This window comes from Streptomyces rhizosphaerihabitans (assembly GCF_025399795.1).
Taxonomy (GTDB): Bacteria; Actinomycetota; Actinomycetes; order Streptomycetales; family Streptomycetaceae; genus Streptomyces; species Streptomyces rhizosphaerihabitans.
In genome coordinates this window covers 1-115,343 of the sequence record NZ_JAODTZ010000029.1, presented here as the reverse complement: position 1 = coordinate 115,343, position 115,343 = coordinate 1, and the positions used below count along the sequence as shown (strand labels likewise).

Genomic DNA, 115,343 nt, shown 5'->3' with positions numbered 1-115,343 from the left:
CGCCGACGGTCACCTCCGGGGCGGTGCCGGGCGCCTTGACGGCGAGGTCGACGGACTGCTGGACGCTGGGTTCCTTCTGCCGGCCCTCGAGCTCGGTCGTGAGCTTCGTGAGCTTGCCGGACGCGATGTCCAGGAGCTTGAGTTTCTCGGGGGTGTTGACCGGACGACTGGGGCGGGCGCTGATCACCAGCCCCTTGCCGTCGGCCGTCCAGGCGGCGTCGCGGGGCTGGAACGGGCCGGTGTTCTCCGGCAGTTCCCGGCCGCAGGCGCCGGGCAGGTCACGGGCGGCGGTGGGCAGCAGCACCCGGCAGTCGGCGCCCGTCAGCGACGTCAGGAGGATGCCGTTCCGCTCGTCGATCCGGCCCGCGCCGTTCTTGCGGTTGAAGGCGATGCGGAGACCGTCCGGGGAGAACGCCGGGCTGTCGTCGATGACCTCGCAACTGCCTGGGCAGATCGTGGCGCTCAGGTCGCGCTGCCGGGACAGGTCGTTCACGGGCACGGTCCAGATGTGCTTGTTGCCGCCGCCCCCGTCGATCACCTCGTTGCGGGTGAAGGCCAGGGTGGTGCCGTCGGAGGACCAGGTGGGCTGGGCGTCGCCGCCCGTCTGCTCCCCGGCCGGCGGGGTGACCTCGCCGGTGATCGCCCCGGTGATCGCGTCCGCGATGAGGATACGGCTGGGACCCGCGGCCTCACCGACGCCGCCCGGCGAAGTCCGGGTGAAGGCGAGGTGCTTGCCGTCCGGGGAGAACGTCGGGTCGGTGTCCCAGTCCGTCGCGGCGCGGTCCTTGAGCGGCATGGGCGCCGCGTTGGAACCGTCGGCGTCCACCATCCAGATCCGCTCGATCCGCCGGCCGTCGGCGTCGGTCTCGAAGCGGGTGACGACGATCCGGCGTCCGTCGGGCGTGTAGTTCTGCCGCTCGGTCCACGGGTCGAACCCGGACGCCGGCCGGAACAGCGGGTCCTTGGCGGGATCGGTGTTGGTGTCGGCCGCCGGGTCCTCGTTCAGGATCGTCAGCCCCAGGTCGCGGGGGTCGGACCCGTCCGCCCGGACGTCCTGCAGCGTCACCACGTGCGCGCCGGGGTGGTTCTTGTCGGGGGCCGCCGCGGAGGTGCGCTCCACCACCACGCCGCCGCCGTCGAGCGGGCCGAGCCAGGTGGGCGAGAGGACCTCCCGGTCCTCGTTGAGCACCAGCGCGGGTTCCTGGTCGGAGTGCGCGGGCGAACCGAACACATGGTCGTAGTCGCCCTCGCACGTACAGGTGGTCTCGGGGCTCAGGAACACCACCCCGTCCCCGTCGGGCTTCCACGCCGCCCCGTGGGCACGCCAGGTCGCGTACGCACCCCCGAACAGCGGCTCGTCGCCGGTCCCGGCCGCGTTCGCCACCCGCAGCAGGGGCACGCTCTTCCCGTCGACGGTGGTCGTGGCGGTGTACGCGATCCAGTCCCGGTTCTCGTCGTCGTCCACCGGGTTCCAGGCCGGCTCGGACGCCGTGCCGTTCGCGGGACCGGTGATCCGGGTGGCGGTGCCGCCTGCCAGCGGCCGTACGTAGATCTGCCGTCCCACCGACACGTCGCCGTCACCGGAGTACGCCAGCTGCTGCCCGTCGGGGGAGACCGTCGGGCCCTCCTCGTCGGCGGGGGTGTCGGTGAGCCGCGTCAGACGACCTGTGCCGTCGGTGCGTACGAGCCACAGGTCGCGCTGCGTCCCGCCGTCCGGGCCCCCGGACCCGGCCGCGTCGAACACCACGGACTGCCCGCGCGGTGTCAGCCGGGGGTGCGCCGCGTCCATGCCGACGGTGAGACGTCGTACGGAACCGTCGGCGGCGCGCAGGTAGATCTGCGGGGTCTTCTCGTCGCGCCGGCTCGCGAAGACCATCTGGTCACCGAGGGCGGACGGCTGGACGTCGTAGTGGGCCGGGCCCGCAGCGAACAGCGGGGTGCTGGAGGTGGTGGTGGCGACCGTGCCGAGGCTGCGGTGCCCGGTACCGGCGTAGGCGACCCGGGTGCCGGTGGTGCCGGCCGCCGGCTGCGGCCGGGGTTCGGCGCTGCCCTGTCCGGAGGCCGCCGTCACCACGAACAGCGGGATCAACAGCAGCAGCGACGCCCCGAGTCTTCCCGGGCGGTACCGCCCACCGGGGCCGGCGGTGCGCATCACGGTCCACCTCGCAGTCTGGTGCAGCATCTGGACGTACCCCTGCCACTGTGCGACGGCCGCACGCGGCGCGGCAGGGCGGCGGGGCCGTACCCGGGGGAAGCGCGGGGTGTGCTTTCGGGCAGTGCGGTGAGCCCTCAGGCAGCGCCGGGGTGCCCGGGCGTCGTCGGACCGGCGCGTCGCGGGCCGTTGTCAGATCAGCCCGTTGCGCAGTGCGTAGCCGACCGCATGGGCCCGGTTGCGCAGTTGCAGCCGGGTGGTGATCTCGTGCAGGACGTTCTTGACGGTCCGTTCGGAGTACGCGGTCTTGCGGGCGATCTCCGCGGTGTCCAGGCCCTCCGACACCAGGCGCAGCATGTCCGCCTCGCGGGTGGTCAGCGTGGACAGGGACAGGCCCCGTGGGTCGAGCGCCGAGCGCTGGAGGCTGCCCACGTGGCTGAGCAGTTTGCCGAGCAGGTCGCCGGGCAGCACGCCCTCGCCGTTGGCGATCGCCAGGACCAGGTGGAGGAGCCGCTCCTGGTCGGCCTCGGCGCGCCGCAGCACCGCCGACACGCCGCACTCGATGACGCGTTGCAGTGCGCCGGACCCGAGGGTGCCGACCACGAGGCCCGTAGGGCTGCCGGTGTGCCGCAGCCGCTGCAGCAGGGCGGCCACATCGTCGTCGACGTGGTCCACGACCACCAGCGACGCCTGGGCCTGCTCCACGTCGGCGTCGTCGAGCAGGTCGATCTCGGGGCGCTGACGCAACTGCTGGACGACGCCGACGCGCAGGACCGGATCGGCGGCGTAGACGGCCAGGGTCACCCGGACCGGACGATCGGAGTGGGAGGACTGGTGCGTGGCCCGGGCCGGGGCGACCACAGGTGCCGTGAGGGCCGATGAGGCCGGATTGTGCTCGTCCGAAAGGAACATGGCCGTATTACCACCTGATTCATGAGTGCGTGGGGGAGCGTGGACGCGGCGGGCGGGGCGATCGCCGGAAAGGCCGGAAAGGCCGGAAAGCGGAGTGGGCACGACGGCGGGCCACATCAACGGCTTACAAACGTAAAGGAGTTGACTTGGGCTTCAAAGGCATCACGACTGCCCGCGTGTTGCCCTCGTACCCCTCGTGGCGGCCCGGGCCCGCTCCTACCGTGGTCGCGTGACGCCTTCTGCAGCCTCTTCCGGCCCCGGTGCGCCCAGCCTCGACATCCCGGCCGTGACGGTGGCGCCCGGCAGCACCGCCACGACCAGCCTGACCGTCCGCAACGACAGCGACATCGTCGAGGCGTACAGCCTGGAGGTCGTCGGGGACTGCGCCTCCTGGGCCACCGTGGAACCCCCTAGGGTCTCCCTCTACCCCGGCACCTCCGAGACGGTGACGATCCGTCTGGAGCCACCGCGCTCGCCGGAGATACGCGCCGGTGAGCTGCCTCTGGGCGTACGGGTTCTGCCGGCCGAGCACCCCGACGCGGTGACGGTCCCCGAAACCACCGTGCGCATCGAGGAGTTCCACGAGCTGCGGACCGAGCTGGCCCCGCGCCGCCGGCGCGGCTGGCTGCGCGGCCGCTACCGGCTCGCGGTACGCAACCAGGGCAACACCCCGGTGCAGGTGGGCTTCACCCCCGGCCAGGCGGGCGAGGAGCTGGCGTTCGCCTTCAACCCGGCCGAGCCGAAGCTGGAGCCCGGCGAGTCGGTCGAGGTCGGGCTGCGGGTCCGTACGGGCAAGCCCGTGTGGTTCGGCTCCCCGGCGGTGTGGCCGTTCACCCTGGCCACCGCCGAGACCGGTGACCGGGACGGGACCCAGCCGGACGAGATCGCCGACCCGCCGCCGCTGGACGCGGAGTTCGTCCAGATCCCCATCTTCCCGAAGTGGCTGCTCGCCGTGCTCGCGGCGCTGCTCGCGCTGCTGCTCGCCTGGTTCACGCTGGTCCGCCCGGCGGTGCGCAGCGCCGCGAAGGAGGCGGCCAACGAGGTGGTCCAGCCGCGCCCCACGCCCGCAGGAGAGCAGGGCGGCAACGGGCAGACCCCTGGCAGCGGTTCCGGCGGCGCCAGCGCCTCGCCCGACGGTCAGGGCAAGGGCACCGGCAACGGTTCCGGAGCGGGCGGCGACGGCACCTCGACCGGGGACGGCACCGCGGTCGGCGGCGGTCAGCAGAGCTCGGCGACCATCGACTTGAAGACCTCCGGCGGGGCGACCGAGGCCGGCACCTACAAGGTGCCCGAGAAGAGCGTCTTCGGTGTGACGGACATCGTCGTCGCCAACTTCCAGGGCGATGAAGGGGTGATGACGATCACCTTCGGCAACCGCAAGATCACCACGATCGCCCTGGAAACCTTCCGCAACCAGGACTACCACTGGGTCACCCCCATCAAGATCCCCGCGAACAACACCGTGACCATCGAAGTGACCTGCACGAAGCCGGGCACTCCGGCCACCGGCCGCCAGGCGCAGGGATGTCACGAGGTCCTGAACGTGAGCGGTGTGGTCAGCCGCACCGAGTGAACCGCACCTCAAGCTCCCGATCATTTTTGATTGGTGCCGACTACATCTGTAAAGGGCGGCCATCGATTCTGTCCAGAATCCGATAACTCTGGTCTCAAAAGCGGCATCCCGTCGCAGACGGCACACATACGGCAGTCAAACCAACGGCATCATCACGATTACCGGCGCCACGTACATCCACGCCGGCGACCGCCGGAACACCTCCACCCTCGGCGCGCCCGAGCTCAACAGCCATCACCCCGTCTCACGGCGGCCCGCGTCGCGGAGCTCACCCTTTGGACGGCAACGGCCCACCCCTCACGAGTCCGCGAGAACAGCGGCTCGGATCGGGTACGTCCGCACGAGGCGCGTGGCTCGGGCATCGAGGTAGTGCCGACGATGCTCCGCAGGTTCCGCAGCAGCACGCCGAAGTTGAAGCGGTCGCCGGGAGGCGCGGGCCGGGAGTTGCTCAGCCGGTCGAGGTCGAGCACGGCGTGAGGGACCCGGGCGTCGGCGAGAAGGCCGCCCACCGCCTCGGCAACGGGTGTCTTGCCCACGCCGACAGTGCCGTTGATCAGGAGAGCCCGGGCGCCCCGGGGGCTGTCTGCGTGTATCTCGGCAGCGTACGGCGGGCGTGCGGGCCGTGGCCTGCCGGGCCGGTGGCCGTTGACGGGGGTACGGCACGGGACGCCCCGCCCGGGAAAAGGCGGGGCGTCGTCGGCGTGGTGCTGCCGGCCGTCGGGCCGGACGTGGTCACCCGGGCGCGGTCGCTGACCAGGGCGTCAGAACACGCCCTTGTATGCCTGCCACCCCGTGGCGATCTTCGTGCGGGCCCCCAACGACCCTGCTCCGTTGCCCGTGTTGCGCCACACGTTGCCGGAGGTGTCGCGGGAGACGATGTCCGCCTTGCCGTCGCCGGTGATGTCACCGACACCGACGACGACGTTGTACGACGAGCCCCAGTTCGTCGCGACCTTCACCCTGGGCTTGAAGCCGCCGGAGCCGTTGCCGTCGTACCGCCACAGGGTGTTGGACCTGTCCTGGGCCAGGAGGTCACCTCGGCCGTCGCCGTTGAAGTCGCCGACGCCCACGATCTTCTTGTAGCCGGACCAGTCCGCCGCGATCCGCACCCGCGCCGACAGAGTCCCCGTGCTCGTGCCCTTGTACAGGAACAGCTCTCCCGTCGACGCCTTGCGCGCGATCAGGTCCGGACGGCCGTCGCCCGTGATGTCCCCCGGCGAGGTCAGCGCGTTGTACTGGTTCCAGCCGGTGCCAAGCGAGGTGTGCGGGGTGCTGGTCACGAAGGCCTGCCCGCGCATGGTCCGGTACACCCGCAGTTCGCCGCTGCCGAACCGGACGAGGATGTCGTCGCGGCGGTCGCCGTTGACGTCGCCGAACGGGACCAGCGTCACGGAGGAGGGCCAGCCCGAGGCCGACATTCCCCCGCTGAAGGCGCCCGCCCCGTTGCCGGGCCGGTAGCCGACGACACCGGAGGACGTGAGGGTCAGGGCGTCGCCGATCCCGTCGGGCGCCCATGTGTCACCGCTGGTGAAGTCGTGGCGTACGGCGGCCCCGTCGGACACCTTCACCGTCTGCGACACCGTCGCCGCCGCTCCGGAACCGTCCGCGGGCCGGGCCGTCAGCTTGAAGGTGTACGTGCCGTTGGGAACGAGCGCGCCCGCGGTGTCCCGTATGTTCCACCTCGCGGTCAGGGTGCCGTCCACCTCTCCGCCGGTGAGCGTACGGACCACGGCACCGGTGGCCCTGCTGGTGAACGTGGCCGTCCAGGAGGCGGCGGGCTTGGAAAGCAGTCCGCGCCACTGCCACCAGGGGCTGCTGACCGTGCCGCTCTCCCCTGTGTTGTCGGTCGCCTCGGACTCGACGACACCGAGCGCCTGGGTGGTGACGCCGGTGGGCACCAGATGGATCCGCCGGTCCGCGTCGACATAGGCCACGGGCCCGCCGAACTTGTCCACGGTCCAGGTCGCCCCGCGCAGTACGGAGGCGCCCGCCGCGAGGGTGCCGATCGTACGGGTGGTCGCGGTGCCGTCGGCGAAGGAGGTGAGGAGGAGCGTTCCGGCCGAGGTGTCGTGCCGGACCAGGTAGCCGTCGCCGAGCAGCGCCTCGCCGGACGGGACCGGGATGTTCTTCTTCGCCGTACGGTCCCAGACGCCGGCCGCCGCGGTGGTGCCGCACGACCAGTAGATCCAGCGGCCGACGGCCTGCAGCTCCTTGGGGACGCAGGGGGCGCCGGTGCTCACGGTGTCCGTGGTCCTGTGGGTCTTCAGGTCCTGGGCGGTGACGACGCCCGTGGTGGAGCCCGGGGTCCAGAGCCTGGTCCCCCAGACGGAGGCGGCCGTGACGGAGCGGGTGACGACGGGCCGCAGGTCGGAGTGGACGCCGAGGTCGCCGACGTACTGCTTGGCGGGGGAGGAGCCGTTGACGATCGCGTACCGGCCGGTGACGTCCAGAACGGTCCCGGAGGCCGAGGGCAGATAGAAGAAGCCGGCCTCGTCGGCCTTGTCGATGGACTGGACGTACGACCCGACAGGGTCGGAGTCCGCGGTGAACGTCACCGCGCGGCCGTCTCCGGTGGCGTACGGGCCCACCGGCACTCCGTCCCAGCTCTGCCAGGTCCGTGCGCCCGGCGTCCCGTCGGCGGAGATCCGCCGGGTGTAGAGGCTGCCCATGAAGCTGCTGTCGGCCTCCTGGGTGGCCAGGGTGCCGTTCTGCAGCGACAGCCGCTCGATCCTGGCGGCCGCCGGCGGGACGGCGGCCACCTCGGTCGGCGTCGGCGTGTCCGCGCCCGTGTCGGTGAGCTTGCGCACCGCCCAGTGCGCGGAGTCGGCGCCGCCCACGGTCAGCAGGCCGCCGTCCGGTGTGGCGGTGACCGAGGTGCTCGCGTGCCGGAGCAGGGTGAGCGCGGCACCACCCGCGAGAGGGACAGCCGTCAGAGGCTCGCCGGACTCGTCGACCGAGTTGTTGGGGTTCGACGGTACGGAACGCGCGACCACGAGCCATCGGCCGACGATCCCGAGGTGCGGGGTGCCCTCGGTGCCGGGCAGCGTCACCGTCGTTTCGGGGGCGGACAGGTCGGCGCGGTCCAGGACGTGCGCCGTGCTGCCGTACGCGTACCAGACCAGCCGGTCGCCGCTGAGTGCGACGGCCGTCGGAGTGGTGGACACCGTCACGTCGCCGGTGACCTTCGCGGCGGACAGGTCCACCAGTGCCAGGTGCCGCGTGGCTCCCAGCGCGTAGCTGATGACGGCGGTGCCTCTGTCGCCGCCCAGGACGGTGAAGTTGGCGGTGATTCCGGCCGGCCATCCGTCGACGAGGGTGCCCTCGGCGGGTGCGCCGTCACCGTACAGCCACAGCGTGCGGTTGCCGTCGGCGTCGCGGGCCTGGGTCAGCACATGGGCGCCGTACGTTGCCTCGTACGTGCCGTGGGTGAGGGGGACGTCCGTGGCGGTACCGGCGGCCATGTCCCTGAGGACGACCTCCGAGGTGTACGAGACGACATCGGTCACGACGTCGGACGACGATCCGAGGTAAGCGGGGATCTCGAGCCGGGCGAGGTTGCCCAGTCCGGTGGTCGTACCGGTGGCGTACGACGTCCACAGGTAGCCGGAACTCCCCTCCTGGGCATGCAGGTAGCCGCTGGGGCCGGCGGAGTAGATCGGGTCACGGCGGGGGACGTAGCGGTCCGACTGGAAGATCTTCTCCGCCGCGAAGGCGGTGCTCCCGGCACCGGTGTCCGCGCCCGCCGGGACGGAGAGCGGGCCGGGACCAGCGGTCACGGCGAGGACCGCCAACGCGGCGGCGACACCACGGGCGGTGGTACGACGGGGCAACGTGGCCTCCGAGGCGAAAGGGCGTGGCGGGGCGGCGGTGGCGGATCGGGCCCGCGTCAGCGGCACTTCCAGGATTCCCAGCCTCAACTGCCCCCCGTACAAGGCAACTTGAGGGTAACAGCAACCTCCGACACATCAGGAGCACCTGGGATCACCCGCGAAGTGAGGGAAGAGTCGGCGGAGCGGCCTCGGTGAAGAGGCGGGGTCACCGGCCCGGTTCCCGGGGTTCCCCACTGGAACCACCCGTACCTGTGCGGCAGTCTTCTTCCTCGTGGGGAATCTTCCGTCTCAGAGTGCTTCGAGTGACGCCGCCGAGCACATGGTGGTGGCCGGGGACGACGCCCTGGCCCATCGGCTGGCCGCCGAGTTGCGCGGGGTGTACGGCGAGCGGGTGACCCTCGTGGTGCCGCCCGCGCAGGGCGGTGTGCGGCCGCCGGTCGTCGGGCGGACGCGGGCCACGGCCCTGTTCGACCGGGTGTCCGCGGCGGTGAACCGGGCCTCCGGGAACGGGGGCGGCGCCGGGGACGGGGAATCCGGGGGTGGCCGGACCGATGAGACTCCCGGTTCCGAGCGGGTGGTGGAGGCCGCCGAGCTCACCGAGGGTGCGCTCGCCTACGCGGGTGTCGAGCGGGCCGCCGCGCTCGCGCTCGTGTACGACGACGACGAGACCAACATCCGTGCCGCGCTCACCGCCCGGCGGCTCAACCCGCGGATCCGGCTGGTTCTGCGGCTCTACAACCGGCGCCTCGGGCAGCACATCGAGGCCCTCCTCGACCAGGCCTCGGCACTCGCCGCTGCCGCTGCCGACAGCGCGCTCCATGCAGGGGCCGGGGCCGGCGCCTCGAACGCCACCGGAGGCTCCTCGGGGCCGAACGCCTCGCCGACGCGCAGGAGCGCCGAGGCCTACGACGCCTCCACCACCGTGCTGTCCGACGCCGACACGGCCGCGCCCGCGCTGGCCGCGACCGCCGTGGCCGGTACCAGCAAGGTCGTCCAGACCGACGGGCTGATGCTGCGCGCGGTGGAGCGGCCACCGCCCGGTCCGGGTGAAGTCGCCGATCCGGGGCTGTGCACGCTGGCGTTGCTGTCCGCCACGACCAACGACCCCGCCGGCGCCGATGGTTCCGAAGGCAGCGGCGCGCAGGGGCCCCAACTCCTGCCCGACGAAAGGGCGGTGGCCGCCGCGACCGGACGCGGCACCGTCGTGCTGGAGAACGTTTCGTACTCCGGTCCCGAACTGAGTGCCGGGCGGGGCGTCGTCCCGTGGTTCGGTTCCCTGCTGTCCCGGCGGCTGCGCTGGTCGTTCGCGGGGCTCGTCGGATGTGTGATCGGGCTCGCCGTGGCGTCGGTGCTGGTCACCGGGGAGCCCGCGCTCCAGGCGACGTATCTGACACTGCTCGATCTCTTCGCCATCAACGATCCTGCCATCGGCAAGCCGCTCGGACGCCAGATCCTCCAACTCTGTTCCGGCATGGTCGGGTTGCTCCTGCTGCCGGTACTGCTGGCCGCGGTGCTGGAGGCGCTCGGCACCTTCCGCAACGGGACCGCGCTGCGCAAGCCGCCGCGTGGGCTGTCGGGGCACGTGGTGCTGCTCGGGGTCGGCAAGATCGGTACGCGGGTGCTGGCGCGGCTGCGGGAGCTGCGCATTCCCGTGGTGTGCGTCGAGGCCGATCCCGAGGCACGCGGGCTGGCGCTGGCGCGACGGCTGCGGGTGCCCGTGGTGCTGGGGGACGTGACGCAGGAAGGTGTGCTGGAGGCCGCCAAGATTCATCGGGCGCACGCGCTGCTGGCGTTGACCAGCGCGGACACGATGAACCTGGAGGCCGTGCTCTACGCGCGGACCCTACGGCCCGATCTGCGGGTCGTCCTGCGGCTGTACGACGACGACTTCGCGACCGCCGTGTACCGCACCCTGCGGGCCGCGCATCCGGGCGCGCTCACCCGGAGCCGCAGCGTGTCCCATCTGGCCGCGCCCGCGTTCGCCGGTGCGATGCTGGGGCGGCAGATCCTCGGGGCGATTCCCGTCGAGCGGCGGGTGCTGCTGTTCGCCGCGGTGGACGTGGGCGGGCATCCCCGGTTGGAGGGGCGCACGGTGGGGGAGGCGTTCCGGGCCGGGGCCTGGCGGGTGCTCGCGCTGGACACGGCGACTCCTGGAGAACGCCGGGCGGAACCGGCGTCCGCCTCGCGCGGCCCCCGCCTGGTGTGGGACCTGCCCTCCACCTACGTCCTGCGGTCCGAGGACCGCGTGGTGCTCGCCGCGACACGGCGGGGGCTCGCGGAACTGCTCGGCCGGCGGCCTCGGCAGCGGGCCGGAACCTAGCCGGCCCGGCGGAGAGGTCCGGCAGAAGGGGCCCGCCGGAGAAGGCCTGCCGGAGAGAGCCCGCCGCAGGGCCCGGCAACGGAGGGCCCGGCCCCTCCGCGCGGGGTCGGGGGCCCGGCCCTCCGCCGGGGTTCCGGGGCTACTTCCCCAGGTGTCGTTCCGCGAAGTCCAGTTCCAGGCGGACCTGCTTGATGCGTTCGTCGACGACCAGGGAGCCGTGGCCCGCGTCGTAGCGGTAGACCTCGTGGACGGCTTCGCGGGCGGCGAGGCGCGTGACGTAGTTGTCGATCTGGCGGATGGGGCAGCGGGGGTCGTTGACACCGGCAGAGATGTAGACGGGGACCTTGACCGCGTCGACGTAGGTCAGCGGGGAGGACGCCTCGAAGCGCTCGGGGACCTCCTCCGGGGTGCCTCCGAGGAGCGTGCGGTCCATGGCCTTCAGCGCCTCCATCTCGTCGTGGTACGCCGTGACGTAGTCGGCGACCGGGACGGCGGCGATGCCTAGGGCCCACGCGTCGGGCTGAGTGCCGACGCCGAGAAGGGTGAGGTAACCGCCCCAGGAACCGCCGGTGAGGATCAGCCGGTCGGGGTCGGCCAGGCCGGACGTCACCGCCCACTCGCGGACCGCGGCGATGTCCTCCAGCTCGATGAGGCCGACGCGGTGCTTGAGCGCGTCGGTCCACGCGCGGCCGTAGCCCGTGGAACCGCGGTAGTTCACCCGGACCACCGCGTAGCCGTGGTCGACCCAGGCCGCCGGACCCGCCGCGAACGAGTCGCTGTCGTGCCAGGTCGGGCCGCCGTGGATCTCGAAGACGGTGGGCAGCGGGCCGGTGGTGCCCGCCGGCTTCTGGATCAGGGCGTGGATGCGGCCGCCGGGTCCCTCGACCCAGACGTCCTCCACGGGGACCGATCCCGGGGACTTCTGGCCGGGCGGATCCAGGACGATCTCGCCGGTCGTCGAACGGACGGCCGAGGGCTCGGCCGCCGACGACCACAGATACTCCACCGTCCCGTCCGGGCGGGCCGTCGCCCCGGAGACCGTGCCGGGCGGGGTCGGGACCTCGGTCAGCCCGCCGGAGGCGAGGTCGTAGCGCCACAGGTCGCTGCGTGCCTCGAAGCTGTGGGCGATCAGGAGGGCCGAGCCGTCCGGATACCACTCGGCGGCCACGTCACCGGGGAGGTCGAGGCCCAGGTCCGTCTCCTTGCCGGTCGTCACCTCCCACACCAGAGGTTCCCAGCGACCGCGCCGCTGGTGCCCGATGAGCAGTCGGGTGTCCCCGTCGACGGGGGCGAAGCCCAGCACCTCGAGACCCAGCTCGACCGTGCCGCCCTCGGTGTCGTCGAGCTCGGCGACCGTCGAACCGTCCGGGCGCAGCACTCTGAGCGCCGAGTGCATCGCGTCGCCGTGCTCGGTGTGCTCGACGGCGATCAGCGAGCCGTCGTGCGAGAGGTCGCCGACCCCGGCCGACTCGCGGTGCCGGTAGATCTCCACCGGAGCCTCGCCGACGCGGGCCACATGGATCGTCGATCCGTCGTCGTCCGTCGAGCGGCCCACGACGGACGTACGCCCGTCGCGGCCGATGGTCAGGCCCGCCGGGTAGGAGGGCTCGAGGCCGGGGACCGCCGGATCGTCGACGCCTCCCGCGATCAGGGCGGCGCCGAACGGGCGGCGCCGCCAGATGCCGAACTCGTCGCCGTCCTTGTCGTCGAACCACCAGATCCACTCGCCGTCGGGCGAGAGCACCCCGTCCGTCGTGCCGTTCGCCCGGTGGGTGACCTGGCGCTGCTCCCCCGTCGCGCGGTCCCACGCGTACAGCTCGTACGTCCCCGTCGCGTTCGAGACGAACAGGGAACGGTGCGGGGCGTCCTCCGCCCAGTCCGGCAGTGACACCCGGGGTGCCCGGAAGCGCTTCTCCCAGTCGGGCATGTCTGCCTGCTGCTGCTCGGCGATGGACCTGGTGCTCTCAGTCATGGCCCCATAGTGCCTGGCTCACCCCGCCTCGCGCCGACGAGGTCCCCGGCCTGTGGACAACCCCGCGGCCGCTGCGCGCTCCGCCGCCCGCCGAGCGGCTCGCGCAGCTGCGCCCGCGCTCCCCGCACGTCCGCCGGGACGGTCCTGACCTGAGTACATGTGTGCAGTTCAGGACCGTTGTCAGTGCCGGGGTGCAGACTTTTTCGCATGACCGATCTGCGCAAGACCGTCGAGAGTTACTGGGCCGCCGCCGACGCCCGGGAATGGGGAGCGTTCGCGGACCTGCTGGCCGAGGACGTCGTCTACACCCTGCCGCAGACGCGTGAGCGCATCAGTGGCAGGGAGCGGTACGTCGAGTTCAACCGCGAGTATCCGGGCGACTGGCACGTCCGGATCGAGCGCGTCCTGGTCGAGCCCGGGCAGGCCGTCACCTGGACCCACTTCACGGTGGGCCTGGAGAAGATGCACGCGATCACGTTCTTCACGGCGGACGAGGAGGGCCGTATCGCCACGGTGACCGACTTCTGGCCCGAGCCGTACGAGCCTCCCGCGGGCCGGGAGCATCTGGCCGAGCGGTACTGAGCGGCCCCACGGCCGAGTCCGGCTCGGCCGCCCCGTACCGTGGAAGGCGTGTACCGGTTCCTGCTGACGCCCCGCTGGTGGGGGATCAACGTCTTCGTGTTGTTGGCCATCCCCTTCTGCATCTTCATGGGGTCGTGGCAGTTGGGGCGGTTCGAGGACCGTGTGCGGGACCACCGGACGGCGGACGCGGCGGCCTCCACGGCCAAGACGGATCCCGCCCGGCCGCTGGCCGGGATGCTGCCCGTGACCACCAGGACGTCCGGCAAGCAGACCACCGCGAAGGGCCGGTACGGCAAGCAGCTTCTCGTGCCCGGCCGGGAACTCGACGGCAGGAGCGGGTACTACGTGCTGACGCTCCTGCGGGTCGACGGAGGCAAGGCGCTGCCCGTCGTCCGGGGCTGGCTGCCCGGTGCCGCCGACCCGGCGAAGGCCCCGGCCGCGCCCGCGGGCGAGGTCACTGTCACAGGTGCGCTCCAGGCGTCCGAGAGTCCCGGGTCGAACGGTGTCAGCACGGTCGGCGGACTTCCCCCGGGGCAGACCGCGGCGATCAGCTCCGCGTCGCTGGTGAACCTCGTGCCGTACATCCCGTACGACGCGTGGATCACGCTCGACAAGGCCGACACCGGGATGAAGACGGTGCCTCCGACCGCGCCGGACAACACCGGCCTGGACCTCAAGGCGTTCCAGAACCTCGGCTACACCGGCGAGTGGTTCGTCTTCGCGGGCTTCGTCGTCTTCATGTGGTTCCGCCTCCTGCGCCGCGAGGTGGAGTTCGTCCGCGACGCCGAACTGGGGCTCGTCCCGGACGTCCGGGACGCCGGGGGGAAGCGGTCCGAGGACGCCGGCACCGCCGCTCCGGCGACGCCGTCCGCCTCGGCCTGATCGGCCTGACGGGGCGACCGACCGGGTCGGCCGGGGCGAGCCCGAGCACGGCTCCGCCCCCGCGCCGCGAATGGCTTCACCCAGCGCCGTGTTCCGCTTCACCCGACCGGCGCGTACCACTCGACCCGAGCGGTACGCGCCGGTCGGAACCAGCGTCACGTGTCCGTCAGGACGACGCCAGGATCCCCGTGTGGTAGACCGTGCCCGCGCAGGCGTTGGACACGGTCACCGATGCCGTCGCGCCGCCCGTCGCCGCCGTGCTGGAGACGATGACGCTGCCGTCCTGCACACCGTCCTCGACGAGGAGCTGGGGCGAGGTGCCACTGGCCCCGTCGGTGGTCGTGCCGCCGGTGTCGGTGGCACCCTCCGTCGGGGTCGGGTCCGGTGAGGGGTCCGCGGTGGCCGGACACGTCGAGGAAGGCACCCAGGCGAACTTCACCACGTACGAGGTGCCCGGCTGGAGGACCAGGGAGGTGACCTCCGTGGAGGCGTCCGGCAGCCCGGTGGCCGCGTCGCCCGCCACATGCGTGGCCACACCGATCCTGGCGGCGTCCGCCGCGCCCTGGGCGAGCGCGCTGACGGTGCCGGCGCCGGCGACCGTGCAGGCGGTGGTGGAGATGTTCGAGACGGTGAAGGAGCCGTAGACGGCGCCGTTGGAGTCCGGGGCGGCGGCGGTACCGGAGGCTCCGCCGAGCTGGTCCGCCGTGCACGTGGTGGCGACCGATGCGGAGGCCGAGGGGTCGGCACCGCCCGTGGCGGCCCCGCCGGCGCCCTTGTCCTTGTCGCCCGGCGGCTGCGTCTGGCCGTCCGTGGTGTCGCCCTTGGACGTGCCGGCGGAGCCGCCCGCGTCCTTGCCGCCGCCGTCCGAGCCCTTGCCCTGGTTCGCGCCGCCCTGGGCCTGCGAGCTGTTGGCCGCGATGGACGGGTCGGCGTTCGACCCGGAGGAGTTGGAGACATGGACGAGCGCCGGGATCGCCGTGCCGATGAAGAGTGCCGCCGCCGCCATGCCGACCACGGCCTGGCGCTTGCGGGCCCGTCGGGCCGGAACCGCACGGCGCAGGTGGTCCAGGGTGCCGTCGGTGGGTTCGATCTCCTGGACGGCCTGGTGCAGCAGCCGCCGCAGTGCCAGCTCGTCGGAGCCGAGCCCTTCGGACCCCAGTCCGTCCGTACCCAGGCTGTCGGGCTGTTCGTCGGGGCCGTGGTTCACAGTTCCGTTCCCAGCGTGCGATTGCTTGTGCTCGTGCTCCGGGCGCTTCTCGTCCCCGGGGGGCCGCCGGTCCTCGTACTCACTCATGCCGAGGCCCCCATGGCGACGCGGAGCGCGGCGATGCCCCGCGAGCCGTACGCCTTCACCGAACCCAGGGAGACACCGAGCGTCTCGGCGACCTGGGCCTCGGTCATGTCCGCGAAGTAGCGCAGGACCAGGACCTCGCGCTGGCGGCGCTGGAGTCCCTTCATCGCCTTGATCAGCGCGTCGCGCTCCAACTGGTCGTAGGCGCCTTCCTCGGCGCTCGCCATGTCGGGCATCGGCTTCGAGAGGAGTTTGAGGCCGAGGATGCGCCGGCGCAGGGCCGAGCGCGAGAGGTTGACGACGGTCTGACGCAGATAGGCGAGCGTCTTCTCCGGGTCCCGGACGCGTTTGCGCGCCGAGTGCACCCGGATGAAGGCCTCCTGGACGACGTCCTCGCAGGAGGCGGTGTCGTCGAGCAGGAGCGCCGCGAGACCGAGGAGCGACCGGTAGTGCGCCCGGTAGGTCTCGGTGAGATGGTCGACGGTCGTACCCGCCGCCAAGCCGTTCTCGGCGCCGTCGCGCTGATTCGGAATGCGGGTCGGCCGCGCTGAGGGCATCGGCGCGATCACCGGCATGCCGCCGGACGCGCCGGGGCTGCGGAGTCGGCGGGGTGGACGCAGGGCCACGCCCCTTGTCTGTACCGCAGTGAATTCGAGTACCTCTGCCACGCCAGTTGGACACACGTCCCCCCGGCAGGGTTGTACGCGACAGGCATCACATTCGCGCCGGGTGTCACATTGGCGGGAATCGCGTCCATCGGAACGCCCCCCGGACCGCCCGCCGGTACGCCGTTGAGTGCGCGCGACAGCGCACCAGATGCCCTCATGCGTAACAGCTCTTCCCCTATGCCCAATGTTCCGCCGCCCCCCGGACGCCCTGAATGGCGTCCGCAAAGACGCTCCCCGTCCGCCGCGCGGTTGCGGAGAGCGGGGAGCAAAATCTTCGAACGCCGACAGGGGTCTGTTCAAGTGGTCCGGACCATTAAGTTGATCACTGAACCGAGAGAGATCCTACAAACCCACCGCCCGCAGGGCACCGGGATTACGGCCGACGCCCGCCGGGAGCGCAGAACCTGCGGAACCGACGGACGTCCGGGGCCGCGCCTACGAAGTCCCGATGATCTCCGCAGCCACCAGTTCCGCGATCTGAGCGGTGTTCAGGGCGGCGCCCTTGCGCAGGTTGTCCCCGCACACGAACAGTTCGAGGGCCGTCGGGTCGTCCAGTGCCCGGCGGACCCGGCCCACCCACGTCGGGTCGGTGCCGACCACGTCCGCGGGCGTGGGGAACTCCCCCGCGGCCGGGTTGTCGAAGAGCACGACGCCGGGCGCGGTGGCCAGGATCTCCCGCGCCTTGTCGACGGTCACCTCGTCCTGGAAGCGGGCGTGCACGGTCAGCGAGTGCGTGGTGACGACGGGGACGCGGACGCAGGTCACGGCGACCTTCAGATGGGGCAGCCCGAGGATCTTGCGGGTCTCGTCGCGTATCTTCATCTCCTCCGAGGACCAGCCGTCCTCGGCGAGCGACCCGGCCCACGGCACCACGTTCAGCGCGACCGGCTCCGGGAACGGGCCCGTGTCGTCGCCCACCGCCCGGCGTACGTCACCGGGGTTGTTCCCCAGTTCCGTACCCGCGACGAGGGACATCTGCCTGCGCAGGGTCTCGACGCCCGCGCGGCCCGCGCCACTGACCGCCTGGTACGAGGAGACGACGAGTTCGCGCAGCCCGAACTCGGCGTGCAGGGCGCCGAGCGCCACGATCATGGAGAGGGTCGTGCAGTTCGGGTTGGAGACGATCCCGCGCGGTCGCACGCGCGCGGCATGCGGATTGACCTCGGGGACCACGAGGGGCACTTCCGGGTCCATCCGGAAGGCGCCGGAGTTGTCGACGACGACCGCGCCCTTGGCGGCGGCGATCGGCGCCCACTGGGCGGCCACCTCGTCCGGTACGTCGAACATGGCGACGTCGGCCCCGTCGAAGGCCTCCTCCGACAGGGCCACCACCTCGACCTCGACGCCGCGCACGGCCAGCTTGCGGCCGGCCGAGCGCGGCGAGGCGATCAGACGGATCTCGCCCCAGATGTCCGCGTGCTGGGACAGGATCTGGAGCATGACCGTGCCGACGGCCCCGGTCGCTCCCACGACCGCGAGCGTCGGTCGTCCGGTCATCGCCCGGTGCCTCCGTAGACAACGGCTTCGTCGCTGTCGGAGTCGAGTCCGAAGGCGGTGTGCACGGCCCGTACGGCCTCGTTGACGTCGTCGGCGCGGGTGACGACGGAGATGCGGATCTCGGAGGTCGAGATCAGCTCGATGTTGACCCCGGCGTCGGTGAGCGCCTCGAAGAAGCCGGCCGTGACACCCGGGTTGGTCTTCATGCCGGCGCCGACGAGCGAGATCTTGCCGATCTGGTCGTCGTAGCGCAGCGACTCGAAGCCGATCACGCCCTTCGCCTTCTCCAGGGCGTCGATGGCCTTGCGGCCCTCGGTCTTGGGGAGGGTGAAGGAGATGTCCGTCAGGCCCGTGGTCGCCGCCGACACGTTCTGCACGATCATGTCGATGTTGATCTCGGCGTTGGCGATGGCGCGGAAGATCGCGGCGGCCTCGCCCGGCTTGTCCGGGACACCGACGACCGTGACCTTGGCCTCGGAGGTGTCGTGAGCGACACCGGAAATGATGGCCTGCTCCACCTTCTGGTCCCCTTGCTGCTGTGTCTTTCGAACGAGTGGTGCGCTGCTGACCCAGGTGCCCTGAAGTCCGCTGAAGGACGAGCGCACATGGATCGGGATGTTGTAGCGGCGGGCGTATTCCACACAGCGGTGGAGCAGCACCTTGGAGCCGGAGGCGGCGAGTTCCAGCATGTCCTCGAAGGCGATCCAGTCGATCTTCTTCGCCTTCTTCACCACGCGCGGGTCGGCGGTGAACACACCGTCCACGTCGGTGTAGATCTCGCACACCTCGGCGTCGAGCGCCGCGGCCAGCGCGACAGCCGTGGTGTCGGACCCGCCGCGGCCCAGTGTGGTGATGTCCTTCTTGTCCTGCGAGACACCCTGGAACCCGGCGACGATGGCGATGTTGCCCTCGTCGAGCGCCGTACGGATACGGCCCGGGGTGACGTCGATGATCCGCGCTTTGTTGTGGACCGAGTCGGTGATGACGCCTGCCTGGCTGCCGGTGAAGCTCTGGGCGCTGTGGCCCAGGTTTTTGATCGCCATCGCCAGCAGGGCCATGGAGATCCGCTCTCCGGCGGTCAGCAGCATGTCGAACTCCCGGCCGCTGGGCATCGGAGACACCTGCTCCGCGAGATCGATCAGCTCGTCCGTCGTGTCGCCCATCGCGGAAACGACCACGACCACCTGGTGGCCGTTCTTCTTCGCTTCCACGATCCGCTTGGCGACGCGCTTGATGCCCTCGGCATCGGCTACGGAGGAACCTCCGTACTTCTGCACGACAAGGCCCACGTGCGCTCCTCGCTCAATCCGTCTCTGCACCGCACAACTGCGGTCGGCTCAGTCTAACGAGCGGCCGGATTTCCCTTCCGGGGTATCGCATCGTGAGATGTCCCGCTCACGACGTGATCACTCCGGGCTGTCAGGGGCAAGGGACATCCGGCCGCTCCGAGACGGCACCTGCCCGTGCCGGAGCCCCGCCACTCCGAAAGTGCCCCGAGTCACACCGCGGGCCGCGCCGGAGCACGACGGGACCTCCGGCCGGTACGCGGCCGGACCTCGCCGGAGCGCGGCCGGCTACTTGACCGTGCGCAGACCGAGCGGCCCCGCGATCTCCTCCGCCATCACCTTGCCGGCCTCCTCCGCGAGGGCCTCCTCGCCGATCTCCTGGTCGGTGTCGAGGCCGTCGAGCTCCTCCAGGGGCTGGTTCAGCCGGACGTGGGCCACCACGGACTGCAGGGCACGCAGGGCCGCGGAGGCGGTGGAGCCCCAGTTGGAGAAGTAGGAGAACTGCCACCACCACAGGGCTTCCGTGGTGCGGCCCGCGCGGTAGTGGGCCATGCCGTGGCGCAGGTCCGCCATGACGTCGGCCAGGTCGTCCGAGATGCGGGCCGGGACGGGGGCCTTGCGCGGCTCGTAGGGGTCGAAGACCTCGGAGTAGACGTCGATCGGCTCCAGCATCACCGCAAGACGCTCGCGGAGTTCGTCCACATCCCCTTCCGGGCCGAGGTCGGGCTCGTAGCGCTCGTCGGGGACGATGTCCTCGTGCGCGCCCAGACGGCCGCCGGCCAGGAGGAGTTGGGAGACCTCCAGGAGGAGGAAGGGCACGGCCGAGTCCGGCTCGTCGCCCTTGGCCACCTCGGTGACGGCGACCAGGAAGCTCTCTACCTGGTCCGCGATCTGGACCACGAAGTCGTCGGGGTCCGGGCTGGTCGCGTGCAGCGTGGCGTCAGACATCTAGAAGTCGTCTCCCCTCGAAGGCGCGGCCGAGCGTGACCTCGTCCGCGTACTCCAGGTCGCCACCCACCGGGAGGCCGCTGGCCAGGCGGGTGACCTTGAGGCCCATGGGCTTGATCATGCGGGCGAGATACGTGGCCGTGGCCTCGCCCTCCAGGTTCGGGTCCGTGGCCAGGATGAGCTCGGTGACCGCTCCGTCGGCGAGGCGGGTCAGGAGTTCCCTTATCCGCAGGTCGTCCGGGCCGACGCCCTCGATCGGGCTGATCGCGCCGCCGAGCACGTGGTACTTGCCCCGGAACTCACGGGTGCGCTCGACCGCGACGACGTCCTTGGGCTCCTCCACCACACAGATCACCGAGAGGTCGCGGCGCGGGTCGCGGCAGATGTTGCACAGCTCCTCCTGCGCGACGTTGCCGCAGGTCGCGCAGAAGCGGACCTTCGCCTTGACCTCCATGAGGGTCTGCGCGAGCCGACGGACGTCCGTCGGGTCCGCCTGCAGGATGTGGAAGGCGATCCGCTGCGCGCTCTTGGGACCGACGCCGGGGAGCCGCCCCAGTTCGTCGATGAGGTCCTGAACAACGCCTTCGTACAACGGATTGCCTTTCCGAGTGTCCTGGTACCGCCTGGTCCCGTCCTACGTTTCCTGCTGGTGCGTACGGTAGTTGGCCGCCACCGGTCTTAGAAAGGCAGACCGGGAATGCCGCTGCCGCCGCCGAGCCCCTGGGTGAGCGGGCCGAGCTTCCGCTGCTGGAGCGCCTGCGCGTTCTCGTTCGCCGCCTGGACGGCCGCGACGATCAGGTCGGCGAGCGTCTCGGTGTCCTCGGGGTCGACCGCCTTCGGGTCGATCACCAGACCGCGGAGCTCTCCGGAGCCCGTCACGGTCGCCTTCACCAGGCCGCCGCCCGACTGGCCCCCGACCTCCGTCCGCGCCAGCTCCTCCTGCGCGTTCGCCAGGTCCTGCTGCATCTTCTGGGCCTGCTGCAACAACTGCTGCATATTGGGCTGGCCACCACCGGGAATCACGATCAGCTCCTGGTTTCGAGTACGGCTGTGTGGACCGTTTTTCCTGTCCAGCACGAGCCTACGTGGTCCACGGGCCCGTCGCCCAAGCACTCTTTCGAGTGACACCGTCACGGCGCCTATACCTGATCAAGACCCTCTTCCAGGCGGAAAAGCCAGTAAACCCGGTCCACCGCCACCCATTGGGCGGTAGGAAGGGGGCGGCGCATTTGCACCACGTGTCACAGGACGTCACGCAGTGTCAGTGCCGTCACCGTCGTCACCGTCGTCCGTCGTCACCGTCGTCAACTAGGGAGTACCGGTGAGTCAGCCGGAGATGCAGCCGGAGGGGCCGCCCCAGGACGGGCGGAGCGAGGACGCGGCGGGGCTGCGGCCGGGCGACCTGACCGGCCGGCCGTTTCCGCTCGGCGACTGGGGGGAGCCCGCCGAGCGGCTCCACGAGCTCTACCGCTGGGTGGAGCAGGGGGCGCTCGACACAGCCGCCTGGTACCTCTCCGACCGCGTGTGGAAGCGGTGGGGGGCGCGGCTGCTGCGGTGCGGTGCCTCGCTGGGCGCCGTCGCCGGGGCCGCGCTGCCGCTGCTCGACCTCACCGGGTCGGCGAGAGGGGCGGCTCCGTGGGGATATCTGGCGCTGCTGCTCGCGGTCTCCTGCGTCGCCGTCGACCGGTTCTTCGGAGTGACCTCCGGATGGATAAGGGATGTGGCCACCGCGCAGGCCGTGCAGCGGCGGCTCCAGGCACTTCAGTTCGACTGGGCGTCCGAGAGCGTCCGGGAGGTTCTCGGGCCCGCGGACGGAACGGCCAGCGAGGCGGCGGACCGATGCATCGGGGTGCTGCGCAGGTTCTCGGAGGACGTCACGGAGCTGGTGCGCACCGAGACGGCGGACTGGATGGTGGAGTTCCGTACGGGCCCGGCGCCGCTGGGGATCCAGTCGTCCTCGGCGGGGGCGCCCCGGCCCGACGGGTCGCCCCTGAACGGGCGGGTCCCGCTGCCGCCGGGAACCCGCCCGAACATGCCCCGCCAGCGCCCGCCCGAGCCCCGGTAGCGTGCCGCGCGGCGCGTGCGCCGGGGTTGGCGCGGCGTCACCCGGCGCCGCAGATCCTCAGCCCGACCGGCGTCCCGCACGGCAGATGGCCGTGGGTGCGGACGACGTCCTGGCCGTTGCCCCGGCCGATGTAGGAGAGGAAGCTGGAGGCGAGGGAGTCCGCGGGCGGCTGTCCGTAGGTGTAGGCGTACTCGATCTCGCGGTACGGGTAGTCCGAGGTGCCGTGCTCCAGGTCCTCGACGGAGGCGGTGTGACCGTCGAGGCTGATCCGGTGCAGGCCCTTGTGGCCGGTGGCGTCGTTGAGTTCGCTGTAGCCGATCGCGCCGGGCAGCCTGGCGACGGTGTTCAGCACCTGCTCGGTGGAGTCGAGTTCGCAGCGCACGAGCGGTGCCGTCGCGTCGTCCTTGTGGACGCAGTCCAGCGAGGAGTTGGCGATCTCGCCACGCCCGAGCACCCGGCGCTGGAACACCTGCCGGGTACCGGAGTTGGCGTCCCGGCTGACGAGGAGGACGGGTCTGTCGGGTCCGCCCAGCTGCTTCCAGTTCCTTATCTCGCCGCGGTACAGACGTCGTACGTCGGTCAGCAACAGGTTCCTGACCGGGACGGAGTCGTTGACGACCAGCGCGAAGACCGACACCGCGATCCGGTTCTCCCGCAACCGCGGGAAGTCGCCGGGCTTGGGGCCGTCGGAGAGGGCGACGAGGGCTGGGGACCCCTTCTTCGACTCCTGCCCCACCGCGTCGAGTTCGCGCACGCCGGCCGTGCTGCCGTGGGCGTCCACCGTGATCGCGGAGCCCGGGCAGTCGTGCTCGTACTTCTCGGCCAGTTCGCGCATCACGGGCTCGAAGGCGGTCGAGCCGGTGACCGTCAGCGTGCCCTGCGCGCAGCCGATCGGCTGCGGGGAGTCGTCGCGCAGGACGACGATCAGGGCGAGCGCGACGACGCACACCGTCAGCAGCACGGTGATCAGCCGGGCCGCGCGGCTGAACAGCGGTGGCTGGTCGTCCGGTGTCGTACTGCGGTTGGGCCGGACCTCACCGTCCCGGATGCCGCCGACGATCCGTATCGGACATCCCACGTCGCCGCCCGACAGCAGGACGAGCAGTTTGAAGTGCTCGCCCCGGTTGAGCGGGACCCGCGGGATGCGCAGTGTGCCGTCCTCGTAGCCGAGACCGGCGGCCGGGGTGAAGTGGTCCATCAGGTGGTCGGTGCCGGGCGGCTGGGTCACGGACACACCACGGATGGTGCGGTCGGTGAACACCGCGGTCAGCCCGTGCCGTTCACGGCTCGTGTAGTCGTCCCCGGCGATGCTCTGCGAGCCGTCGTTCTCGATCCGCAGCAGCACCAGGGTGGCGTCGGACATGCCGGGGGTCTCGTCGAACAGCCCGAGCCGTACGTTCGCGCGTCCCGAGCGGACGTCGTCGCCGATGGGATTGTCCATCTGGACGCGGTAGCCGACAGTTTTGCGGCGCGGCACCCTTCGCTCGTACCAGACCATCACGGCGGAGGCGACGACACCGATGGCGGCGGTCCCGACGGCCACGACATTCTCTGCGCTCAGCCACTCCACGTGAGCCACTCCCCCGAGCACTGCGGTGCGGTCACCGTACGGCTCCGGCCGGAAACAACCCACATACGGGAAGTGAACTTCAACAGCCCTGGACGGCACGGCAGTCGGCGCCTTCCCCAGGACCCCGCGGGCCGCCGCCCGCGGGGTGGTCAGGGGCTCAGCCGCTCAGCCGCTCTTCGTGTAGGTCACTGTTCTGTCGTTCACCCGGCTCAGTCGGCCGTCCGGCAGGAGGGCGACCTCGGAGGCGACGCCCGGGGTGCAGGTGGGCGGATTCCCGGAGGTGACCTGGGACGGGCCGATCTCCAGCGGTCCGCCGGCACCCGGGGCCTCGGACAGAGGGGCCTCGAAGGCGCAGTGGTAGGTGCCGCCGGTGGTCGGACCCTCCGCGGTGAGCGTCAGCACCATGTCGCCGACCTCGCCCTGCCGGATGGTCAGCCGGAGGGTTTTCGCGCCGTCGACTCCGTTCCAGGTACCGAGGAACGCCTCCGGGACGGTGCCCCCCTGCGTCGCCCCGGTGCTGGGCGACCCGGAGTCGGCCGTCGGCGTCTGCGACGTGCTCTGCCCCGGTGTCGTCCCGCCGGAGGCCGGGGCGGACGCCTTGGGGTCGTCCTGGCCGCCGCCGCCCGCGTTGCCCTTCAGCAGCGCGTACACGCTGCCGCCCGCGCCGAGCGCGACGACCAGGGCCACGACGACGAGGAGGGCGGTGGAACGGCCGCTCCTGCGCGGGGGCTCGGACCCGGGCTGGGCGACCACGGGGCCGTACGGAGGGGTCGGCCCGTAGGGCGGGGTCGCGGCGCCGGGTCCGTACGGATGGGGGGCGACGCCCGGACCGTAGGGAGGCGTCGAGCCGTACGGCGGCTGGGGTGAGCCCCAGCCGGCCTGCGGATAGCCGTACGCGGGGTGGGCCGGGCCCTGGCCGGCCGGCTGCGGGTGCTGGTGCGGGTAGCCGTAGGCGGGGTACGGACCGGCCGGCGCCGCCGGAGGAGGCGTCGCGCCCGAGCCCCCGATGACCGTGGGGAGGTGGTTCACGGGGCCGGGCTGCCCCGGGGGAGGCGGGGTGGCACCCTCCTCGGAGGGCGTGGGCGCGTGCTCCGGGGAGGCCTCGGCGGACGCGGCGGGCGCCGAGGAGGAGGCCGAGGGCGTCGAGGAGGCCGAGGAAGCGGGCGAGCCGGACGGCGGCTTGGAGAAGTCCGGGGCGGGGACCGGCGCCGGGGATGCGGGCGGCAGGGCCGGCCTGGCGGGAGCGGCACCGAGCGCCGGGGCACCGGACCGGGGCTGCGCCTGTCCGTCGTCGGGGTTCTCCGTGTCGAGGAGCTGCACGGCGTGGCGCCCGAGCTGGGCCACCAGCGAGCCGGGCAGCCAGGGGTCGACGGTGCGTCCCGCCGAGACGGTGTCCTCCGCGCCCGTGCGCTCCAGGATCTCCTCGAGAGTGGGCCGGGCGCCGGGATCCTTGCGCAGACAGTCCCGTACGAGGTCGGCGAGCCCCTCGGGCACACCCGTCAGGTCGGGGTCCTCCTGCGCGATGCGGAACATCATGGCGTGCACACCACTGTTGGCCGCGCCGAACGGAAGGGTGCCGGTGGCCGCGTACGACAGGACCGAGCCGAGGCAGAAGATGTCGCACGCGGGCGTGACGCGGTCGCCGCGCACCTGCTCGGGGGCCATGAATCCGGGCGAGCCGACGAGCGCCCCGGTGTGGGTCAGGCCGCCGTCGGTCACCGTCTCCAGGGCGCGTGCGATGCCGAAGTCGATGACGCGGGGGCCGTCGATGGTGACGAGGACGTTCGAGGGCTTGAGGTCGCGGTGGATGAGGCCCGCGGCGTGGATGTCCTTCAGCGCGTGCGCGAGGCCCGCGGCGAGGATGCGCACGGAACGCTCGGGCAGTGCGCCGTGGTCGCGCCCGACGACGGCCTGCAGCGAGGGCCCCGCGACATAGCCGGTGGCCACCCAGGGGATCGCGGCCCCGGTGTCCGCGTCCAGGACGGGTGCGGTCCAGAGCCCGCCGACCCTGCGCGCGGCCTGCACCTCCTGGCGGAAGCGGGCCCGGAACTCCTCCTGCTCGGCGAGTTCCGGCCGGACGAGTTTGACGGCGACGGTACGTCCCCGGTCGGACCGTGCGAGATAGACGTGGCCCATCCCTCCGGCGCCGAGTCGCGCCAGCAGCCGGTACACCCCGATCTGCTGCGGATCCCCCGCCCCCAGCTTCTCCATGGCAGCGCCCACCCTCCCCCAAATATGTGCAACAGACCGAGGATAGTGCGCCATACGGGGAGCTGGACGGGGTGGTGTCTACGGTTCCGTCACGACTGATCCCGTTTTCGTAACAGGTCCCGCCGTCTCCTTGACGCCGGCCGCCCGGGGATCGTCGAGACGGACCGCCAGGCGCTCCGGAACGCGGACGGTATCGGCATCGATGTCGATGCCTGTGTCCGTGCCGATGCCGGTGCCAGTCCCGGTTCGCTCCTGGTTCCGGTCCCGGTTCCGTCCCTGGTGCCGGCGCGCCCCCTCGGCCAAGCCCGACAGACTGTCGCGGAAAGCCTCCGACCACAGACAGGACGCCGATATCGCGCCCGGTCCGTGGACATTTACGCTTCGCCGCATGACCCCTCAGCCCAACCCCCAGGCCGGCGCCGCCGTGAAGGCCGCGGACCGCGCGCACGTGTTCCACTCCTGGTCCGCGCAGGAGCTCATCGACCCGCTCGCCGTCGCCGGCGCGGAGGGGTCGTACTTCTGGGACTACGAAGGCAAGCGGTATCTGGACTTCACCAGTGGGCTCGTCTTCACCAACATCGGGTACCAGCACCCGAAGGTCGTCGCCGCGATCCAGGAACAGGCCGCGACCCTGTCCACGTTCGCGCCCGCCTTCGCCGTCGAGGCGCGTTCGGAGGCGGCCCGGCTGATCGCCGAGCGGACCCCGGGCGACCTGGACAAGATCTTCTTCACCAACGGCGGCGCGGAGGCCGTCGAGAACGCCACGCGGATGGCCCGGCTGCACACCGGCCGTCCGAAGGTGCTCTCCGCCTACCGCTCGTACCACGGCGCCACCTCCACCGCGATCAACCTCACCGGTGACCCGCGGCGCTGGCCGAACGACAGCGGCGCCGCCGGTGTCGTCCACTTCTGGGCGCCCTTCCTGTACCGCAGCCCCTTCCACTCCGACAGCGAGCGGCAGGAGTGCGAGCGCGCGCTCCAGCACCTGGAGGACACGATCGCCTTCGAGGGGCCCGCGACCATAGCGGCCCTCATCCTGGAGACGATCCCGGGCACCGCGGGGATCATGACGCCGCCGGCCGGCTACCTCGCCGGGGTGCGGGAGATCTGCGACCGCTACGGGATCGTCTTCATTCTGGACGAGGTCATGGCCGGGTTCGGCCGCACCGGCAAGTGGTTCGCCGCCGACCACTACGAGGTGACCCCGGACCTGATGACCTTCGCCAAGGGCGTGAACTCCGGCTATGTGCCGCTGGGCGGTGTGGCGATCTCCGCCGCCATCGCGGAGACCTTCGCCAGGCGGCCCTACCCGGGCGGGCTCACCTACTCCGGGCACCCGCTGGCCTGTGCCGCCGCCGTCGCGACGATCAACGTCATGGAGGAGGAGGGGATCGTCGACCAGGCCGCGGCCATCGGCGAGACCGTCCTCGGGCCGGGGCTGCGCGAACTGGCCGAGCGGCACCCGAGTGTCGGCGAGGTGCGCGGCACGGGCGTCTTCTGGGCGCTGGAGCTGGTGAAGGACCGGGAGACCCGGGAGCCGCTGGTCCCGTACAACGCGGCAGGCGAGGCGAACGCGCCGATGGCCGCGTTCGGCGCCGCGGCCAAGGCCCGCGGTCTGTGGCCCTTCATCAACATGAACCGCACCCACGTAGTACCGCCGTGCAACATCACCGAGGCCGAGGCCAAGGAGGGTCTGGCGGCCCTGGACGAGGCACTGTCGGTGGCGGACGAGCACACGGTGTGAGGCCGTAGGGGGTTCCCGCCCCTGCGGGGGTCGGTCGCGCGGTTGTCCGCGCTCCTTCGGGGGTGCCGGGGAATCCGCCTGCCGACCCCCACGGCGTATGGTGGCCTGCTCGAAGGGATACGCGAGTAGACACGCGCACCCACCCACGCGATGGGGAGTGAGACGACCACCATGGCCGGCACCGGCGGCACGGGCGCCGTAACCCGCAGCACCCTGCGGCAGCAGATCGCGGACGCGCTCCGTGACGAGGTGCTCGGGGGCCGTCTCCGGCCGGGCCAGGAGTTCACGGTGAAGGAGATCGCCGAGCAGTACGGCGTCTCCGCCACCCCCGTCCGCGAGGCCCTGGTCGACCTGTCGGCCCAGGGGCTCCTCGACGCGGACCAGCACCGCGGCTTCCGCGTGCACGAGTACTCCGCCGCCGACTACCGCGGCATGGTCGAGGCCCGCAGCCTGATCACGGAGGGCATGTTCCAGAGCCTCGTGGCCCACGGCATGCGGCAGGCCGACGACCCCCGCGCGCTCGCCGCCCTCGCGGCCGTCCGGCGCCGTGGCGAGGAGGCCCAGCGCGCGGCCTCCGCCGGCGACCTGAACATCCTCATCGGCTACGACCTGCGCTACTGGCGCGAGCTCAGCAGCCTCTTCGGCAACACCTATCTCGGCGACTTCCTGCACCGGCTGCGCGTCCAGTCCTGGGTCTGCACGGTCCAGCACCTGCGCCGGGTCTCCGACCTCAGGGGCCAGCTCTGGTCGGGCCACACGGAACTGGTGGACGCCCTCGCGCGCCGCGACGCCGACACGGCGCGGGCGATCGTGGCGGCGTACAACGAGCACGCGCTCGCCCTCATCGAGCGCCTCGACGCCCCCTGAGACGCGGACCGGGACCCGGTTCGCGCCGGTCCCGGGTTTGAGGACACTCCCTCCGGGCGATCGGGGGGATGGGGGGCGCGGCCCCCGAGCGGCGGACGGACCCCGGCCCACCCGGGGGCCTACTTGTGTACCGGCCTCTTCACAACACCGCCACGCGCACTACGCTGCCCTGACCACCCTGCACCCAAGGAGCAAGAGGAGCCGTCTGTTGGCCTGTGACCTGTGGTTGGTCCCGCTCGTCGACGTGCTGTGCCACACCCCCGACAACCCCTTCGCCGAGGAACTCGCGCTCTACGACAAGGTGCTCGCCGAGGCCGGACTCCCTCCGGTGCCGGTGTACGCGTACATGCCGGGCCTGTCGGGTGACGTGGCCCCGGTCGCCGGCTTCGACTACGACGCGCTGCACTTCCTGCGCCGCGCGTACCTCCTCCAGATGTGCGGACTCGCGGTGGCGCCGGTCGACGAACTGGGCGGCGACTACGAACAGTTGCTGGAGATGTTCGAGACGAACGCCCAGCAGTCGCATCTGGTCTGGCACTACGACCACGCGGGCGCGTACGTGCCGGTCGAGTTCCCGCACCCGCTGGCCAACGACGAACTCCTCGCGGGCGGCGGGCCCCTGGGCTCCTCCCACGCCCTGCTGCGCGAACTCGAGTTCGTGGCGCCCTCGATCGGCATCGACCCGGCCAACCCCCCGATGCCACCGCAGCCCCCGAGCGCTCCCACGGAGCTGGAGGAGCCCGCGGCTCCGGCCCCGTACGACGCCAGCCCCTTCGCCCGCGAACGTCACGTCTGGCTGGGCCTGCACGCCGCGGCGACCCGGAGCCTCGCCCAGGGCTCCATGATCATCTTCAGCTGAACCGGATCTCACGGTGCGGGGCCCGGCCCTGCGTGGCCCCGCACCGGCGGAGACGGCATCCGCCCGGTCCGCCCGTCAGCCCAGCTGGGACAGGCCTTTGTGGAGGTCCTCGGCGTTCATGACCGGGGCGATCTCGAACTTCGCACCGAGGCTCATGAAGAACGGCTCGGCGATCACCGGGATCTGGCTGCTGTCCTGCAGGTCGAAGACCATGTAGCAGGCGCGGCTGCCCTCGTGGTTGGTGAAGTAAGCCGCTTCCGGCTTGAGCCGATCCATCGTTTCCTGCATCAACTGCGGAAGCTTTCCCTTACGGATGAGCTCGTTGGCCTTCTCCGTGTCCATGGTCGCCCTGAGCATCACACGCATCGCACTCTCCTTGTCCGTCGGCCGACGCACGCAGAAGCACCCAAACGTGCACTTTCAGGCTATTCCCTCCGCCGACGGCGTTTTCACGGAGGCGGCCCGGACGTCACTCTCTCCATTGAATCCTCCCCTCCCTGAACGGGAGGGGATTCCTGGCTCAGGCTGCCTCCGGGAGCAGCGCTCCCGGAGGTCTTGCGCCCTCGACACCAGCCGGGTTGAGACCAGCCCGGACCAGCATCACGCGGGCGGAGTTCTTGTCCCTGGGAGACACGGCCCCGCACGCGTTGCAGGTGTAGGTGCGTTCCGAAAGAGGAAGTGCGTGCTTGGTTCTCGCTCCGCACGACGCGCAGTCCATCGTGGTGTGCGCGGGGTGCACGAGACGGACATCCCGCCCGTGCTTGCGGCCCATCTCGATCAGGGTCTTCTTCGTGGCGCCGATCGCGGCATCGGCCGCCTTGCGCGCCATCGACGACCTGGCGAGGAACTTCGGGCGGAAGTCCTCGACAGCGAAGGCGTCATGGTCGGTCACTGCACGCTTGGCCCTTCCCCAAGCTCTCCGACAAGCTCCGAGCAGGGGAGACCCCATTCGGGCCGTGTCCTGCCGCTGCCGGGCGATCTTCGCGTAGGTTTTCGCCCGCCACTTCTTCGCCTCGCGGTAGCCCTTCGAGGCGGCCTGGCCCTTTTTCGGTCTGCGGCGGGCCATCATCCGGTCGTACCGCGACAGCTTGTGCTGCGTCTTCTTCCCGTGCTGGGCGTGCGGGAGGTCATGCGTGTCGGAGGTGGTGGTGGCGGTCTCCTTCACCCCCCAGTCCACGCCCAGCACGCGGCCTGTCTCCGGCAGTGGCTGCACTTGAGCAGGCGCGACGAACGAGCAATACCAGTGCCCCAGCGCGTCCTGGTACACGCGCACCGAGGACGGGTCGGACGGCAGGTCCCGCGACCGCACCACCGTCAGCACGATCTTGCCCGCGAGGTGCAGTCGGCCGTCCTTCAGCCGGAATCCACGCTTGGTGTAGTTCAGCGTGGGCAGGGCCTCGCGCTTCTTCTTGTGCCGGGGCATCCCGGCACGGCGGTGCATCGGCAGTCGGTCCTTGATGTCCTTCTGCGCCTTCGCACGGGCCTTGCCGAAGTCGCGGACAGTCTGCTGCTGCACCACCGAGGAGCCCTCGGCCAGCCACGGAGTGCGGGCGCGGGCCTCGGTCAACATCCTGTCGAGCTGCGCGGGACCGCACGTCCACCTGTCATGAGGGTGCGCCTTGTTGTGCAGTTGCACCGCCTTGGACCTGGCCACGCACTCGTTCCAGATCCACCGGCAGCGCCCCCACTCCGCCTCCAGCGCGGCCCGGCCGGTGGCGGACACCCGAAGCCGGAAGGTGTAACGGGCGTGCCCGCCGGCCGCGCCCGGTTCCCTCACCACGGTAACCGCCATACCCCTCCCTTCCCGGCCCACGCCACGGGCGGCGTTCCGCCCCGTACACCAGGACCGTATGTGCGAGCAACGCACACCCGTACCCCCTTCCCCTCACCACCACCCGCACCAGCGATCATGGGCACGCATGTTCGCAACGCCCGCCCCGCTGCCGGACATAGACGCACCACAACTGGACCGAATACGGCGACGCTCCGCGTCACTCACACGGCATGCAATTCCCCCCGGCGTGAACGCCGGGGCATCCTCGCAAGAATCAGGTGAGACCCAAGCCGCGCCGCTCGTGGAACGGGCGCTCGCTCATGGGATGGGCGCGCCGAGCGGACCGGACCGGAAGCGGAAGCCCGACCCGTCAGCTCGACTCGCGCACCACAAGTCGGCAGGGAACCGTGTGGACGCCCCTGCTCCCCGGCCCCTCGGCGTCGGTGTCGGTGCCGACCTCGTCCTCGGCGTCGATGGCTTCCAGGAGGCGCAGCGCGGCGATCCGGCCGATCTCGGTGAGGTCCATGTCGATGGTGGTGAGCGGCGGGCGGCAGGCCAGCGCCATGGTGTCCCAGTTGTCGTAGCCGACGACGGCGATGTCACCGGGGACGTCCACGCCCCGCTCGCGCAGCGCGTCGGCGACACCCCGGGCGATCTGGTCGTTGCCGCAGAAGAAGGCGTCGGTGTCCGGGGCCGTGCGCAGCACCGCGTCGGCGGCCCGGCGCCCCCACGCCTCACTCCACTCGCCGAAGTGGACGCGCCCGGTGGCCGGCCGCAGCGAGGAGCGCCCCAGGTGCTCGACCGCGTGCCGGGCGCGGTCGCGGGCGGCGGCGTGGTGCTCCGGGCCGGTGACATGCGCGATCCGGGTCCGGCCCGCGGCGAGCAGATGCTCCACGGCGAGCCGGGCGCCGCCCCGGTCGTCGGAGACGACGGAGGTGTCGGCCGGGCCGGTGGACGGGGAGAGCGCGTAGACGATGGGGATCGGGTCGACGCCGGCCAGCGGCGGGCGCGGGTCCGTGCGGCGGCCGGTGACGATGATGCCGTCCACCCTGCGGTCCATCAGGTTGCGCAGATGGTGCTGCTCCCGGATCGAGTCGCCCCGGGTGTCGCACAGCAGCACGGAGATCTTCCCGGCGCCGAGCGCGTCCTCCGCGCCGAGCAGCACGGGGGTGGAGAAGCGGCCGATGCCGTCCGTCGTCATCAGACCGACCGTCCAGCTGCGGCCGGTGTGCAGGCTCTGCGCGTGCTGGTTGGGCCGGAAGCCGAGCGACTCCACGGCGTCGAGAACCCGCTGACGGGTCTCGGGCCGCATCCGCCCGCCGCCGTTCAGCGCCTTCGACGCCGTGCCCACACTGACCCCCGCGAGGGCGGCGACATCGGCGAGCTTGGCCCGGCCGGCGGAGGACGGGCGCGGAGCAGAAGTCACGGGCAATCCTTTTCCTTCGCGTCGACCGGGACGCCGTTGTCCCTCACCGACGACATTAGCGACCCCATCGTGCCAGCGGCCAGGGGTGCGGGCCAGAGCCGGAGCAGCGGAGAAAAATCTGCGTCACGCCCCTTGACCCCTTCGGTCGTCTCCCCTCTACTTTCCGGCAGGAAAACGGTTGCTCAAACGAGTTCCCGAGCAGTCGGCCATACCCGTACCCGAGCAACCAGCCGCACCCATACCCGAGCGCCCTTCCACACCCGTACCTGTACCCGAGCGCCCTGCCGTGCCTGTTCCCTGGCACCCCGCCGTACCCGTACCCGAGCGCCCTGCCGTACCCGTTCCCGAACGATGCACGACCCGTCGAACGCGTTCCGACGAGAACCGGAGAACCATGCCCCGCACACGCTCCGCCGCCCTCCCCGGCACGGGACCCGTCCACCCCACGCCCGGCGCCCTCGGCGCGCTGCGCCCCGCGCCCGTCACGATCGGCGCCGGTTTCTGGCACACCCGCCGTGAGGTCAACGCGCGCACCTCCATCCCCCAGGGACCGGGCCTGCTGGAGTCGGCGGGCAACCTGCACAACCTGCGGCTGGCGGCGGGCACGGCCGAGGGCGAGTTCCAGGGCGCGTACCCATTCCTCGACACCGACGTCTACAAGTGGCTGGAGGCCGCCGCCTGGCGGCTGGCCGAGGAGCCCGCCGGGAGCCTGGCCGCCGAGGTGGACCGGATCATCGACCTGGTGGCCGCCGCCCAGCAGCCCGACGGCTATCTCAACACCTGGTTCCAGCTGCGCAAGAACGGCGAGCGCTACCAGGATCTGCGCTGGGGTCACGAGCTGTACTGCGCGGGCCACCTCATCCAGGCGGCCGTCGCCCACCACCGCACCACCGGGCGCCCCGAACTCCTCGACGTGGCCCGCCGTTTCGCCGACCACGTCGACTCGGTCTTCGGTGCCCCCGGCAGCGGGAAGCCCCTCGACGGCATCGACGGCCACCCCGAGATCGAGACGGCCCTGGTCGAGCTCTACCGGGAGACCGGCGAACACCGCTATCTCGACCTGGCCGGTTACTTCGTCGACCGGCACGGCCACGGCCTGCTCGGCGGCGAGGCCTACTGCCAGGACCGCGTTCCGCTCCGCGAGGCGACGACCGTGGAGGGCCACGCCGTACGGCAGTTGTATCTGCTGGCCGCGGCGGCGGACCTGGCGTCCGAGACCGCCGACGCCGAACTCCGCGTGGCCACCGAGCGGTTGTGGCAGGCCATGGTGGCGACGAAGACCCACCTCACCGGCGGGCTCGGCGCCCACCACGACGAGGAGGACTTCGGCGACCCCTACGAACTCCCCAACGAACGCGCCTACTGCGAGACCTGTGCCGCCATCGCCTCCGTCCAGTGGAGCTGGCGCATGGCCCTGCTCACCGGCGAGGCCCGCTACGGCGACCTGATCGAACGCACGCTGTACAACGGCTTCCTGGCCGGAGTCTCCCTGGACGGCGAGCGCTGGCTGTACGTGAACCCGCTCCAGGTCCGCGACGGCCACACCGACCCCGGAGGCGACCAGTCGGCCCGCCGCACCCGCTGGTTCCGCTGTGCCTGCTGCCCGCCCAACGTCATGCGGCTGCTGGCCTCCCTGGAGCACTACCTCGCGTCCACCGGCCCGGACGGTCTCCAGATCCACCAGTACGTCACCGGCGAGTACCACGCGGACCTGGCCGGCGCCCCTGTCGTCGTCCGCGCCGAGACCGACTACCCCTGGCACGGCACGATCGCCCTGACCGTCGAGGAGACGCCCGGGACCCCCTGGACCCTCTCGCTCCGCGTCCCGCAGTGGTGCGACGCGTTCCGGGTGCACGACGGCGACCGGACCTACGACGGCACGGACGCGCCCGTCGAGAACGGCTGGCTGCGTCTGGAGCGGACCTGGGCACCCGGCGACCGGGTGATCCTCGAACTCGCCCTGGACGCCCGGCTCACCGTGGCCGACCCGCGTGTGGACGCCGTACGCGGCTGCGCGGCGATCGAACGCGGCCCGCTCGTGTACTGCCTGGAGCAGGCGGACCACCCGGGCGGCGGCCTCGACGACCTCGTCCTCGACACCACCCGCCCGCTCGCCGACAAACAGCGCCCCGACCTGCTCGGCGGCGTCACCACCGTGCTGGCCGCCGGACACCGCCGCGAGCTCCCCTCCGACGGCTCCTGGTGGCCCTACCGCCCGGCCGCCGGTCACGAGGCCCCGCCGGCCGGCGACCGGGTCGAACTCACCGCGATCCCCTACTACGCCTGGGCCAACCGCGAGGACGGCGCCATGCGCGTCTGGCTGCCCACGTCCTGAATCCCGCATGTCCCTCTCCCGACAACGAGGTCACCCCGTGAGAAGCACCCGCCGCACCCTGACCGCAGCCATAGCCACCGCCTGTGCCCTCGCCACCGTCACCGCGTGCGGCGGCGGCTCCGGCTCCTCCTCGTCCGGCTCGTCCTCGACGTACACCTTCTGGGACCCCTACCCGCAGTTCGACGCCTCCTCCGACTGGGGCAAGCGCGTCACGGCGTGCGGCACCGAGGCCGGGGTCAAGGTCAAACGCACCGCGTACGACACCACGGACCTGGGCAACAAGGCACTGCTCGCGGCCCAGCAGGGCAACGCGCCCGACGTGATGATGGTCGACAATCCCGTCGTCTCCACCCTCGTGGAGGCGGGCATCCTCACCAGGACCAGCGACCTCGGCCTCGACACGGCCGCGATCCAGAAGAACATCATCGGGGCGGGCACCCTCGACGGCGCGGCCTACGGCGTCCCCATCGGCGCCAACACCCTCGCCCTCTACTACAACAAGAAGCTCCTCTCCGCCGCGCACATCGACCCGGCCGGCATCAAGGACTGGCCGTCCCTCACCGCGGCCCTCAAGAAGATCAAGGCCGCGGGCAAGAAGGGCATCACCTTCTCCGCGATCAACACCGAGGAGGGCAGCTTCCAGTTCCTGCCGTGGTTCTGGGGCGCCGGCGGTGACCTCACCCGGCTCGACTCCTCCAAGGGTGTGGCGGCCCTCACCCTGTGGAAGCAGTGGGTCGAGGAGGGCTACGCCCCCAAGGACGTACTGAACAACACCCAGACCACCAGCTGGCAGGAGTTCGCCACCGGGGACTACGCCTTCGGCGAGAACGGCACCTGGCAGCTCGCCAACGCCGAGAAGGCCGGATTCCCGTACGGAATCGTCAGCATCCCCGCGCAGAACGGCGGTTCCGCGCCGGTCCCCACCGGCGGCGAATTCGTCACCGTTCCCGTGCAGAAGGACACCGGCCGCTACGACATCAGCAAGAAGATCGTCGCCTGCCTGACCAGCGCCCAGAACCTCCTGGCGAGCGACACGACGCTGACCTATGTGGCGCCGACCGCCGCGGTCCAGGCGCAACAGGTCAAGGCGAACCCGAAGCTCAAGCCCTGGGTGGACGCGGTGGCGGCGGCACGCGGCCGCACCAGCGGCGGCCTGGGCACCAAGTACCCCACCATCTCCCAGCCGATGTGGACCGCCGTACAGGCGGCGCTCTCCGGCTCCAAGAGCCCCACGGCGGCCCTGTCCGACGCCCAGACCGCGGCCTCCAAGGGATAGGCCCTGGGCAGGCCGGCACCGGGCCGGGCGGTCAACGGGCTGGGGCCCAGCCGTCTTTCGCCCCGCCGCCCCTGCCCTCCCCCGAGGTCTCGGCTTCGCTCGGCCAGGGGGACCCCCATCACCCCTGGGGCCCCGCCCCAGACCCCGCTCCTCAAACGCCGGAGGGGCTGAAATTTCCGCGCCCAGGAGCCCACATGCTCACCCATCACCGCCGGAGCCAGCTGACGGCGCTCGCCTTCCTCGCCCCGCTGGCCGCGTACCTCGCCGCCTTCTACGCCTACCCGCTCTACCGCAACCTCGACCTGAGCCTGCGCGACTACACCGTCCGGTCCTTCGTCGCGGGCGACGCCCCGTTCTCCGGCTGGGACAACTTCCGCACGGTCCTGGACGACCCGTCCTTCGCCCCGGCGATGCGGCACACGATGGTCTTCACGTTCGCGTCCATCGCCGTGCAGTACGCCGCCGGACTCGCCCTCGCCGTCTTCTTCAACCGCCGGTTCCCGCTGGCCCCCACCCTCCGGGCCCTGTTCCTGGTCCCCTGGCTGCTGCCGCTGATCGTGTCGGCGTCTACCTGGTCCTGGATGTTCAACAGCGAGTCCGGCGTGGTCAATTACGCCCTGCACATGGTCGGCGTCGACCCCGTCGGCTGGCTCACCTCACCGCACTGGGCGCTGACCTCGGTCGTCATCGCCAACATCTGGATCGGCATCCCCTTCAACCTGGTCATCCTGTACAGCGGTCTCCAGAACATCCCCGCCGAGCTGTACGAGGCCGCCGCCCTGGACGGGGCGAACGCCTGGCAGCAGTTCCGCCGCATCACTTTCCCGCTGCTGCGCCCGGTCTCCGCGATCACGCTGCTGCTCGGCCTCGTCTACACCCTCAAGGTCTTCGACCTGATCTGGATCATGACGAAGGGGGGTCCCGGCGACTCCTCGTCCACCCTGGCGACCTGGTCCTACCAGCTCGGATTCGGCACCCTGCTGCCCAAGTTCGGCCCCGGCGCCGCCGTCGGCAACATCCTCATCGTCATCGCCCTCGCCTTCGGGCTGCTGCACGTCCGCGTCCAGAGGAGGCAGGAGTCGTGAAGTCCCGTACGGGCAGGCGCCGTCACACCGTGCTCGGCGTCGCCCTCACCGCGCTCATGCTCTTCCCGGTGTACTGGATGCTGAACGTGTCCCTCACCCCGCAGCGGAACATGCGCAAGAGCCCGCCCGACCTGTTCCCGCTGCATCCCACCTTCGAGGGCTACCGAGCCGTCCTGAACGACCAGTTGCCCTATCTCGGCACCAGTCTGCTCATCGGCCTCGGCACCGTCGCCCTCACCCTGGTCCTCGCCGCCCCGGCCGGCTATTCCCTCGCCAAGCTGCGCCCGCCCGGCGCGGGGCCGCTCTCTCTGGCGCTCCTGGTCGCCCAGATGATCCCCGGCATCGTCATGGCGATGGGCTTCTACGGGTTCTTCCTGGACCTCGGGCTGCTCAACTCCTGGTGGGGCCTGATCATCGCGGACTCCACCATCGCCGTGCCGTTCGGCGTCATGATCTTCGCCGCGTTCATGTCGGGCATCCCCGGCGAACTCATCTCCGCGGCCCGCATCGACGGTGCCGGCACCTGGCGGATCTTCCGCTCGGTCGTCCTGCCGGTGAGCCGCAACGCGATCGTCACGGTCTCGCTGTTCGGCTTCCTGTGGGCCTGGTCCGACTTCGTCTTCGCCAACACCCTCGACGGCGGCGGCGACATGCGCCCCATCACCCTCGGCATCTACCACTACATCGGCAACAACAACCAGGAATGGAACGCGATCATGGCCACCGCCGTCGTCGCGTCGGTCCCCGCCACTGTCCTGCTCGTCCTCGCACAGCGCTACGTGGCCGCGGGCGTGACCGCGGGCGCGGTGAAGGACTGAGCAGACGTTCCCCGCTCCCCACCTCCAGGAGGCTCCTCCATGAGCCGCACGAGCCGTACGAGCCGCACGAGCCGCACCGGCCCCTTAGGCCGGACGCGACGAGCCACCACGCCCCCACCCGTCACCGCACCCTCGACCGCCACCGCCACCGCCACCGCACCCGCACCCGCACCCGCACCCGCACCCGCACCCGACACCAGAGCCGGAACCGCCTCCGCGCCCGTCGTCGCCAGATTCCATCGGCTCCGTGCGCCGGCCGCCTTGGGGGCGCTCTCCCTCGCCACCACCGCCCTGTTCACCGCACCCGCCGCCCAGGCGGCCCCCAGCACGGCCACCACCCTGGTGGTGAACGCCGACCAGACCCTCCGCTCGGTCACCCACGTGGCGAGCGGCAGTCTGTACGGCCTCGCCGACGCGAGCACCCCGGCCGACAGCCTGGTCACCCCGCTCAAGCCGAACACCTTCGTACAGATGGCACCGGGCGGTTCGCAACTCCCCAACGGCGAACCCGCGCCCGGGGGCGACGCGCTGACCGTGGCGTCCAAGGCCGCGCGGGCCGGCGCCGGGGTCGTCGTCCGCATGCCCGACTGGTACCCGAACTTCCCCTACAAATGGGTGAGTTGGAGCAACTGGCTGTCCGCCGTGGACACCCAGATCGCGTCGGTCAAGTCCTCCTCGGCCGGCAACATCCGCGCCTACGAGTTGTGGAACGAACCCGACTGGACCTGGGACACCACGAACGCCGGTACGTTCGGGGCGGGTTGGACGCGCACCTACAAGGAGGTCCGCACCAAGGACACCACCACCCCGATCCAGGGTCCCAGCCACTCGGCGTGGAACCAGAGCTGGATGAACACGTTCCTCACGGCCGCCAAGGCCGCCGGCACCGTCCCCGACATCGTCGCCTGGCACGAGCTCCAGGGCTCCCAGGACATCGCGGCGCACGTCGCCGCGTACCGCTCCCTGGAAAGCAGCCTGGGCATCAGCGCGCGCCCGATCGCCATCGAGGAGTACGGGACGCCCACCGAGGTGGGTGTGCCGGGTTCGCTCGTCGGTTATGTCGCCAAGTTCGAGCGGGTGGGCGTCCATGACGCCGAACTCGCCTTCTGGAACCACTACGGCACACTCGGCGACACCCTCACCGACACCGGCGGATCGCCCAACGGGTCGTACTGGCTCTACAAGTGGTACGGCGACATGTCGGGCAGCATGGTCCCCACCACGCCGCCGGGCCAGACGGGCATCGACGGAGCCGCGTCCCGCACCGGGGACGGTCGGCAGATCAGCGTCGTGTTCGGCGGCGGCACCGGTTCGACCGCCGTGACGGTCAAGGGCCTCGGCTCCCTGTCCGCCTTCGGCAGCACGGTGCACGCCAAGCTGGAGTACACCCCGTCCAAGGGCCGCACCACGGCCGTGGCGGCCCCGTACACGATCTCGGAGGCCGACTACACGGTCTCGAACGGGGCCGTCACCGTGCCCGTGGCCATGAACGCCTCGGACGGCTACCACCTGGTCCTCACCCCCAGCGGCAGCTCCACCTCGCTCGCCGGGACCTACCAGATCACCAACAAGAACAGCGCCCTCGCCCTGGACACCCAGAACGCGGGCACGGCCCAGGGCACCGCGGTCGTCCAGGCCACGTCCTCCACCGGCGCCGGCCAGTCGTGGACCCTCTCCTCCGCCGGATCCGGCCTCTACAGAATCACCGGCAAGGCGAGCGGCCTGCTGCTCGGCATCTCGAACGCGAGCACGGCGGCCGGAGGGACCGCGCTGATCTGGGCGGACAACGGCACCGCCGACCACCTCTGGCAGCTGATCCCGGCCGGTGACGGCTACTACAAGATCGCCAACTACAACAGCGGTCTGCTGCTCGGCGTGAACGGCATGAGCACCTCCACCGGCGCCCAGGTCCTCCAGTGGGACGACAACGGCACCGCCGACCACCTGTGGAGACTGACCTCGCGCTGAGGCCGGCTCCCCAGGTACGGGTACGCCCCCGGATGTCGGCCGGGGGCGCACTCGTGGAACAACTCTTCCGGAAACGGCTTCCGACTCTGATCCGGACACCGCTCCGGATACCGCGCCGGAACCTGGTCCGGACACCGCTCCGCGCTAGATGAACGAGTTGATCTCGATCGTTTCGGTGCGGCCCGGTCCGACGCCGATCGCGGAGATCGGCGCGCCCGACATCTCCTCCAGCGCCTTCACGTAGTCCTGCGCGTTCTTCGGGAGGTCCGCGAAGGTCTTCGCCTTGGTGATGTCCTCGGACCAGCCGGGGAGGTTCTCGTAGATCGGCTTCGCGTGGTGGAAGTCGGTCTGGGAGTACGGGAGTTCCTCGACGCGCTTGCCGTCGATCTCGTACGCCACGCAGACCGGGATCTCCTCCCAGCCGGTCAGGACGTCCAGCTTGGTGAGGAAGAAGTCGGTCAGACCGTTCACGCGGGTCGCGTAGCGGGCGATGACCGCGTCGAACCAGCCGCAGCGCCGGTCACGGCCGGTCGTCACACCGCGCTCGCCGCCGATGCGCCGCAGCGCCTCGCCGTCGGCGTCGAGGAGCTCGGTCGGGAACGGGCCCGAGCCGACACGGGTCGTGTACGCCTTGAGGATGCCGATGACCCGGCTGATCTTGGTCGGGCCGACGCCGGCGCCCGTGCAGGCGCCGCCCGCGGTCGGGTTGGACGACGTCACGAACGGATACGTACCGTGGTCGATGTCCAGCAGCGTGCCCTGGCCGCCCTCGAAGAGCACGACCTTGTCCTGCTCCAGCGCCTCGTTGAGGATCAGGACGGTGTCCGCGACGTACGGCTTGAGCCGGTCCGCGTAGCCCAGCAGCTCCTCGACGACCTGGCTCGCCTCGATGGCTCGCCGGTTGTAGAGCTTGGTGAGCAGCTGGTTCTTGACCTCCAGCGCCGCTTCGACCTTCTGGACGAGGATCGACTCGTCGTAGAGGTCCTGGATGCGGATGCCGACGCGGTTGATCTTGTCCGCGTAGGTCGGACCGATACCGCGTCCGGTGGTCCCGATCTTCCGCTTTCCGAGGAAGCGTTCCGTCACCTTGTCGACAGTGACGTTGTAAGGCGTGATGATATGAGCGTTTCCGCTGATCAGCAGCTTGGAAGTGTCGACGCCGCGCTCGTTCAGTCCGTTCAGCTCGGAGAACAGGACGGACGGGTCGATGACGACTCCGTTGCCGATCACCGGAGTGCACTCCGGCGTGAGGATTCCGGAAGGGAGGAGGTGGAGAGCGTATTTCTGGTCGCCCACGACTACCGTATGGCCGGCGTTGTTGCCGCCCTGGTAGCGCACCACATAGTCCACGGATCCACCGAGCAGGTCGGTGGCCTTTCCCTTGCCTTCGTCACCCCACTGAGCACCGAGCAGCACAAGTGCGGGCACAGGCGTACACCCCTTCCGGGCGGGGCATGTCCAAGGTCGGGGACGTACGCGGCTGGTTCTGGCTACAGCTGCGCACGTCGGCGACCACCATTGGCCGCGACCGTCGGACCGGATGCCCCGGAATAGACGAAGCCCCTGGCGCAAAGGCGCAAGGGGCTCTTGCACAAAGATGCTACCCGAGGAAGCGAGGCAGGACCGAGGTGGCGGCTTCCGACCAGCTCCTGGTGGTCATCGACCCGGTCGCCCGGCGAACGGACGGCGAGTCCGTACGGATCGCGAAAGACGTGCTCAGCGCGGGTGCGGCGACGAAAGTGTGCCTCCCGGAGGGACCCGAGGAATTCGCTCGGGCACTGATCCGCCGGGGTACGCGCCGACTCGTCGTCATCGGTGACGACGGTGCCCTGCTGCGGGCGGTGTCCCTGCTGCACCGGCGGCGGGAACTCGCCGCGTGCGCGCTGTCCTTCGTGCCCGTGGGCGGTGTGCTGTCGCTGTCCCGTTCGCTCGGGGTGCCGATGGGGGCCGTCGCGGCGGCCAGAGCGGTCCTCGACGGGGCCGAGCAACGGCTCGACCTGCTCGTGGACGACAGTGACGGCGTGGTGCTCGGCGCGCTGCGCATCCCCTCGCTGCCCTCCCGGCCGCCCGCTCCGGTGCACGCGGGAGCGCCCGGCGAGGCAGGCACACATCCCTGGCTCCGCACCTACCAGTCCCTGGTACGGACCCTCGCCTCCCGGCCGTCCCGGCTCGCCTCCGCACCCGGACCAGGGCCCTCCCGGCTGCGGATCGAGGTCGACGGGGTGTGCGTGGTGGATCTGGACCAGCCCGTGGAAGCCGTGTCCGTGACACCGGGCGGATCGGGAACCGGAGCCGAGATCGAGGTCCGCGCGGTGTCCGTGGGGGCCGAGTCCTCCCCCCTGCGGCTGCTGGGCCACAAGGTCACCGTCTCCGGCGCCGACTTCCGCTACCGCGCGGACTCCGTGGTGAGCGGCCCGGTCCGGACCCGGACCTGGACCGTACGGGAGTCGGCCTGGGGCCTGACCCTGCCGGCCACGCACTGACGGTGACAGCCCGGCACCCGGCGCCACCGATGACACCCTGCCGATGACGGCGTGGGGCCTGGCGCCACCGGCAACACCCTGCCGATGACGGCGTGGGCCCTGGCGCCACCGGCAACACCCTGCCGATGACGGCGTGGGGCCTGGCGCCACCGGCAACACCCTGCCGATGACGGCGTGGGGCCTGGCGCCACCGGCAACACCCTGCCGATGACGGCGTGGGGCCTGGCGCCGCCGACGACACCCTGCCGGTGACGGCGTGGGATTCGCCCCCGCCGACGGCACACTCACGGGGCGGGGTGCCGGTGCCCCCCCGCCGGGACGGGGTGCGGTCCACCCCGAAGAGACCACGTGCCGGTTCCACCGCGACGGAACGGAATCAGGACGGAACGGGACCGGGGTGCCCGGTCCCGCTCGTCACCCGTCGCCGTACAGCGTCTCGCGGTGGGCACGCCAGCGTTCCATCATCGCGGCGACCTCGCCGTCGATGAACTCGAAGAACGCGAGGGTCTCGGAGAGCCGGCGCCCGGCGGGAGTCGTGGAACCGAGGGAGTCGACGCCGACGCGCAGGGCGAGTTCCCAGCGCTTGAGCACCGCGTCGCGGTTGGTCAGCGCCTCGTACCACTGGTTGCTGTGCACCCGGTACCGCTCGCGCCGCGAACCGGGTTCGCGCTCGCGCGCGACCATGTGCTGCTGCGCGAGATAGCGCACCGCGCCGGAGACGGCCGCAGGGCTGACCTGAAGCTGCTCGCCGAGTTCGGCGGAGGTCATGGCACCGGCGTCGGAGGCCAGCAGCGCCGCGAAGACCCGGGCGGGCATCCGCTGCATCCCGGCCTCGACGAGCTGTGCCGCGAAGCCCTCGACGAACTTCGAGACCGCCTCCGGGTCCCGCTCCGCCGCAGTCGGTTCCGCCATCTGTCGATCATCTCCCCAGCTCACGCGTCGCCGTCGAGTGTATCCAGGATTTACATGTTTCCTTAACTTCACAAATTTCTGAAAGAAGCGTACGTTCTGGACCATGACGACGGCAATCAGCGTCGCCGGACTGCACAAGTCGTTCGGCAAGACGCACGCACTGGACGGCCTCGACCTGGAGGTCGAGGCCGGCGAAGTGCACGGCTTCCTCGGCCCCAACGGCTCCGGGAAGTCCACCACCATCCGGGTCCTGCTGGGCCTGCTGCGCGCCGACTCGGGCGCGGCACGGATGCTGGACATGGACCCCTGGACGGACGCGGTCGAACTGCACCGCCGGGTCGCCTACGTCCCCGGCGACGTGACCCTGTGGCGCAACCTCTCCGGCGGCGAGGTCATCGACCTCTACGGGCGGCTGCACAACGGGGGCCGCACCCGGCGCGGCGGGAAGGACGGCGGACGGACCGGCGGCCTCGACCCCGCGCGGCGCGCCGATCTGATCGAGCGCTTCGAGCTCGACCCCACCAAGAAGGGGCGCACCTACTCGAAGGGCAACCGTCAGAAGGTCGCCCTCGTCGCCGCCTTCGCCTCGGACGTCGACGTGCTCATCCTGGACGAGCCGACCTCGGGCCTTGACCCGCTGATGGAAGAGGTCTTCCAGCGGTGCGTCCGGGAGGAACGCGACCGGGGCCGCACCATCCTGCTGTCCTCGCACATCCTGAGCGAGGTCGAGGAACTCTGCGACCGCGTCAGCATCATCCGCAAGGGCCGGACCGTCGAGAGCGGCTCCCTCGCCGACCTGCGCCACCTCACCCGCACCAGCGTCACCGCCGAACTCACCGGCCCGCCGAACGGACTGGCGTCCCTGCCCGGGGTCCACGAACTGGAAGTCCAGGACCTCGAAGGCCAGGACGCCGGGGTCCGGCCGGACGGAGTCCGGTGCCGGGTCCGGCTCCACGTCGACACCGACAAGCTGAACGCCGTCCTGCGGTCGCTGACCGACTCCGGCGTACGGTCGCTGACCTCGACCCCGCCCACCCTGGAGGAGCTGTTCCTGCGGCACTACCAGGAGGACGTCCAGCCGGACGGCCGGCGGGATGTCCAGGCGGACGGCCGGCGGGATGTCCAGGCGGACAGCCGGGCGGACGGATCCGAAGAGACGGTGGCCCGATGACCGCCACGACCACCCCGGCCGCCGGCGCCTTCGCCGCACGCGTCGGCGGCTCCCGCCCGCTGGCCGGCACCGGAACGCTGCTGAGGTTCGCGCTGCGCCGCGACCGCGTGATGATGCCGCTGTGGATCGGCGTGACCGGTCTGCTGGTGCTCTCCCTGCCGGCCTCGCTGAAGACCGTCTACAGCACCCCGGCCGAACGGGCCACCCTGGCCCGGCAGATGCTCACCAACAGCTCCCTGCGCGCCACCTACGGGCCAGTGTTCAGCGACTCGATCGGCGGACTCACCGCCTGGCGCATCGGCAGCTACGCCGGAGTCCTCGCCGCCATCATGAGCCTGATCATCGTCGTACGGCACACCCGGGACGAGGAGGAGAGCGGACGGCAGGAACTCATCTCCGCCGCGATGGTCGGACGGCGGGCCCCGCTGACCGCCGCGCTGCTCGCGGCGCTCGTCGCCAACGGCGTCCTCGCCCTGCTCATCGCGGGCGGCCTCGCCGGACAGGGCGGCTCCGGAGCCCTGGCGTTGGGGCTCGCGATCGGCGCGACCGGGATGGTCTTCGCGACCATGGCCGCGATCGTCGCCCAGCTGACGGAGAGCGCACGGCTCGCCAAGGGGCTGACGGGCGGGCTGATCGGCGCCGCGTTCGTCCTCAGGGCGGCGGGCGACTCGGCGACCGACGACGGCTCGTCGTTGCTGACCTGGATCTCCCCTCTGGGCTGGCTGGAGAACCTCCGCGCCTTCGCGGACGAACGCTGGTGGGTCCTGCTGCTGTTCGTCGCGGCCGTCGCCGCACAGGGTGCCGCCGCCTACGCACTCGCCGGGCGGCGGGATGTCGGCATGAGCTTCCTGCCCACCCGGCCGGGGCCCGCGACCGGCCGCCTCGGCACCGCCGAAGCACTGGCCTGGCGGCTGCAACGCGGCGCCGTCCTCGGCTGGAGCCTCGGCTTCCTCGCCGCGGGCGCCGCGTTCGGCGGCATCACGAAGGGGGCCGCTGACCTGGTCGGCGGCAATGCCAAGACCCGCGAGATCATCGAGCGGATGGGTGGACAGGCCGGCATCACCGACGCGTTCCTCGCCGCCATGGTGAACATGCTGGGCATGGTCGCCGCCCTCTACATCGTCTCCTCCGTGCTCCGGCTGCACGGCGAGGAGACCTCGCAGCGCGCCGAACCCCTGCTCGCCGCCGCCGTCGGGCGGCTGCGCTGGGCCGGCGGACACCTCGTCCTCGCCTTCGGCGGCGCAAGCCTGATCATGCTGCTCGGCGGACTCGGCCTCGCTCTCGGCTACGGCTCCGAACTCGGCGCCGTCCTCGGAGCCTGCCTGGTCCAGGTCCCGGCGATCTGGACCCTGGGCGGTGTCGCCGTCCTGCTCTACGGCCTCTCGCCCCGGCTCGCCCCCGGTGCCTGGGCCGCGGCGGGCCTCGCCCTCCTCCTCGGCTGGATCGGGCCCGCCCTGAACATCCCCCAGACCGTCATGGACCTCTCCCCCTTCGGCCACCTCCCGAAGCTGCCGGGCGGCACCATGGCCTGGACACCGGTGCTCGTCCTCACCGGGATCGCAGCGGCCCTGACAGCGGCAGGACTGACGGCCCTGCGCCGCCGCGACCTGACGACGTAAGGCCCGACGCGGCCTGACGGGATGACAGACCGCGCGGCCTGACGAGGTGGCAGGCAGGGGGCCTAAAAAACAGGTGGCAGACAGGCGGCCTGACGAGGTGGCAGGCGGGGCAAAAGGTGGCGCGGCCCGGCGGCAGGAGAGGTCGCGCCGCCGGGCAGGGGTCCGCGACGGCTGTCAGACCTCGACCGACAGGCCCTCCAGTCCGCGGATCACGAAGTTCGGTTTGCGGACCGGTTCCTCGGTGAGCCGGAGAGCGGGGGCCTTGGTCAGGAGCGCGCTCATGGACGCCGCCAGTTCGAGCCGGGCCAGCGGAGCGCCGATGCAGTAGTGGATACCCGCGCTGAAGGAGATGTGCGGGTTCTCCGCCCGGGACAGGTCCAACCTCTCCGGGTCCGCGAACACCTCGGCGTCACGGTTCGCGGAACCGAAGAGCATCGCGATCTCCGCGCCCCGAGGGACCGTCGTCCCGTCGATCTCGATGTCGTCCAGCACCCAGCGCTCGAACAGCTGGAGCGGGGTGTCGTAGCGCATCAGCTCCTCCACCGCCGTGGGGATCAGGGCGTGGTCCGCGCGCAGCGCCGCCAGCTGCCCGGGATGCCGGAACAGGGTCCACCAACCGGTCACCGTCGAGTTGACCGTCGCCTCGTGCCCCGCGTTGAGCAGCAGCACGCAGGTGGAGATCATCTCCTGCTCGGTGAGCCGGTCGCCCTCGTCGTGCGCCGCGATGAGCCCCGAGATCAGATCGTCCGCCGGCTCCTTGCGGCGGGCCTCGATCAGCCCTCGCAGGTACTCGGTGAACTCCACCGACGCCCGCACCGCCTTCCGCGCCACCTCCTCGGACGGGTTCAGTTCGTACATACCGCAGATGTCCGCCGACCAGGGCCGCAACGGTGCCCGTTCGGACTCCGGGACACCCAGCATCTCCGCGATCACCGACACCGGCAGTGGCTCCGCCACATCGGTCAGCAGATCCCCGCCGCCCGCCTCCACCAGCCGGTCGACCAGCTCACCCGCCAGGCCCTCCACATACGGCTTCAGCCGCTCCACCGTGCGCGGCGTGAACGCCTTCGACACCAGCCGCCGGATCCGCGTGTGGTCCGGAGGCTCCAGATCGAGCATCCCGTGATCGTTGAGCACATGGAACGGCTCATGCTCCGGCGGCGGCGCGGTCCGCCCGAAGTCCTCGTGCGTGAACCGGTGCTGATACGTCCGGCCCAGTCGGCGGTCCCGCAGCAGCGCCGACACATCCGCGTGGTGCGGCACCAGCCACTGGTTCGTCGGCTCGTAGTAGTGCACCCGGCCTCGTGCACGCAGTTCCTCGTACGCCGGGTACGGGTCCGCCACGAACGCCGGATCCCACGGGTCGAAGGCCCGCGAACTCTCCAAAGCTGCCATGAACGGACGCTAGCCCGACCCACCCCCCGCTGAACAGGGCCGTCCTGGACAACGGGCCGCCGCCTCCCCCTCCCGGTCACCCCGGCAGGGCCGGCTCCCGCCCGTCGCCCCGTGCGCCTCTCCGTGCCACGGCCACCGGGATGTGACCAGCCCTGCCAGGATCACCTCGGGGTGACCAGGCGCGCCTCGTACGCGAACACAGCCGCCTGCGTCCGGTCCCGCAGGCCCAGCTTCACCAGGATGCGGCTCACATGGGTCTTGATCGTCGACTCCGCGACGACGAGCCGCGCGGCGATCTCCGCGTTCGACAGCCCCTGCGCGATCAGCACCAGCACCTCCGTCTCCCGATCGGTCAGATCCCCGTACGCCGCGTGCGCCGTCGCCGACAGCCGGGGCGCGTCCGCGAGCTTGGAGAACTCCGTGATCAGCCGCCTGGTGACCGAGGGGGCGAGCAGCGCCTCCCCGGCCGACACCACCCTCACCCCGTCGGCGAGCTGGCGGGCCGAGGCATCCTTGAGCAGGAACCCGGACGCCCCTGCCCGCAGCGCCTGATACACGTACTCGTCGAGATCGAACGTCGTCAGCACCAGCACCTTCGCGGCACCGTCCGCGGCGACGATCTCCCGGGTCGCGTCGATCCCGTTCATCTCCGGCATGCGGATGTCCATCAGCACGACGTCCGGTTGCAGTTCACGGACCCGGTCGACCGCCTCCCGGCCGTTGACCGCCTCACCGACCACCTCGATGTCCGGCATCGCGCCGAGCAGCACGGAGAAGCCCTCGCGGACCATCATCTGGTCGTCGGCGATCAGTACGCGGATCGCGCGGCCCGTGCCGCCCGTCATCCGGTCTCCTCCCCCGACCGCACCGGCAGGAACACCGCCACCTCGTACCCTCCGTCGTCCATGACGCCCGTCGTCATCTCACCGTCCAGCATCGTGACCCGCTCGCGCATGCCCGTGATGCCGTGCCCCGCGCCGTGCGTGGACTTCTCCAGAGTCGTCACCGGCGCGGGGCCGTTGACTATGCGCAGGCCGAGCCCGCCGAGGACATAACCGATCTCGACGCGGGCCGACGCTCCCGGCGCGTGGCGCAGGGTGTTGCTGAGAGCCTCCTGGACTATCCGGTACGCCGACAGCTCGACGCCCTGCGGAAGCTCGCGCACCGCGCCGGTGACCGCCTTCTCCACGGTCAGACCCGCGTCCCGCACGTTGGCGAGGAGCGCGTCCAGATCGGCGAGAGTGGGCTGCGGTGCGTCCGGAGCCTCGTAGTCCTCGGCTCTGACCACGCCCAGCACACGGCGCAGCTCGGTCAGCGCCGCCACCGCGTTCTCCCGGATCGTGACGAAGGCCTGCTCCAGCTCCGGGGGCGGATTCTCCACCCGGTAGGGCGCCGCCTCCGCCTGGATGGCGACAACCGACATGTGGTGCGCCACCACATCGTGCAACTCGCGGGCGATCGTCGTGCGCTCTTCGAGCAGCGTGCGCTTGGAACGCTCCTGGGCCGTCTCCGACTGGTGGGCCGTCACTTCCTGCACGGCTTCCCTGCGGATGTTCAGAACCGAGACGATCAGAAGGGCGAGCGCGGAGACGAAGAGGAGCGGGAACGTGGTGGCGGTGTAGTAGCCCCCGCCGAAGAGCGTCTCGGCCATCAGGCCGTACGCCGCGGTCAGCAGCCACATCCAGGCCGCGACGCGAGGGCGCGACCGCAGGGCGACGACCGTCAGCACGGTGACGTGCGCCACGAAACTGCCGGGCGCCCACGGCCAGTCGCCCCAGGCCCCGTCGAACACGGCGACGACCGGGACCGCCGCGATCGAGAACCAGAAAGCGCCGATCGGACGGACGAGGGTCGCCAGGACCGGGAGCAGGGCGAGGAGCCCGCACAGCAGAGACGCGACCGGGCCGCCGCCGGGGCCGCCGGCGGCGGTGGAGCCCGCGGCCATGGCCAGCAGGCCGGCCGCGGCCACCGTCGCGTGCGGGGTCCAGGCGGCGTACGTGCGCAGGGTTCCGGGGAGGCGGCGGGTGATGGGGCCGTCCGTGCGCATGCGGCGAAGCGGGCGGTAGGCGAAGGCGTCGTGGAACATGTCCTGTCGCAGGCCGCGTACGGCGTCCGCCGCGAGGCGGTACTCCGGGCTGCGGGGCTTGGCCCCGGCACCGCCGGGGGGCGGGGACATCGTCTGCGTCTGGGTCGTCTCGGTCACGTTCAAAACGGTAGGGCCCGGTGGGGGTGGGGTCGTCACCTGCGAGGAGGGTCCTTGGGGGTCCGTCTCAGGTACTACGGGTAGGGCCGGGGTGTGGACTCGGCGACTGCCCGTGGTGGGGCACTCGCGTCCGGGTGCGGGCCTGCGGGGCCGGGCGCGGACAGGTGCGGGGGCGTGGGGCCGGGCGCGGACCCCCTCACGCCCACGGGTGCGCTGCGGGACCATCACGCCTTCCGTGCCCTCCGTGCCTCCGTGCCTCCGTGGGTTGTGAGGGTTGGCGGGGGCTGGTGGGTCAGTAGCCCGTGGGGCGGATCAGGCCCGATTCGTAGGCGAAGACCGCTGCTTGGGTGCGGTCGCGCAGGCCGAGTTTGACGAGGATGCGGCCGACGTGGGTTTTCACGGTCTGCTCGGCCACCACCAGGCGTTGGGCGATCTCGGCGTTGGAGAGGCCCTGGGCGATGTGGGCCAGGACCTCGGTTTCGCGTTCGGTGAGGTCGCCGACGCGTTGCTTGAGGGGGGCGCGCGGGGTGGAGTCGAGGCGGGAGAACTCGGCGATGAGGCGGCGGGTGATGCCGGGGGCGAGGAGGGCGTCGCCGGCCGCTACGACGCGGACCGCCTCCGCGAGTTGATCGGCCGAGGCGTCCTTGAGGAGGAAGCCGGAGGCGCCGGCGCGGAGAGCTTCGTAGACGTACTCGTCGAGGTCGAAGGTGGTGAGTACCAGGACTTTGATGTGCGGCGTGTCGGTGGTGATGCGGCGGGTCGCCTCGATACCGCCGAGTTCGGGCATGCGGATGTCCATCAGGACGACGTCCGGGGCGAGTTCGGCGACCTTGAGAATCGCGTCGAGTCCGTCGACGGCCTGGCCGATCACCTCGATGCCCGGGTGGGTGTTGAGCAGCACGGTGAATCCCTGCCGGACCATCTGCTGGTCGTCGGCGATCAGTACGCGGATGGTGCCGCTCACGGTCGTCATGGCGTCTCTTCCCCTGGAAGGCCTGTGAAGGTGTCGTCTGGGAGGCTGGTGAAGGTGTCGTCGGTCCGGGCGGCATCGTGGGTGGGCGCGTCGTCGTCGGTGGGTGCGGGGCCGTTGCCCGGGAGGAAGGCCGCCACTGCGAAACCGCCGCACGACGTCTTTGAGGTCACGAGGGTGCCACCCAGCATCGCGACGCGCTCACGCATGCCGAGCAGTCCGTGTCCCGCGCCCGGGGACGGCGGAGCGGGGCGCTCGGGCCGCGAGTTGACGACTCTCACCTGGAGACCCCGCGGAAAGTGCCAGAGCTCCACCTTGACCGCGGAACCCGGCGCATGGCGCAGGGCGTTGCTCAGTGCCTCCTGGATGATCCGGTAGGCCGACAGCTCGACGCCCGGTGCCAGGGGAAGCTGTTCCCCGGTGATCTCCGTGGTCACGTCCAGTCCCGCGGCGCGGGTGTTCTCGACCAGGGCGTCGAGGCGGCCCAGCGTGGGCTGCGGGGCGTCCGGCGCCACGCCGGCACCCGCACCGAGGCCGTACGGGTCCTCCGGATTCTCCGAACGCAGCACTCCGAGCACCCGGCGCAGCTCGGTCAGCGCCTCCAGGGCGTTCTGCCGGATGCCCTCCAGGTTCTCCTTCAATTCCTCGGTCGGATTCTCGACCAGGTGCGGGGCGACCTGCGCCTGAATGGAAATCACCGACATGTGGTGCGCGACCACGTCATGGAGCTCACGCGCGATACGGCTGCGCTCCTCCAGGACCGTGCGGCGGGCTCGCTCCTCCTCGGTCAGCGAAGCCTGCTCGACCAGTTGGGTGCGGGCCTCACGGCGACCGCGCAGCGCTGTGCCGAGAAGAACGACGGCGGCGAAGACGACGACCGCGAGCGCTCCCGTCGAGTGATACGACGGTCCGGGGAACATCGCCGTCGGAGGGTACGACGGTCCGGGGAACATCGCCGTCGGAGGGTACGACGGTCCGCCGACCAGGCCCTGCAGCACATAGGTGGCCAGACAGGTCAGGGACAGCGCGCCGACTGCGACGCGCGTGGGCAGCCGCAGGGCGAGCAGGAAGAGCACGAAGGCCTGCGCCATGATCGCGGGCGTGCTCCACGGCCAGTCAGGTCCCGGTCCCGGCATCGGTCCCGGGACGGCCGCCACCATGTCCGAGCGGGCAGCGGCGGCGGCGACCACGGTGGCGCCGAGCGACAGCCACCAGGCCGGCACGGGACGCCACAGCGCGAGCACGATCGCCGCGCCCAGCGCGATGCCGCTCACCGTGCCCAGCGGGAAACCCAGTCGATAGCCGTCGCTCAGCTCGTCCATGGCCGCCAGCCCGAGCCCGAGCGCGATCACGCACACCACGACATGCGGCAGCCGGCGCAGCCAACGGGGCCGGGACAACGGCGGCAGCGGCGCGGCCGCCGGCACCGCGAGCTCGGCCAGGATCCCCCGCAGGAACGGGAAAGGGGACCGGGCGAGTACCTGTACGCGGGTACCGCGGGGGGCCCGGCTCATGGGTACGGTGGTGGCGGAATTGCCAGGCCCGGTGGTGGAAGCGGGTGTCCCGGGCGGGCGTGATGGGTCGTCAGGGAGCTTGGCGGGCTCACTGTTCGGGGGCCGGTGCTCCTCGCTGGTCACGTCGTCAAGCCTAGGCACGGGGCGCCGCCTCGGGTGTGGCCGGGCCGCGGCCTCGGTGGACGCGGACGACTCGGGACGGGCGGCCGGTGGGACGACGGGGTCCCCGCTCGTGGATGCTGAAGGCGCACCAGCACAGGGCGAGGGCGCAGAGGAAGACGGGCAGCCAGGCGACTCTCGCGGCCACCCACGCCAGGGAGTCGGGGGTGGTGTGCAGGCCGGGAAGCCGGCCCGCGAGCAGGCCGAGGGCGGTCACCGCCATCAGGGACGTCTGGTGCCAGAGGAATATCGTCATCGCGGAGAGGTTGACGAAGGCTGTGCCCGCCCAGACAGCGGGGCGCCGCATCCCCCGGCGCAGCGGCTCGCGCAGCAGCAGGGCGAGTCCGCACTGGGCCAGTCCGAAGGTGACCGCGGCCAGCGTCGGCGGGTCGAGGTTGGAGACGGCAGCCCCCGGTATGCCGACCATGGACGCCGGATAACCCGCCCACGTCACCAGCACAGCCGTCGCCACCGCGCCGCCGCCGAACAGTACCCAGCCCGCGCGCCGCCGCTCCAGCTCGCCGCGTGTCCAGGCCGCGCCCAGGGCGTACGGCACCAGCCAGCCCGCCGCGAGGTTCACCCAGCCGAGCCACGCCGGGCCTCCGAAGCCGAAGCGGATGACGTCCACATGGAGGACGACGGCCAGCGGCCACAGCGGGTTGAGGCGGGTCACCAGCGGTGTCGCCGCTGTCAGTCCGGCGAAGACCACCAGGAACCAGAGCGGGGACAGCGCCAGCTTCACCAGCGTGCGCACCGTGCCGAAGTCCGCGCCGGACACCAGCAGGCAGGCCGTCGCCACCCCCCAGAGCGCCAGCACCGCCGCCACCGGCCTCAGAAGACGGCCCGTCCGGGCGCGCAGCCACTGTCCGTACGTCGTGCCGCGCGCCTGCGCCGACGTGTAGCTCTTCGTCGCCACATGACCGCCCACCAGGAAGAACACGGCGAGCGTCTGGAAGACCCAGGAGATCGGGGTCAGCCAGCGCATGTGCTGCAACGGGCTCGCCGTATGCAGCGCGCCGCCGTCCGCGACCAGCGCCGTCACCAGCCAGTGGCCCAGGACGACGCCCAGGATCGCGAGGGCGCGCAGGGCGTCGACGGCGCGGTCCCGCTCGACGGGGGTGGCACGGTCGATGCGGTGGATCGCGGTCCGTACGCCGGTCAGGGCGGTCGTGCCGGTCAGGTCACGCACGGGTCACCTCCGAGGTGTCGCCGAGGACGATGCGGGCGAGGTTGGCCAGGGACACCGAGCCCGGTGCGAAGTAGTCGCTGTGGCCGCCGGCGCCCGCCTGGAAGACCTGGGCGCCGAAGGACGGGGACACCGGGTCGGGGCCGAAGCCGACGGTCGTACCGAAGAGGCCGACGCTCGCGTGCGGGACGTGCGCGATCCAGTCGGCGGAGCCGCGGGCGGCCCAGACGCGGGCGGAGGTGCGCAGCGCGGCGGCGGAGGACGCTCCGGTGCCCGGACTGCCGACTACGACGATGTCACTCACGTCCAGGCCCGGGGCCGCGCGGCCGCAGACCACCGTGCCGTACGAGTGGCACAGCAGGGACAGATGCGCCGACCGGCCGACGACACCGCGCAGTTGGCGCAGAAACGCCCGCAGGAGGTGGGCCGCCTGCTCCGCGCGGTCCGTCGTCAGGACCGTGGTGCTCACGGTGCCCGGTGTCTCGTAGCCGAGCCAGGCGAGGACGGCGCCGCGCGGGCCGAGTCGGTCGTGCAGGGCGACGGCGCCGGCGCGGAACCGGTCGTACGTCTCCAGCGTGGTGTCCGAACCCGGGACCAGGACGGCCACGCGGTCGGCGTGGGCGAGGTCGCCGAAGACCTCGACGGCCCGGCCGGGTCCCCGGCCGTCGAAGGAAAGGAAGCGGCGGGAGGAGGCCGCCATGGCGCGGTCGGCGGTGGCCCGAGTGCGGTCGCCGTGGTCCGCGGCCATCCGGGCCGCCTCCGCGGCATCGGCCCGGTTCGCCTCGTACGCCTTCGCCAAGGTCGACGCCGTCAGCGGTGCGAGGACCGCTGGTTCCGGCGCGGGGATCTCCGGGTGGGCGGCGGCGGACACGGGGACGACGACCGCCGCCATGACGAGCGCGGCGAGCAGCGTCCGGCGCAGCCGACGGGCGAACCCGCCTCCAGCACGGAGGCGCGGTGCTTCGGCGCGAGGGCGCGGAGCCTCGACGCGAAGGCACGGGACCTCGGTTGCCGCGGGTGGCGCGCTCGGGCTGTCCCGTGGCGGATCCTCGGGGACGTCCGCTCTCCCCCCGGCGATCGGCTTCGCACGGAAATCCATCGTGTCCGTCCCTCCCCGTCCGCCCGTTCATCGGGCGTCGCTGGAAGGGAAATTACGGATCGTCACCTGTCGTCCGCGTCCCGCTGCGGACCCCATTCGGGAGGTAGCTCTCAGGTACTACGGGTATGACCGGGGTTCAGGAGAGGGGATCAAAGGGGGTCGAAAGGAGGTCAACTTCCCTGATTTTCAAGGGACTTCGGCGCTCTCGGATATCGAGTGGGCTGCCCGGCTACCAGACCAGTTGGGCGATCTCCTCCGCCACCACGGCACAGGCGTCGGCGGCCGGGTCGATCAGAGGGAAGTGGCCGACGTCCTCCAGGAGCGTCAGACCGACCACCTCGCCCGCCTTGGCCGCCGCGTCCGCGTACGACTCGGCGACCGCCTGCGGAACGACGATGTCGCTGCGGCCCTGGACGAGCGTGGTGGCGATACCGGTGGGGAGCAGCCGCACAGGGTCGGCGTACGGCAGGCGTTCCGCGAACGTGGCTTCCCCACCCAGGAGTTGGCGGGACGCTCCACCGCAGACGTCGAGCTGCTCCGCGACCTCGAAATCAGCGATCGGGGCGAGGGCGACGACGCCGCGCAGGGGTGCGGGGCGGTCGATGTGCCAGGGCGCGTCGGCGGGCAGCAGGTGGCGGGCCGCTGCCCACAGGGCCAGGTGACCGCCCGCCGAGTGGCCGGTGATCACCATGCGGAGGGGGTCGGCCTCCGGGAGCGCCGCGCGTACGAGGGCGGGCAGCGCGTCGAGCGCGGCGGCCACGTCGTCGAAGGTGTCGGGCCACCGGCCGGCGACCGGAGTTCCGGCGCCGGTGTCGCCGCCGCTGCCGCCCTGAGTCCTGTCATCGCCTCGGTCGCCGGATCCGTCGGCCCCGGAAGAGGCCGCGCCGTCCGGTCCGGGGGCCGCGGGACCGGCCTGCGCGGGGATCGTGGGGCCGCCCGGGACGGGTGGCGTCGCCTCGCCGCGGCGGTACTCGACGTTCGCCACGGCGAATCCGCGGCGGGTCAGGAAGTCGGCGAACGGGGTGATGTGACGACGGTCGTACGGGGCGCGCCAGGCGCCGCCGTGCAGGACGACCACGAGAGGGGTGGGGACCGCCGGGTCGGGCTCACGCGGGGCGTAGAAGTCGATCACCTGGTCGGGGTGGTCGCCGTACGCCATGGTGACGTCGGGGTCCACGGCCGGGTGCGAGAAGGCGGACGCCTCTTCGGCGGCGTCACGCGCGATGGCGGCGTCGCGCTCGGCTGCACCGTCCCGAGGCGCACCATCGTGCCGCGCACCTTCGCGCTGTGCGCCCGGGCGGTGCTGCGCCGCGGCGTCGTCGCCGTCCCGGGATGCGGTGTCGTCCTGCATGCTCCGACCTCTCAGCGGTGAAACGGATTCGGCGGACGGCACCCGGCGTTACCGGGCGCCGCCAGCACCCGGCGGTACCGGGTGGGGCCAGAGGGATTTGCCCCCTCCGCCCCTACCCTCCCCCAAGGTCTCGGCTTCGCTCGACCAGGGGACCCCCATCGTCCCCGGGGCTCCGCCCCGGACCCCGCTCCTCAAACGCCGGAGGGGCTGAATCCTGTCCCTCCGGCCGGAAGCCGGAGGGACTGGACTCTGCCCTCGACCGGAAGCCGGAGGAGCTGGACTCTGCCCCCTGAAGCGGAAAGCTGAGCTGCGCCCCGAGGGCCGGATCGACCGGATCGGCCGGATCGACCCCCGGTCAGCTCAAGGTCTCCGCCAGTACCCGTGCCGCCCTCTCCGTGTCGGCGAAGCCGACGTACAGGGGGGTGAAGCCGAAGCGGAGGATGTCCGGGTGGCGGAAGTCGCCTACGACGCCGTTGTCGATCAGGCACTTCATCACGGCGCCCGCGTCCGCGCAGCGCAGGGCCACCTGGCTGCCCCGTTCCGCGTGGGCGGAGGGAGTCACGGACTCGACCCGCCCCTCGGGGACGTACGCGGAGACACATTCCAGGAAGAAGTCGGTCAGCGCGAGCGACTTGGCGCGGACGCTGTCGATCGAGACGCCGTCCCACACCTCCAGCGCCGCTTCCAGGGCCAGCATCGACAGGATGTCCGGCGTGCCGACCCGTCCGCGCAGCGCGCCGGACGCGGGTGCGTACGACGGGCTCATGCCGAAGGGGTCCGCGTGCGAGTTCCAGCCGGGGAGCGGGGAGTCGAAGCGGTCCTGGAGGCCTGCGCGGACGTAGAGGTACGCGGGCGAACCCGGGCCGCCGTTCAGGTACTTGTAGGTGCACCCGACCGCCAGGTCCACCCCGTGCTCGTCCAGCCCGACCGGCAGGGCGCCCGCGGAATGGCACAGGTCCCACACCGATACGGCACCCGCCGCGTGGATCGCGGACGTCAGGGACGGGAGGTCGAAGCGCCGGCCCGTGCGGTAGTCGACGTGGTTGAGCAGCACGGCCGCCGTGCGGGAACCGAGCGCCGAGGTCACCTCGTCCGGATCGACCGGACGCAGCTCGCAGCCCGTCATACGGGCCGCCGACGCCGCGATGTACCCGTCCGTCGGGAACGTCGTCGCGTCGACGAGGATCTCGTCGCGCCCCTCGCCCGCCAGCCGTACCGCGCCCACCAGCGCCTTGAAGACGTTCACGCTGGTCGAGTCGCCGACCACGATCTGTCCGGCCGCCGCGCCGACCAGCGGGGCGATCCGGTCGCCGATCCGCTCGGGCGCGGTCCACCACCCGCTCTCCTCCCAGGAGCGGATGCGGAGTTCGCCCCACTGCCTGCGGACGACGTCGTCGACCCGGCCGGGGACCCCGGCCGACAGCGCGCCGAGCGAGTTCCCGTCCAGGTAGACCACGTCGTCGAGCACGAACTGCTCGCGCAGCCCGGCGAGTTCGTCCGCGGCGTCCAGTTCCGCCGCCCGCGCGCCCAGCGCGGACACAAGGGCTCGCTCAGACATGGGACCTCGCCGTCCACAGCTCGGGGAACACGTTCTTCTGCGCGCGCTTCTCCAGCCAGGCCACCCCGGCGGAGCCGCCCGTGCCGGTCTTCGAGCCCATCGCCCGCCGGGTGGCGACGAGGTGGTCGTTGCGCCAGCGCCACACCAGCTCGGCGACATCGGTCAGTGCCTCGCCGAGCCGCGCGAGCTCGTCACTGTCGTCACCGGCGTACAGGGCCGCCCACGCGGCCTCCACCTCGGGCGCGGGCTCGTAGCGCTTCGACACGTCACGCTCCAGCACGGAGGCCGGGATCGCGTGCCCGCGCCGCGCGAGCAGCCGCAGCACCTCGTCGTACAGGCTCGGCTCGTGCAGGGCCTTCTCCAGCTCGGCGTACACCCGCGACGCGCCCCGGTGCGGGACGAGCATGGAGGCGGACTTCTCGCCGAGCAGGAACTCCATGCGCCGGTACATCGCCGACTGGAAGCCGGAACCCTCGCCGAGGGCCGAACGGTAGGAGTTGAACTGCGCGGGGGTGAGCTGTCCGAGCGGGCGCCAGGACGCGTTGAGCGCGTCCAGCTCGCGTACGGACCGCTTCAGCGCGGCCACCGCGACGGGGACGTCGTCGGCGCGCAGCGCCTTGGCCGCCGTCTCCCACTCGTGGACGATGACCGTGAACCACAGCTCCATGACCTGGGTCGTCACCAGGAAGACCATCTCTCCGGGGTCGTCGGAGAGGGTGTGCTGGAGGTGGGTGAGCACGTCCGCCTGTACGTAGTCCTCGTACGGCGTCGTGCCCTGGAAGTCGAGATGCGGAGTCTCGGGCTCCTGAGCCTGCGTGGGCTGAGCCTGGTGGGACATCGCTGTCTCCTGCAATGTGCTCCGGGTAGCGGTCCGCCCCTGCCGTTACCGACACGGGGGCCCCGGTCCCCACCGGGCATCCTCCACAATCGTCCCCCGAAACCGCAAGGTCCGCCTGGTCACACCAGGCGGACCCGCGTCAGTGCCCCCGCAGGGCGGCCGGGCTAGCCCAGCGTCTGGGCCGCCGTCGGCGAGGAGTCCTTCAGGAACTGGCTGCAGCGCTCGTACTCCTCCTGCTCACCGATCACCTGCGCGGCGCGGGCGAGGGCGTGCAGAGCGCGCAGGAAGCCGCGGTTCGGCTCGTGCTCCCAGGGCACCGGGCCGTGGCCCTTCCAGCCGCTGCGGCGCAGGGCGTCCAGCCCGCGGTGGTAGCCCGTACGGGCGTAGGCGTACGACTCGACGACGCTGCCCCGCTCGAACGCGTCGTCGGCGAGCTGCGCCCAGGCGAGCGAGGAGGTGGGGTACTTGGCGGCGACATCGGCGGGGGCCGTGCCGTTCGCGAGGAGCTCGCGCGGCTCCGGGTCGTCGGGGAGATGGGTCGGGGGCGGTCCCCCGAGGAGGTTCTCGTGAATCGTCATGGGTTCCAGTCTGCTGCATCGCCGGTGATCGGTAACGGTTGCCCACGGCGCTCGGGGAACAACCCGTTCCTCCTGTACGACGGACCTCGGCAGACACTGACGGACCCGACGGACACCAAGAACCCCGACGGACACCGACGGACACGGAGCCGGATCGGTGCTGGAGCGCGAGGCGCCCTAGGAGCCCGTAGATCCTTTGGAACCCTTGGAGCCCGTGGCCCCGAGGACACCCCGGGAGCGCTCCGGCTCCAGCGGGGGCGCCGTCAGCGAGCCGTGCGTGTGGCACTCGGGGCGGAGGCAGCCGGACGGTGGGCGGCGTACGGTCGTGAAGGCCAGCACGGCGCCGACCACCAGCACGCCCGCGCACAGCGGCATCGCCCGGCGGAAGGCGGCGTCGAAGGCGTCCGCCGAGCGGTACGCCTCCTCTCCCATCCCGGTGAGCAGCGGCAGCGCGGCCACGGCGAGGAGCCCGGCCACGCGCGCCGCCGCGTTGTTGATCCCGCTGGCCAGGCCCGCCCGCCCGACATCCACGGAGGCCAGGACGGTGGCGGTCAGGGGCGCGACCAGGGTCACCATGCCGAGGCCCATCACCAGCAGCGCGGGCAGTACGTCGGCCACGTACGACGCGTTCTCGCCGACCCGCAGCATCAGCAGCATGCCCGCCGCGCACAGCAGCGGTCCGACGGTCAGCGGGATGCGCGGGCCGATGCGCTGGGAGATCTCGCCGGAGCGGGCGGAGAAGAGCAGCATCAAGACCGTGGTCGGCAGCAGCGCCGTACCGGCCTGGAGCGCGGAGTAGCCCGCCACGACCTGGAGCTGGAGCGCGGTCAGGAAGAAGAAGCCCCCGAAGGCCGCGTAGACGCACAGGGTCACCAGGTTGACGGCCGTGAACTGGCGCGAGGCGAAGATGTCCAGCGGCATCATCGGATCGGGCCGCCGCTTCTCGACGTACACGAAGGCCACCCCCGCCGCCACGCCCCCGACCGCCGCCACCCACACGAGCACGGAACCGCTCGTGGCCTCGATCAGGGCGTACGTCACCAGGGCGAGGGAGAGCGCGCCGAGGACGGCGCCGAGGACGTCGAAGCCGCGGTGGGGCTTGTCTCCCCTGCTCTCGGCTCCGGTCGCGCGCGAGGTGCCGCCGGCCGACTCCGGAACGTGCAGCAGGGCGATCGGGGCACACACCAGCGCCACGGGGATGTTCAGCAGGAAGACCCAGCGCCAGCCGGGCCCGTCCACCAGCCAGCCGCCGAGGAACGGCCCGACAGCGGCCCCGACACCCCCGAAGCCCGACCACAGGCCGATCGCACGGGCCCGGTCGTCCGGGTGGAAGGAGGCCTGGATGATCGCCAGCGAGCCAGGGGTGAGCAGCGCCCCGCCGACGCCCTGGAGCACACGGGCCGCGATGAGCACGCCCACGTTCGGCGCGAGCCCGCACAGCAGCGAGGCGGCGGCGAACCACACCACGCCGATGACGAAGACCTTCCGGCGCCCGAAACGGTCCCCGAGCGAGCCGCCCAGCAGGATCAGCCCGGCCAGCGACAGCATGTAGCCGTTCACGGTCCACTGGAGGGCGGAGAGGCTGGCGTCCAGGTCACGGCCGATGGTCGGCAGAGCGACATTGACGACGGTCGAGTCCAGCAGGGCCATGCTGGAGCCGAGGACGGTGGTCAGCAGGATCCACTTCCCCGTCGGGGAGGCGATCCGTACCGCGGGTCTGCCGTCCGAGAGATCCGATGTGTCCCGTGCAGGCACAGCCATACCTCGGAGCATACGGAAGGGCCCGGCACCATGGCGGGTGCCGGGCCCTTCCGAAAGGATGACTGCCGAAGGACCACCGAAGGACCGCCTGAGGACTAGCTCAGGACTACCTCATGACTACCAGGAGCCTGCCGGCGGACCACCGGGTGACTACTTGAGGCGGGTGCCCGTGGAACGCAGAGCGGCGCAGGCCTCGGTCACACGCGTGGCCATGCCGGCCTCGGCGAGCTTGCCCCAGGTGCGCGGGTCGTACTTCGACTTCGTGCCGACCTCGCCGTCGACCTTCAGGACAGCGTCGTAGTTGCGGAACATGTGGTCCACGACAGGACGGGTGAAGGCGTACTGGGTGTCGGTGTCGAGGTTCATCTTCACGACGCCGTTCTCCAGCGCGGTGGCGATCTCCTCGGCGGTGGAGCCGGAGCCGCCGTGGAAGACGAAGTCGAACGGGCTCGCCTTGCCGTACTTGGCGGCGACACCCTCCTGGAGGTCCTTGAGGAGCTCGGGGCGCAGGACGACGTTGCCCGGCTTGTACACACCGTGCACGTTGCCGAACGACGCGGCGAGCAGGTAGCGGCCCTTGTCGCCCAGGCCGAGGGCCTCGGCGGTGCGCAGGGCGTCGTCGACGGTCGTGTACAGCTCGTCGTTGATCTCGTGGCTGACGCCGTCCTCCTCGCCACCGGTCGGGGTGATCTCGACCTCGAGGATGATCTTCGCGGCGACGGCCTTGGCGAGCAGCTCCTGGCCGATGGCCAGGTTGTCGGCGAGGGTCTCGGCGGAGCCGTCCCACATGTGGGACTGGAACAGCGGGTTCTCGCCCTTGGCGACGCGCGCGGCGGAGATGTCGAGCAGCGGACGTACGTAGCCGTCCAGCTTGTCCTTGGGACAGTGGTCCGTGTGCAGCGCCACCGTGACGTCGTACTTCGCGGCGACGATGTGCGCGAACTCGGCGAGCGCGACGGCGCCCGTCACCATGTCCTTCTTGTGCTGACCGCCGAGGAACTCCGCACCACCGGTGGAGATCTGGATGATGCCGTCGCTCTCGGCCTCCGCGAAGCCGCGCAGCGCAGCGTGCAGGGTCTGGGACGAGGTCACGTTGATGGCCGGGTAGGCGAACTTGCCTGCCTTCGCCCGGTCGAGCATCTCGTTGTAGACCTCGGGGGTTGCGATGGGCATCTGTCCGCTCCTTGTATGTGCGGGTCTGCGTACTGCTGCTGCCGTACGACGGGACTGGTGCTTATTGGCCCTGACCTAGGGGGGCGACGTCATCGTCGGCCCCATCTTTCCAGACATCGCCGGATGCTCCAGACCCCCATCCGACATGCGGGACCCGGCCGTCGGCGGGGCCCCGCGGGAGCTTCGTCAGTCGAGCCCCAACTCGCCCTTGGAGTAGGCGAAGAGGTACGGGACACCGGCGCCGGCCTCGATCTTCTCGGCGGCACCGGTCGCGCGGTCGACGATCGTGGCGACGCCGACGACCTCGGCTCCGGCCTCCCGGACGGCCTGGACGGCCTCCAGCGGGGAGCCGCCCGTCGTCGAGGTGTCCTCGACCACGAGGACGCGCCGGCCCTTGATCTCGGGACCCTCGACACGGCGCTGCAGGCCGTGCGCCTTGGCGGCCTTGCGGACGACGAAGGCGTCGAGCCTGCGGCCGCTCGCGGCGGCGGCGTGCAGCATGGCCCCGGCGACCGGGTCGGCGCCCATGGTCAGCCCGCCGACCGCGTCGAAGTCCAGGTCTGCGGTGAGGTCGAGGAGGACCTGTCCGACGAGCGGGGCGGCCTCGCCGTCCAGCGTGATCCGGCGCAGGTCCACGTAATAGTCGGCCTCAAGACCCGAGGAGAGGGTCACCTTGCCGTGCACCACGGCCTTGTCCTTGATCTGCTGCAGCAGCGCGCCGCGTACTTCACTCATGCACGCCAGCTTAGAGGCGCCGCCAGCTCCAGGTCGTGGTGGCTTCGAGGGGCTCGATGGGTGTGACCAGGCGGGGGTGGGTGTTGAGCCCGTTCGGCGGACCGGTCTGCGGCTCCACGCACACGGCCGCCTCCTGCTCGTCGTAGACGACGGCCCACTGCTCGCGGCTGCCGACCTTCAGCTCCAGCCGCCCCGGCCAGGTGAGCGTGACGTCGACGCCGTCCGGCATGCCGAAGCAGTCGTCCCAGGGGCCGGGCTTCGGGTCGACGCGACGGCCGGTGGGCAGGTGGTCGTCGCCCCGCTCCTCCTGCCAGCCGGGCCGGAAGTCGACCCGGACGTCCTCGCCGCCGTCCCCCAGGTTCCTGTTGAACCAGGGGTGCCAGCCGATCTGGGCCGGAAACGACTCCCCGTACGTCTCCACCGCCATGGTGATCGTCAGGGCGTCCGCGGTGAGGGCGAAGGCCTGGGTGACGCGGGCGGGGTGCGGCCAGGGGTCCACCAGGTCGTACGTGATCACGGCGTCGTCCGCGGTGACGCGGGCCGTCCTCCAGGCACCGTCGCGGGCGGTGCCGTGGATGGCGTGCGGCGGGGAGTTGAGCGGCAGCTGCCGGACGGCGGCGCCGTCGAGGAACCGGCCGTCGCGGATCCGCCCGCACCACGGGACCATCGGGAAGCACCCGAACTTCGCGCCCTGCCGCAGCAGTTCGACGCCGTCGACCCGCAGACTCCCGACCCGTCCGCCGTTCCCCGGCGCCACGGTCACCTCCGCGTCACCCGCGGTCAGCGTGATGTCTTCGTTACTCACGGGGTCGACCCTACTGGGGCGGGAGCGCCCTGTGGTTTCCCGCCCTCACCGCTCCCTCAACGGCGCTTGCGCAGCGCCCTGGTCACGACGATCGCCGAGGCCAGCGCCAGGGCCGCGGCGGGGGCCGCCCAGCGGAGGGTGTCGCGGGCGGCGGTGGCCTCCGGGGGTGGCACGGGGGCGTAGCGGCCACGCGGCGGAGCGTGGTCCACCTCCTCCGCGCTGCGGCCGATCATCGTCCGCCGCGCATGGGCCGCCTCGGCCATCGCGTCCGCGCGCCCCGGTGCGGCGGCCTCGGCCTCGGCCTCGGCGACGAAGTCCTCCCCGTCGAACTCGTCGTCCCCGGCCGACGGATCGAGCGAAGAGGGCGGCACATCCGCCTCAAGCGGCACGTCCGTCTCAAAGAGGGAGGCCCCCTCGACTCCGGCACCGGCGCCGGAGCCCGTTCCGGGGTCGACCTCGGGTCCGGATTCGACCTCGGATTCAGCTCCGGCTTCGGATTCGGCTCCGGATTCAGCTCCGGATTCAGCTCCGGATTCGGATTCAGCTCCGGCTTCGGGTCCCGGTCCGGCTTCGGGTTCGGCCTCGGTTCCGGTCTCGGGTTCGGCCTCGGTTCCGGTCTCGGGCTCGGCTCCGGTTCCGTGCTCGGCTTCGGGTTCGGTCTCGGGCTCAGCTCCGGTTCCGTGCTCGGCTTCGGTCTTGGCTCCGTGTCCGGCCTCGGCTCCGGCTTCCGGCTCGGACCCGGATTCGAAGTCGGGGTCGGGGTCGGGGTCGGTTGTGGGCTCGGACTCGCGCTCGGGCGCGGGGCCGACACCGTATGCGGAACCGGAGTCGGACGCGGTACCGAGCCCGGACGGGGAGCCGGGTTCGGCGCCGGACTCCGGCTCGGAGTCCGCCCCGGACCCCCGCTCGGGCGTCGTGGGCGCGGCGCCTGGTTCGAAGCCGGACCCGGGTTCAGTGGCAGAGCCGGCCGCGGACTCGGACACGCGCGTGGACGTGGAACCGGCTCCGGACGCGGAGTCGGGCCGTGTCGCGAGGTCTGCTGTCAGCGTTTCTCCGAAGCGGGTCAGCAGGCGCTGTCCCGCTGAGGACACCGCGTCGTGCGGGAGTTCGGCCACGCGGCCGTCACCGGAGGCCGTACCGCCGAACGCGAGGGTGGTACCGCCGTCGGCGGGGAGGAGCCGCAGGGTCAGCGCCAGTTTCACGGCGCCCGCGCCGCGTACCTCCGAGGCGTCGCCCTCGACGGTGTACGAGCCGTCGTCCTGGGCGGTGACGCGGAACGCGCCGCGATAGGTGATCGTGTGACCGGCGACGCGGACCTTCAGTCGCCCGGCGACACGCGCGGTTCCCGCGTCCCCCTCGCGCCCGGCGCGGGAGGACGTCTCCGCGGCGTCCTGCCCTGTCCCGGAGACGGACGGCTCGGTCCCGGAGACGGACGGCGAGACCACGTCCGTGTCCGCCGCGCTGTCGGAGACGGCCGACGCGTCCTGCTGGAGACCCGGGATCGCGCGGGCGACCCGGACGGGATCGGCCAGCGCCTCCCTCAGCCGCCCGGCCGGAAACGGAACGAACACCTCATGCTCCATGTCAGCCGAGCCTACCCAGCAGGACCCGGACCGCACCCGCGTATCCCGGGATTCCCGCACCTGGGCCTCAGTCGGTGTACCGCGGATGCACCAGCGTGGAGGGCGGGAGGGGGCGGAGGAAGCGGCTGCGGGAGGCGGCGCGCGCGTCCGCCGTCAGGGCCGCCTGGGTGAGGGTGCGCAGCCGCGGACAGGAGGAGTCCAGCCGCAGGGGCCCGGGCGTAGGGGAGGCCAGGATGAAACCCCAGTCGCCCGCGGAGCCCGCCGCGCCGCCGCCGACGCGGCCGGGACCGGCCGCGAACCCGGAGTCCCGGCCGCCGACACGGTAGGGCCTGGTGAAAAGCCCGGCCGCGCGGATCGTCGCGTCGACCGTCCAGAAGGCCCGGTGCCGGTCGGCAAGCGGGCCCGCGTGGACCACGAGGCGCCCGCCGGGGGCCAGGACACGGCGCACGAGGCCGTAGAACTCCTGCGAGTACAGCTTGGTGCTCGCGGTGATGCCCGGGTCGGGCAGGTCCGAGATGACGACGTCGTACGTCGACCGGGCGCCGCGCAGCCGGGCGTCGCGCAGCCGGCTGAAGGCGTCCGCCGTCACCTCGTGCACCCGGGGGTCGTCGTACACATGCTGGTTGAGGGCGGACAGCGCGGCGTCGTGGCGTACCAGCCGGACCACGTCCGCGTCGGGTTCGACGATGTCGATACGGCGCACCCCGGAGCGGCGCAGCACTTCGCGGGCGGCCAGTCCGTCTCCGCCGCCGAGGATGAGCACGCGGGCGTGCGGACCGTTCATCGCGGGGTGGACGAGAGCCTCGTGGTAGCGGTGCTCGTCGCGGCCGCTGAACCGCAGGCGGCCGTCGACGAAGAGGTGGAGCGGACGGCCGCGGGTGCCGCCGGTGAGGACGACCTCCTGGACACCGGTGCGGAGGGCGACACGTACGTCCGCCCCGTACAGCGCGTGCCGTGCGGCCCGCTCGAAGTCGCCGACCAGCACCGCGGCCGAGGCGAGAAGGCCGAGGACGACGACGTTGGCGACGATCAGGGTCCAGCGTGCGCGTCGGGTCAAGTCCTTTCGGAACAGGCCGAGTACGAGGGCTCCGCCGGCGACCGCGTTCACCGTTCCGGTCAGCAGCGCGCCGGTCAGCTGGCCGAGCAGGGGCAGCAGCAGGAACGGGAAGGCGAGGCCTCCGACGAGGGCGCCCACGTAGTCCGCCGCGAACAGGTCCGCGACGGCGCCGCCGGGGTCCTGGCGGCGGATGCGTTGTATCAGCTCCATGAGGAGGGGGACTTCGGCGCCGATGAGCAGGCCGATGGTGAGCGAGAAGGCCACCAGCAGACAGCGGGGCCCGTCGGCCCACAGGCCGCCCCACGCGCCGGTCCAGGCGAACACCGCGTACAGGGCCATCGCGCTGCATCCGCCGACCAGGGCGAGCGCCGCCTCGACGGCGCCGAAACCCGCCGCGGCGCACGGGCGCAGCCGCTTCGCGGCGAGGGAGCCGACGCCCATGGCGAAGACCATGACGGAGAGCACGACGGACGCCTGGGTGACCGAGTCGCCGATCAAGTACGAGGCGAGGGCGACGAGTTCGAGTTCGTACACGAGTCCGCATGCCGCGCAGACGAACACTCCCACCAGGACGAGGAACCTGCCGATGCCCGGCCGGACGGGCAGCCGCGCCTGGCCCTGGACGCCCCAGGGCGGCGGCGCGCCGGGGGGAGCTGGCGCGTGCGGTTCGATCACGTCGTGAACGCTACGTCACGCCGCCACTACGTCTCGTCACCCACACGTGTGGAAACCGTTGCCCTTCATGGTGCACAGAGTTGACCTGGGCATCTTCCCGGCACACCGCGCGCGAACCCCGCATCCGCACCTACCGCGTCCCGCCACACGTCCGCCACGCCCCCCCCCCCGGACGCCGGACACGGGACACGGGACGTGAGGCTCGAAGAGCGGAGACGCCGAACACAGAACACGGGACACCGGAAGACGTGGAACACGGCCTGGCACGGGGAACACGGGACACCGGACGTAGAACACAGGTCCGGGACACAGGACCTGGAACACCGGGACGTGGAACACCGGGACGTGGAACACCGGACACGTCGACGTGTCCGCTCGCGCGCCCCGGTCCTCAGACGCCGGACACGCTGAAGGCGTCCGTTCGTACGCCGACCCGCGTACGCGTCGCGACCAACTGGCCGTCCTGCGGGTACGCGTGCCACGTACGCCAATGGACCTGGCCCTCGTGGTGCTGGGCGAGCATCGCGGTGAACGCGTGCGGGCTGCCGGGGAAGACACCGGCGAGACCCTGGGGGTGGTCGGAGACCAGCGCCAGCAACTCCTGGGCGCGGCCCGCGAAGGAGCCGGGGGACAGGACCTCGACGCGGGCCGCGAACTCGTACTCCCAGTCGTCGAACCGCTTCGCGACGCCGAGCGGAAGGGGTGTGCTGCTGCCGGCGATGCACGCGACGGTCTCCGAACAGCTGCCCCGCTCCTCCTCCAGGAGTACCTGGTGTGATGCGCCGAGCAGTCTCAACTGGAGTTTCGCCCCGGCGAGTTCGAGGTCGAGGGTGGCGAGGGCCGGCAGCGGTTCGCGGCCCAGGGTCCAGGCGAGATCGGCCGCGCGCGTGTCGGTGTACGAGGTTTTCAGGGTCGTGAGCATGGGTCGGCTCCGCTAGCACGCAAAGGTGAGGTGGGGTTCCGGCGCACCCGGTCAACACCGGGGGAACGGCCCGGTCAGCCCGGCCGGAAGGGCATCCGAAGGACGCGTCCGATAGGACCATCCGACGGACTTCCGAGGCCTGTCGGCCCAGGGCTGCTTGGTGATTTACCAGGGCTGCTTTGGTGGTTTAGAGGGAATCATGAACTGTGGTGCCGCCACAGCGTTTTTACCCAACTTCGTGGGGTTTCCATCCCCCCGAGGGCTCCACAGCTCAACTGTTCAACAATGACGTGCGCCGGATGCGTTTCCGCAGGGAGCTCAGCTGCCCCGTGTCAGCTGCCTCCGCCGCATCCGCCCCCGCCGCACGAGGACCCGCCTCCGCAGGACGAGCCTCCGCACGACGAGTGCCCCCCGCAGGAGTGACCCCCATGGCCCCCGTGGTGCCCACCCGACGAGCCGTCGGACGAACCACCGAACGAGGCGCCGTCCGCACCCCCGGCCCACCAACTGCTGCTGCCACCACCGCTGCTCCGGGAGCGGCGCCATCCCTTCCTGACTCCACCGACGGCCCTCATGACCACAACAAGCACAATGACCGCCAGGATGATGCCGATGATCATGGCGTCACCCTCCTTCCGTTCCCCCGAAGCAGCCCCCCGTGGGCCGTGCTTCTCGATTCCGGTCCTGCGTGACAGGGGGATGCCCCCGCGCTCCGCGGCCCAAAGCAGAGTTGAGGAACTTCTGAGGGTCAACACATAAAAATGGCCCCTGACCTGCACAGAGCAGTCGACCCCCAAGGTTCCGCCCGGCGTGATCGCGAGCCACGGCGAGTTGACGGACATTGATGGTTCGGCCGGCCCCTCGTCAGTCCCCGGACCGTCTTCCGCCATCCGCGGTGAGCGTGATGGCGCCGGCCACACTCTGTGAAGCGACGGGGATGACGGTGGACCGAACACGGCACCTTCGTAGAACTTGAAGCGCAGACCCAATGAAATCCAAATCCGGATGAGCTTGGCAAAAGTTGGGGTTCTACCCACAAATCGGCCACCATCTTTAACACCTTCCATTCCCCACAGACATGCCTTACGATCTTGCTCCACCTTCCCCTTGAAACGTAAGGATGCATTATGGGAAATCGTGTATCAATTTTCAGAAATGCGATCACTGTCGGCGGCGCCGCCACTGCAGCCATAATCTTGGCGGCGACTCCCTCACTCGCTGGAACGGACGTTATCGTCACATCGTTTGGCGGGTGTTCCCAAGTTGCCTGCGCGTACACGGCCGCTACAGGCACCTTCATTTCCAACGGGGACGACTGGAAGATATGCGACAATTACGCCGACGGTGAACGCGCCAAGATGTCCGTCACCTTCATCAACGACAACGGCAGCACCGAGACCGACTACACGGAGGCCACGGGCGGCGCCGGCACCTGCGTGACGGGCGGAGTCGGGGTCGACATTCCAGAGGGCAACCGGGTGACAGTCAAGGTCTGGCACCAGAACGGCTCCGTAGGCACGCCGATGGACGTCAGCACCGGCCACGGCACCGCGTAAGCGCCGCTGGTCCCGTCCGCGTCACCGACGAAAATCCGCCACAGCTCGGCGTATCGGCAGCCGAGGGCGAGGAGTTCGTTGTGGGTGCCGTCCTCGGCACCCAGCCGGACTTCGCCCCCACACCCGAAGCGGACGCCATGAATGCATCCCCACTCGCCTATTCCCAATAGTGCACGGAATGCGATGGGGAGCGAGCCGCCAAGATCTACGGAGATCGGGCGATGAAGGCGGCGTAAGGGCTGAACAAGCTTGCAACAGCAAGCAAGGGATCAGGTCGGCGGTGCGGTCACCCAGCAGGCAAGAATGCGGTCAATGCCGAATCCTTGCGGTCGACCGAGGGATGTGCGGGACGGGTTGACCGTCGTCGCGAAATCCCCTTGATGGACCTGATGGATATGAGGTCGGAGCGCAAATTCAGTGTGACGCCGCCAGCCAATGAGCGGCGTCACACTGGTTCGCCTCGCCCACTGATGCACCAGCCCCGCAATTTCGGCATTGGCGGCCCTGCGTGGGATGCCGGTGCGAGCGGGTGCGCGGTGGCGCCGGCCCTGCCAAGGGAGCCCGTCCTACCGGGCTCACGTCATGATGTGAGTCTCCGACTGAGGCACGGCATGGATCGCGGTGACGCAGCACGGCGCATCCCCAGCCGAGCGGCTGCCACAACGCCCACGTGCCCGCGGTCCGCATCAAGGTGCACACCGCGACACGCGCTCGGGCCATCCCTGGGCCGTGCGGGGGTACTCGACGATGGCAGATGACGACAGTGGACAACGGGCTCCCTCGCTGCTCAGAGGTGACGCTTCGCGTATTGGCGCAGGTGCCGACTGCCGTGGGTGAGTTGAGGAACTCCTGAGCATCGAAAAACGAGGAGCGTCCGTCCGTGGACGTCGGTTGAGGAACTCCCGGGCTTCGGAGCAGGATGACCGGCATGACCTCCAGCGCGCGCCCCTTTCTGAACCGCCGGCTCGCCGAGTTCGGGACGACGATCTTCGCCGAGATGTCCGCCCTCGCGATGAGCACCGGCTCGATCAACCTCGGACAGGGCTTCCCGGACACGGATGGTCCCGAGGAGATCCGGGAGGCGGCCGTACGCGCGCTGCGGGACGGGCGCGGCAACCAGTACCCGCCGGGTCCGGGTGTCCCCGAGCTGCGCACCGCGATCGCCGCGCACCAGAAGCGCCACTACGGCCTGTCGTACGACCCCGACACCGAGGTCCTGGTGACGGCGGGCGCCACCGAGGCCATCGCCGCGGCCCTGCTCGCGCTCCTGGAGCCCGGCGACGAGGTGATCGCCCTGGAGCCGTACTACGACTCGTACGCGGCCTCCATCGCCATGGCGGGCGGGACACGCGTGCCCGTGACGCTGCGCCCCGACGAGGGCACCCACGACGGGCTCTCCCCCCAGCGCTTCCGGCTCGACCTCGACGAACTGCGCGACGCGGTCACCGGGCGGACCCGGCTGCTGCTGATCAACACCCCGCACAATCCGACCGGTACCGTCCTCACCCGTGCCGAGCTGACGGAGATCGCGCGGATCGCCGTCGAGCGGGATCTGCTCGTGGTGACGGACGAGGTCTACGAACACCTGGTCTTCGACGACGCCGAGCACGTACCGCTGGCCGGGCTGCCGGGAATGCGGGAGCGGACGGTCACCATCGGCAGTGCGGGCAAGACGTTCTCGTTCACCGGCTGGAAGGTGGGCTGGGTGACCGCTCCGCCGGCCCTGGTCAGCGCCGTACGGTCGGCGAAGCAGTTCCTGACGTACGTGGCGTCGGGGCCGTTCCAGTACGCCGTCGCCGAGGCGCTCGCGCTGCCGGACGCGTACTTCGAGACCTTCCGCGCGGACATGCTGCGCAAGCGGGACCTGCTGGCGGCCGGGCTCACGGAGGCGGGGTTCAAGGTCTTCCGGCCTGCGGGCACGTACTTCATCACCACCGACATCCGCCCGCTCGGCGAGACGGACGGCTTCGCCTTCTGCCGCGCCCTGCCCGAACGCGCCGGGGTCGTGGCCATCCCGAACGCCGTCTTCTACGACCACCGCGAGCAGGGCGCGCCCTTCGTCCGCTTCGCGTTCTGCAAGACGACCGACGTGCTCCACGAGGCCACCGGCCGTCTGCGCCGCCTCGCATCCTGACCTACCGCTGTCCCGGGGCGGACCGGGGCGAGAGGGGAAGACGGTTCGCCCAAAGGTTCAGCGAAGGGTCCTGGCTCCCGTCACCAGGAGCGTGAGGATGAGCAGGTCAGGGCCGACGGGGATACCGCGGTCGCGATTCGGGACGGGTCCGGTGGGCCGCCGGACGGGTCCGGTGGGCCGCAGTCCGGGCCGCCTTCGAAGGCCCGGCGGCCGAACCGCACGTCCGGCCCGCACCGGAGACGCGGCCCGCACCGGGCAAGTGCCAGGCCGGGCAGGGCCAAGCCGCGCAGGACCGGACCGGGAGACGCGGGCCGGACCGCACCGGGCGAAGCAGGGCAGGTGCCGCCCGGCAGGGCCAGGTGCACCGGGCCGGACCGCACCGCGGACTTGGGCCGGGCCGGAAGCGCTGGCCGGACCCCACCGGGCGAGGCCGGGCAGACGCGACCCGGCAGGGACGGGCCGGGCAGGGACGGGCCGGGCAGGGACGGGCCGGGCAGGACCAGGCCGCGCAGCCGCGCCGCACCGCGGACGTGGGCCGGGGCGGAGGCGCGGACCGGGCGAGGCCACGCCGGGCCAGGAGGCGTGGGCCAGGGTGGAAGGGGGGAGGAACCCGCCGTGCGGGGGCCGTTTAGCACTGGTGGCACCCCGCGTGCGGGCGGCGCGCCGAGGACCCCGGAACGGAACCCGCACGGACGATCAAAGCTCGCAAATACCCCGTAGGGAACGCACAGTTCGGGATGTGACCCACCCGAGTACCCTCGCTCGCCCCGCTCTCACGGAGCCCGGCGACCGTGCCGTCCGACCGTCCCGCGCCGCACGCAGCCTGCCGTACGCCGCGGTCACGGCGCTCGGGCTGTTCACCGCCGCACGCCTGGTCGGCCTCCTCGTGCTCGCCGGGACCGCCTGGGCCACCGGCGGGCACCCCGTCGCCCTGCTCGCGCGGTCCTGGGACTCGACCTGGTATCTGGGGATCGCCGCGCACGGCTATGGCCGGAGCCTCCACTTCCACCCCACGGTCGTCCACAGCGACCTCGCGTTCTTCCCGCTCTACCCGGCCCTCGTACGGGCCGTCACCACGCTGACCCCACTGACCGGGGGCTCGGCGGGCCTGCTGGTCTCCTGGCTCGCGGCGGCGGCCGCCGTGTGCGGGGTGTACGCGATCGGGGCCCGTCTGCACGGCCGGGCGGTCGGTACCGCGCTGGTGCTGCTGTGGGGTCTGCTGCCGCACTCGGTGGTGCTGACGATGGCGTACACCGAGCCGGTGCTGACCGCGTTCGCCGCCTGGTCGCTGTACGCCGTGCTCGAGGGGCGCTGGCTGTGGGCGGGCTCGCTGGCCGCGCTCGCGGGGCTGGCCAGGCCGAACGGCTTCACGGTGGCCGCGGCGGTCCTCGCGGCGGCGGCGCACGAGATCTGGCGGCGCCGCGGAAAAGTTACCCACAGGCTGTGGACGGGCGCCGTGCTCGCGCCGGTCGGCTGGGCCGGCTACGTGCTGTGGGTGGGGCACCGCGAGGGGGACTGGCTCGGCGGCTACTTCCAGGTGCAGCGGCTGTGGGGCTCACGCTTCGACCTCGGCGCGGGGTCGCTCCATTTCGTCAAACACCTGCTGCTGCACGGGGACCGGTTCGTGTTCCCCATGACGATGGTGATCGTCGCCGCGGCCGTGCTGCTCTACGCGCTGCTGATCGCGGACCGGGCACCCCTGCCGCTGCTGGTCTACAGCGGCGTCCTGCTGCTGATCGCGCTGGGCGGCTCGGGGTTCTTCGAGTCGAAGCCGCGCTTCCTGCTGCCGGCGTTCCCGCTGCTGCTGCCACTGGCCCGCGCGCTGGTGCGAACGGCGAGAGCCCGCCCCTGGCACGCGACCCTGGTGGTCGGTGCCCTGGCCGGGCTCTCGTTCGCCTACGGCGCGTATCTGGTCGTGATCGCGCGCACCCCGCTCTAGGACCTGTCCCAGGGGCCGGTGCGCGCCGTGAGGAGCGCCGCTGCGAGGACGGGCCTACTCGTCTTCGGCTTCGCCGTCGTCCTCGGGCTTCTCCTCCGCCTCGTTGATCTCCTGCTCCAGGCCGAGCTGCTCGACGAGCCACTTGTCGAACTCGATGGCGGCGCGCACCCAGCTGACCGTGGAGGACACGAAGTGCTCCAGGCTGACGCCGGTGCCGATCAGCATCTGCGCCTCGCCGATCAGGCGGACGGTACCGTCGTCGTGGGTGTGGCTGTAGACCTTGGGCCACAGGGTGCGGCGGTTCCAGTCGTCGATCGACTCGAGGAGCGCGTGCTTCTCGTCGAGCTGGTGCGGCCGGTCGTAGAACGTCCGCACCGAGAAGACCTGCTGGTCACCCTCGCCGCGGAACATGAAGTAGGTACGGAACTCCTCCCACGGCGCCGCGAGGTCACCCTCGTCGTCGACGACGTACTTCAGCTCCATCTGGTCGAGGAGCTGCTTCACGAGGTCCTGATCCGGGACCACGGGGCCCGCGGGGCCGCCGGACTGCGGCTCGGGCTGGCCCCCGAAGTTCGGAATCGAGGACGGGTCGATGCTCACCGTGTATTTCCCTTCGTACGGATGGTGCCATCCTCCCCCATGCGGGGAGGGGAGCGGCAACCCCTGACGGGGCCTGTCCGCCGGGGGCTGACAAGATCCGGTCACCTACGGGCATCGGGCCTGGCGGGGACGGTCCGCACAGGCACGCCGGGAGTCGCCCGCACAGCGGTGGCATGAACATGCGCCGAACGGCCGACCTGCGTTCCGCCGGTGATCGACAGCGGCACAGGAGGCGAGGCGCCGGAGGAAACAGGTCCGGGCGGGCGAAGGGCCCGCGGCACACCCGCCGCGGGCCCTTCACTCGCCGTATACCGGTCCTGACGCCGGTGCCGGTACCGGTGCCGGTGCCGACTACAGCTCCGGCTCCGGCTCCGGCTCCGGCCAGCTACAGCTACAGCTACAGCTACAGCGTCTTGCCCGTCGCCGGCCCCACGATCAGGCCGTCGCCGAAGGCGTCCACGCGGATCGTGTCGCCGTCCTTGACCTCGCCCGCCAGGATCTCCTTGGCCAGCCGGTCGCCGATGGCGGTCTGGACGAGGCGCCGCAGCGGGCGCGCTCCGTACGCCGGATCGTTGCCCTCCTCGGCCAGCCAGGCCAGCGCCGCGTCGGTGACCTCCAGGGTCAGCCGGCGCTCGGCGAGCCGCTTCGCGAGACGGTCGATCTGGAGCCTGGCGATGCGCTCCAGCTCCGCCTGGTCGAGCGCCGAGAAGACGACGAGGTCGTCCAGCCGGTTCAGGAACTCCGGCTTGAAGGAGGCGCGGACGACCTCCAGGACCTGCCGTTTGCGCTCCTCGTCGGAGCTCAGCGGATCGGCGAGGCCCTGTCCGCTCAGGAACTGGCTGCCCAGGTTCGAGGTGAGGATCAGGATGGTGTTGCGGAAGTCGACCGTCCGCCCCTGACCGTCCGTCAGCCGCCCGTCGTCCAGCACCTGGAGCAGGATGTCGAAGACCTCGGGGTGCGCCTTCTCCACCTCGTCGAGCAGGATCACGCTGTACGGGCGACGGCGCACGGCCTCGGTGAGCTGGCCGCCCTCCTCGTAGCCGATGTACCCGGGCGGCGCGCCGACCAGCCGGGCCACGCTGTGCTTCTCGCCGTACTCCGACATGTCGATGCGGATCATCGCCCGCTCGTCGTCGAAGAGAAAGTCGGCGAGAGCCTTGGCCAGTTCGGTCTTGCCGACGCCCGTCGGTCCGAGGAAGAGGAAGGAGCCGGTGGGCCGGTCCGGGTCGGCGATGCCGGCACGGGTGCGGCGCACGGCGTCGGACACCGCCCCCACGGCCTCGGTCTGGCCGATCAGACGGCGGCCCAACTCCGCCTCCATGCGCAGGAGTTTCTGCGTCTCGCCCTCCAGGAGACGGCCGGCCGGGATGCCGGTCCAGGCGCCGACGACGTCCGCGATGTCGTCCGGCCCGACCTCCTCCTTGACCATCGTGCCCTTGGTGACCTCCTCCTCGGCCCGCGAGGCTTCCTCCAAGTCCCTTTCCAGGGTGGGGATCTCGCCGTACAGCAGCTTGGAGGCGGTGTCGAAGTCGCCGTCTCGCTGCGCGCGTTCGGCCTGGCCGCGCAGCTCGTCGAGCTTCTCCTTCAGCTCACCGACGCGATTGAGGGACTGCTTCTCCTTCTCCCAGCGGGCGGTGAGGCCGCGCAGTTCCTCCTCCTTGTCGGCGAGGTCGCGGCGCAGCTTGTCCAGGCGCTCCCGGCTGGCGGCGTCCGTCTCCTTGCCGATCGCCAGTTCCTCCATCTTCAGCCGGTCGACGACCCGCTGGAGCTCGTCGATCTCGACCGGGGAGGAGTCGATCTCCATGCGCAGCCGTGAGGCCGCCTCGTCGACGAGGTCGATGGCCTTGTCGGGAAGGAAGCGGGAGGTGATGTAGCGGTCGGACAGGGTCGCTGCGGCCACCAGCGCCCTGTCGGCGATCTGGACCTTGTGGTGGGCCTCGTAGCGGCCCTTGAGACCACGCAGGATGGCGATGGTGTCCTCGACGGTCGGCTCGGCGACCAGCACCTGCTGGAAACGCCGCTCCAGCGCCGGGTCCTTCTCGATCCGCTCGCGGTACTCGTCCAGGGTGGTGGCGCCGACCATGCGCAGCTCACCGCGGGCGAGCATGGGCTTGAGCATGTTGCCCGCGTCCATGGCGGAGTCGCCGCCCGCGCCGGCGCCCACGACGGTGTGCAGCTCGTCGATGAAGGTGATGACCTGCCCGTCGGAGTCCTTGATCTCCGCGAGCACGGTCTTCAGCCGCTCCTCGAACTCGCCCCGGTACTTCGCGCCGGCGACCATCGCGCCGAGGTCGAGCGAGACGAGCCGCTTGTTCTTGAGGGACTCGGGTACGTCGCCCTTCACGATCCGCTGGGCGAGCCCCTCCACGACGGCGGTCTTGCCGACGCCGGGCTCGCCGATGAGGACGGGGTTGTTCTTCGTGCGGCGGGACAGGACCTGCACCACCCGGCGGATCTCGTGGTCCCGGCCGATGACGGGGTCGAGCTTGCCCTCACGCGCCGCGGCGGTGAAGTCCGTACCGAACTTTTCGAGCGCCTTGTACTGGCCCTCGGGATCCGGGGTCGTCACCCGGCGCCCTCCCCTGCTCTTCTGGAACGCGTCCAGCAGCTTTTTCGCACCGGCGCCCTGCTGGGAGAGTACGTCGCCGGTCACGCCGCCCTTCGCGGCGATCCCGATGAGCAGGTGCTCGGTGGAGATGAACTCGTCACCGAGCTCCTTGGCGCGCTCGGCGGCGTCGGCGATGACGGCGAGCACCTCGCGGTTGGGCTGCGGGGGCGCGACGGTGGAGCCGGTCACGCTGGGCAGGCCGGCGAGCACGCGCTCGGTGCCGGCGCGCACGGAGGCCTGATCGGCGTCCACGGCTGCCAGCAGATCGATGATGTTCTCGTTGTCCTGCCCCTCCAGCAGAGCGAGCAGCAGGTGGGCGGGGGTGAGGTCCGGATGCCCCTCCTTCACGGCGCGGTTGCTGGCCGCGTTGATCGCGTCCCGGCTCCTGTTGGTCAGCTCGGCGTCCACGTTCGCGTTCTCCTCCTCCTGATGTTCCTGACCGTTTCCTGACCCGGTCAACGTACACAAAGTTGAGTCTATTCCACTCAAGGCTGCAAGGGGAGGGAAATGGACACCCGCGAGGCGTAGATTCGGGCCTCATGGCTTCCTATCCGGTGGACCCGCGGCAGCCCGACGCCGCCTACCTGAGCTTCTGGCGCGAGCGCCATCTGTGCACCCTGACCACCCTCCGGCCCGACGGCAGCCCGCACGCGGTGCCCGTCGGCGTTACATACGACCCCCAGGCCGGTCTCGCTCGGGTCATCACCAACAAGTCCAGCGCGAAGGTGGGCCACGTGCTCGCGGCGGGGCCGGACGGGGCGCGCGTGGCGGTCTGCCAGGTGGACGGCCCGCGCTGGGCGACGCTGGAGGGGCGGGCACGGGTCTCCACGGACCCGGCGCGCGTCGCGGAGGCGGTGCGGCGCTACGCGGATCGGTACGAGCGCACGCCGTCCCCGAACCCGTCCCGCGTGGTGATCGAGATCGAGCTCACGGCGGCGATGGGCCGCGGATGAGCCCGCGACGGGCACCGGCCGGCGGAACGAGCACCCGGGCAGCCGACGGGGGCCGCGGCCCCGCGCCCTGCTCCGCGGCTCGGCACACGAACCCGGCCCCGCACACGAACCCGGGCCCGCGGCCCCACGTCCTGCGACTGGTTCCAGCCCTTGCCGGGATCCGGCGAAACCCGGAGGTTTCCCCGAAAACTGCAGCGGCGTCACCGTGTTCAGGTCACGGTGACGCCGCTGCGGGGGGAAGTACCTGCGCGATCTACTACGACGGGGGAATCGCGTCAGGCACTGCGGGGGGTGGCTGCGATGGTCTGAACGTCCGGGACGTCCGGTCCGGCCAGCTGGTGGTCACGCTGGTCGAGGTTCACAAAGATCATTCCGTAACGGATGGCGCACCGGACGGGCTGCGGCGCCCCCCGAGGCCGCCGCAGACACCGGTAGGCCCGTACGTCCTCGTCGTCGTCGCGGGTGACGACGACGGGCTCACCGAACACGGTCACCATCAGCGAGTCGCCGCTGCCGGGGATGGCGGTGACCAGGTCTATGAAATGCCAGCCGGATCGGTAGGCGGTGGCCATTTCTCGGCGGAAGGAGCGGTCGTCGGGAGGAATGGTCATGCTTCTGCGCCCGCGGAGATGACCGTCCAGCCGCTGTCCCCGGGGAGAGCCGCCGCCTCGACGTCGGTCCAGCCGCTGTCACCCGGGACGGCTTCGGCAGCGGTCCAGCCGCTGTCCGCCACGGTCGCCTTCACGCTGGTCCAACCGCTGTCCGGGCCGGCCCATGTCCGGGCACCCCCGGCATCAAGACCCGAGCCCCCCAGGGCGCCGAACGCCACAGCGACAGAGAAGACTGCGGCAAGCACTGAACCAAGCAATCTCGCTCGCATAGTCGGCTTCGTCCTCACTTGATGGAATCTTCTCCCCCGTCGTCACAAGACGATGGCTCATTCAGGCACGTCAATGCCACAGGAGCGATGCATCATGTTCCTGCACGTTCAGGACCCTGGGGGGTGGAGATTTGACCACAAACAACTCACAACCGACACATCCCCACGCTGTCACCACGTTGTGTGACGAAGGAGCACGCCTTTACGCCAGCGCGCTGCACTCCGGCCGCATCACTCGGGTCGAAGTGGAAACAGCCCCTTGCCTCTTGGAGTTCGCACTGCTTCATCCCGACCCCGACGACGAGAAGTGGCTGCGCCCGGTTCCGCCGTCCGTCGCGCTCGCCCAGCGCCTGCAGCCCCTGGAACGGGAGATCCAGGAACGCCGGCGACTGGCGATCGAACTGACCGACTCCTTCGATCCGTTCATCGCGATCAGCACGCAGAGCGCGGCGAGCATCCACGCGATCACCGTGCTGGAGGGCTTCGACCGGATCAACGCGGCGCTCAATTCGGCCACCGCCGAGTGTCACACCGAGATGCTGACGATCCAGCCGGGCGGCGGCCGCCCCGCCGACGCCCTCATGCAGGCGCTGGAGCGCGACAGGCCGCTCACCGACCGCGGGGTGCGCATCCGCACGCTGTACCAGCACACCGCCAGACACAGCCAGGGAACGCTCGCCTATGTGGAGCGCATCTCCGGCGGCCGGATCCAGGTCCGCACCCTCGAGGAACTCATCGAACGGCTGATCATCTTCGACCGGACCGTCGCCTTCATCCCGGCCAGCGACGACCGGCGGGTCGCCCTCGAACTCCGTCACCCCGGCCTGGTGCTGTACCTGAGCAAGGTCTTCGAGCAGCTCTGGCAGCGCGCGGTCCCGCTCACCGAGGACGTCCCGAACGATGTCGGCCCCAACGGCATCACCGGCGTCCAGCGTTCGATCGCCAAACTGCTCATCGAGGGGCATGTGGACGAGGCCATAGCCCGCCGTCTGGGCATGAACGTCCGCACCTGCCGCGCCCACATCGCCAAGCTGGCCTCCGCCCTCGGCAGCGGGAGCCGGGCTCAACTCGGCTTCCTGATAGCGCAGTCGGGGCTCCTGGACCAGTCCGAAGGAGGGGAGTGACGCCGGCTGCCGCTAGAGCCTGTCCGACGATTCCCGCCGGGCCGGGTCCGCCTTCCTCAGCGGCCGGCCGGGGATCCGCGGTCGGGGACGGCAGGGGCTCCCGACGCCGCCTCCACGACGGTGACCGCCTCGAGTTCGGGGGAACGCTGCGGTCCGTCCAGTCCCGCCTGGGCGATGCGCACGCCCAACTGCGTCCGGCTCGCCGCGCCCAGCGTCTCCGACAGCCGGGCGATGTGCGCCCGGCACGTCCGCACGCTGATCCCCAGGCGTTCCGCGACGACCGCGTCCTGGTGGCCCTCGGCCAGCAACGCCGCGATGGACCGCTCCCGGTGGGTGATGCCCTCGATGCCCGTCGAGGGCATCGGCGAGGTCAGCGGGATCGCCAGCCGCCACAGCCGCTCGAAGACCGTCACCAAGTAGTCCACCAGCGCCGGGTGGCGCAGCTCCAGCGCGATCGTGCGGTCCGGGTTCGCGGGGATGAAGGCGACCTTGCGGTCGAAGAGGATGAGCCGTTCGACGACCTCGTCGAGCGTGCGGGCCTCCGCCGCGTCGCCCATCAACTCCATGTAGTTCAGAAGGCCTTGGCCGTGCCGGGCCACGTGGGTGTACAGGTCGCGCATGCGCACCCCGCGGCGGCGCATCTCCAGCGCCCGGTGCAGGCCCTCGACGAGTTCGTCCTCGCGCCGGATACCGCCCGGCTGCACCGTCAGGACCTCGCTGGTGCACTCCTCGGTCGCCTTGTCCATGGCGGCGTGGATCCGCGGCAGCCCGTCGAGGACGCGGATCGCCACCCCTTCGGCCGGCGCCCGCACCCGGCCGCCGAGTCCCGCGTACCACTCGAAGGCCGACACCGCGTCGCCCACCCGCGCCTGGCTCGCGCTGACTTCCTCGTACACACCCCGTAGGAGCCGCGTCATGACCTCCTGGGGCGAGGTCGGCACCAGCCAGCCCATGTCGTCCGGATCGGGGTGCAGCAGTGCCAGTTCCAGCAGGCAGGGCACCGACTCGGCGTCCTGGCGGGGCACCCGGCCACGCCGCACGGCCCGGGAGTACACCCGGTCGCCCGCATCGCACAGTCGGTCAGCGCCGTGCGGATGCCTGTCCGTCCCGTGCCCGGCCATCTCCCACCCCTGGCTCCAGCTCCAACCCCTGGCGTGAGCCCCGCGTCAGGGCGTCCTCCGCAGCGCAACTATGCGCGGACGCGTCCGGCACCGCAACAAGGCTGCGTCGCCGAGGGGCGTCCGTTCGCCCCTTCTCATCCGCATAAATCATGACCTTCGCCGCACTCGTTGCAACAAGCTGAAGGGGGCGCCTCCCGGACGTCCGACCCATCGCGGAACGCCTCCGCGAGCACGCCGGCCCGCGTCCCGGCCGTGGCCTTGAGGGCGCAACTCCCGTCATTTTTCGGGGACTTGCGGTGGGTACTCACGGCCCCGACGGAGGCGACGACCGCGTTTCGCACGCGCGAGCGGAGGCTACGACGGGTCGGCGGCCGTGACGGAAAGTTCACGCGGCCCGTAGATCGCGTGAGCGGCGCCCTTGGCGAGCGCCCAGTAGCGGTCGCCGTAGGACCAGTGCCACCACTCGGTCGGGTAGTTGACGAGACCCGCGGCGGTCAGCGCGCCGGCCAGGAGCCGGCGGTGGGCGCGCGCCGTCCCGCCGATGCCGTCCGCGGCGGTGTAACAGGCGCCGCCGCTCTCCTCGGGACTCGCGTTCACCGGCGTACCCATGTCCAGTTCCCGGCCGTCGGCGTCGACAAGGGTGAGATCGACGGCGGCGCCCGCGCTGTGCGGGGCGATCTCCGGTGGGGACACATAGCGGCTCGCCGCGTCGCGCAGGCGCCCGGCATCCCACTCGGGGTGTTCCGAGCGCAGTCCGGCGGCGTACCGGTCGAAGTAGAGGCGCTGCAACGAGGGCGGACGGTACCCCTCGACGAACAGCAGCCGCATGCCGTCCGGCAGGAGGTCCCCCGCCGCCACGAGCCGGTTCAGCACCCCTTCGCGCAGATGCGCGTACGCCCCGGTGTCGTCGCTCCTGCGGGCGTCGACGGGGAACGGGGCGGTCGTCCGTACGTCCAGGAGCGGCTCGCCGCAGTCCACGACGGGGATCGCGGCGATCTTCGGATCGGACATCAACACGATCGTGGGCATGGGGCGATCATGCCGGATCGGGGCGCACGGCCCCTGGATCGGGGCGCACGGCCCCCGGAGCGCGCCGGGGAGGCCAGGTGTGCGCCCGGCCGGGGCGAGCGGGTGCCGTGCGGTCAGACGGCCGCACAGCCACACTGTGGGGCCTCCCGCACCGCCCGCCACCCCGGCCCGGACACCGAGGCCCGTGTCCGTCACGCCGGGCGGCGCGGGCCGCATCCGTCGGACAGGAGCCGGCCGGGACAGATACCGCACGGAAACCGACACGGAAACCGGAACAGAAAGCGGAACAGAAAGCGGAACAGAAAGCGGAACGGAAACGGAGCGGCCCCGGGTGCGGGGTGCGCGCTCACTGCGCGCACCCCGCACCCGGGGCCGGAACCGTGCCGGTCCGTGCCCACCGCCCGGTCCCGGGACGGCCGGGCGAACGTCCTACTTGATACCGAGCGAGTTGCAGGCCGCCTTGTAGGGCGTCGTGCAGATCTCCTTGACGGTGTAGATGCTGTCCTGGATGACCGTTTTCCTGATGTTGTCCGAGGTGAGGTCCACCACGGGCACGAGCTGGGACGGGATGTTCTTGTTCGTGGGGCTGCTGACCTTGTCGCGGGTGAGCGCGTCGAACTCGATCGAGCGGCCCTGGACCCGGGCGACTGCCATCTCGGCGGCGGCGCTGGCCTCCTGCGGGTACGACTTGTACACGCTCATGAACTGGTCGCCCTTGATGATCCGCTGCACGGCGACGAGCTCGGAGTCCTGACCGGTGACCGGCGGCACCTTGCTGACGCCCGCGGCCTTGAAGACGTCGATGACCGCGCCCGCGATGCCGTCGTTGGCGGCGTAGACACCGGCGATGTTGCTCAGGCCGAAGTTCTGGATGGACTTCTCCATGTTGACCTTGGCGTTTTCCGGCTTCCAGTCCGTGGTGTCGTACGACTTGGCGATGATCACCTTGTCCTGGAGCTCGGACTGGGCGCCGGCCTTGAACTGCGCCGCGTTCGGGTCGGTCGGCGAGCCGTTCATCATGATGATCTTCTTCGAGGCCGAGTCGGCGCCCAGCGCGCTGACCAGGGCCTTGCCCTGGACCTCGCCGACCAGCTCGTTGTCGAAGGAGATGTACGCGTCGATCGGCCCCTGGGCCAGGCGGTCGTAGGCGATGACCGGGATACCGGCCTCCTTCGCCTTGCTCACGCCCTTCGCTATGGACACCGCGTCCACGGCGTCCACGAGGATGACGTCGACCTTGTCGTCGACCATCTGCTGGAGCTGGCGGAGCTGCTTGGCCGCGTCCGCCTCGGCGTTCTCGTAGACGACGGCGCCCTTGCCCTCGGTGAGTTTCCGGACCTGCTCCTTGATGATCGGGTAGTCGAACTTGTCGTAACGAGTGTTCTCCTTCTCAGGAAGGAGCAGGCCCACCTTGATGTCGTCGCCCTTCGTGGGGCTTGCCGAGGTGCCGCTCCCGCCGAGGCCCATGCCGCAGCCGGCGAGGGTGACGGCCATGACGGACGACGCAAGGGGTACGACGGTACGGCGGAGGCCGGTGTTACGAGTGTTCACATCAGGTGCCTTCCGGGCGAGGTTGCAGCATTGCGACCCAGGTGGCTGAAAGCCAACGCGGCGATCACCTCAGCGTCAAGGAGTAACCACTTAACGAGATGGCAACGGCGTTTCGTGTTCCACAAGTGAACACGACGGGAAAAGACTACGCCCAACCTTCGACCAATCCCCTCAGCTTCACCTTCTGTCATTCACCCGTGCGGCCAACTCCCATTCACAGGAGATGTGGTCGCCGACAGATTTTTAACCACCGTTGACGATCGGGCAGACCGGAAAGAACGCAGGACAGAGCCACCGGCGCGAAGGGCGCACCCTCCCCGGCCCTCGTTTCGCCACCGCGGTCGGGCCGCTCACCGTGGCCGGTGCAGCCGCCTCCGCAGTGACCAACCGCACATCGCCTGTCCATAAGCGGCAGTTCTCCGCGAACGACGCTTTCTCGTACGCATGGAAGAAGACGGACCAAGGCTTCGTTATCGACCACAACCGGGCTCCGGCGCGCCCGCGCCGGAGCCGCCCGACCACAACTTCGGCGTCCGCGGGACGACGATCCGCGCCTCAGGCCCGGGCAACCCCTGCACGCACCCCGTGACACCCCAGGCCGGAATGCGGATCCATCCGGACTGCATGCGCAAAGCCGACCCCGAAGGAACATGTCGGCCACTCTCCGCAAAACGGCCAACCTGACTATTCCGCCCGGAAAGTGCACCCTGTGCGTCGATTTCTCCAACGGGACGGGTCGGGCAAATCTCTCTTTCAATTACAAAACAGACGCTTCCGGCGGCGCCGATCGGATCAAGCCACTCATGCCCACGGGTTCTTCGTCCTCGTACGACACGGTCACGGGCAGGGCCAAGGTCACCTGGTCCGAGAACCAGGAGACGGACCTCGCGGGGACAGCACGTCTTCCGCCGCCTCAAGCGCGGCACCACGGGACGCGAGCGACCACCACGACCGCCACCTCGTACACCTACGCGCCCCTCCCGCTGACCGGCGGGACCTGCTCATACGAGGTCCGCGCCTACGACACGCCGGGCAACCGGTCCGCGGGCACGACGGACCGCGCGGTGACCACCACCGACCGGACGGCGCCCGCCGTGCCCCAGGGCGCGGCCGTCACCGACGCCTTCGAGAAGGGCGTGCTGGGGGACCCGGCTGGAGCACGGCCTCGGGAGTGGCCTCGTACGAGGTGTACCGGGCGACGTCCGAAACGGCTCCTCCAGCAGGATCGGCGGCACCGGCCAGGGCTCGTACCGTGACGCCACGGCCGAGCGGGGCATCACCTACTACTGGGTGACGGCCGTGCACGCCGACGGCACCGAGTCGGTGCCCGGCGCCGGTGACACGGTCCTCGCTCCCTGAACGCGCGAGGGGCCCGGAGGTCGATGACCTCCGGGCCCCTCGGGTGTCCATGTCCTGCCAGGGTGTCCGTGTCCTGCCAGGGCGACCGGGTTCCACTCCGACGCCCGGGTTCTACTCCGACGCCCGCTTGGGACGCCACACCACCAGCGCGCTGGTCTGCTGGACCTCCTGGTACGGAACCAGGTCACGGCGGTAGGAGGCGTGCACGGCGGCCTCGCGCTGCCGCATGGCGGCCGCGGCACCGTCGAGTGCCGACTCCATCTCCGCCACACGGGACTGGAGCGCGGCCACCTGGTTCTCCAGCTCGATGATGCGCTTGATGCCGGCCAGGTTGATGCCCTCGTCCTGCGACAACTGCTGGACGGTGCGCAGCAGCTCGATGTCGCGGGCCGAGTAACGGCGGCCCCGGCCCGCCGTGCGGTCGGGAGAGACCAGACCGAGCCGGTCGTACTGACGCAGGGTCTGCGGGTGCAGTCCGGAGAGCTGGGCCGCCACCGAGATGACGTATACCGGAGTCTCCTCGGTCAGTTCGTACGGGTTGCGCCGACGACCGGTCGTGTCCATGGCTCCGTCATGCTCCCTTCGCGGCCTGGAACAGCTCCGCCCGCGGATCCTCACCCGCGGTCGCCTCGCGATACGCCTCCAGAGCGTCACGAGCCTTGCCGGACAGGTCCTGGGGGACCGTCACTTCGACGGTGACGAGGAGGTCGCCCCGCGTGCCGTCCTTGCGGACCGCGCCCCTGCCCCGGGCGCGCATGGTACGTCCGTTGGGGGTGCCCGGCGGCAGTTTCAGGGTCACCGGGGGGCCGCCCAGCGTCGGCACCTTCACCTCGCCGCCCAGTGCCGCCTCCGCGAAGGTGACGGGCACGGTGACGGTGAGGTTGTCTTCCTTGCGGCCGAAGACCGGGTGGGCGTCCACATGGACCGTGACGTACAGGTCGCCGGACGGGCCGCCCCGCTCGCCGGGCGCGCCCTTGCCGCGCAGCCGGATCCGCTGGTTGTCGCTGACACCCGCGGGGATCCGGACCTGCATGGTGCGGGACGACTTGGCACGGCCGCTGCCCTTGCAGATCTCGCAGGGGTTCTCCGAGATCAGTCCGCGGCCCTTGCAGTCCGGGCAGGGGTCGGTGAGCGAGAAGCCACCGCCCGAGCCGCGGGCGACCTGGCCGGTGCCGACGCACGTCGGGCACACACGCGGTGTGCCGTTCGCGTCGCCGGTGCCCGAACAGGCCTTGCAGGGCGCCTGCGAGGTCATGCGCAGCGGAACGGTCGCGCCGTCCACCGCCTCCGTGAAGGAGAGCGTGACCTCGGTGTCGATGTCCTGGCCGCGCCGGGGCTGTGTTCGCGTGCCCGTGGTGGCGCCCCCGCGATTGAACAGCCCCCCGAAGACGTCACCTATGCCGCCGCCGAAGCCGCCGGCTCCTCCCGCTCCCTGGCCCTGGGCGCCGCCTCCGAAGAGGTCCCCCAGGTCGAAGTTGAAGTTGCCGCCGCCGGCGCCGGGACCCGGCCGGAAGCCACCGTTGCCGAAGAGGGCGCGTGCCTCGTCGTACTCCTTGCGCTTCTTGGGGTCGCCGAGCACGTCGTTCGCCTCGGAGATCTCCTTGAAGCGCTCCTCGGCCTTGGCGTTGCCCTTGTTGGCATCCGGGTGGAACTCGCGGGCGAGCTTCCGGTACGCCTTCTTGATCTCGGCCTCGGTGGCGTCCTTGGGGACGCCGAGGACCTTGTAGAAGTCCTTCTCGATGAAGTCCTTGGTGCTCATCCCCGACGTCCCTCCTTCCCGCTCCGTTCAAGCTCAGCCCTCGTCCGGGCCACCGCTCTCCTTGTCCTCGACCGCCTCGGCCGACTCCTCGGCCTTGACCGTCTGCGCCCCGGGCTGCGGCTCGGCGACAGCCACCCGCGCGGGGCGGATGGTGCGCTCGCCGAAGCGATACCCCGGCTGCAGAATCGCCACGCACGTCGTCTCGGTGACGTCCGGCGCGTACGAGTGCATCAAGGCCTCGTGGATCGTCGGGTCGAAGGGCTCGCCCTCCTTGCCGAACTGCTGGAGCCCCATCTTCGCCGCGACCGTCTCCAGCGATTCGGCGACGGACTTGAATCCGCCGACGAGCTCGCCGTGATCCCGCGCGCGGCCGATGTCGTCGAGCACGGGCAGGAGTTCGGTCAGGAGGCTCGCCACGGCGACCTCCCTGACCGCGATCCGGTCGCGCTCGACCCGGCGGCGGTAGTTCTGGAACTCGGCCTGGAGCCGCTGGAGGTCCGCGGTGCGCTCGGTGAGCGCCATGCGGGCCTGGTCCAGCTGGGCCGTCAGGCCGACCAACTGTGCTGCTGCGTCCCCGTCCGGGGCCGCCGCCCCCTCCGCAGAGGGGGTGGCGGACTGCGGCTCGGCGTCGTCAGAGGTGGCGCCGGAAGGGACGTCGGGCTGCTCTTCGAAGCCCGGGGTCTCCTCCGTCACGCGGCACCGTCCCGGCGGTCCTCGTCGACGATCTCGGCGTCGACGACGTCGTCGTCGGCCTTCGGGGCCTCGGCGCCGTGGGCGTCGCCGCCCGCGGCCTGCGCGGCCTGGGCGTCGGCGTACATGGCCTGGCCCAGCTTCTGCGAGACCGCGGCGACCTTCTCGGTGGCGGTGCGGATCTCGGCGGCGTCCTCGCCCTTGAGCGCGGCCTTCAGCTCCTCGACGGACGCCTCGACCTCGGTCTTGACGTCGCCGGGGACCTTGTCCTCGTTGTCCTTGAGGAACTTCTCCGTCTGGTAGACGAGCTGCTCGCCCTGGTTGCGGGTCTCGGCGGCCTCGCGGCGGGCGTGGTCCTCGTCCGCGTACTTCTCGGCCTCCTGGCGCATCCGGTCGACCTCGTCCCTCGGCAGCGAGGAGCCACCGGTGACGGTCATCTTCTGCTCCTTGCCCGTGCCGAGGTCCTTCGCGGTCACGTGCATGATGCCGTTGGCGTCGATGTCGAAGGCGACCTCGATCTGCGGGACACCGCGCGGGGCCGGCGGCAGACCGGTCAGCTCGAACATCCCGAGCTTCTTGTTGTACGCCGCGATCTCGCGCTCGCCCTGGTAGACCTGGATCTGCACGGACGGCTGGTTGTCCTCGGCGGTGGTGAAGATCTCGGACCGCTTGGTCGGGATCGTCGTGTTCCGCTCGATGAGCTTCGTCATGATCCCTCCCTTGGTCTCGATGCCGAGGGACAGCGGGGTCACGTCGAGGAGCAGGACGTCCTTGACCTCACCCTTGAGGACACCGGCCTGGAGGGCCGCGCCGATGGCGACGACCTCGTCCGGGTTCACACCCTTGTTGGCCTCGTTGCCACCGGTCAGCTCCTTGACGAGCTCGGCGACGGCGGGCATACGGGTGGAGCCGCCGACGAGAACGACGTGGTCGATCTCGGACAGCTGGATGCCGGCGTCCTTGATGACGTTGTGGAACGGCGTCTTGCAGCGCTCCAGGAGGTCGGCCGTCAGCTGCTGGAACTGGGCGCGCGTGAGCTTCTCGTCCAGGTGTAGCGGGCCCTCGGCGGAGGCCGTGATGTAGGGCAGGTTGATCGAGGTCTCGGTGGACGAGGACAGCTCGATCTTGGCCTTCTCGGCGGCCTCGCGCAGACGCTGGAGCGCCATCTTGTCCTTGGCGAGGTCCACGCCGTGACCGGAGCGGAACTGCTGCACCAGGTAGTCGACGACGCGCTGGTCCCAGTCGTCACCACCGAGGTGGTTGTCACCGTTGGTGGCCTTCACCTCGACGACGCCGTCACCGATCTCCAGGAGGGACACGTCGAACGTGCCGCCACCGAGGTCGAAGACGAGGATCGTCTGGTCGTCCTTGTCGAGGCCGTACGCGAGCGCGGCCGCGGTGGGCTCGTTGACGATACGAAGGACGTTGAGACCGGCGATCTCACCGGCTTCCTTCGTCGCCTGACGCTCGGAGTCGTTGAAGTACGCCGGGACGGTGATGACCGCGTCGGCCACCTTCTCGCCCAGGTACGCCTCCGCGTCGCGCTTCAGCTTCTGCAGGATGAAGGCGCTCATCTGCTGCGGGTTGAAGCTCTTCCCGTCGAGCTCGATCTTCCAGTCCGTGCCCATGTGACGCTTCACCGAACGGATGGTCCGGTCCACGTTCGTGACCGCCTGGCGCTTGGCGACCTCGCCGACGAGCACCTCACCGTTCTTCGCGAAGGCGACGACGGACGGCGTGGTCCTGGCGCCCTCGGCGTTGGTGATGACGGTGGGCTCGCCGCCCTCCAGAACGCTGACGACTGAGTTAGTCGTGCCCAGGTCGATGCCGACCGCACGTGCCATTTCGATTCCTCCAACAATGACTTGAGTGGAACGGACTCAAGTGTGCACGACGTCCGCCTCCCGGTCAACAGACCTGAGTCGCAGGGGCTCAACTCTTATCCGCTCCTTACACGCATGGAGCCGTTGACCTGCGACTTTCTCGCAGAGTCAGTGAACCTTCACGGCATCCGAAGCCGCCGAACGAGGCCGTTCCGGCCGACCCGACGAGCGCGGGACGGGTCCCCCGGGGGCGGGGATCGCATGCGGATGGGGGCGGCGCGGGCGGGGTCCCGGACGCACCGCCGCCACCACGGCGATCACCGCCACGGCACCGGCCGGCCACCAGGCGGCACCGGCCCCCAGCCACCCGAGATCGATGAGCAGTCCCACCAGCGCACCCGCGAAGGCGGCGAGACCCGTCACGACCATGACCCCCTGCCGGGTCAGCCCCGCCCGCCGCAGCCGGTGCACCAGATGGTCCGGCGCCGGGCGCAGCAGCGGCCGCCCCGCCCGCCGCCGCGACACCAGGACCAGGACGGCGTCGGCACTGGCCACGGCCGTCAGCGCGAACCCGGCGCCGAACCCGGACCCGACGGGCCGCTCCGCGTGCACCTGCACGAGCGCCGCGGCCAGCACGAACCCGGCGAACAGCGAGCCGCACCGCCCCGGCGCGATCCGGGCCGGCGGCCATCCGTGCATCAGGAAGCCGGTGAGGGCGGCGGCCAGCACGCTGAGCAGCGCCGCGAGCCCGTCCATGACCTCGGCGGCCGCGCACCCGCTGAGCGCGAACGCGGTGATGACGCCGACCGTCCCCATCACCCCGTCGGCATGGTCGAGGGAGCGGAAGGTCTGCGTGACGAAGAGGATCCAGGCCACGGCCAGCGCTCCGGCAGGCACGCCGAGTTCGTCGTAGGGGACGGTCAGCGCGGCGGCGCCGGTGACACCGGCGACGACCACCACCGGGGGCACGGGCAGCAGATCGGCGGCCAGGCCGAGCAGCGCGACCACGATCCCGGCGACCAGCAGCCGTCCGGCCTCCGGTCCGAGCGGGGCGGCGCCGGTCCAGTCCCCGGCCCAGCCGACGAGCGCCGTCGCGCCGGCCACGGCGACCCCACCGAGGAGCGGAACCGGCTTCCCCCTCCCGGGGGCCCGCGGTTTCGCCCGGCGCGCGGGAGGCCCCGTCCCGTCGACCGCACCGAAGCGCAGGGAGAACGACCGCAGCAGCGCGGCGAGCGCGGCGGTCAGGAGCAGAGCGGCGGTGGCGGCCGTGATTCCGTACAGCACGTCGCCAATTTAGGGGTAATTGTCACAGTATTGGGTGAATAACACGATCGGGTTTACGTGTCCTGTCGTCCCCGGGCGAACCGGCCCTTCTGCCCGCCCCCGGCACGACCACTCAGGCTTCCCTCAGCGACGCAGATCACCGCACCTCTGGCTACAGTGCGGCGGAGGAAGTGGGTAGTCTCAGACGGACTGCATAAGTTACCGCTTAGTAATCACCTTCGAGGTCACCCTCGAAGCAACACCTCGCAGGCCCGAGGAGCCCCCGAATGCAACTCGCCGCGATCATTGTGTCGCTGGTCCTGACCGTGGTCGGCGTCGCGCTGATCGCGCGGGCCGTCGCGCAGATCTACCGGTTCATCAAGCTCGGCCAGGCCGTACCCGCCGGCAGCCGCACCGACGACTGGAAGGCCCGCAGCGTCACGCTGGCCAAGGAGTTCGTCGGCCACACCCGTATGAACCGGTGGGGGATCATCGGCGTCGCGCACTGGTTCGTGGCCGTCGGCTTCCTGACCCTGGGCCTGACGATCGTCACGGCCTACGGCCAGCTGTTCAAGGCCGACTGGACGCTTCCCGTCCTCGGCGGCTGGCTTCCGTACGAGCTCTACACCGAGTTCATCGCCCTGTTCACGACGCTCGGCATCCTCGTGCTGATCGCGGTCCGCCAGCTGAACCGGCCGTCCAAGCCGGGCCGCAAGTCGCGCTTCGCCGGCTCCAAGACGGGTCAGGCGTACTTCGTCGAGGCCGTGATCCTCGTCATCGGCCTCGCGATCATGACCCTGCGCGGCCTGGAAGGCGCGATCCACGGCGTCGACCACTACGAGGCCGCGTACTGGGCCTCGTACCCCCTGGTCGCCGCCTTCAAGGGCCTGAGCGTCGGAACGCTGCAGAACCTGGTCTACCTGACCGCCATGATCAAGCTCGGCGTCACCATGGGCTGGGCGATCACGGTCGGCCTCAACACCAACATGGGTGTCGCCTGGCACCGCTTCCTCGCCTTCCCCAACATCTGGTTCAAGCGCGACGCCAAGGGCGCGACCGCCCTCGGTGAGCTGCTCCCGATGACCAGCGGCGGCAAGGCCATCGACTTCACCGACCCCGGTGAGGACGACGTCTTCGGTGTCTCCCAGGTCGAGCAGTTCTCCTGGAAGGGCCTGCTCGACTTCTCCACCTGCACCGAGTGCGGTCGCTGCCAGTCGCAGTGCCCCGCCTGGAACACCGGCAAGCCGCTCTCCCCCAAGCTCCTCATCATGTCGCTGCGCGACCACGCGCACGCCAAGGCCCCGTACCTGCTGGCCGGCGGCGGCAAGAACATGGAGGGCGAGGAGAAGGCCTCCGAAGAGCAGCTGAAGGACGTCCCCGCCGCCGCCCTCGCGGAGGCCGAGCGCCCCCTCATCGGCACCGCCGAGGAGAACGGCGTCATCGACCCGGACGTCCTGTGGTCCTGCACCACCTGCGGCGCCTGTGTCGAGCAGTGCCCGGTCGACATCGAGCACATCGACCACATCGTCGACATGCGCCGCTACCAGGTGATGATCGAGAGCGCGTTCCCGTCCGAGGCGGGCACGATGCTCAAGAACCTGGAGAAGAAGGGCAACCCCTGGGGTCTGGCCAAGAAGCAGCGCCTCGAGTGGACCAAGGAGGTCGACTTCGAGATCCCTGTCGTCGGCCGCGACATCGAGGACCTCAGCGAGGTCGAGTACCTCTACTGGGTCGGCTGCGCCGGCGCCCTGGAGGACCGGGCCAAGAAGACCACGAAGGCCTTCGCGGAGCTGCTGCACATGGCGGGCGTCAAGTTCGCGATCATGGGCGGCGACGAGAAGTGCACCGGTGACTCCGCCCGCCGCCTCGGCAACGAGCCCCTGTTCCAGGAGCTCGGCATGGAGAACGTCGCGGCACTGAACATGGCGTTCGGCGAGGACGACGAGGACGAGTCGACCAAGAAGCCGAGGACGGCGAAGAAGATCGTCGCCACCTGCCCGCACTGCCTCAACACCATCGGCAACGAGTACCCGCAGCTCGGCGGCGACTACGAGGTCATCCACCACACCCAGCTGCTCCAGCACCTCATCGACGAGGGCAAGCTGCTCCCGGTGACCCCGGTGGACGGGCTCATCACCTACCACGACCCCTGCTACCTGGGCCGCCACAACAAGATCTACACGCCCCCGCGCGAGATCATGTCCGCCGTCCCGGGCCTGCGCCAGCAGGAGATGCACCGCCACAAGGAACGCGGCTTCTGCTGCGGCGCCGGTGGCGCGCGGATGTGGATGGAGGAGCGGATCGGCAAGCGCATCAACAACGAGCGTGTCGACGAGGCTCTGTCGCTGAACCCGGACATCGTCTCCACCGCCTGCCCGTTCTGCCTCGTCATGCTGACCGACTCGGTCAACGGCAAGAAGAACGAGGGCAAGGCGAAGGAGTCCGTCCAGGTCGTGGACGTGGCGCAGCTGCTGCTGGAGTCCGTCAGGACGCCTGTCGCGGACGAACCCCCGGCCGGCGAGGCGGAATCGGAGAACGAACCGGAACCCGAACCCGTGAAGTAACCGCCCCGTTCGGCACGACCGACGCCCCGCACCTGTCCGGTGCGGGGCGTCGGCGTGCGGGGCCTGCGCCGGACACCGGTGGCGCGCTCGCGCAGGAGGACGTTCCCTGCGCCTCGCCCTTCGGGCCGGCTTGCGAGGCCCTGGAGGCGGGGACGGCGTTCCGGCGGGGACGGCGTTCCGGCGGACCCCACCATCATGCCGAGCCCGGCAAACATGGCCCGATTTCTCGCCTGACGCGAGACGGGGCCCCGAGCGACGCGGTATGCGTCACACCAGGGCCTTGATCACGCCCACTCCCGCGAGAATCGTCGCGCCCGCGAAGAAGATGTACATAGCGGCACGGTATCCCCCGACCGACTCCGCGCGGTCCTCCACCAGGACGGCACGGGTCGGCCGGCCGGGGTCGTAGAGAACCTGTGCCACTTCCCCCACCTCGAACATGGGGTCCCGCGGGCTCCTGGAGGACTTCACCATCACCCGTTTCCCCTTGCTCGGCTGGAAATAGCAGATCGACATCCCCTCACCGTCGCTCCAGAAGACGTCTTCACACACCGCCTCCCCCAACACGCCGTGCTCATTGAGCCAGAAGACGCGCCGCACCCTGCGACGGGCCCACCAGGCCCCCCACAGGCAAACCGCGAAACACACCCAGACCGCCGACACATCCCCGCCTTTCGTCCGATCACCGTCGGCCAGGCCTTACGCACAAGAGGCGCGGCGCACCGGCGGACATACCGTGGCCCGTCACAGCAGGTTGGCAACTCCCAGGGCCGCCGCCGTGCCGATCAGCGTCGCGACGAGTGCAACCGGCCAGAGGCGGGCCCGCGGATACCGGCCGGCGGGATAGAAGAACAGCTGATAACCCGGATCGAAGTCGATGAGTATCCGGTCTCCCGCCATGAAGCGTCGATCTTCGAATTCTCTCGGGGTACCGGCGAATTCCTTGGAGGCGTCGTCCGACTGCAATTCAGCCGCCACATTCCCGACCGGAACGAACTGATAGGAGACGCCGACCGGAAGATCGACGGAGTCAAGGATCTCGACTTCCTGCGTGACCATGCGCCCGTACTCACGCAAGCCCTGCACATAGAGGTTCACCCCTCACGCCACGGCGGCGATACCCGCACAGAGCTCGAAAACCGCTGCGACAACCCCCAGATTCACGGATCGACCGTACCAAAACCGTGAGGGAAAGAAACCCATGGCTGACAAACCCGCAGCCGACCTCGAGAGGGAGATCGACGATCTGTGTACAGAATTACAGAGGAAAGCGGATGTTTCCTTCCTGACTGGACTCATCAGCCAGAAAGGCATCGAGTCCACGGCACTCAAGTCGAACGCCGAAGCGCCGGCCACTCAGAGCCGGGTACGTCAGGAAACCCGGACGAAACCGTGGGAAAAAAATCAAGGATCTTGAAATCACAGGCCTGATCGCCGGTCTCACCATCGCCGAACTCGAACTCCCCCGCTCTTCAGTTTCGAGCCGGTGACCGAGAGGTTCTCCGTCCCCTCGGCCCATGGTTCCGCAGGTCGATATCGACTGCGTCGACGGCTTCTTCCTGCTCCTTCATCCTTCACCGTCGGGCCGCCGTACCGCGTCGGAGCCCTCGCCGCGTTGCCGGACGCGCTCGTGCCGTCCGGCGCCGGGTTCGTCGTGCCGGTGCCGCAGCTCCGCCCGGGCGCGCTCGCCGCCCTGGCCGACGGCCGGGGCACCGTGGCCGGGGAAGTCGAGCAGGCGGCCCATGGCGGACAGGGGGTCGGGATCCGCCGGATGCTCCGCCGGGGTGGCCGGATCAGCCGGAGCGGCCGCCACACGGCCCGGCGACTCGGGCTCGCCGGACGGGCGGACCGCCCGTGCGTGCTCCTCCCAGCCCGTGCGGTACCACTGGAGGTTGGCCCGCTGCACCTCCTCGTCGGTGAGGATGCGGACCCCTTCCGGTCCCGCCTCCTGGACCTTCTCACCCAGCGCGATCAGCAGATCGCCCAGCAGCCGGGTAACCCGCTCCGCCTCGGTGTACGACCCTTCACCACCGGTGCCGTCCTTGTCATCGTCCCGGCGTCCCCCGTCACCCATGTGTGCACTCCTTGCACTCCCGACTCCCCCGTCCCGCGTCTCTTTCCCTAAGGCCCCTCTCCCAGAAACTGCCGGGCGACCTTCACGAACAGACCACGCAGGTCCTCCGGTACGCCCATGCGCCGCGCCGCCTCCTCCGGGCTCAGCCGCCTGCTCGCTCCCGGGTCCGCTCCCGGGCCGGGTTCGAGCGGCAGATCGTCCTCGGACAGCCGCCCGGAGCGGATCAGCATGTCCCGCAGCGGCACTCCGAGCACCACGGCCAGGCGGCGCATGGTCTCGAGGTCCGGCATGCTCTGCCGCTGCAGCAGCCGGGTCACCGCGGCCCGGTGGACACCGGAGTCGTCGGCCAGCCGCGACTTGCCACCGCCGCGTGGGCCGTCGATCACGTAGCCGCGGTCCCGCATCAGGCCCTCGACCCAGACGGCGAACTCCTCCAGCGCGTCGGTTCGTTCCGTTCGTTCTGTTCGTTCCGTGCTCGCGGCGCGTGGACTGGGCCCCATGTTCCCGCTCTCCCCTCGTGTCGGGAGCAGCGTACCGATCGCGCGCGCACCTGGAGTGTGCGCGCACGCGCGTAAGGGGACCCATTTTTCCTCACCTCTCCGTGGACGACCTCGCCATCATCTCTAGAACATACGTTCGAATGCTGCACCACTGGTCACATTCGGGCCACCCCCTTCCCGCCATCCCCTTCCTGCCCCGCCACCCCGCAAGTCACTTGCGCTCGCGCTCGCACGATGTCACGCTGACCGTTGCTCGCATATATCGAACGAATATTCCCACCACCTGGGGAGGTATCGCTCGTGACCAGCGAACTTGACTGGCGTAGGGCCGCGGCCTGCGTCAATCTTCCACAACACTACGTGTTCACCCGTAACCCTTCCGACGCGGAACATACGTTGCGCGCATGCAATCAGTGTCCGATCCGACGCGAGTGCGAGGCTGTCGTAGACCCCTCGCGCACATGGTTCGACGGCGTCAGCGGCGGGCGGCTGTGGCGCAACGGACGCGAGGTCGCCGTATGAGCCCCGCCGTCTGGATCACCTCCCTGCTGCGCCGGTTCCCCGAACTGGTCGCCGAGCTGGTGCCCGCCGCCCACGGGGGGCTGCGGGAACGGCGCGGCGGCGGGCCGGTCGGCGGCACCGGCGCCCCCGTACGCCTGCATGTTTCCGACGCCCTGCGCGACATCACCGACGGCGTCGTCGAACTGGAGGAGGCCGTACGGGAACGGCTCGGCCTGCGTCCGGTGCCCCCGGCCTCCGTACCGGTTCGGCTGCGCCGGATCGCCGGGCTGCTGGAGCGGATCGCCCCCGACCCGGTGCTGGCCGCCCACGTCGAGGACGAGACCCGGCGGATGGCCGCGCGCTGCGCCCGCGCGCTCGGCGACCCGGAGCAGATGGTCCGCCTGCCCGGCCGCTGCCCGGCCTGCGACTCGGTGTCGCTGCGGGCGTTCCCGGAACGGGCCGAGGTGCGGTGCGTGAACCCGCCCTGCGGGCACGCGGTCGGCCCGGCGGACGAGGAGGTGGCGTGAACGCCCCCATGGTCACCTCCGAGCTGGCCGCCGCCGAGGCGGGCGTCACCTCCGCCACCATCCGCAAGTGGGTGCAGCGCGGGCATCTGCGGCCCGCCGGCGCACAGGGCCGCCGCCAGCTGTACCGGCTGGAGGACGTGTTCGCCGCCGAGCGCACGACGAACCGCCTGCGCGGCAACCGCTGACCACCGCCCGCATCCACTGGTCCACGCCCACGACGAACCGGGGTCCCGTCGCTCGCCACGACGGGGCCCTTTCGTTTACCTGGGCCTCAACTCCCCCTGAAAAAAGGTGAGTTGCGAGAACCAGGAGACACCGTCACACTCGAAGCAGCGGCAGAACCACGCCCGGATCCCGGGCGGCGGACCTGCCGCTTTCTGCTGCCCGGAATCCGGGACCCCTCTTCCCGAAGGGAGCACCCGTGTGGCGATCCTGAACTTCCCCGACGTGGAGCGGCTCGTCGTCGACTTCCTGAAGAACCGGACCGAAATGGCCGGGACCACGGTCGACAACAGGCCGCCCGCAGGCTTCGACGGCACCCAGCAGGTCGTCCTCGTCTCCCGCGCCGGCGGCGCCTGGATCGACGACCTCAACCTCGACCGGCCGCTGGTCGACCTCGAGGTGTACGGCCCGGACAAGACCACCGCCCTCGTCACGGCCAACGCGGCCCGCGCCTGCGCCCTGGAACTCCAGGGCACCCGCTACGGCACCGCGCTGGTCACCGACGTCGACGAGGCGGACGGACCCCGCTGGCTGCCGGACTACAACCGCCCGGCCGGCAACCGCTACCTGGCCACCCTCCGGCTGTCGATCCGCCCGGCGTAAGCCACTTCACCTTTCTTCCCGAGGAATTCTTCCCGAGGAGCACACACATGGCAGGCTTCAAGAACACCGAGATCCGCATCGCCGGCGCCGGCAACGTCTGGTGGGCCCCGGCCGGCACCACCGTCAAGGAGACCACCGCGCTGGCCGCCCCGTGGGTCAACCTGGGCTTCACCTCCTCCGACGGGGTCAAGTTCAACAAGAAGGACAAGAACGACCCGGTCGACACCTGGCAGTCGATGGCCCCGGCGCGCTTCATCCTCTCCGACCGGGACCTGACCCTGAAGTTCCAGCTGATGCAGGTCAACAAGGACACGTTCCCGTTCTACCTGGGGCTCCCGTCGACCTCGGTCGTCACTGCGGGCTCCCAGACGGAGACCACCGCGCAGAAGATCGACATCGGCGGCATGCCGGGCGGCCAGGACCAGCGGGCCCTCGCCATCGACTTCGCGGACAACAACGGCACCAAGGACCTGCGCTACCGGCTGGTGGTCCCGTACGGCGCCGTCTCCGAGGTGGAGGAGCTGTCGCTCAGCCGCACCGGCGCGGTCAAGCTCGGCGTCACCTTCACCGCGCTGTCGGGCGACGACCCGACCAAGCCGATGGCGACCTGGCTGGTCAACGACCCGGCGGCGCTGGCCTAGTCCACGCCGCCTTCCCCGGCCCCGGCGCCCGCCCCCCTTCCGCGGGCGCCGGGGCCGCCCCTTCAGCACGCCCGCAACCGACACAAGGAGCCCCGATGTCCGGATTCGACGTCAACGCCGCTCGGGCCCAGCGCCTCGAAGCGCTCGGCCGCGAATGGACCTTCGAACTGGACGGCGACAGCTTCGAGCTGCCGACCGAACTCACCCGCACCACCGCGCGCAAGCTGCGCGACCTCGACGACAACGACGTCGACGGACTGCTCCGACTCCTCCTCGGCGAGCAGCAGTTCACCCGCTTCGAGCAGCACGACGTCACCATGCAGGACATCGCCGCGATCCTGGAGACCTACGGCAAGGAGACGGGGCTGGGCCTGGGGGAAGACTGAGCCTCGGCGAGCTCGTCGAAGAGCACGCCGAGGCCCTGGAGGCGGACCTGCTCCGCCACTACGGCGTCGACCTCCTGGACTGGCACCGCGGCCGGCTCACCTCCCGCCGGCTCGCAGTGCTGATCCGGCACCTGCCGCGGGACAGCGCACTGCTGCGGGAAGTACAGGGTGAGGCCTCCGAGTGGTCCGTGACCGACCACCTGCTCGCCCACCTAGCCGACCAACTCGCCGAGGCCAACTGGATGTTCGCCGTGGTCAACCGCGACGAGGACAGCGAGGCACCGGACTATCCGCAGCCGGTGCCGCGGCCGGGCGGTCCGGCTCCGGGCCCCGAGGACGAACCCTCCTCGGACCGGCCCGGTGACGGCCGGTCCGGGGACGATCTGCCCTCACTCCGGGAGATTCACCGGTTCTTCGCGTGAGGGCGGGTCATATGTAGGAGATCCCGGTCAGCACGAGCAGCACGGCCGCGATGCCTCCGACGATCCAGGGCACGAAACCGCGGCCCAGTTCGGAGGTCATCAGCCCGAACTGGGGGCGCCGGGGATCGTAGACGACATCCACCCGCTGCCCGATTCCGGCCGGGGGGAACGTGTAGTTCTGGGTGTTGATGAGGTACTGCTCGCCGTCGACCTCGTACTGAAGTCGCAGAGCCACGGCGCCATCCTTGTCCTGGCCCTGATTGACACACAGAGCACGCACGGTGATTCCCCGGCGCCTGAGCGCCCCGTCGCGCCAGATGAACGTGAACGCCCCGCCCAGAACGGGGATTCCAAAGATCAGGACACCCGGCGCGTATTCACGCAGCCCGTCGAGCATGCTCCCAGCCCCCTCCACGAGTGCCGCCTCACATCGGCCGTTCCACGACCTTAAGCCACTCACAGAACGAGCGACCAGCAAATGCGCCAGGCGAAACGGGAGTGCCGCCCTGTCCACTCGAACCGAAGGCGGAAAAAGTGACCGACCGTACCACCGAAGATGTCTACGAGAAAGTGGCCGAAGTCAAAACGCTCCTGTCCGGCCAGCAGAGCACATGGGTCACCAAGGCGCACTTCGACGCCGCGATCAAGGGCTTTACCAAGCCCAAGGAGGAAAAAAAGGACGACAAGAAGAAAGAGGACGAGCCGGGCGCCCTGGAGAAATCGCTGCCCCTGTCCGGGCTGTCCGACGTCATCACGAATCTGCTCAAGAAGGACTGGATTCCGGCCACCGTCGCGGTGTTGACGGCTCTCGGCCTCAACAAGATCTTGAACTGGGACGTCCTGGGAAAGAAGCTGCTGGCCAGGTACGAGCTGGAATTGAAGAACGACAAGTTCTTCGGCGTGGGATCCCCTCCGAAAACGGGTGGCCAGGTGCCCATGACTCAGCTCGAAATCGACCGGCTGAAAAACATGCGCAGCGCCTCTGTCGCCCTCAGCCGATCGCTGAGCGATCTACACAAGGAAGCCCAGCGGGCCGCGGCCCAGATCGCCTGATCGCCGACCGGCCCAGGAGGAAGGAACCCCCGTGTCTCTCGCAAGCAGCCTGGCCACGGCCACCCAGTCCCTCGCCCGCTTCCGCAACGCCGCCGCCCAGGCGTCGTCGTCCGCCCGTCAGTTGCACGGTGCCGCGGCCCAGGGCGGGAAGAGCATCGATTCCATCAAGTCCTCTTCACGAGGGGCACAGAGCGCGCTCGGCGCGTCCGTCGCCTCCACGAACAAGTTCAAGACCTCCCTCGACCACCTCAAGACCTCCTCCGGAGGCGCCAAGAACGCCCTGCGCGACGTCAAGCGCCAGTCCGACGCCGTGGAGACGTCCGTCGGCAACGCCGGCAAGAAGGCGACGACGAGCGGGACTTCGATGAAGGGGTTCGGTACGGGACTGAAGGGCGCGAGCCTCGCCCAGAAGGGCCTCAACACCGCCATGAAGGCCAACGCCTTCGGGCTGATCATGGCCCTGCTCGCCCCGCTCATCTCCCAGTTCATCAACATGGACAAGGTCTCCGCCGCCCTCGCCAAGGGCGTGAAGTGGGCCTGGAACGCCATCTACGGCGCGATCAAGAACCACGCGGGGCCCATCAAGTCGGTACTGAAGGGCATCATCAACGCCTTCACCGCGCTGCCCCGCGCCTACATCGGCGGCCTCAACGCCATGATCGGCGCCCTGAACCGGATCCACGTCAAGATCCCCGACTGGGTGCCCCACTTCGGCGGCCGGGAGTTCGGCATCCATCTGCCGATGCTCCCCAACATCCCCACCCTCGCCCAGGGCGGTGTCGTGCCCGCCCGCCGCGGCGGCACCCTCGCGCTGCTCGCCGAGGCCGGCGAGCCCGAGGCCGTCATCCCGCTGTCGAAGCTGGAGCGGGTACTCGGCTCGGGCGGCGGGATGCACCGGCTCGCCGCCGCCGTCGAGAGGCTCTCCGAACGGCCCGTGCACGTCGAGGTCGACTCGCAAGTCATCGCCCGCGCCGTCCTCGTCGGACAGCGCCAGCTCGCCCGGAGGTGAGGGAGAGACCATGGCCAGGAACCTGTGGATCGGACGGCCCGGATTCATGCGGGAGATCGCCCAGGCCGCGAAGAGCTGGGACCGCACCGCCGATCTGAACGTCACCGAGTTCAAGTCCCTCGAAGGGAACATCACCACCCTCGCGACGGCACGCACCGTGCGCCGTATCAAACTGTCCTGGGACGCCCTGCCCCCGGCCGACGCCCAGCACCTCACCCGCCTGGCCCGCCGGGTCAACGAGCCCGGGTTCCAGGGCGGTCCGCAGCCTTCGTACGGACCGCTCGCCCTGCTCGACCCGGCGTCCGTGAACCTGCTCGACCCGTACCAGGCGACCGCGCAGAGCACCCAGTCCAGCGGGACCGACCACTGGTTCACCGTGCAGGGCACGATCGCCGTCAGCCCCTCCCTCGCGGACACCGCCGTCGCCGACTTCCAGGACGCGACCAGCCGCCTCGGCTGGCGGCACGGCGTCTGGACCGGATGGCCGGTGATGCCCGGCATGCAGGTGTCGTGGCTGCTGCCGGCCGACTGGAACCCGGCGACCGCCACCGCCCAGCTGGACTGGAAGGCCGTGGACGGGTCGTACCTCGCCTCCACGTCCGCGAACGACAGCGGCGTCACCGGGACCGCCCCGGCCGGCGCCGCCTTCGTCACCCCGCTCGGCGGACCGGGCGCCACCGGCCTCTTCGGGCTCGCCGGCGCCTGCCTCACCATCGGCGAGCCGACGACCGCGTTCTCGCTCGGCGACGGCTGCCCGGCCATGAGCGTCACCGCCTACACCGACGTGCCCGCCGCCCCGCTGCCCTACCGGAACGTCGGCCTCGACCTGGTGGAGGTGCGCGGTGCTCAGCTCTGACCCGGCACTGGACGACGCGCTCGCCGCCCCCGACCGCACCCCCGCGCACGCCACCCGCTGCGGCGGCCGGGAGCTCGGCACCCAGGTGCAGTCCTGGAAGGTCGAGCGGGCCTACAGCACCGACCTGCCCGAGGCGCTGCGCGCCGTCTCCGGCAGCGCCTCCGCCCAGCTGGAACTGCAGCTCGGCGGCGCGAGCGGGACGCCCGCGCCGCAGCTGTACTCGGCGTGGGCCGGTCGTACCACCGGCGACGCCGTACGCCCCGGCCAGTCCGTCGTGCACGAGACGGGCCTGCTCGGCGCGACCCTGCCCGCCTTCCGCGGCACCGTCCGCTCCCGCACCGCGGCCTCCGGCACGGACACCGTGACCGTCCAGGCGCTGGACGGCGCCGAGCGGCTGCGCGGCCCGGCCCAGCTGCCCCGGCCGTACCACGGCCTGCTGTACGCACTGCCGGTGGCGAGCGCCACCTGGTGCGTGGACGAACTGCTGCGCCAGGGCGGCATCCACACCTGCCCGCCGCCCCGCGCCCCCGCGGCCGCCACGGACGTCACGGCACCGTTCACCGCGCTGTACGCCTCCCTGCACGGCGGCTTCGACGCGACCCACGGCCAGCCGGAGACGCTGCCCGCCCCGGCGTCGTACTCCTGGATCCGGGACGGCGCGCCGCACGAAATGGCCCTGATGCCGACCGCCGCGGGGCTGTCGGTGTCCTGGATGCCGCGGTCCCGGTTCGTCGTGGCCGGCAAGGTCTTCCAGGCCGAGCTGTACGCCAACTCGGCCCGTGCCATGGGCAGCGCCCTGGAGCTGAAACTCGTCTTCGACCGCAGCGCGGGCGCCTACGGCAACTACGCCCTGAACGTCGACTTCACCGCCGGCACCGTGAAGATCACCTCCGGCACGGTGGGCGGCAGCGGCGGCGGGCAGGTCTATGTCTGGACGCTGCCGAAGCTGGCGTCCCTCAAGGGCGCCTGGCACCTGGGCTTCACCGTGGACACGAGAGCCGGGACGACGTCCTCCACCACACCGGCGACCGTGGTCCCGCGGCTGACCGCTCCCGACGGGGAGTTCCTCGCGCTCGGCCCCGCCACCTTCAACACCACGCCCGCCTACCAGCCGCCGTCGGAGCTCTACCGGATCGACCTGACGACGGACGTGGCCGTCGAGTGCGTCCAGGTCACCGACAACGTGTGGCCCGACCTCTCCTCCTACACCGCCGACGAGTGGGAGCAGCGGGGCCGCTGGACCAAGGGCGCCGAGCTGGACGACGTCACGGTCCCACTGTTCGACGTGCCGAAGGTCTCCGGCTCCCAGTGGGAGGTGATCACCGAGATCGCCCGGGCCACGATGTCCACGGCCGAGTTCGACGAGCAGGGCGTCTTCCGCTGGCGCGGCCCCGGCCGGTTCCAGAAGGTGCCGGCCCAGCCGGACGTCACCGTCACGACCCGGCGGGACATCGCCGCGCTCACCGTCGCCGAGGAGATCGACGCCTGCCGCAACCACTGCGAGCAGGTGTACCAGGACTACACCGGCGTCCGCGCCGCCAACGGCGACACGACGACCGACACGGCCGTACGGGAGATCAGACCCGGCACGGCGGTGGAGGTGGCGTACGCCATGGCCGAGGACGAGCTGGACGTCGGCCCCCCGCAGATCGAGGACGACGCGGCCACGACGACCGGGCACAAGGTCCGCTTCGGCAGCGCGGCCACGGGCGGTACGTCGGTCAAGGGCGGCGTGACGGTCAGTTCCCGGCGCGACGGGCCGAACTACATCGTCCGGTTCGTCAACCAGGGCACGGCGAGCGTGTGGACGGTCACCAAGGACGGCAAGCCGTCCGTGCAGATCGTGCCGCAGAAGCGGGCCGCGGACCCGGCGCAGCGCTGGTACGCCTGGTACAACACCACCAGCCAGTCCTACTACGGCAGGCAGGTCTACCAGGCGCCCGCGACCGACTGGGTGCAGCAGCGGCAGGTGGCCTCCGACCTCTCCCACGCCATGCTCGACGCCGGCCGCTACCCGGTCCCCGTGCTCGGCGAGGTGGACGTCCTGCACGACCCGCGCGTCCAGCTCGGCGACGTCGTACGCGTGATGGACACCACCGGCGCCGCCCTGGACACCCTCGCCTGGGTGGTAGGCATCCGCACCACCTGCCAGGCGGGCTCGGTGCCCCAGCAGACGCTGACCCTGCGCGGCACCTCCTACAACGGCGTCCCCCTGGACACCGGCCTCACGCCCGATGCTCCGGTGGACCCGCAGTACGGCACCCGGCGCAGCTACGCCCTGGTCGCCGCGCAGTTCCCGACCCTGGACGACCTCACGCAGAGCAGGCTCAGCTACCGCGAACTGCTCCAGCCGCCAGGAGGCGCCGCATGAACGACCAGCCCACGCCGGGCGCCGAGGACGACGGCACGGCCGTACTCGCGCCGGACGACTCCGCACAGGACGACCCCGCATCGGACGACCCCGCACAGGACGGCAACACCGCCACCCCCGTGCCCGTGGACAGCGCCACCGCACGCTCGGGTGACGGCGGCAGCCCGTCCGACACGCTCCCGCCGCCCTTCGGTACCTGACCGCCCCCGCCCGTACGCTCCAAGGAGGAAGCCGTCATGGCCCTGCTCACCCCGCTCGGCAGTCTCCCCTACCCGCAGCCCGCCGACGCGGCGAACGTCCCGCAGCACATCCAGTCCCTCGCCGAGGCCGTCGACGGCCGGACCGTACTGCGGTTCGCCGACGCCGCCACCCGCGACGCGAAGGTGACGTCCCCGGTGGCCGGCATGTTCGTCTGGCTCAGCACGCCCAAGCAGTTCTGGTACCACACGGGCAGCGCCTGGGCGCAGCTGGCACCCGGCCCGGTCCACAAGGCCAACACCACCACCGGCACGACCACCTCGGCGTCGTACGTGGAGACCCTCACCGGCTCCACCGGCGACCCGACCGCGGTCACCTTCACCACCCCGGCCTCCGGCTCGGTCCTGGTCACGGTGGGCGCCCGGATCAACAGCAGCGCGGCGACGGCCGCCTATGTCTCCGCCAACATCCGCCTCGGCACGACCGTCACGCTCGCCGCCGCGGACACCCGGGCGGCGGTCTCCTACGGCACCAACCTGTGCTCCGCCACCACCCAGTTCCAGGTGACCGGCCTGACGGTGAACAGCTCGTACACCGCCACCCTCGCCTACAAGTCGGCCGCCACCACCAGCACCGCGACCTTCACCAACCGATTCGTGACCGTCACCCCCGTCACCTGAGGACGCCATGGCCACTCCCCTCACCCCGGACGCCCTCGTGCGCGCTCTGCGCGCCGAGGGCGTCGCCGTCCGCGAGCACGGCGCCTGGCGGACGCACAACCGCGACCACAAGGGCCCCTGGGGCCCCGTCAACGGCGTGATGCTCCACCACACCGCCGGCTCGGACAGCCTCCGCCTCTGCCTCGACGGCACCGCGGCCCTGCCCGGCCCGCTCTGCACCGGCCTGATCACCAAGGACGGAGACGTACACCTGGTGGGCTACGGCCGTACCAACCACGCCGGTTCCGGCTCCACCGCCGTGCTGTCCGCCGTGATCGCCGAGAAGACCCCGCCGCCCGCCCCGGGCCCGGACGCCGTCGACGGCAACGCCCACTTCTACGGCTTCGAAATCGAGAATCTCGGCACCGGCCGCGACCCGTACCCGACGGCCCAGCTCGACGCCGCCGAACGCCTGTCGACCGCCCTGTGCCGCGCCCACGGCTGGAGCGCTGCGAGCGTGATCGGCCACAAGGAGTGGACGCGGCGCAAGATCGACCCGTCCTTCTCCATGCCGGGCATGCGCACCAGGATCGACGCCCGCCTCGGCCTCCGGCCGGCCCCCGGCCCGGCGTCGTACGAGCCCTTCCCCGGCGCCGCCTACTTCGTCCCCGGCCGCCGCGGCCCACTGATCACGGCGATCGGCCGGCGCCTCGTCGCCGAGGGCTGCGGCCTCTACACCGTCGGCCCCGGCCCGGTCTGGGGCGCGGCGGACGTCCGTTCGTACGCCGCCTGGCAGCTGGCACTCGGCTACCGCGGCCCGGCCGCCGACGGCGTCCCCGGGCGCACGAGCTGGGACCTGCTGCGGGTACCGCGTACGGCCGAGGGGGCCGTCCGATGAGCGACTCGACCCGCCGCACGCTCCGGACGTCTTTGCAGACCGTGGTCGCGCTCCTCCCTCTGCTCGCCGGGGAGCCGTCGGCCAGGAACGCGCCCGCCGTCGCGGGTGTGGTGGCGATCGCCGCCGCGCTCACCCGCGTCATGGCCCTGCCGGAGGTAGAACGTCTCCTGCCCTCCTGGCTGCGCAAGGAGGGCCGTACGTGACGACACGCGAAGCGGAAGGAGTCGCCCTGGAGCTGGAACGCCTGCGCCGCTCGGTCGATGTCGGCTTCGCCACCACCCAGGGCGACCTCGCCCTGCTCCTCCAGCGCGTCGACCAGACCGACAAGATGCTCAGCGAACACGAGGACCGCCTGGACGCCCTCGAACGCGCCCGCTGGCCACTCCCGTCCCTGGCAGCGGTGACCTCCTGCACCGCACTGGCTGTGACCCTGTGGGAAACCACCCACAGATGACTCCGGTGACCCCGGATGACCCACGGGTGGAAGACATGGGCCATGGACCCCGCACCCGCCTGCGGATCCCCCGTCCCCACGGCCCGTGTCTTCGGCTCACCGCCACCCGACCGCCCCTGGGGCACAACAGGCACGACCACCCTGACGCCCCCTGACAACCCCTTAGGGGATGTCACAGCTCGGCACCGATGGCGGGCCCGTCGCCCCGGGCCGGGCACGTCACTCTTCGGGACCAGGTACGTTCGATAACGTGGCTGGATTCAGGATCGGACGCGGCGGCCGTGACAACCGTGCCCCGCAAGCGCGACCGCAACAACAACCGTCGTACGGACAGGCCCCCCAGGGACGCGGGCAGCAGCCCTCCCAGGGAGGCGGGCAACAGCCGTACGGCTATCCGCCCGCGCCGCCGCAGTACGGAGGACAGCAGCCGTACGGCGGACAGCAGGGCGGTCAGCCCTACCGCGGCGGACAGCAGGGCGGCTGGCCCCAGGGTGGCGGACACGGCGGCGGACAGGGCGAGCCGGAGTACTTCGGCGACGGTCACCCTCAGCAGGGCCCGGACCCGTACGCCGCGAACAGCCCCGGCCACACCCAGGCCTTCTCGATCGGCGAGGACCCGTACAACCAGGGCGAGACCTACCGCGCGGGCCAGGCGGCCGCTCCGCCGGTCGGCCCCCGGCTGCACTGGAAGGACCTGCTCAAGGGCATAGTGACGGCCCCTAACCGGACCTTCCTCCAGATGCGCGACTACACGATGTGGGCCCCGGCCCTGATCGTGACGTTCCTCTACGGCCTGCTGGCGGTCTTCGGCTTCGACGGCGCCCGCCAGGACGCCATCAGTGCGACCCTCTCGAACGCCGTCCCGATCGTCCTGACGACCGCCGTCGCCCTCGTCCTCAGCACGTTCGTCCTGGGCGTGGTCACCCACACGCTGGCCCGCCAGCTCGGCGGCGACGGCGCCTGGCAGCCCACGGTCGGCCTGTCCATGCTGATCATGTCCATCACGGACACCCCGCGGCTGCTCGTCGCGATGTTCTTCGGCGGCGACGCGTCCTTCGTCAAGCTCCTGGGCTGGATCACCTGGGTCGCCGCGGGCGCCCTGCTGACCCTGATGGTCGGCAAGTCCCACGACCTCCCGTGGCCCAAGGCCCTCGCCTCGTCATCCATTCAGCTGATCGCCATCCTGTCGATCATCAAGCTGGGCACGTTCTAGCGGCCTCCGCGTTCCCCGCACACCACGGGACGGCCCATACAGACGCACAGACATACGAACGAGAGGGGCCCCCGGCACCAAGCCGGGGGCCCTCTCGCGGTTCCCGCGTCCCCGCAGTTCTCGCGGGCCGGCGACCTGCCACGACTCGACTCGGTGGGTGTGACTCCACCGGCCTACTCCTGGATCGGCAGGTCCGGATGCGTGAACAAAAAGATCATGTACGCGACTGCCGCCGCCGTCCCTACCGTCGCGAGCGCCAAACCGGTCAGGGGCTGGGCACGGCTGACGCCTTGCCGGGAGGCGGCTCGGCACTCGATGAATCCCCGGACAACGCCTGTGAGCCCGATGGGCAGGGCGAGCGGCCACACAATCATCCAGAAGGGGCAGCAGAACCAGCACACGACGGAAGCACCGCCGAGAACGACGGCCAGGCTCCCCGGTCCCGCTCTACCGCCAGTCACATCATCAGTACGCCTCACGCCCTGATCAAAGCAGCACGTGGGTACAGCTCAGCAACCACCCCGCCCCCCGGGGCGCGCCGAGGCCGCACGGCCCAGCCGCAGGTCAGAGGGCTTCCCTCGATGGAGTGATCGGCTCCCCCGACTTACGCACCGGAGGCAGCACGCTCCAGGGGAAGTTGATCCACTCATCGGTCCGCTTCCAGACGTACTCGCACTTCACGAGCGACTGGCTCTTCTCGTAGATCACGGCGCTGCGGACCTCGGCGACGGCGTCGACGCAGAAGTCGTGCACGAGCTTGAGCGTCTTGCCCGTGTCGGCGACGTCGTCCGTGATCAGGACCTTCTTGTCGGAGAAGTCGATCGCGTTGGGGACGGGAGCCAGCATGACCGGCATCTCCAGCGTCGTCCCCACCCCCGTATAGAACTCGACGTTCACCAGATGGATGTTCTTGCAGTCGAGGGCGTAGGCGAGCCCACCCGCGACGAACACGCCGCCACGGGCGATGGAGAGCACGATGTCGGGCTCGTACCCGTCGTCCGCGATGGTCTGGGCGAGTTCGCGTACGGCGACGCCGAACCCTTCGTAGCTGAGGTTCTCGCGCACGGGAGACAAGCTCATCGCCTCAGACCTGGGTGCGGTGGAAGTTCAGGAACGACCGCGAGGCGGTCGGCCCGCGCTGACCCTGGTAACGGGAGCCGTACCGATCGCTGCCGTACGCGAACTCGGCCGGCGAGCTGAGCCGGAACATGCACAGCTGTCCGATCTTCATCCCCGGCCACAGCTTGATCGGCAGTGTCGCGAGGTTGGACAGCTCGAGGGTCACGTGCCCGGAGAACCCGGGGTCGATGAACCCGGCGGTGGAGTGGGTGACCAGCCCCAGCCGTCCCAGCGAACTCTTGCCTTCGAGCCGCGAGGCGAGGTCGTCGGGCAGCGAGATGACCTCGTACGTACTGGCGAGGACGAACTCTCCGGGATGGAGGATGAACGGCTCGTCACCCTCGGGCTCGACGAGCCGCGTGAGGTCCGCCTGCTCGATCGCGGGGTCGATGTGGGGGTAGCGGTGGTTCTCGAACACCCGGAAGTAGCGGTCGAGGCGCACGTCGATGCTCGACGGCTGCACCATGGATTCGTCGTAGGGATCGATCCGGACCCGCCCGGCGTCGATCTCGGCCCGGATGTCCTTGTCTGAGAGAAGCACGCCCTGAGGATACGCAAGGCGCGCGGAGCCACCACAATCGTGACGACCCCGCGCGCCCGAACTGCTCCTTCACCGCTACGACGCCACTGCATTTCCGTCACCACTACGACGTCACCACTTCGACGTCGCCACTGCAACGTCACCCCTACGACGCCACCGCTACGACGCTGTAGCGACTGCGCCCGCTTCTACTGCTCGGTCACTGCCTTCTCCAAGGCGACCAGCACCACACTGCGGAGCCGGGCACACCGTGGACACCGGAGCAGCCGGCCGGGGCCGAGCCGCTCGGCCTGCTGCATCGGGAACGAAGCGGTGCTGAACACGTGCCCCTCGGCACAACGGACGACGGTGTGCTCCATCAAGTCCCAGAGTCCCTTCCCCAAGAGCCACGTCAGGCTGATGCCCTGACGAGGAAAGCCACATTACGGGATGAAAGAGACGGCTCTCCAGGCGGCACTCCGACCCCACCCGGACCCACTTCAACGCCCCCACCGTACGCCCCAACTCCGGTCCCACGCAGCCGCATCCGCCCTCCGAAACACGAGCGGGCCCCACGGCTTCGGCGCCGGAGGCCGGGCATGAGGTAGAGTGAGCGAGCATTCGGCACCGGCTCAACCGGCGTCTTGCGCGGGTGTAGTTTAGTGGTAGAACATCAGCTTCCCAAGCTGAGAGTGCGAGTTCGATTCTCGTCACCCGCTCCATGACAGAGGCCCAGGTCATCGACCCGGGCCTTTTTGCTGTCCGCCACGACTACTCGCCGCGTGCCAGATCCGTGCCAGAACGGTGATCGTCTGGATCACCGGTGTTCTCTGCTGCCCCGTCCGCTACTGGCAGGGCAGCAGCTTCCTGTACTCACGATGGGCGGCGGCCGTTCGTCGTCCGGAAGTCCCCATACGTCAGAGGTGATCTCCTCGTCTGGGGTGCCGGGCGCGATGCCCTGCCGCGCCTTGATCAGGTCGTAGCGGTCCTCCATTTCCTGGACGAGGACGGGCAGCAGTTCGGCGGCCTCGTCGGAGTCGGTGGCCAACGCCGACAGTCGCGGAGCGAAGGGCGCCAGCTCGACACCCCGCTTGCAGTCGATGCCGACCAGGGCGACCGGCTGAGCGGCCAGCCCTGTCAGCAGATTGCGGAGAAACATCGACTTCCCCGACAAGGTGGCACCGAGGACGAGTTCATGAGGAACGGCCCGGTAGTCGCGGACGAACACGGTCGCGTCCTCCCGCAGAGCCACCGGCACGGCGAGGAGATCGTGCCCCGCCCTGCGAGGCATCTTCACCTTGCGCAGCAGGTCGAACCCGACCAACCGCAGCTCGACCACGCCCGGCTTGATCTCGCGAACGTGGACCGCGTGAACGCCCCAGGCGTGCCGCAGCCGCTCACACGAGGCCGCCACGTCCGCCGGTTCCTGGCCGGGGGCGAGCCGAAGCCGGACCCGCAGCCCCGTGGAGGTGGGACGAATCAACCCTCGACGCGGAGGCACCGGCCGAACCTCACAGCGGGTGGTGGCCCGCACCGCCAGGGCCCGCAGACGAGACGGCTGAACCGTCAGCCCGCACGCGTCCATGGTCGAGCTGTACGAGCCGACCAACCGGGCCACCGATGAGGGCAGTCCGACCGTGGCCCAGTAGATCGCCGGATGCGCCTTCCGGGCGTAGACTGCCCCGCCTAATAAGGCGAGGGGTCCGCCCAGCTCGGCCATGGTCATCAGCTCGGACACGAGATCAGTTCTCCTGTCCGACAGGGAAGGCACCCGGGACCACGGCCGCCGCCCGATAGGCGATGCCGTGGCGGGCCTGCCCGCTGAAGATGCTCTCCCAGGGACGAGCGACGAGGCCGGGAAGGGAGACCGGAGCTCCGACGGCCAAGCCGCCCGTGATCCCGCTCTCCGGGACGGTCACCGCGATAAGCGACGACTCCCCCTCGTCGATGTAGACGACGCCGACCTTCATCAGCGCCTCGCCACTGACCGCGTCCTTGGCGATCTCGCCCGTCTGCCGGTCCTTGACCTTCGGCTCAGGGGCCTCGGTCAGCAGGATCGTCGCGGACGAGGTCTCAACTCGGATTGCACGCACAGAACTTCTCCTTCGTAGACACCCGCCAGACGACCTGACAGGTTGACTTAGCAAGTTCGAAGTTAGAGACGCCAGGTTGACTTGTCAAGTCGCTTGGAAGGCTCAGCGGCAGCGCAGACGCGATCACAAGCGCACGATGAGAACAGCGCCTCCCGGAAGGACCAGCGATGAGCGAAGTCCCCGACAACCAGAACCCGCACGCCCAGCCACCGCAGGCCTGGGGCCCACGACCAGCCGCTACGCGACCGCCTCAACCGCGTCAGTGGGGCGAAGCCCAGCAGGCTCCTCCTCCGATCCAGCCATCCGCGGAATCGCCGGCGCCTCCCAAGAAGCGTCGCCGGGTCTTCTTCTGGTTCTTCCTCGCGGTGCAGATCCTCTTCCTGGTGTGGGTCATCGCGGGCGCCGCCAGCGGAAACGGGACACCTGAATCCTGCTCAGGCCTGACAGGCGACAACCTGAAGACCTGCCAGGATGCCGGCGACGTGGGCACCACGATCGGGGTCGGCCTGATCATCGGTCTCTGGGTGGCCACAGACTTCATCCTGGCTCTCACCTACGTGATCTATCGGTTCGCCACAAGGCAGCAGCGAGCGTAAGACGACAACGCCGAGGCCCCCGCGATCAGGGTCAGCCGAGGCGATAGGTCTCTTCGAGTTCTTGACGGTCAGCGGGCAGCAAGACATCCGTGACCTGCAAGGCCTGCCCCGTCGCGTCGCATGCAAGGACGAGCACGGCCAGAACCGGTTCCCCTTCGGGCATTTCAAGGAGGTCCGCTTCTTCCTTGCTCGGAATACGTGCCGAAACTCGCTCCGTGACATGGTCAAAGCGAACCTTTTTGCGCGCCTCCAGGTGCGCGCGCAGCCCTTCGGTGAGCAGAGCCGAGTCGGCGAGCTCAGTACCTTCCGCCAGGCCGACAGGGAAGTATGAAGAGGAAAGCTCAACCGGCTCTCCATCCGCTTCGATCAGCAGCCGCCGAAGGAGCACCCGAGTCTTCCTGGGCACACCCAGGAGCCCAGCGACTCGGGGCGGTACAGGCACCTGGCAGACTTCGACGAGGCGGCCCGGGGTCCGATCCTCCTGACGGTCGAGTACCTCCCGACCGCGCTGGACCTTCTGCTCGGCCACTTCCGGCCGCCCTCGGACGATGGTGCCGAACCCCTGCCGGGATTCCAGCCAGCCATCCCGCTTCAACAGTTCCAGCGCGCGGACAACGGTAGGCCGGGACATCCCGAAGGCTTGGACCAGCTGATTTTCACTCGGGACCCGGCTCCCCGGAGGATAGGTACCGTCCTCGATACGCCCCTGGAGCGTCTGCGCCAGCCGCACATACTTGGGTGCAGCCACCTCGTACGCCATAGCCCCGCCTAGTGAGAATCCGCCAAGTCAACCTGTCAACCAGCCTACTCACGTGAGTGGGTACTGAACAGCCGCGGACGCGCAGGGCGCCACAGGTCGGGATCGACTCACGGCTTCCAGGCTTCGTCGATCTGGAACCACACGACGGTTCCACCGAAGCGGCTGGGGCCGGCCGCCCAGGAGTCCGCCAGCGCGTTCACCAGGCAGAGCCCGCGGCCGTGCGCATCGTTGGCCCTGGCTGCGCAGCCGGACATCCGCCGGGAAGCCCGGGTTGTGGACGTCGACCCGCAGGGACTCCCCCAGGCGCGACCACTCGACCCGGACCCGCCAGGGTTCTTCGGCCTCCCCGTAGAGGATCGCGTTCGTCACCAGCTCGGAGAGCATCAGTACGCAGTCATCGATCGGGCAGGCCAGGTTGTACGGGGCGGTGAACTTCCGGAACCATCGCCTCGCCCGAGCTACGGACTCGGGCACGGGATAGAGGGTCATACCCCCGATCGGCGTTGGTCCGGCAACCGCGGCTTCGGACTCTTCACGCGCATCCGTCATGAGCGCCACTACTCCCTACCGGTGCCGTCACAGTCGAGACAGCGCCGCTTGGACGTAGCACGGACGCGAGCGTCAGCGGCGGAGAGCGCCAGGGCCGAGCGGGAGCCGACGTGCTTCCACCCTCGCCCCTGGCATCCACGGCAGACCGCTTCCCGCGAGACGTGCCGTAACTCCCCGCACTCCTGGCTCACGTCCGTGCCCCTTCCGGTCAAGTGGCCTTAGCCACTTACTGGATAGTGGCATTAACCACTCGAAGCCACAAGCGGTTCGCGAAGAGAGCCGCGACTTTCTAGCTGATCGGGTAACCCTGCTCGAACGCCCAACGCCCAGGCGGGTACGTGGCCTCGGCGAACTCCAGAGGCCGATCCTGCATGTCATAGACCACGTGATGGACAATCAGGACGGCTGCTCTGGGCTCAAGTTCGAGGTCAGCGGCCTCGTCCTCGGTCGCCAGCCGGGCGCACATCCGGTCTTCGGCATAGCTTCCCTGGCGACCCGTCATGCTCTCGACGTACATGAGCGTCCCCTCCTGAATCCGTTCAGGATCAAGGAGCTTGGGGGCCCGCTCGCCGACATCGACGCCGAACCACGACGTCGAGATCGTGATGGGGCCGGACTCGTTCTTGGTCACCCGGCGCCGATGAACAGCTCGGGCGCCGGCCGCCAGACTCAGCGCATCGGCCACATAGTCCGGGGCTTCCAGCCAGCCGGCGGAGGTGATCACCGCGTACTCGCCCGGCGTGTAGATCTTGCCGGTCTGCTTGGCGCGACCGTAGAGCTCCCGAGCACGCCGATTCACCGCGAGGCCCCGCACGTAGGTGCCCGACCCCTGACGCTTCTCCACCAGACCTTGGTGACTCAGGGCCTCCAGCGACCGCGCCGCCGTAGGGCGTGAAACGCTCCAGTCCGCGGCCAGTTGGCGCTCCGAAGGAACCTCGTCGCCAGGCCTCAAGTCGCCTCGCAGAATCTGATCGCGGATGTGGTGTGCGATCTGGAGGTACTTGGGCTGGGTCTCTTCGATCTGCGGCATCGGAGCCCCTCCCTAAGTGGCTATGACCAGTAGCCACTATAGGGTGAGTGGCCAGCAGGGGAACCCGTACGCTGCGAGGGTGACCCGCTTGATCGTGGCAGCAGGAGGAGGGGGCGACGCAGTCGCCGCCGCAATGCTCGACGCAGCCCTCTACGGAGGCGGCGACAGTCCGGCGGTGATCCTCACCTACGCGTGGGACCGCCTCCTGATCGACCCGGTGCCAGGACCACGAGGGCCGGCGAACTTCACGGGCCTACGACCCCTCACACGAAGCGTCTGGACCGTCCCGGCCGACGCGAAGCCCATCGCCCCCGCAGGCTCGACCCTCCCTCGCCTGGCAGCCGAACTCCCCCACACCTTCGCCCTGATCGACCCCATGCACGGCGCCGAGGGCATCACACGCCAGCTCGAAGAACTCATCGAACACCTGGCCCCCGAGTCCATCGACCTCCTGGACGTGGGCGGCGACATCCTCGCCAAGGGCGACGAACCCACCCTGCGCAGCCCACTCGGCGACGCCCTCACTCTGTCCGCATGCTGCCAAGTCAACGCACCCGTACGGCTCCTGGTCGCCGGGCCCGGCCTGGACGGAGAGCTCCCGGCCGAGCTGCTGACCGACCGCATGGGCCCGGCAGCCCTGACACTCACGGCCGGGCACGTCGAACCGATCAGCTCGGTCTTGGAGTGGCACCCGTCCGAGGCGACCGCGATGCTGGCCGCCACCGCCCGCGGAGTACGCGGCCTCTGCGAGGTCAGAGACGCCGGCCTTCCGGTCCCTCTCACCGACGAAGGCCCCACCGTCCACGAAGCGGACCTGGATGACGCCCTCAACCGCAACGAGCTCGCACGCGCCATCCTCGCAACGGAGACCCTTGCCGAGGCAGAGCAGCACAGCCGCGAGGTCTGCGGATACTCGGAGATCGACTACGAGCGCAACAAGGCCAATTGGCTCGGCAGCCAGCCAGAACAGAAACTCGACCCGGAAGCGACACTCCGCCAACTCAACCAGTTCGAAGCCAAGGCCCGCGACCGCGGCATCACACACACGACGTTCCGCAGGATCACCGAAGCCCTCGGCCTCAGCGGCAAGCAGCGCCAAGACCTCAGAGCACTACTGCTCAGTAGCCGCCCGGAGCAATACGCCGCTCCCCTGTGGCGCATCCCAGCCGAAGCCTGAGTAACAACTTTCTCTACTGGTTCAAGTGCCCGCGCGAGCGCGGGCTGGCCCTTGGGGCCCGACCCCTCTGCGCCTTCGGCGCCGGGGTCGGCCCCTGGGGCCGCAGCAAGCGACGGCCCATGAGTAGAGACCTGGACACGGAGTGCTCCGGTCAGAACATGCCTCCGGCGGGGGCGCTCAGGCTCCGAGATGGCGGGGGCGCCGTCTGCGAGTGCCGACCGAGTGTGGCGTGCGCGGGGAGCTCCCATCCCGTCCGCCATCGGCCCAGGCAGAGCCGAGCAGACGCGGCCCCTGGCGTCCA

102 protein-coding genes, 1 tRNA gene and 2 pseudogenes (1 of these 105 running past the window's edge) are annotated in these 115,343 nt (G+C 70.7%); 44 read left to right on the top strand and 61 right to left on the bottom strand.

From position 1 onward, the window contains the following. Both N4G66_RS26760 and N4G66_RS26755 read right to left on the bottom strand, forming a co-directional pair. Positions 1–2,152: the 5' portion of a hypothetical protein gene (locus N4G66_RS26760; RefSeq protein ID WP_261706757.1), read on the bottom strand. 1,067 nt of this gene lie to the left of the window's left edge; the window shows 2,152 of its 3,219 coding nt (coding positions 1–2,152); it begins with the start codon at positions 2,150–2,152; its stop codon lies off the left edge, out of view. 192 nt (positions 2,153–2,344) lie between these two features. Then, positions 2,345–3,064 (bottom strand): helix-turn-helix transcriptional regulator, encoded by a 720-nt coding sequence (locus N4G66_RS26755; RefSeq protein WP_261706756.1) that lies wholly within the window; start codon positions 3,062–3,064, stop codon positions 2,345–2,347. A 229-nt stretch (positions 3,065–3,293) separates the two neighbouring features. Between N4G66_RS26755 and N4G66_RS26750 the strand changes: the two genes are divergently transcribed. After that, entirely contained in the window at positions 3,294–4,637 is a 1,344-nt protein-coding gene (locus tag N4G66_RS26750) for a COG1470 family protein (RefSeq protein WP_261706755.1), read from the top strand. Between the two features lie 761 nt (positions 4,638–5,398). Here the strand turns inward: N4G66_RS26750 and N4G66_RS26745 are convergent. Further along, the gene (locus tag N4G66_RS26745) at positions 5,399–8,467 is read right to left on the bottom strand and encodes an FG-GAP-like repeat-containing protein (protein WP_261706754.1); all 3,069 of its coding nucleotides are present in this window, start codon (positions 8,465–8,467) and stop codon (positions 5,399–5,401) included. A 319-nt stretch (positions 8,468–8,786) separates the two neighbouring features. Here N4G66_RS26745 and N4G66_RS26740 point away from each other — a divergent pair, with 319 nt between their 5' ends. Next, a complete protein-coding gene (locus tag N4G66_RS26740; protein WP_261706769.1) occupies positions 8,787–10,787 on the top strand; it encodes an NAD-binding protein in 2,001 nt (666 codons plus the stop codon). Between the two features lie 139 nt (positions 10,788–10,926). Here the strand turns inward: N4G66_RS26740 and N4G66_RS26735 are convergent, their stop codons facing one another. Further along, positions 10,927–12,759 (bottom strand): S9 family peptidase, encoded by a 1,833-nt coding sequence (locus N4G66_RS26735; RefSeq protein WP_261706753.1) that lies wholly within the window; start codon positions 12,757–12,759, stop codon positions 10,927–10,929. 207 nt (positions 12,760–12,966) lie between these two features. On the opposite strand from N4G66_RS26735, the gene N4G66_RS26730 reads away from it, so the two are divergent. Further along, positions 12,967–13,341 (top strand): nuclear transport factor 2 family protein, encoded by a 375-nt coding sequence (locus N4G66_RS26730; protein ID WP_261706752.1) that lies wholly within the window; start codon positions 12,967–12,969, stop codon positions 13,339–13,341. Between the two features lie 48 nt (positions 13,342–13,389). Further along, positions 13,390–14,223, top strand: a complete 834-nt coding sequence (locus tag N4G66_RS26725) for an SURF1 family protein (protein ID WP_261706751.1) — start codon at positions 13,390–13,392, stop codon at positions 14,221–14,223. A gap of 166 nt (positions 14,224–14,389) precedes the next feature. On the opposite strand, the gene N4G66_RS26720 is transcribed toward N4G66_RS26725, so the two are convergent. The 7 genes from N4G66_RS26720 to N4G66_RS26690 all read right to left on the bottom strand — a co-directional run bounded on the left by N4G66_RS26720 (position 14,390) and on the right by N4G66_RS26690 (position 20,936). Further along, a complete protein-coding gene (locus N4G66_RS26720) occupies positions 14,390–15,517 on the bottom strand; it encodes a hypothetical protein (RefSeq protein WP_261706750.1) in 1,128 nt (375 codons plus the stop codon). Next, positions 15,514–16,089, bottom strand: coding sequence for a SigE family RNA polymerase sigma factor (locus N4G66_RS26715; protein ID WP_315903695.1), 576 nt, complete (start codon positions 16,087–16,089; stop codon positions 15,514–15,516). Before N4G66_RS26715 ends, N4G66_RS26720 begins: the two co-directional genes overlap by 4 nt. 528 nt (positions 16,090–16,617) lie before the next feature. Next, positions 16,618–17,679 (bottom strand): aspartate-semialdehyde dehydrogenase, encoded by a 1,062-nt coding sequence (locus N4G66_RS26710; RefSeq protein WP_261706748.1) that lies wholly within the window; start codon positions 17,677–17,679, stop codon positions 16,618–16,620. Further along, positions 17,676–18,968 (bottom strand): aspartate kinase, encoded by a 1,293-nt coding sequence (locus N4G66_RS26705; RefSeq protein WP_261706747.1) that lies wholly within the window; start codon positions 18,966–18,968, stop codon positions 17,676–17,678. The genes N4G66_RS26710 and N4G66_RS26705 overlap by 4 nt, the downstream gene beginning before the upstream one ends. 285 nt (positions 18,969–19,253) lie before the next feature. After that, positions 19,254–19,913, bottom strand: coding sequence for a DUF5063 domain-containing protein (locus tag N4G66_RS26700; RefSeq protein WP_261706746.1), 660 nt, complete (start codon positions 19,911–19,913; stop codon positions 19,254–19,256). Beyond that, the gene (gene recR / locus N4G66_RS26695) at positions 19,906–20,505 is read right to left on the bottom strand and encodes a recombination mediator RecR (protein WP_261706745.1); all 600 of its coding nucleotides are present in this window, start codon (positions 20,503–20,505) and stop codon (positions 19,906–19,908) included. The genes N4G66_RS26700 and recR overlap by 8 nt, the downstream gene beginning before the upstream one ends. An 86-nt stretch (positions 20,506–20,591) precedes the next feature. After that, positions 20,592–20,936, bottom strand: coding sequence for a YbaB/EbfC family nucleoid-associated protein (locus tag N4G66_RS26690; RefSeq protein WP_261706744.1), 345 nt, complete (start codon positions 20,934–20,936; stop codon positions 20,592–20,594). Positions 20,937–21,234: 298 nt separating this feature from the next. Between N4G66_RS26690 and N4G66_RS26685 the strand changes: the two genes are divergently transcribed. After that, positions 21,235–21,978 carry an SLATT domain-containing protein gene (locus N4G66_RS26685; RefSeq protein ID WP_261706743.1) on the top strand — a complete coding sequence of 248 codons (744 nt, stop codon included), beginning with the start codon at positions 21,235–21,237 and terminating at the stop codon, positions 21,976–21,978. 37 nt (positions 21,979–22,015) lie between these two features. On the opposite strand, the gene N4G66_RS26680 is transcribed toward N4G66_RS26685, so the two are convergent. Beyond that, positions 22,016–23,548 (bottom strand): substrate-binding domain-containing protein, encoded by a 1,533-nt coding sequence (locus tag N4G66_RS26680; RefSeq protein ID WP_261706742.1) that lies wholly within the window; start codon positions 23,546–23,548, stop codon positions 22,016–22,018. A gap of 165 nt (positions 23,549–23,713) precedes the next feature. Continuing rightward, entirely contained in the window at positions 23,714–25,759 is a 2,046-nt protein-coding gene (locus N4G66_RS26675; protein WP_261706741.1) for a serine/threonine-protein kinase, read from the bottom strand. 388 nt (positions 25,760–26,147) lie between these two features. Between N4G66_RS26675 and N4G66_RS26670 the strand changes: the two genes are divergently transcribed. The 3 genes from N4G66_RS26670 to N4G66_RS26660 all read left to right on the top strand — a co-directional run bounded on the left by N4G66_RS26670 (position 26,148) and on the right by N4G66_RS26660 (position 29,229). Further along, positions 26,148–27,503, top strand: coding sequence for an aspartate aminotransferase family protein (locus N4G66_RS26670; protein WP_261706740.1), 1,356 nt, complete (start codon positions 26,148–26,150; stop codon positions 27,501–27,503). A gap of 171 nt (positions 27,504–27,674) precedes the next feature. Next, positions 27,675–28,370, top strand: coding sequence for a GntR family transcriptional regulator (locus N4G66_RS26665; RefSeq protein ID WP_261706768.1), 696 nt, complete (start codon positions 27,675–27,677; stop codon positions 28,368–28,370). A 208-nt stretch (positions 28,371–28,578) separates the two neighbouring features. Beyond that, positions 28,579–29,229, top strand: a complete 651-nt coding sequence (locus N4G66_RS26660; protein WP_261706739.1) for a hypothetical protein — start codon at positions 28,579–28,581, stop codon at positions 29,227–29,229. Between the two features lie 75 nt (positions 29,230–29,304). Here the strand turns inward: N4G66_RS26660 and N4G66_RS26655 are convergent, their stop codons facing one another. From N4G66_RS26655 to N4G66_RS26645, 3 genes are all read right to left on the bottom strand, one after another. Further along, positions 29,305–29,595 carry a DUF3303 family protein gene (locus N4G66_RS26655; protein WP_261706738.1) on the bottom strand — a complete coding sequence of 97 codons (291 nt, stop codon included), beginning with the start codon at positions 29,593–29,595 and terminating at the stop codon, positions 29,305–29,307. 154 nt (positions 29,596–29,749) lie between these two features. Then, positions 29,750–31,021 (bottom strand): RNA-guided endonuclease InsQ/TnpB family protein, encoded by a 1,272-nt coding sequence (locus N4G66_RS26650; RefSeq protein ID WP_261706737.1) that lies wholly within the window; start codon positions 31,019–31,021, stop codon positions 29,750–29,752. 352 nt (positions 31,022–31,373) lie between these two features. Beyond that, entirely contained in the window at positions 31,374–32,429 is a 1,056-nt protein-coding gene (locus N4G66_RS26645; RefSeq protein ID WP_261706736.1) for a LacI family DNA-binding transcriptional regulator, read from the bottom strand. 394 nt (positions 32,430–32,823) lie between these two features. Between N4G66_RS26645 and N4G66_RS26640 the strand changes: the two genes are divergently transcribed. The 5 genes from N4G66_RS26640 to N4G66_RS26620 all read left to right on the top strand — a co-directional run bounded on the left by N4G66_RS26640 (position 32,824) and on the right by N4G66_RS26620 (position 39,911). Then, entirely contained in the window at positions 32,824–34,764 is a 1,941-nt protein-coding gene (locus N4G66_RS26640) for a glycoside hydrolase family 127 protein (RefSeq protein WP_261706735.1), read from the top strand. A gap of 37 nt (positions 34,765–34,801) precedes the next feature. Next, positions 34,802–36,040, top strand: a complete 1,239-nt coding sequence (locus tag N4G66_RS26635; RefSeq protein ID WP_261706734.1) for a sugar ABC transporter substrate-binding protein — start codon at positions 34,802–34,804, stop codon at positions 36,038–36,040. Positions 36,041–36,234: 194 nt separating this feature from the next. Further along, positions 36,235–37,125, top strand: coding sequence for a carbohydrate ABC transporter permease (locus N4G66_RS26630; RefSeq protein ID WP_261706733.1), 891 nt, complete (start codon positions 36,235–36,237; stop codon positions 37,123–37,125). Then, positions 37,122–37,943 (top strand): carbohydrate ABC transporter permease, encoded by an 822-nt coding sequence (locus N4G66_RS26625; protein ID WP_261706732.1) that lies wholly within the window; start codon positions 37,122–37,124, stop codon positions 37,941–37,943. Before N4G66_RS26630 ends, N4G66_RS26625 begins: the two co-directional genes overlap by 4 nt. A 39-nt stretch (positions 37,944–37,982) precedes the next feature. Continuing rightward, on the top strand, positions 37,983–39,911 hold the full coding sequence (locus N4G66_RS26620; RefSeq protein WP_261706731.1) for an RICIN domain-containing protein: 1,929 nt from the start codon (positions 37,983–37,985) through the stop codon (positions 39,909–39,911). A 144-nt stretch (positions 39,912–40,055) separates the two neighbouring features. Here the strand turns inward: N4G66_RS26620 and N4G66_RS26615 are convergent, their stop codons facing one another. After that, entirely contained in the window at positions 40,056–41,339 is a 1,284-nt protein-coding gene (locus N4G66_RS26615; RefSeq protein ID WP_261706730.1) for an adenylosuccinate synthase, read from the bottom strand. A gap of 200 nt (positions 41,340–41,539) precedes the next feature. On the opposite strand from N4G66_RS26615, the gene N4G66_RS26610 reads away from it, so the two are divergent. Next, the gene (locus N4G66_RS26610) at positions 41,540–42,394 is read left to right on the top strand and encodes a diacylglycerol kinase family protein (RefSeq protein ID WP_261706729.1); all 855 of its coding nucleotides are present in this window, start codon (positions 41,540–41,542) and stop codon (positions 42,392–42,394) included. 414 nt (positions 42,395–42,808) lie between these two features. On the opposite strand, the gene N4G66_RS26605 is transcribed toward N4G66_RS26610, so the two are convergent. Further along, a complete protein-coding gene (locus N4G66_RS26605) occupies positions 42,809–43,306 on the bottom strand; it encodes a GbsR/MarR family transcriptional regulator (protein ID WP_261706728.1) in 498 nt (165 codons plus the stop codon). 103 nt (positions 43,307–43,409) lie between these two features. Between N4G66_RS26605 and N4G66_RS26600 the strand changes: the two genes are divergently transcribed. Next, positions 43,410–44,477, top strand: a complete 1,068-nt coding sequence (locus N4G66_RS26600; RefSeq protein WP_261706727.1) for an ABC transporter ATP-binding protein — start codon at positions 43,410–43,412, stop codon at positions 44,475–44,477. Then, the gene (locus N4G66_RS26595) at positions 44,474–46,096 is read left to right on the top strand and encodes an ABC transporter permease (protein ID WP_261706726.1); all 1,623 of its coding nucleotides are present in this window, start codon (positions 44,474–44,476) and stop codon (positions 46,094–46,096) included. Before N4G66_RS26600 ends, N4G66_RS26595 begins: the two co-directional genes overlap by 4 nt. 174 nt (positions 46,097–46,270) lie before the next feature. Here N4G66_RS26595 and N4G66_RS26590 read toward each other — a convergent pair whose 3' ends face one another. From N4G66_RS26590 to N4G66_RS26505, 18 genes are all read right to left on the bottom strand, one after another. Further along, complete coding sequence (locus N4G66_RS26590) at positions 46,271–47,491, bottom strand: cytochrome P450 (RefSeq protein WP_261706725.1); 1,221 nt, start codon at positions 47,489–47,491, stop codon at positions 46,271–46,273. Positions 47,492–47,652: 161 nt separating this feature from the next. Further along, positions 47,653–48,336, bottom strand: coding sequence for a response regulator transcription factor (locus N4G66_RS26585; protein WP_261706724.1), 684 nt, complete (start codon positions 48,334–48,336; stop codon positions 47,653–47,655). Further along, positions 48,333–49,694 (bottom strand): sensor histidine kinase, encoded by a 1,362-nt coding sequence (locus N4G66_RS26580; protein WP_261706723.1) that lies wholly within the window; start codon positions 49,692–49,694, stop codon positions 48,333–48,335. The genes N4G66_RS26585 and N4G66_RS26580 overlap by 4 nt, the downstream gene beginning before the upstream one ends. A gap of 292 nt (positions 49,695–49,986) precedes the next feature. Continuing rightward, positions 49,987–50,667 carry a response regulator transcription factor gene (locus tag N4G66_RS26575; RefSeq protein ID WP_261706722.1) on the bottom strand — a complete coding sequence of 227 codons (681 nt, stop codon included), beginning with the start codon at positions 50,665–50,667 and terminating at the stop codon, positions 49,987–49,989. Continuing rightward, positions 50,664–52,178, bottom strand: a complete 1,515-nt coding sequence (locus N4G66_RS26570; protein ID WP_261706721.1) for a sensor histidine kinase — start codon at positions 52,176–52,178, stop codon at positions 50,664–50,666. Before N4G66_RS26570 ends, N4G66_RS26575 begins: the two co-directional genes overlap by 4 nt. A gap of 133 nt (positions 52,179–52,311) precedes the next feature. Then, positions 52,312–53,526 carry an acyltransferase family protein gene (locus N4G66_RS26565; RefSeq protein WP_261706720.1) on the bottom strand — a complete coding sequence of 405 codons (1,215 nt, stop codon included), beginning with the start codon at positions 53,524–53,526 and terminating at the stop codon, positions 52,312–52,314. Further along, complete coding sequence (locus tag N4G66_RS26560; RefSeq protein ID WP_261706767.1) at positions 53,519–54,415, bottom strand: alpha/beta hydrolase family protein; 897 nt, start codon at positions 54,413–54,415, stop codon at positions 53,519–53,521. The genes N4G66_RS26565 and N4G66_RS26560 overlap by 8 nt, the downstream gene beginning before the upstream one ends. 436 nt (positions 54,416–54,851) lie before the next feature. Next, complete coding sequence (locus N4G66_RS26555) at positions 54,852–55,973, bottom strand: alpha/beta hydrolase family protein (protein WP_261706719.1); 1,122 nt, start codon at positions 55,971–55,973, stop codon at positions 54,852–54,854. Positions 55,974–56,328: 355 nt separating this feature from the next. Then, positions 56,329–57,531: a kynureninase gene (kynU, locus tag N4G66_RS26550; RefSeq protein WP_391858884.1), complete on the bottom strand. Its 1,203-nt coding sequence runs from the start codon at positions 57,529–57,531 to the stop codon at positions 56,329–56,331. Next, complete coding sequence (locus N4G66_RS26545) at positions 57,524–58,369, bottom strand: tryptophan 2,3-dioxygenase family protein (protein WP_261706718.1); 846 nt, start codon at positions 58,367–58,369, stop codon at positions 57,524–57,526. Before N4G66_RS26545 ends, kynU begins: the two co-directional genes overlap by 8 nt. Positions 58,370–58,533: 164 nt before the next feature. Then, on the bottom strand, positions 58,534–58,947 hold the full coding sequence (locus N4G66_RS26540) for a DUF3151 domain-containing protein (protein ID WP_261706717.1): 414 nt from the start codon (positions 58,945–58,947) through the stop codon (positions 58,534–58,536). A gap of 177 nt (positions 58,948–59,124) precedes the next feature. Further along, entirely contained in the window at positions 59,125–60,708 is a 1,584-nt protein-coding gene (locus N4G66_RS26535) for an MFS transporter (RefSeq protein ID WP_261706716.1), read from the bottom strand. Between the two features lie 150 nt (positions 60,709–60,858). Then, positions 60,859–61,881, bottom strand: coding sequence for a class II fructose-bisphosphate aldolase (gene fbaA / locus N4G66_RS26530; RefSeq protein WP_261706715.1), 1,023 nt, complete (start codon positions 61,879–61,881; stop codon positions 60,859–60,861). Between the two features lie 186 nt (positions 61,882–62,067). After that, the gene (gene pyrE / locus N4G66_RS26525; protein ID WP_261706714.1) at positions 62,068–62,616 is read right to left on the bottom strand and encodes an orotate phosphoribosyltransferase; all 549 of its coding nucleotides are present in this window, start codon (positions 62,614–62,616) and stop codon (positions 62,068–62,070) included. A 10-nt stretch (positions 62,617–62,626) separates the two neighbouring features. Further along, complete coding sequence (locus tag N4G66_RS26520; protein ID WP_261706713.1) at positions 62,627–63,421, bottom strand: aldose epimerase family protein; 795 nt, start codon at positions 63,419–63,421, stop codon at positions 62,627–62,629. 56 nt (positions 63,422–63,477) lie between these two features. Continuing rightward, positions 63,478–65,004, bottom strand: coding sequence for a hypothetical protein (locus tag N4G66_RS26515; RefSeq protein ID WP_261706712.1), 1,527 nt, complete (start codon positions 65,002–65,004; stop codon positions 63,478–63,480). Positions 65,005–65,071: 67 nt separating this feature from the next. After that, on the bottom strand, positions 65,072–66,736 hold the full coding sequence (locus N4G66_RS26510; protein ID WP_261706711.1) for a polyamine aminopropyltransferase: 1,665 nt from the start codon (positions 66,734–66,736) through the stop codon (positions 65,072–65,074). A 391-nt stretch (positions 66,737–67,127) separates the two neighbouring features. After that, positions 67,128–67,658 (bottom strand): DUF2617 family protein, encoded by a 531-nt coding sequence (locus N4G66_RS26505; protein WP_261706710.1) that lies wholly within the window; start codon positions 67,656–67,658, stop codon positions 67,128–67,130. Between the two features lie 1,127 nt (positions 67,659–68,785). Between N4G66_RS26505 and N4G66_RS26500 the strand changes: the two genes are divergently transcribed. The 3 genes from N4G66_RS26500 (at position 68,786) to N4G66_RS26490 (ending at position 73,287) form a co-directional block, all read left to right on the top strand. Beyond that, positions 68,786–69,214, top strand: coding sequence for a hypothetical protein (locus tag N4G66_RS26500; protein ID WP_261706709.1), 429 nt, complete (start codon positions 68,786–68,788; stop codon positions 69,212–69,214). A 919-nt stretch (positions 69,215–70,133) separates the two neighbouring features. After that, positions 70,134–71,348 carry a pyridoxal phosphate-dependent aminotransferase gene (locus N4G66_RS26495; RefSeq protein WP_261706708.1) on the top strand — a complete coding sequence of 405 codons (1,215 nt, stop codon included), beginning with the start codon at positions 70,134–70,136 and terminating at the stop codon, positions 71,346–71,348. A 739-nt stretch (positions 71,349–72,087) separates the two neighbouring features. Beyond that, a complete protein-coding gene (locus N4G66_RS26490) occupies positions 72,088–73,287 on the top strand; it encodes a glycosyltransferase family 39 protein (protein ID WP_261706707.1) in 1,200 nt (399 codons plus the stop codon). Between the two features lie 54 nt (positions 73,288–73,341). Here N4G66_RS26490 and N4G66_RS26485 read toward each other — a convergent pair whose 3' ends face one another. Both N4G66_RS26485 and clpB read right to left on the bottom strand, forming a co-directional pair. Continuing rightward, on the bottom strand, positions 73,342–73,887 hold the full coding sequence (locus N4G66_RS26485) for a YbjN domain-containing protein (RefSeq protein WP_261706706.1): 546 nt from the start codon (positions 73,885–73,887) through the stop codon (positions 73,342–73,344). Positions 73,888–74,290: 403 nt separating this feature from the next. Then, a complete protein-coding gene (gene clpB / locus N4G66_RS26480; RefSeq protein ID WP_261706705.1) occupies positions 74,291–76,903 on the bottom strand; it encodes an ATP-dependent chaperone ClpB in 2,613 nt (870 codons plus the stop codon). Positions 76,904–77,034: 131 nt separating this feature from the next. Between clpB and N4G66_RS26475 the strand changes: the two genes are divergently transcribed. Next, complete coding sequence (locus N4G66_RS26475; RefSeq protein ID WP_261706704.1) at positions 77,035–77,448, top strand: pyridoxamine 5'-phosphate oxidase family protein; 414 nt, start codon at positions 77,035–77,037, stop codon at positions 77,446–77,448. Between the two features lie 275 nt (positions 77,449–77,723). Here the strand turns inward: N4G66_RS26475 and N4G66_RS26470 are convergent, their stop codons facing one another. Beyond that, the gene (locus N4G66_RS26470) at positions 77,724–78,059 is read right to left on the bottom strand and encodes a hypothetical protein (protein ID WP_261706703.1); all 336 of its coding nucleotides are present in this window, start codon (positions 78,057–78,059) and stop codon (positions 77,724–77,726) included. Continuing rightward, positions 78,056–78,193 carry a hypothetical protein gene (locus tag N4G66_RS26465; protein WP_261706702.1) on the bottom strand — a complete coding sequence of 46 codons (138 nt, stop codon included), beginning with the start codon at positions 78,191–78,193 and terminating at the stop codon, positions 78,056–78,058. Before N4G66_RS26465 ends, N4G66_RS26470 begins: the two co-directional genes overlap by 4 nt. 266 nt (positions 78,194–78,459) lie before the next feature. Here N4G66_RS26465 and N4G66_RS26460 point away from each other — a divergent pair, with 266 nt between their 5' ends. Next, positions 78,460–79,452 (top strand): helix-turn-helix transcriptional regulator, encoded by a 993-nt coding sequence (locus N4G66_RS26460; RefSeq protein ID WP_261706701.1) that lies wholly within the window; start codon positions 78,460–78,462, stop codon positions 79,450–79,452. A gap of 56 nt (positions 79,453–79,508) precedes the next feature. Here N4G66_RS26460 and N4G66_RS26455 read toward each other — a convergent pair whose 3' ends face one another. From N4G66_RS26455 to N4G66_RS26445, 3 genes are all read right to left on the bottom strand, one after another. Next, positions 79,509–80,573 (bottom strand): helix-turn-helix transcriptional regulator, encoded by a 1,065-nt coding sequence (locus N4G66_RS26455; RefSeq protein WP_261706700.1) that lies wholly within the window; start codon positions 80,571–80,573, stop codon positions 79,509–79,511. A 354-nt stretch (positions 80,574–80,927) separates the two neighbouring features. After that, positions 80,928–81,602: a M15 family metallopeptidase gene (locus N4G66_RS26450; protein ID WP_261706699.1), complete on the bottom strand. Its 675-nt coding sequence runs from the start codon at positions 81,600–81,602 to the stop codon at positions 80,928–80,930. A gap of 429 nt (positions 81,603–82,031) precedes the next feature. Beyond that, positions 82,032–83,153, bottom strand: coding sequence for a sugar ABC transporter substrate-binding protein (locus N4G66_RS26445; RefSeq protein ID WP_261706698.1), 1,122 nt, complete (start codon positions 83,151–83,153; stop codon positions 82,032–82,034). Between the two features lie 803 nt (positions 83,154–83,956). On the opposite strand from N4G66_RS26445, the gene N4G66_RS26440 reads away from it, so the two are divergent. Beyond that, complete coding sequence (locus tag N4G66_RS26440; RefSeq protein ID WP_261706697.1) at positions 83,957–84,409, top strand: hypothetical protein; 453 nt, start codon at positions 83,957–83,959, stop codon at positions 84,407–84,409. Between the two features lie 214 nt (positions 84,410–84,623). Here N4G66_RS26440 and N4G66_RS26435 read toward each other — a convergent pair whose 3' ends face one another. From N4G66_RS26435 to N4G66_RS26415, 5 genes are all read right to left on the bottom strand, one after another. Beyond that, positions 84,624–85,076, bottom strand: a complete 453-nt coding sequence (locus N4G66_RS26435; protein WP_261706696.1) for a heat shock protein transcriptional repressor HspR — start codon at positions 85,074–85,076, stop codon at positions 84,624–84,626. Positions 85,077–85,083: 7 nt separating this feature from the next. Further along, positions 85,084–86,271: a molecular chaperone DnaJ gene (dnaJ, locus tag N4G66_RS26430; protein ID WP_261706695.1), complete on the bottom strand. Its 1,188-nt coding sequence runs from the start codon at positions 86,269–86,271 to the stop codon at positions 85,084–85,086. Positions 86,272–86,304: 33 nt separating this feature from the next. Beyond that, a complete protein-coding gene (grpE, locus tag N4G66_RS26425) occupies positions 86,305–86,964 on the bottom strand; it encodes a nucleotide exchange factor GrpE (protein ID WP_261706694.1) in 660 nt (219 codons plus the stop codon). Further along, a complete protein-coding gene (gene dnaK / locus N4G66_RS26420) occupies positions 86,961–88,805 on the bottom strand; it encodes a molecular chaperone DnaK (RefSeq protein WP_261706693.1) in 1,845 nt (614 codons plus the stop codon). Before dnaK ends, grpE begins: the two co-directional genes overlap by 4 nt. 147 nt (positions 88,806–88,952) lie before the next feature. After that, entirely contained in the window at positions 88,953–90,068 is a 1,116-nt protein-coding gene (locus N4G66_RS26415) for an MraY family glycosyltransferase (protein ID WP_261706692.1), read from the bottom strand. Between the two features lie 266 nt (positions 90,069–90,334). Here N4G66_RS26415 and N4G66_RS26410 point away from each other — a divergent pair, with 266 nt between their 5' ends. Then, positions 90,335–92,611 (top strand): (Fe-S)-binding protein, encoded by a 2,277-nt coding sequence (locus tag N4G66_RS26410; RefSeq protein WP_261706691.1) that lies wholly within the window; start codon positions 90,335–90,337, stop codon positions 92,609–92,611. Positions 92,612–92,878: 267 nt separating this feature from the next. On the opposite strand, the gene N4G66_RS26405 is transcribed toward N4G66_RS26410, so the two are convergent. Further along, positions 92,879–93,127, bottom strand: a complete 249-nt coding sequence (locus tag N4G66_RS26405) for a hypothetical protein (protein WP_261706690.1) — start codon at positions 93,125–93,127, stop codon at positions 92,879–92,881. A gap of 228 nt (positions 93,128–93,355) precedes the next feature. After that, positions 93,356–93,709, bottom strand: coding sequence for a hypothetical protein (locus tag N4G66_RS26400; RefSeq protein WP_261706689.1), 354 nt, complete (start codon positions 93,707–93,709; stop codon positions 93,356–93,358). Between the two features lie 103 nt (positions 93,710–93,812). Here N4G66_RS26400 and N4G66_RS26395 point away from each other — a divergent pair, with 103 nt between their 5' ends. Beyond that, entirely contained in the window at positions 93,813–94,028 is a 216-nt protein-coding gene (locus N4G66_RS26395; RefSeq protein WP_261706688.1) for a hypothetical protein, read from the top strand. A 150-nt stretch (positions 94,029–94,178) separates the two neighbouring features. Here the strand turns inward: N4G66_RS26395 and N4G66_RS26390 are convergent, their stop codons facing one another. Together N4G66_RS26390 and N4G66_RS26385 are read right to left on the bottom strand one after the other, a co-directional pair. Beyond that, positions 94,179–94,685 (bottom strand): hypothetical protein, encoded by a 507-nt coding sequence (locus N4G66_RS26390; protein WP_261706687.1) that lies wholly within the window; start codon positions 94,683–94,685, stop codon positions 94,179–94,181. Positions 94,686–94,732: 47 nt separating this feature from the next. Further along, entirely contained in the window at positions 94,733–95,089 is a 357-nt protein-coding gene (locus tag N4G66_RS26385; protein ID WP_261706765.1) for a helix-turn-helix domain-containing protein, read from the bottom strand. 396 nt (positions 95,090–95,485) lie between these two features. On the opposite strand from N4G66_RS26385, the gene N4G66_RS26380 reads away from it, so the two are divergent. The 7 genes from N4G66_RS26380 to N4G66_RS26350 all read left to right on the top strand — a co-directional run bounded on the left by N4G66_RS26380 (position 95,486) and on the right by N4G66_RS26350 (position 98,487). Further along, positions 95,486–95,707 (top strand): WhiB family transcriptional regulator, encoded by a 222-nt coding sequence (locus N4G66_RS26380; RefSeq protein ID WP_315903694.1) that lies wholly within the window; start codon positions 95,486–95,488, stop codon positions 95,705–95,707. Further along, positions 95,704–96,213, top strand: coding sequence for a hypothetical protein (locus N4G66_RS26375; protein ID WP_315903693.1), 510 nt, complete (start codon positions 95,704–95,706; stop codon positions 96,211–96,213). The genes N4G66_RS26380 and N4G66_RS26375 overlap by 4 nt, the downstream gene beginning before the upstream one ends. Positions 96,214–96,221: 8 nt before the next feature. Next, positions 96,222–96,398, top strand: coding sequence for a helix-turn-helix domain-containing protein (locus N4G66_RS26370; protein ID WP_261706763.1), 177 nt, complete (start codon positions 96,222–96,224; stop codon positions 96,396–96,398). Between the two features lie 238 nt (positions 96,399–96,636). Beyond that, positions 96,637–97,038: a hypothetical protein gene (locus N4G66_RS26365; RefSeq protein WP_261706686.1), complete on the top strand. Its 402-nt coding sequence runs from the start codon at positions 96,637–96,639 to the stop codon at positions 97,036–97,038. A gap of 47 nt (positions 97,039–97,085) precedes the next feature. After that, a complete protein-coding gene (locus N4G66_RS26360) occupies positions 97,086–97,679 on the top strand; it encodes a phage tail tube protein (RefSeq protein ID WP_261706685.1) in 594 nt (197 codons plus the stop codon). Between the two features lie 95 nt (positions 97,680–97,774). After that, positions 97,775–98,065: a hypothetical protein gene (locus N4G66_RS26355; RefSeq protein WP_261706684.1), complete on the top strand. Its 291-nt coding sequence runs from the start codon at positions 97,775–97,777 to the stop codon at positions 98,063–98,065. Between the two features lie 116 nt (positions 98,066–98,181). Then, a complete protein-coding gene (locus tag N4G66_RS26350) occupies positions 98,182–98,487 on the top strand; it encodes a hypothetical protein (RefSeq protein WP_261706683.1) in 306 nt (101 codons plus the stop codon). Between the two features lie 7 nt (positions 98,488–98,494). Here the strand turns inward: N4G66_RS26350 and N4G66_RS26345 are convergent, their stop codons facing one another. After that, positions 98,495–98,722 carry a hypothetical protein gene (locus N4G66_RS26345; protein ID WP_261706682.1) on the bottom strand — a complete coding sequence of 76 codons (228 nt, stop codon included), beginning with the start codon at positions 98,720–98,722 and terminating at the stop codon, positions 98,495–98,497. Between the two features lie 299 nt (positions 98,723–99,021). On the opposite strand from N4G66_RS26345, the gene N4G66_RS26340 reads away from it, so the two are divergent. The 10 genes from N4G66_RS26340 to N4G66_RS26295 all read left to right on the top strand — a co-directional run bounded on the left by N4G66_RS26340 (position 99,022) and on the right by N4G66_RS26295 (position 107,198). Continuing rightward, complete coding sequence (locus N4G66_RS26340; RefSeq protein WP_261706681.1) at positions 99,022–99,540, top strand: hypothetical protein; 519 nt, start codon at positions 99,022–99,024, stop codon at positions 99,538–99,540. A gap of 31 nt (positions 99,541–99,571) precedes the next feature. Further along, positions 99,572–100,549: a hypothetical protein gene (locus tag N4G66_RS26335; RefSeq protein ID WP_261706680.1), complete on the top strand. Its 978-nt coding sequence runs from the start codon at positions 99,572–99,574 to the stop codon at positions 100,547–100,549. A 10-nt stretch (positions 100,550–100,559) separates the two neighbouring features. After that, positions 100,560–101,405, top strand: a complete 846-nt coding sequence (locus N4G66_RS26330) for a hypothetical protein (RefSeq protein WP_261706679.1) — start codon at positions 100,560–100,562, stop codon at positions 101,403–101,405. Then, positions 101,392–103,776 carry a hypothetical protein gene (locus tag N4G66_RS26325; RefSeq protein WP_261706678.1) on the top strand — a complete coding sequence of 795 codons (2,385 nt, stop codon included), beginning with the start codon at positions 101,392–101,394 and terminating at the stop codon, positions 103,774–103,776. Before N4G66_RS26330 ends, N4G66_RS26325 begins: the two co-directional genes overlap by 14 nt. Then, on the top strand, positions 103,773–103,976 hold the full coding sequence (locus N4G66_RS26320; protein WP_261706677.1) for a hypothetical protein: 204 nt from the start codon (positions 103,773–103,775) through the stop codon (positions 103,974–103,976). Before N4G66_RS26325 ends, N4G66_RS26320 begins: the two co-directional genes overlap by 4 nt. Before the next feature lie 36 nt (positions 103,977–104,012). Continuing rightward, the gene (locus N4G66_RS26315) at positions 104,013–104,654 is read left to right on the top strand and encodes a hypothetical protein (protein ID WP_261706676.1); all 642 of its coding nucleotides are present in this window, start codon (positions 104,013–104,015) and stop codon (positions 104,652–104,654) included. 7 nt (positions 104,655–104,661) lie between these two features. Next, positions 104,662–105,531 (top strand): peptidoglycan-binding protein, encoded by an 870-nt coding sequence (locus N4G66_RS26310; protein WP_261706675.1) that lies wholly within the window; start codon positions 104,662–104,664, stop codon positions 105,529–105,531. Continuing rightward, the gene (locus tag N4G66_RS26305; protein ID WP_261706674.1) at positions 105,528–105,734 is read left to right on the top strand and encodes a hypothetical protein; all 207 of its coding nucleotides are present in this window, start codon (positions 105,528–105,530) and stop codon (positions 105,732–105,734) included. Before N4G66_RS26310 ends, N4G66_RS26305 begins: the two co-directional genes overlap by 4 nt. After that, the gene (locus tag N4G66_RS26300; protein WP_261706673.1) at positions 105,731–105,985 is read left to right on the top strand and encodes a hypothetical protein; all 255 of its coding nucleotides are present in this window, start codon (positions 105,731–105,733) and stop codon (positions 105,983–105,985) included. The genes N4G66_RS26305 and N4G66_RS26300 overlap by 4 nt, the downstream gene beginning before the upstream one ends. Positions 105,986–106,154: 169 nt before the next feature. Then, the gene (locus N4G66_RS26295; RefSeq protein WP_261706672.1) at positions 106,155–107,198 is read left to right on the top strand and encodes a Yip1 family protein; all 1,044 of its coding nucleotides are present in this window, start codon (positions 106,155–106,157) and stop codon (positions 107,196–107,198) included. Between the two features lie 564 nt (positions 107,199–107,762). On the opposite strand, the gene N4G66_RS26290 is transcribed toward N4G66_RS26295, so the two are convergent. The 3 genes from N4G66_RS26290 to N4G66_RS26280 all read right to left on the bottom strand — a co-directional run bounded on the left by N4G66_RS26290 (position 107,763) and on the right by N4G66_RS26280 (position 109,217). Further along, positions 107,763–108,278 carry a phosphoribosyltransferase gene (locus tag N4G66_RS26290; protein WP_261706671.1) on the bottom strand — a complete coding sequence of 172 codons (516 nt, stop codon included), beginning with the start codon at positions 108,276–108,278 and terminating at the stop codon, positions 107,763–107,765. 4 nt (positions 108,279–108,282) lie between these two features. Further along, complete coding sequence (gene dcd, locus N4G66_RS26285) at positions 108,283–108,858, bottom strand: dCTP deaminase (protein WP_261706670.1); 576 nt, start codon at positions 108,856–108,858, stop codon at positions 108,283–108,285. A gap of 188 nt (positions 108,859–109,046) precedes the next feature. Next, positions 109,047–109,217 carry a hypothetical protein gene (locus N4G66_RS26280; RefSeq protein WP_261706669.1) on the bottom strand — a complete coding sequence of 57 codons (171 nt, stop codon included), beginning with the start codon at positions 109,215–109,217 and terminating at the stop codon, positions 109,047–109,049. A gap of 268 nt (positions 109,218–109,485) precedes the next feature. On the opposite strand from N4G66_RS26280, the gene N4G66_RS26275 reads away from it, so the two are divergent. Continuing rightward, positions 109,486–109,559 (top strand) — tRNA-Gly (locus N4G66_RS26275). Between the two features lie 152 nt (positions 109,560–109,711). Here the strand turns inward: N4G66_RS26275 and N4G66_RS26270 are convergent. Both N4G66_RS26270 and N4G66_RS26265 read right to left on the bottom strand, forming a co-directional pair. Further along, positions 109,712–110,563 (bottom strand): annotated as a pseudogene (locus N4G66_RS26270) (FtsK/SpoIIIE domain-containing protein); the annotation flags it as partial. A 16-nt stretch (positions 110,564–110,579) separates the two neighbouring features. Next, the gene (locus N4G66_RS26265) at positions 110,580–110,930 is read right to left on the bottom strand and encodes an SCO3933 family regulatory protein (RefSeq protein ID WP_261706668.1); all 351 of its coding nucleotides are present in this window, start codon (positions 110,928–110,930) and stop codon (positions 110,580–110,582) included. Positions 110,931–111,097: 167 nt separating this feature from the next. Here N4G66_RS26265 and N4G66_RS26260 point away from each other — a divergent pair, with 167 nt between their 5' ends. Further along, positions 111,098–111,526: a hypothetical protein gene (locus N4G66_RS26260; RefSeq protein WP_261706667.1), complete on the top strand. Its 429-nt coding sequence runs from the start codon at positions 111,098–111,100 to the stop codon at positions 111,524–111,526. 31 nt (positions 111,527–111,557) lie between these two features. Here N4G66_RS26260 and N4G66_RS26255 read toward each other — a convergent pair whose 3' ends face one another. The 3 genes and pseudogenes from N4G66_RS26255 to N4G66_RS26245 form a co-directional block, all read right to left on the bottom strand. Further along, complete coding sequence (locus N4G66_RS26255; protein ID WP_261706666.1) at positions 111,558–112,286, bottom strand: GntR family transcriptional regulator; 729 nt, start codon at positions 112,284–112,286, stop codon at positions 111,558–111,560. 107 nt (positions 112,287–112,393) lie between these two features. Beyond that, positions 112,394–112,835 (bottom strand): annotated as a pseudogene (locus N4G66_RS26250) (ATP-binding protein). 289 nt (positions 112,836–113,124) lie between these two features. Continuing rightward, complete coding sequence (locus tag N4G66_RS26245; protein ID WP_261706665.1) at positions 113,125–113,865, bottom strand: GntR family transcriptional regulator; 741 nt, start codon at positions 113,863–113,865, stop codon at positions 113,125–113,127. Between the two features lie 88 nt (positions 113,866–113,953). Here N4G66_RS26245 and N4G66_RS26240 point away from each other — a divergent pair, with 88 nt between their 5' ends. Continuing rightward, positions 113,954–115,042, top strand: a complete 1,089-nt coding sequence (locus N4G66_RS26240) for a DUF1152 domain-containing protein (RefSeq protein ID WP_261706762.1) — start codon at positions 113,954–113,956, stop codon at positions 115,040–115,042. Positions 115,043–115,343: the final 301 nt, after the last annotated feature.

What these genes read in the sequence shown, in the direction of transcription:
- N4G66_RS26545 (WP_261706718.1), bottom strand. Translation starts at nt 58,369, where the DNA reads ATGTCCCACCAGGCTCAGCCCACGCAGGCTCAGGAGCCCGAGACTCCG.
- N4G66_RS26555 (WP_261706719.1), bottom strand. Translation starts at nt 55,973, where the DNA reads ATGCAGGACGACACCGCATCCCGGGACGGCGACGACGCCGCGGCGCAG.
- N4G66_RS26290 (WP_261706671.1), bottom strand. Translation starts at nt 108,278, where the DNA reads ATGAGCTTGTCTCCCGTGCGCGAGAACCTCAGCTACGAAGGGTTCGGC.
- N4G66_RS26585 (WP_261706724.1), bottom strand. Translation starts at nt 48,336, where the DNA reads ATGACGGGCGGCACGGGCCGCGCGATCCGCGTACTGATCGCCGACGAC.
- N4G66_RS26575 (WP_261706722.1), bottom strand. Translation starts at nt 50,667, where the DNA reads ATGACGACCGTGAGCGGCACCATCCGCGTACTGATCGCCGACGACCAG.
- N4G66_RS26600 (WP_261706727.1), top strand. Translation starts at nt 43,410, where the DNA reads ATGACGACGGCAATCAGCGTCGCCGGACTGCACAAGTCGTTCGGCAAG.
- N4G66_RS26450 (WP_261706699.1), bottom strand. Translation starts at nt 81,602, where the DNA reads ATGCCCACGATCGTGTTGATGTCCGATCCGAAGATCGCCGCGATCCCC.
- N4G66_RS26315 (WP_261706676.1), top strand. Translation starts at nt 104,013, where the DNA reads ATGGCCCTGCTCACCCCGCTCGGCAGTCTCCCCTACCCGCAGCCCGCC.
- N4G66_RS26295 (WP_261706672.1), top strand. Translation starts at nt 106,155, where the DNA reads ATGTCACAGCTCGGCACCGATGGCGGGCCCGTCGCCCCGGGCCGGGCA.
- N4G66_RS26560 (WP_261706767.1), bottom strand. Translation starts at nt 54,415, where the DNA reads ATGGCGGCGGTCGTCGTCCCCGTGTCCGCCGCCGCCCACCCGGAGATC.
- N4G66_RS26330 (WP_261706679.1), top strand. Translation starts at nt 100,560, where the DNA reads ATGGCCAGGAACCTGTGGATCGGACGGCCCGGATTCATGCGGGAGATC.
- pyrE (WP_261706714.1), bottom strand. Translation starts at nt 62,616, where the DNA reads ATGAGTGAAGTACGCGGCGCGCTGCTGCAGCAGATCAAGGACAAGGCC.
- N4G66_RS26475 (WP_261706704.1), top strand. Translation starts at nt 77,035, where the DNA reads ATGGCTTCCTATCCGGTGGACCCGCGGCAGCCCGACGCCGCCTACCTG.
- N4G66_RS26710 (WP_261706748.1), bottom strand. Translation starts at nt 17,679, where the DNA reads ATGACCGGACGACCGACGCTCGCGGTCGTGGGAGCGACCGGGGCCGTC.
- N4G66_RS26740 (WP_261706769.1), top strand. Translation starts at nt 8,787, where the DNA reads ATGGTGGTGGCCGGGGACGACGCCCTGGCCCATCGGCTGGCCGCCGAG.
- N4G66_RS26540 (WP_261706717.1), bottom strand. Translation starts at nt 58,947, where the DNA reads ATGACGATTCACGAGAACCTCCTCGGGGGACCGCCCCCGACCCATCTC.
- N4G66_RS26370 (WP_261706763.1), top strand. Translation starts at nt 96,222, where the DNA reads ATGGTCACCTCCGAGCTGGCCGCCGCCGAGGCGGGCGTCACCTCCGCC.
- N4G66_RS26630 (WP_261706733.1), top strand. Translation starts at nt 36,235, where the DNA reads ATGCTCACCCATCACCGCCGGAGCCAGCTGACGGCGCTCGCCTTCCTC.
- dnaK (WP_261706693.1), bottom strand. Translation starts at nt 88,805, where the DNA reads ATGGCACGTGCGGTCGGCATCGACCTGGGCACGACTAACTCAGTCGTC.
- N4G66_RS26605 (WP_261706728.1), bottom strand. Translation starts at nt 43,306, where the DNA reads ATGGCGGAACCGACTGCGGCGGAGCGGGACCCGGAGGCGGTCTCGAAG.
- N4G66_RS26305 (WP_261706674.1), top strand. Translation starts at nt 105,528, where the DNA reads ATGAGCGACTCGACCCGCCGCACGCTCCGGACGTCTTTGCAGACCGTG.
- N4G66_RS26320 (WP_261706677.1), top strand. Translation starts at nt 103,773, where the DNA reads ATGAACGACCAGCCCACGCCGGGCGCCGAGGACGACGGCACGGCCGTA.
- N4G66_RS26280 (WP_261706669.1), bottom strand. Translation starts at nt 109,217, where the DNA reads ATGGAGCACACCGTCGTCCGTTGTGCCGAGGGGCACGTGTTCAGCACC.
- fbaA (WP_261706715.1), bottom strand. Translation starts at nt 61,881, where the DNA reads ATGCCCATCGCAACCCCCGAGGTCTACAACGAGATGCTCGACCGGGCG.
- N4G66_RS26455 (WP_261706700.1), bottom strand. Translation starts at nt 80,573, where the DNA reads ATGGCCGGGCACGGGACGGACAGGCATCCGCACGGCGCTGACCGACTG.
- N4G66_RS26650 (WP_261706737.1), bottom strand. Translation starts at nt 31,021, where the DNA reads ATGGCGGTTACCGTGGTGAGGGAACCGGGCGCGGCCGGCGGGCACGCC.
- N4G66_RS26665 (WP_261706768.1), top strand. Translation starts at nt 27,675, where the DNA reads ATGGCCGGCACCGGCGGCACGGGCGCCGTAACCCGCAGCACCCTGCGG.
- N4G66_RS26535 (WP_261706716.1), bottom strand. Translation starts at nt 60,708, where the DNA reads ATGGCTGTGCCTGCACGGGACACATCGGATCTCTCGGACGGCAGACCC.
- N4G66_RS26755 (WP_261706756.1), bottom strand. Translation starts at nt 3,064, where the DNA reads ATGTTCCTTTCGGACGAGCACAATCCGGCCTCATCGGCCCTCACGGCA.
- N4G66_RS26385 (WP_261706765.1), bottom strand. Translation starts at nt 95,089, where the DNA reads ATGCGGGACCGCGGCTACGTGATCGACGGCCCACGCGGCGGTGGCAAG.
- N4G66_RS26440 (WP_261706697.1), top strand. Translation starts at nt 83,957, where the DNA reads ATGCCCACGGGTTCTTCGTCCTCGTACGACACGGTCACGGGCAGGGCC.
- N4G66_RS26390 (WP_261706687.1), bottom strand. Translation starts at nt 94,685, where the DNA reads ATGGGTGACGGGGGACGCCGGGACGATGACAAGGACGGCACCGGTGGT.
- N4G66_RS26435 (WP_261706696.1), bottom strand. Translation starts at nt 85,076, where the DNA reads ATGGACACGACCGGTCGTCGGCGCAACCCGTACGAACTGACCGAGGAG.
- N4G66_RS26595 (WP_261706726.1), top strand. Translation starts at nt 44,474, where the DNA reads ATGACCGCCACGACCACCCCGGCCGCCGGCGCCTTCGCCGCACGCGTC.
- N4G66_RS26700 (WP_261706746.1), bottom strand. Translation starts at nt 19,913, where the DNA reads ATGTCTGACGCCACGCTGCACGCGACCAGCCCGGACCCCGACGACTTC.
- N4G66_RS26260 (WP_261706667.1), top strand. Translation starts at nt 111,098, where the DNA reads ATGAGCGAAGTCCCCGACAACCAGAACCCGCACGCCCAGCCACCGCAG.
- N4G66_RS26715 (WP_315903695.1), bottom strand. Translation starts at nt 16,089, where the DNA reads ATGCCGGTGATCGCGCCGATGCCCTCAGCGCGGCCGACCCGCATTCCG.
- N4G66_RS26570 (WP_261706721.1), bottom strand. Translation starts at nt 52,178, where the DNA reads ATGAGCCGGGCCCCCCGCGGTACCCGCGTACAGGTACTCGCCCGGTCC.
- dnaJ (WP_261706695.1), bottom strand. Translation starts at nt 86,271, where the DNA reads ATGAGCACCAAGGACTTCATCGAGAAGGACTTCTACAAGGTCCTCGGC.
- N4G66_RS26515 (WP_261706712.1), bottom strand. Translation starts at nt 65,004, where the DNA reads ATGGAGCATGAGGTGTTCGTTCCGTTTCCGGCCGGGCGGCTGAGGGAG.
- N4G66_RS26495 (WP_261706708.1), top strand. Translation starts at nt 70,134, where the DNA reads ATGACCGGCATGACCTCCAGCGCGCGCCCCTTTCTGAACCGCCGGCTC.
- N4G66_RS26500 (WP_261706709.1), top strand. Translation starts at nt 68,786, where the DNA reads ATGGGAAATCGTGTATCAATTTTCAGAAATGCGATCACTGTCGGCGGC.
- N4G66_RS26470 (WP_261706703.1), bottom strand. Translation starts at nt 78,059, where the DNA reads ATGACCATTCCTCCCGACGACCGCTCCTTCCGCCGAGAAATGGCCACC.
- N4G66_RS26505 (WP_261706710.1), bottom strand. Translation starts at nt 67,658, where the DNA reads ATGCTCACGACCCTGAAAACCTCGTACACCGACACGCGCGCGGCCGAT.
- N4G66_RS26245 (WP_261706665.1), bottom strand. Translation starts at nt 113,865, where the DNA reads ATGCCGCAGATCGAAGAGACCCAGCCCAAGTACCTCCAGATCGCACAC.
- kynU (WP_391858884.1), bottom strand. Translation starts at nt 57,531, where the DNA reads ATGTCTGAGCGAGCCCTTGTGTCCGCGCTGGGCGCGCGGGCGGCGGAA.
- N4G66_RS26620 (WP_261706731.1), top strand. Translation starts at nt 37,983, where the DNA reads ATGAGCCGCACGAGCCGTACGAGCCGCACGAGCCGCACCGGCCCCTTA.
- N4G66_RS26675 (WP_261706741.1), bottom strand. Translation starts at nt 25,759, where the DNA reads ATGGAGAAGCTGGGGGCGGGGGATCCGCAGCAGATCGGGGTGTACCGG.
- N4G66_RS26395 (WP_261706688.1), top strand. Translation starts at nt 93,813, where the DNA reads ATGGCTGACAAACCCGCAGCCGACCTCGAGAGGGAGATCGACGATCTG.
- N4G66_RS26255 (WP_261706666.1), bottom strand. Translation starts at nt 112,286, where the DNA reads ATGGCGTACGAGGTGGCTGCACCCAAGTATGTGCGGCTGGCGCAGACG.
- N4G66_RS26355 (WP_261706684.1), top strand. Translation starts at nt 97,775, where the DNA reads ATGTCCGGATTCGACGTCAACGCCGCTCGGGCCCAGCGCCTCGAAGCG.
- N4G66_RS26670 (WP_261706740.1), top strand. Translation starts at nt 26,148, where the DNA reads ATGACCCCTCAGCCCAACCCCCAGGCCGGCGCCGCCGTGAAGGCCGCG.
- N4G66_RS26590 (WP_261706725.1), bottom strand. Translation starts at nt 47,491, where the DNA reads ATGGCAGCTTTGGAGAGTTCGCGGGCCTTCGACCCGTGGGATCCGGCG.
- N4G66_RS26375 (WP_315903693.1), top strand. Translation starts at nt 95,704, where the DNA reads ATGAGCCCCGCCGTCTGGATCACCTCCCTGCTGCGCCGGTTCCCCGAA.
- N4G66_RS26720 (WP_261706750.1), bottom strand. Translation starts at nt 15,517, where the DNA reads ATGAGTGAGTACGAGGACCGGCGGCCCCCCGGGGACGAGAAGCGCCCG.
- N4G66_RS26405 (WP_261706690.1), bottom strand. Translation starts at nt 93,127, where the DNA reads ATGTCGATCTGCTATTTCCAGCCGAGCAAGGGGAAACGGGTGATGGTG.
- N4G66_RS26735 (WP_261706753.1), bottom strand. Translation starts at nt 12,759, where the DNA reads ATGACTGAGAGCACCAGGTCCATCGCCGAGCAGCAGCAGGCAGACATG.
- N4G66_RS26360 (WP_261706685.1), top strand. Translation starts at nt 97,086, where the DNA reads ATGGCAGGCTTCAAGAACACCGAGATCCGCATCGCCGGCGCCGGCAAC.
- N4G66_RS26640 (WP_261706735.1), top strand. Translation starts at nt 32,824, where the DNA reads ATGCCCCGCACACGCTCCGCCGCCCTCCCCGGCACGGGACCCGTCCAC.
- N4G66_RS26410 (WP_261706691.1), top strand. Translation starts at nt 90,335, where the DNA reads ATGCAACTCGCCGCGATCATTGTGTCGCTGGTCCTGACCGTGGTCGGC.
- N4G66_RS26655 (WP_261706738.1), bottom strand. Translation starts at nt 29,595, where the DNA reads ATGCGTGTGATGCTCAGGGCGACCATGGACACGGAGAAGGCCAACGAG.
- N4G66_RS26310 (WP_261706675.1), top strand. Translation starts at nt 104,662, where the DNA reads ATGGCCACTCCCCTCACCCCGGACGCCCTCGTGCGCGCTCTGCGCGCC.
- N4G66_RS26730 (WP_261706752.1), top strand. Translation starts at nt 12,967, where the DNA reads ATGACCGATCTGCGCAAGACCGTCGAGAGTTACTGGGCCGCCGCCGAC.